Genomic DNA, 113,417 nt, shown 5'->3' with positions numbered 1-113,417 from the left:
CGCCGATTTCGGGAAGACCACGTTTCCGGTTGACGGTGTTCAGCGGTTACTCCGGCGCGGGCAGCGGCAGGTCGAGTGCCGCGAGCAGCGCCTCCGGATCCCGGGACGAGAAGATCCAGTACGGCGTGGGGTCGTCGGGATCGTCCAGATAGACCCGCACCAGGCCCTGCACCCACGGCCGGTGGACGACGAACGCCACCGGGTCCAGCTCCGGGCCGAGCGCGTCCCGCCTCGCGTCGCCGCTGAGTGCCTCGGCGGCGAGCAGGAACCGCCGTGGGATGTGGGCGTCGTCCAGGTGGAGTTCGTCGTCGGTGACCGCGACCGTGATCCGGCTGAGGGCCGCCACCGCGACCAGCGCGAGCGGAACGAAGACGACGTAGGGCAGCCATGACCGCAGCCCGCCGTACCCGAGGTGGATCTCGGCCGCCAGGAGCAGCGCCACGGCCACCGCGCCGAGCCAGCCCCACCAGGGCACGGTCCACCGTTCCTGGTACGTGCTGGTGGTCGCGACGGCCGAGCGGGAGCGCATGTGCCGAGCTTAGGCCACGCCCCGCGCAGCGCCCCGGGCGTCGTCTCGCCGGTGCGCGGCGACGCCGTCGAGTCGAGGAAACGCGCCCTGGCCGGTGCCGTGCGGCACCGGCTGGCCCGGCGCCGGTTATCGTGCCTCCGGCCACGCTGATGCCTGGAGGGAACGGACACCGGATGACCGACGCCACCATCGCGACCGCCCCGGTCGAGGTGCTCGTGCAACTGCTCGACCCCGACCTGCCGCTCCCGGCGTACGCGAAGCCGGGTGACGCCGGCGCCGACCTGGTCACGTCCGCGGACGTGACGCTCGGCCCCGGTGAGCGCGCGCTCGTCGGCACCGGCCTGGCGATCGCGCTCCCGGAGGGTTACGCGGGGTTCGTGCACCCGCGCTCAGGTCTGGCCGCGCGGTTCGGCGTTTCGATCGTCAACGCACCCGGTACCGTCGATGCGGGATACCGGGGCGAGATCAAGGTGAACCTGATCAACCTGGATCCGACCGAGACCGTGACACTCGCGCGGGGCGACCGGATCGCCCAGCTCGTGGTGCAGCGCGTCGAGCGGGCCGAATTCCGGGTGGCATCCGTGCTGCCCGAGTCGGTCCGCGGGACGGGTGGCCACGGCTCGACCGGAGGGCACCGCGACTTGGTTCCTGTACGCCCGAATTCAGAATGAGAGGGGTGTGAGGGGTGTTTCGACGTCGGCGTGGCCGGCATGCGGCGACCGGCCGGGAGGAAGACGGCCTGGAGACCACCGGCACCGAGTCGGAGGACTCGGTGGACGGCGAGGCCGGTACCGGCCCCTGGGACGCCGACGAGGCTCCTGCGGACGACGTCCAGCGGGTCGATCTCGGCGCGCTGCGCGTCCCGACCCTTTCGGACGTGGAGTTGCGGGTCGAGGCCGACCAGCAGGGCCAGGTGGCGTCGGTCGTGCTGACCGACGGGACGAGCGCTCTGGAGTTGGCGGCGTTCGCGGCACCGCGCACCGAGGGCATCTGGGACGACGTCCGCGGGGAGCTCGAGGCAGGTATCCGTGGCGACGGTGGGGTGGTCGAGCACGAGCACGGTGAGTTCGGCCCCGAGTTGCGCGCGACGGTGAAGGTGCCGGACGGCAGCAAGCAGCTGCTGCGCTTCGTGGGGGTCGACGGGCCGCGGTGGTTCCTGCGGGCGACGTTCACCGGCGCGGCGGCCGCCGACCCCGCTTCCGGGCCGCAGCTGGCCGAGTCGGTGCGGCAGACCGTCGTGGTCCGCGGCACCGATCCGATGCCGGTGCGTGACCCGCTGCCGCTCCGGTTGCCCCGGGAGGTCGTCGAGCAGGCGTCCGCTCAGCAGGCGTCGGCCGAGGAGTAGCCGGGCCGCTACCCAGTCAGTGCGGCGCCGCCGGGGGCGGTGCGGTGTCGGCGGTCGGGTCTCTGACACGGTTCAACGTTGTGGCCCAGCATTCCTGACCTACCCTGATCAGGACGGCGCGGTACCGGGTATGCCTGGAGCACGCAAACGTGTTCTACGGCATAGCCGCGCCGACTCGTCGCTGAGGTGCCCACCATGACTGACACGCTGCCGCGGACCGCCGAGGATTCCGGTCTGAAACGGCTCTTCCGCCGCCTCACCGCCTCCGACCGGGAACTCGATGCCGAGAACCTGCAGGAGGTCAGTGCCCGTTCCGGGGCGGAGAAGGTCTGTGACTGTCCGCGGGGCCGGTACGCCACGGTCACCGGCCGCCTGACGTCCGTCCGCTACACACCGCGAACCAACCAGCCGACGCTGGAGGCCGAGCTCTTCGACGGCACCGGGTCGATCACGCTGATCTTCCTGGGCCGGCGGCGGATCGCGGGCATCGAGCCAGGTCGGTCGCTCTCCGTCGAGGGACGGCTCGCCCTGCGGGATGGCCGTAAGGTGATCTTCAACCCCGCCTACTCGCTGGAGCCGACCACACCGTGACCGACCACCGCGCCCGGCCGACCGGCGACCGTACCGACTCCACGCACGCCGCCGGGGACGACCAGCGCAGGGTCGAGGACGAGCAGCTCGCCGAGGCGATCTTCGGTGACGAGCACCCGTCGAGCCGGGTCGCGGAGATCCTCGCGGAGGAGGCCGTCGAGTTCGTCGCCGACTCGCCGCCGGGTGACCCCGTCGGTTACGGCCGGCACGCGGCTCCGCCGCAGCGCCACGGCCACGCTGCAGACGCTGCCGACGCCGCCCAGGGCACCGAGGGCGCCGCCCGTCCGGCCACCGCGCCCAACGGTCCGCTGCCCGCGGTCGACGGTCACCCGCCCGCTGGCAGCGCGCGGCCCCGCGTCCGGATCACGCCACCAGTGGAGCCGACCGACCGCGGTGATCGGTCCGACGACGCCGAAGAACCGCCGATCTCCATCGCCGACCAGGTCCGCGAACAGCTCGGCGGGATCCGCGGGCTGGTCGAGAGCAGCCTGCCGGTACTCGTTTTCATCATCGTGAACATGATGATGTCGCTGAAGCCGGCGCTCTGGGCGGCGGTCGGGTCGGCGGCGCTGATCGCGGTGTTCCGGCTCGCGCGGCGCGACTCCGTACGGCACGCGCTCAACGGCCTGTTCGCGGTCGGCATCGCGGCGTTCATCGCCGCGCGCACCGGCCAGGCCGAGGACTTCTACCTGCTCAACATCGCCCGCAACAGCGGGGGTGCGTTGCTCTGCGCCGGCTCCGTGCTGGTCCGCCGCCCGGTGATCGGGTACGCCTGGCGATTCATCGCCGAGATCCCGTCGACGTGGCGGGAGCAGCGGTCGCTCGTGCGCGCGTTCTCGCTGATCACGCTGGTCTGGGCGCTGATGTTCGCGATCCGGGCCGGAGTGCAGATCTGGCTCTGGTCGCGGCACGACGCCGACGCGCTCGGCTGGGCGTCGCTGGCGATGGGCTGGCCGATGTTCGGCGTCTGCCTCGCGTTCACGATCTGGTACGGACGGCGTGCGATCCACGCGGACGCCGAGCGGTCCGCGACCGTCTGAGAAGTCAGGAGTGCGGGGAACCGTCGCCGCTGATCACCGTGTGCAGGCGGTCCTCGGTCTCCGGCGGGCAGAGGAACATCAGCTCGTCACCGGGCTCCAGCGGGTCGTCCGGCGTCGGCACCAGCACCCGAGCGCCGCGCAGGATCGCGACCAGCGCGGCGTCCGACGGCAGCGGCACCTCCCGGAGCGGACGCCCCACGTACGGTGCGTCCGGCGCGAGCGTGATCTCGACCAGGCTGGCCTGACCCTGGCGGAACGTCATCAGGCGGACCAGGTCACCGACGGTCACGGCCTCCTCGACCAGCGCCGCCATCAGCCGCGGCTTGCTGACCGAGACGTCCACGCCCCACTGGTCGGTGAACAGCCACTCGTTCTCCGCCCGGTTCACCCGCGCGACCACCCGGCCGACCGCGAACTCGGTTTTGGCCAGCAGCGAGACGACGAGGTTGACTTTGTCGTCGCCGGTCGCGGCGACGACCACGTCGCAGCCGGCCAGCCCCGCGTCGTCCAGCGACGACAGCTCGCAGGCGTCGGCGAGCACCCACTCCGCCTCCGGCACGAGGTGGCTGCGCATCTGCCGCGGGTCACGGTCGATCAACATCACCTGATGGCCGTTCTCCGCCAGCTCGTTCGCCACCGAACGTCCCACGTTGCCCGCTCCGGCGATCGCGACCCGCATCAGTGCCCTCCGCTCTTCGCGCAAGCGCTCATCACTGCATCTCCGGTCTCGGCGCGAGCGTTCACGAGCGTCCCCGCTCCACCGGGGCGGACCCGGCGATCTCGCCGACCTTGTCGACCTGTCCCTCGGCAGCGAGCAGGAAGATCCGGTCGCCCTCTTGGATGACCGTGGACTGACTGCACAGCTGACCGACCCCGAACCGGGTCAGGTACGCCACCCGTGCGCCGGTCGCCTCCTCCAGCGCCGAGATCCGCTGGGTGAGCCACCCCGGGTGCAGGGGCGGCTCGATCATCGCGACCGAGCCGGACGGGTCGCGCCACACCTCGACCGCGGTCTCCGGCATCAGCGCCCGCAGCACCTGGTCGGACGTCCACCGGACGGTGGCGACGGTCGGGATGCCCAGGCGCTCGTAGACGGCCGCACGGCGAGGGTCGTAGATCCGCGCCACGACCCGCTGCACGCCGAAGGTCTCCCTGGCCAGCCGCGCGGAGATGATGTTGGAGTTGTCGCCGCTGCTGACCGCCGCGAACGCGTCGGCCCGCTCGATGCCGGCCTCTTCGAGCGTCCGGCGCTCGAACCCGACGCCGGTGACCGTCGAGCCGCCGAACTGGGGACCGAGTCGGCGGAACGCGTCCGGGTTCTGGTCGATCACCGCAACGGTGTGCCCGCGCTTCTCCAGGCTGTGCGCGAGGGTGGAACCGACTCGCCCGCAGCCCATGATGACGATGTGCACGTCCGCAGTCCTTCCACGCCCTCAGGCTGACCTCGCCTGGACGCTACACGTCCGGACCGGGTGTTAGCCCACGGCCGTACAGATCACCGAACGGATCGCCGCCCGGACCGTTCGACCGGGCAGGACGGACGTACGCTATCGCCGTGCCGTCCCCGACGTCCGTGTTCAAGCGCCTCGTCATCGGACGGGCGCTGCGGAGCGACAAGCTCGCTGAAACCCTGCTGCCGAAGCGCATCGCGCTGCCGGTCTTCGCGTCCGACGCGCTGTCGTCGGTCGCTTACGCCCCCGCCGAGATCCTCGCGACGCTGAGCGCCGCCGGCCTGGCCGCCTACACGCTCTCGCCGTGGATCGCGCTGGCCGTCGTGGTCGTCCTGCTCACGGTCGTGGCCTCCTATCGGCAGAACGTGCACGCCTATCCGTCCGGTGGCGGTGACTACGAGGTGGTGAACACCAACCTCGGGCCGCGGTTCGGCTTGGGCGTGGCCAGCGCGCTGCTCGTCGACTACGTGCTGACGGTCGCGGTGTCGGTGGCGTCGGGGGTGGCGAACCTGGCCTCCGCGGTGCCGATGCTCGACGACCATCAGGTGTTGGTGGCGGTCCTGCTGGTGGCCCTGCTGACCTCGCTCAACCTGCGGGGCGTCCGGGAATCCGGGGTGGCGTTCGCGATCCCCACCTATGGGTTCATGATCGCGGTCTTCGGCATGGTGCTCTGGGGCGCTTACCGGATCTTCGTCTCCGGCGACGAGGTGCGGGCCGAGAGCGCCGGCTTCGAGCTGCAGGGCGAGGACACGTTCGCGGGTGTGGCGCTGGTGTTCCTGCTGGCCCGGGCGTTCTCGTCCGGCTGCGCGGCGCTGACCGGTGTGGAGGCGATCAGCAACGGTGTGCCGGCGTTCCGGCGTCCGAAGAGCAAGAACGCGGCGACGACGCTGCTGATGCTCGGGCTGATCTCGGTCGCGATGATGCTCTGCATGATCTGGCTGGCCCGGCTGACCGGCCTCCAATACGTGGAGAACCCCGCCGAGCAGCTGGAGGGCGCGCCGGAGGGCTACGTCCAGAAGACCGTCGTCGCCCAGCTCGGAGAGGCGATCTTCAGCGGGTTCTCGCCCGGCTTCTACTTCGTGACGTTCATGACCGCGCTGATCCTGGTGCTCGCGGCGAACACCGCGTTCAACGGCTTCCCGGTGCTCGGCTCGATCCTCGCGCAGGACCGGTACCTGCCGCGGCAGCTGCACACCCGCGGTGACCGGCTGGCGTTCAGCAACGGCATCCTGTTCCTCGCGGTCGCCGCCGGCATCCTGCTGGTGGTGTTCAAAGCGGACCCGAGCGCGCTGATCCACCTCTACATCGTCGGGGTGTTCGTGTCGTTCACACTCAGCCAGATCGGCATGGTGCGGCACTGGAGCCGGCTGCTGCGGGTCGAGCGCGACCCGCAGATCCGCCGACGGATGCGCCGCTCGCAGGCGATCAACGGCTTCGGCCTGGTGATGACCGGCTCCGTGCTGGTGATCGTGCTGGCCACCAAGTTCACCCAGGGCGCGTGGATCGCGATCGCCGCGATGGCATTCATCTACCTGCTGATGCTGGGCATCCGTAGCCACTACAACCGGGTGGCCGAGGAGCTGCGTCCGACCGAGGAGAAGCCGATCCTGCCGTCCCGCAACCACGCGGTCGTCCTGGTCTCGACGCTGCACCAGCCGACGCTGCGGGCGCTGGCCTACGCGAAAGCGACCCGCCCGGACTCGCTCACCGCGGTGACCGTGAACGTGGACCCCGCGTCGACGCGGGCACTGCAGGAGGACTGGGACCGCCGGGGCATCTCGCTGCCCCTCACCGTCGTCGAGTCGCCGTACCGGGAGATCACCCGGCCGATCCTCGATTTCGTGCACAGCCTGCGGCGGGAGTCCCCGCGCGACGTCGTCACGGTGTTCGTTCCGGAGTACGTGGTCGGGCACTGGTGGGAGCACCTGCTGCACAACCAGAGCGCGCTGCGGCTCAAGGGGCGCCTGCTGTTCGAGCCGGGCGTGATGGTGACGAGCGTGCCGTGGCAGCTGCGCTCCACGGTCGGACGCGATCCGGACCGTGCCGATCGGGTGGCCGGTCCCGGCGCGGTGCGCCGCGGCCTGCACCCCGACCCGCGGCCTTCGGCCAGTGCCCGCGCCGCGACCGCCGAGGAGCGGGAGCCGGAGTCGACCGGATCGGGGTCGTCGTCATGACCGAGTCGGCGGCCGCGACGTCCTGGGTGGGGACCGAGTTCGAGCTGGACATCGAGACGTTCGCGCACGGTGGGCACTGCGTGGGCCGGCACTCCGGCCGGGTGGTGTTCGTCCGGCACACGCTGCCGGGTGAGCGGGTGCTGGTCCGGGTGACCGAGGACCGGGGCGGCTCGTTCTGCCGCGCCGACGCGGTGTCGGTGCTCCGGGCCGCGCCGGAGCGGGTCGAGCCGCCGTGCCCCTACGCGCATCCCGGTGGGTGTGGCGGGTGCGACCTGCAGCACGTCGCTCCGGACGCGCAGCGCTCGTTGAAGGCGGGCGTCGTCCGCGAGCAGCTGGAGCGGTTGGGACACCTGCCTCCGGCGCGGATCGCGGAGATCTTCGACGGTGTGGAGGAGCTCCCCGGCGGTCCGCTGGGCTGGCGGACGCGGGTCCAGTTCGCGGTGGACGCGCAGGGCCGGGCGGGGCTGCACCCGCACCGGTCGCGAGCGGTGTTGCCGGTGGAGAGCTGCCCGATCGCCGACCCGCGGATCAACGCGCTCGGCGTGACCCACCTGGGGTGGCCGGGGGTCGCCGCGGTCGAGGCCGTGGCGTCCGCGGCCGGTGACGACGCGCTCGTGCTCGACCAGCCGGCGCCGCGCGGTGCCCCGCCCCGCGGACGCCGTCCGGGGCGTCCGCGCCGCCCGCACCGGGTGCCCGCGCCGGACCTCCCGGACGAGTTGCCGGAGTCGGTGGCGGTGCTGGTTGCGGCGTCGACCGTGCGGAGCGCCGAGCGGGCGCCGGCCGAACCGATCCGGGGACACCGGCGGGTCCGGGAGGTCGCGGCCGATCGCCGCTGGCTGGTGCGCGCCGACGGATTCTGGCAGGTCCACCCGGCGGCGCCGGACGCGTTGGCGGACGCGGTGGTCGAGGCGCTGGCGCCGGAGCCGGGGGAGTCGGTGCTCGACCTGTACGCCGGTGCCGGGCTGTTCGCCGGGGTACTGGGTGCGCTGGTGGGGCCGGACGGACGGGTGGTGGCGGTCGAGGCCGATCGCGGTGCCTGCGACGACGCCCGCCGGAACGTGCGGGATCTGGAGTGGGTCGAGGTGGTCACCGCCCGGGTCGACCGGGCCCTGGCCGGGGGAGTGCCGGACCGGGTGGACCTGGTCGTGCTGGACCCGCCGCGCTCGGGTGCCGGGAGTGCGGTGGTACGTGCGGTAGCGGCGCGCAGCCCGCGGGCCGTGGCCTACGTGGCCTGTGACCCGGCGGCGTTCGCGCGTGACGTCGCCACGTTCGCCGAGGAGGGTTACACGCTGACCCAGGTGCGCGCGTTCGACGCGTTCCCCATGACCCACCACGTCGAATGCGTGGGAACCTTGACGGCGGCCCGCTGAGCGCGGACTACCGGGTCGGGGAGGGCTCCCGGAGCACCAGGGCCACGGCGCCGAGCGCTTCGGCGCGGCCGCCGAGCGTCCCCTGGACGACGTCCACGGCCTCCACCGCCGACGGCACGGCCGACCGTCCGAGCGCGTGCCGGAGCGGGTCGAGCAGGACCTGACCGGTCGCCGCCAGCTCACCACCGACCACGACCCGGTCCGGGTTGATCAGGTTCACCAGGCCGCCGAGCGCCACCCCGATCGACGAACCCGCGTCGGCGACGAGTCGGCGGCACGGTGCGTCCCCGTCGGCGACCAGCCCGACGACGTCCGCCAGCGACCGGACCTCCGGGCGGCCGCGGCCGAGCACCGAGACCAGCGCCGCACCACCGGCGACCAGCTCCAGGCAGCCGCGGTTGCCGCAGCGGCAGACGTCACCGGCCGCGTCCAGACTGAGGTGACCGATCTCCCCGGCCGTCCCGGAGATTCCCCGGAACAGCCGACCGTTGATCACCAGCCCGCCACCGATGCCGGTGCCCAGCTTGAGGTAGACCAGCGCCTCGCTGCCCCGGCCGGCACCCCACGTGTGCTCGGAGAGCGCACCCAGGTTCGCGTCGTTCTCCACGTGCACCGGCAGCTGGAGACGTCGTCCCAGCTCCACCGAGGGCGCCAGCCCGGCCCAGGCCGGCAAGATGTTCGACGCGCCCAGCAGGCCGGTGCCGCTGACCACGGGCGCCGGGAGGCCGAGCCCGACGCCGATCACGTCGGACAGGAGGTGGCCGGACTCCTCGACGGCGGCCACCACCAGCGCGGCGGCCCGGTCGAGCATCACCTCGGCGGTATGCTCCTCGTCCGGCTGCAGACGCTCTCCGCGCTCAGCGATGACGGTGTGCGCCAGATCGGCCACCGCGACGTTGACGTGGCGCCGCCCGACGTCCACCCCGGCGACGACGCCCGCGCCCGGCGCGAGCTGCACGACGGCGGCCGGTCGGCCACCGGCGGGTCCGGCGGGTGCCGTACCGCCGGGTTCGACGACCAGTCCGAGGTCCGCGAGATCACTCAGAGTAGTGGACACCGTGGCGCGGGAAAGCCCTGTCGCGGAGGCCAGATCTGCTCGGGTACTGGGCCCCATTGCCCGCAGGGCATCAGCCAGACGGCGTTGATTACCGCCGAGGGCCGTGACACCTGACACCTGGTCAGTCATGCACGAATATTCGGGCGTGTCGCCAGTTCTGTCAACTGAACACAAAACTGAATCGCTGGAAGCCGCCGGGAGTGCATGCTTCGTCGCTTTCGTCGGCTTTACCGATACAGTGAAGTGTCGTGTCCATGACGAAACCAAACCGTTATGGGTGTTCCTTGACGGAACCTAGCCCGAGGGCAGAGTGTTCTGGTCATCGGCGGAGTGCGCCGGTGCAGTGTTTTTGATGCGTCCCCATCGGGAGGTTCGGTGTTCACTCTGCGTCGCGGCGTCGCTGTTGCCGCTGCCGTGCTGCTGGCGCTAAGCGCGGCAGCCTGTGAGAGCTCAGACGAAGGCTCTGAGTCCGGCAGCAGCAGCGACAGTGCCAAGATTGCCCTGCTGCTCCCGGAGTCGCAGACGACCCGGTACGAGCAGTTCGACAAGCCGTTGTTCGAGGCCAAGGTCAAGTCGCTCTGCGCGGACTGCGAGGTCATCTACAACAACGCCAACCAGCAGACCGACACGCAGCAGCAGCAGGCCGAGGCCGCGCTGAACGACGGCGCGAAGGTCCTCGTGCTCGACCCGGTCGACGGTGCGGCTGCTGCCAGCATCGTCAACACCGCGAAGGCCAAGAAGGTCCCGGTCATCTCGTACGACCGGCTCGTGACCGGTGCGGACCTCGACTACTACATCTCGTTCGACAACGAGAAGGTCGGCGCCCTGCAGGCCACCTCGCTGGTCGACCAGCTGAAGAAGTCCGGCAAGACCAGCGGCAACGTCGTGATGATCAACGGCTCGCCGACGGACAACAACGCGAAGCTCTTCAACAAGGGCGCTCACTCGGTCCTCGACAAGTCCGGCTTCAAGCTGGAGCCGACGCCCGACTTCTTCACCCCGGAGTGGAAGCCGGAGAACGCCCAGACGTTCATGGACGGCCAGATCTCCAAGCTGGGTAAGACCGGCTTCGTCGGCGTCTACGCCGCCAACGACGGCACCGCCGGTGGCGCGATCGCCGCGATGAAGGCCGCGGGCGTGACCCCGCTCCCGCCGGTCACCGGTCAGGACGCCGAGCTCGCCGCGATCCAGCGGATCGTCGCCGGTGACCAGTTCATGACCGTCTACAAGGCGATCAAGCCGGAGGCCGAGAAGGCCGCCGAGATCGCGGTCGCCCTGGCCCAGGGCAAGGAGATCACCGAGACGACCACGCCGGTCAACAACGGCAAGGAAGACGTTCCGTCGATCCTGCTGACCCCGGTTGCGGTCACCAAGGACAACATCAAGACCACTGTCGTCGCCGACAACTTCTACACCGCGGCGCAGATCTGCACGGCCGACTACGCAGCGGCCTGCAAGGCGGCCGGCCTCCAGTGACGGCCGACCTCTCCTGAAGGCGCGGGCGACGGCACACCGGACGGTGTGCCGTCGTCCCCGCACGTCAGCCCTCCACTTCCGGCAGCCAGCCATCCCATCCCACCCCCTCGCAGCGAAGAGGACCGCATGACAGCCACCACAGGGGCCGGCCGTCCAAGGACCGGCACAGATGCGCCGGTGCTCTCGATGACGGGCATCAACAAGCGGTTCGGCGCCGTCCAAGCGCTCACCGACGTCTCCTTCTCGGTTCGCCCGGGGGAGGTGGTCGCGCTGGTCGGGGACAACGGAGCGGGTAAGTCCACCCTGGTCAAGGTCATGTCGGGAGCGGGACCGTCGGACTCCGGCGAAATCCTGTTCGAAGGTCGCCCGGTCAACATCCCGTCGCCGTCGGCGTCGCAGAACCTCGGCATCGCCACGGTCTTCCAGGACCTCGCGCTCTGCGACAACCTCGACGTGGTCGGCAACCTGTTCCTCGGCAACGAAGTCACGATCGGCGGCGTCGCCCTCGACGAAGCCGAGATGGAGCGCCGCAGCTGGGAGCTGCTGAAGACGCTCGCCGCGAAGATCCCCAGCGTCCGGATCCCGGTCGCCTCCCTCTCCGGTGGCCAGCGGCAGACCGTCGCGATCTCGCGCTCGCTGCTCGGTAACCCGAAGGTCGTCATCCTCGACGAGCCGACCGCCGCGCTCGGCGTCGCCCAGACCGCGCAGGTGCTCAACCTGGTCGAGCGGCTCCGCGACCGCGGCCTCGCGGTCGTCCTGATCAGCCACAACATGGCCGACGTGCAGGCCGTCGCCGACCGCGTCGTGGTACTGCGGCTCGGCCGGAACGCCGGCGAGTTCGACGCCCGCCAGGTGAGCACGACCGAGCTGGTCGCCGCGATCACCGGCGCCAGCGACAACGTGGTGGCCGAGCGGGCCGCCCGGGAACAGCGCACCGGTGGCCGGCACGAAGGGACGAACGCGTGAGCACGACGAACACCCCCCTGGACCCGGCCGAGAAGCCGGCCGAAGGTGCCGTCGCGGCGGACCTGCTCGATCCTCGTCTGATCCAGGCCCGCGGCCCGATGGGCTACCTCAGTGCGCTGGTGCAGCGGCTGAAGAGCGGCGACATCGGCTCGCTGCCGATCATCGTCGGCCTGGTCGTCATCGTCATCGTCTTCCAGAGCTTGAACGACACGTTCCTCAACGCGTTCAACCTGGTCAACCTCTGCCTCCAGATCGCCTCGCTGACGATCATCGCGCTCGGCATCACGCTGGTGCTGCTGCTCGGCGAGATCGACCTCTCGATCGGCTCGGTCAGCGGCGTCGCGGCCGCGATCGTGGCGGTGGCCAACGCGACGAACGGGGTGAACCCGTGGCTGTCGGTGCTGATGGCGGTGATCGCCGGCACGGTGATCGGCCTCATCCACGGCATCGTGTTCACCAAGATCGGCGTGCCGTCGTTCGTCATCACGCTCGCCGGCCTGCTCGGCTGGCTGGGTGTGCAGCTGCAGATCCTCGGTGAGCAGGGCACGGTCAACATGCCGCCGGCCGGCGTGCTGATCGACATCGGCCAGCAGAAGTTCCTGCCCACGTGGCTGACCTACACGATCGGCTTCGCGCTGACCGCGCTGTACGTGGTGACCGCGCTCACCGGGTCCGCCCGTCGCCGGAAGGCCGGGCTCTCCGGCCAGCCGATCTGGGTCACCGCGGTCGTCGCGGCCTTCCTCGTCGTCGTGACCGTGGCGCTCGCCTACAAGCTCGGTCTCGACCGTGGCCTGCCGTGGATCTTCGTGTTCGCCGTGGCGCTGGTGCTGATCTTCGACTGGATCATCCGGCGGACGCGCTACGGCCGGTCCATCCTCGCGGTCGGTGGCAACATCGAGGCCGCGCGCCGGGCCGGTATCAAGGTCGACGCGATCCGGATCTCGGTGTTCATGCTCTGCTCGACGCTGGCCGCGGTCGGTGGCGTCATCGCCGCGATGCGCTTGGGCTTCGCGAACCAGCAGTCCGGCGCCGGTGACGTGCTGGTCAACTCGATCGCCGCGGCGGTCATCGGTGGTACCAGCCTCTTCGGTGGCCGCACCCGCCGGTACGCGCCGCTGCTCGGCGCGGTCGTGATCGGTGCGATCGCGAACGGCCTGGCGCTGATGTCGCTGTCGAGCTCGGTGAAGTACATCATCACCGGTGCGGTCCTCCTCGGCGCCGTGGTGATCGACGCTGCCTCCTCCCGAGGCCGCAAATCCTCCGGTCGGTAGCGGCCCGTCCCGAACAACGCTGACAGCCGCGCGCAAGGCCTTGAGACCACCCAAAGGTCGAGGCGGCCTTGCGCGCGGATGTCAGCGCCGCCCTGGACGGGCTCCAGGTTCGTCGTAACTGCAAGTGCAACAACAACTGCTGATGCGGACGCTGCGCACGCGCGCGGCGTCCGCATCGGTTTTGTAACGGCAGGCGTCTGAAAAGGGCGAAGCCGGGCGTGTGCGTGAAGTTTCTGTGTGGGTTTCCGGCCGCGGTAGCGGCGGGGCGGGGCCTGCGTCGGCCCCGATGAGCTGGGGTTTCCTCGGGGGTGCACCATGGGGTGGCGGTCTGGGCTTCGAGATGCGGTCGGGTCAGCCGTGGCTAGACTCGAAAGCCTCGCCGGCTCCCACCAGCAGGCCCCCTGACCCCGCAAGTGCGAGGAGTTGCCGCCACCGTGACCGACCAGGCCCGCGCCGAGGTTCCCCCCTTCAAGGGTGCACAGTCCGACGGTGAGTCGACCTCCCTGCTGGCCACGGTCAGCTCGCCGGAGCAGCTGCGGGCCTTGCCCGCCGAGGCGCTGCCGACCCTGGCGGCCGAGATCCGTGACTTCCTGGTGGCCAAGGTCTCGAAGACCGGCGGCCACCTCGGTCCGAACCTCGGCGCGGTCGAGCTGACGATCGCGCTGCACCGGGTGTTCGAGTCCCCGGTCGACAAGATCCTGTTCGACACCGGCCACCAGGCCTACGTGCACAAGCTGCTCACCGGCCGGCACGACTTCGACAAGCTCCGCCAGCGCGGCGGCCTCTCCGGCTACCCGAGCCGGGCGGAGAGCACGCACGACCTGGTCGAGAACTCGCACGCGTCGACTGCGCTCTCCTACGCCGACGGCCTGGCCAAGGCGTTCGCGCTGCGCGGCGAGAAGCGGCACGTCGTGGCGCTGGTGGGCGACGGCGCGCTGACCGGCGGCATGTGCTGGGAGGCGATCAACAACATCGCCGCGGGCAAGGACCGGCCGGTCGTCATCGTCGTCAACGACAACGGTCGTTCGTACGCGCCCACGATCGGCGGCCTCGCCAACCACCTGGCGACGCTGCGCCTGAACCCGGGGTACGAGCGGGTGCTCGACGTGGTGCGCGAGTCGCTGTCCCGCACTCCGCTGGTCGGCGCGCCGCTCTACGACGCGCTGCACGGCGTGAAGCGCGGCCTGAAGGACGCGATCAGCCCGCAGGGCATGTTCGAAGACCTGGGCCTGAAGTACGTCGGCCCGGTGGACGGGCACGACCTCGACGCGCTGGAGTCGGCGCTGCGCCGGGCCAAGTCGTTCGGCGGTCCGGTGATCGTGCACACGGTCACCCGCAAGGGTTACGGCTACGCGCCGGCCGAAGCCGACGAGGCCGACAACTTCCACGGCCCGGGCGCGTTCGACCCGGCGACCGGCAAGTCGATCGCCCCGCCGACGCTGAAGTGGACCAAGGTCTTCTCCGAAGAGCTCGTCGCGGTCGCCGAGGAGCGGGAGGACATCGTCGGCATCACCGCGGCGATGGCGATCCCCACCGGCATCGACAAGCTCGCCCAGCGCTACCCGGAGCGGGCGTACGACGTCGGCATCGCCGAGCAGCACGCGGTCACGTCGGCGGCGGGCCTGGCGATGGGCGGTATGCACCCCGTCGTCGCGGTGTACGCCACGTTCCTCAACCGGGCGTTCGACCAGACGCTGCTCGACGTCGCGATGCACGAGCTGCCGGTCACGTTCGTCCTCGACCGGGCCGGGATCACCGGGCCGGACGGGCCGAGCCACTACGGCATCTGGGACCTGTCGATCCTGGGCGTCGTACCCGGGATCCGGGTTGCGGCGCCGCGCGACGCCGCGACGCTCCGCGAGGAGTTCCGCGAGGCGGTCGCGGTGAGCGACGGCCCGACCGTGGTGCGGTTCCCGACCGGCGCGGTCCCGGCCGACCTCCCGGCGGTGGCCCGGGTCGGCGGCGTGGACGTGCTGGTCGACGCCGGCAAGAAGCCGGACGTCCTACTGGTGAGCGTCGGCGCGTTCGCGCACACCGCGGTCGAGGTCGCGGCGCGAGCGGCCGAGCACGGCATCCGGGTGACGGTCGTCGACCCGCGGTGGGTGCGGCCGGTGCCCGCCGAGCTGGTGACGCTGGCCGGCGACGCCCAACTGGTCGTTTCGCTGGAGGACGGGGTTCGGGCGGGCGGTATCGGCACCGCGCTCGTGCAGGCGCTCTCCGACGCCGGTGTCGCGGTGCCGGTGCGCGACCTGGGCGTGCCCGCGGCCTGGCACCCGCACGGCTCGCGCGGCGAGATCCTGGCCGACCTGGGGCTCACCGCGCAGGACATCGCGCGCCAGATCACCGAGTGGGTGTCGCTCAGCGCTGACCAACCCTCCGAGTGGGCGGCCCGCTGAGAACCACGCCGGCCCCGCCCTCGGTGATCTCCACCCGGAGCACGGAGAGCACCTCGACGACGAGATGGCTCGGTGCCGCCCATCCCGGGTCGGACGCCAGCAGCCGCCGGGCCTGTTCGCCGATGTCTCCGTCGTCCATCAAGGCGTCCGCGAGCGCGGACGCGTCGATCACGATCATCGTGCGCCGCGTTGCTCCGCCAGCGTGGCCGCGGTCTCTCCGGCGAGCGATCAGGAGCCGTCCGACCGGCCGCTGAACTGCTGCAGCAGGGTCGTGTTCACGGAGCGGCGGGCCTGCATGCGGAACAGGTCGAGTAGGAAGGCTTGGAGCGACTGTCCCTTGACGCGTGCCTGTTCGACGAGAACATCGCGGACGTCGTCCGGAACGTCACGGATCCGGAGAGCGACCATGCATGCAGAATGCATGCGCGAGGTTCAGTTCGCTGACGCCTTCCGGAGGGCCAGCGAGGCGAAGGCGGCTGGTGGGCGGTCCCAGGGCCAGCTGTCGGACCACTCCCGGCGCCCCACCTTGTGATTGCGCGCCTCCTGGAGCACCTGGAGCGCCTTCGGTGGCAAAGCGGTCCCGTGCCGGTAGGCCAGGGCCACCGCGGCCGTCAGCGCCACCGTGAGATGTGCCGCCCCGAGCAGCTCGACGAGCCGGGCGTCCACCTCGATGTTGCCGGCCGCGCTGCTGCCCAGGTGTCCGAGGCTCAGGTTCGCGCTGCAGCGGGCGAGCGCGTGCGCGTCGTCCTCCGGGACCGCGATCAGGGCCGGCACCATGCCGGGCGTCGCGGGGAACCACGCCAGCAACTCCGCGGCGCCGGCCGCCACCGCCGGATCGGGGTCGGCGAGCCAGTTCAGGTAGCGGTACCCGTGCCGGGCGCCCGCCTCGTACGCGGCCTGGGCCCAGTAGGCGGCGACCGCGTCGGTGGCGGCGAGCTGCGCCTCGTCCGGACGGGTCTCCTCGTCGTAGAGCCAGGTGAGCACCGTCCGCTCGGTCTCGGACGTCACGCCGCGCGCGCCCGCGAACGCCGCGGCGGGGGAGAACGGCAGCTCGCCGTCCTCGCGGTCGCCCACCGAGAGCGCGCGCAGCAGCCCGATGAGGATCGCGCGGTCCGGCGTGTCCCTGGCCTCCACCAGCCCGACTACGAACTGGACCACGTACCGGGTCGCCTGCCAGCGGGTTCCCTGGTGATAGACGGTGCCCAGCAGCGCCGCGCAGGCGTTCTGCCGGACGTCCGGATCGCTCGACCGTAACGCCCGGAGATGCCCTGGGACGTCGGTGGCGACACCGTAGGCGTGGTGCAGCCGGTTCCACGGCACCGCATCGAGACCGGCGAGTGGTACCGGGGTCGAAGCGGGCGGTGGTGGGGGAGTCGACAGCATGCGCACCCCGCGATCGATACCACACCGCCGGAGTGGCGCTGCGCGCACGGTCGCCACCGAAGGCCGTCCAACGTGGACGTAACCGGCATTACGCCGCGCCCAGTGCCGACTGCCGTGCAGAGGAGGCTTACCGTCGGGGTGGGGGTTCGGTGTCGGGCTCCCGGCGACGGTACGCAGTAGGAGGCACGACGTGCGGGTGCTGGTGATCGAGGACGAGCGGGCTCTGGCCGACGCGGTGACCCGTGGTCTGCGCCGGGAAGGGATGGCCGTCGACGTCGCCTACAACGGAACCGACGGCCAGGAGATGGCCACCGTCACCCGTTACGACGTCGTCGTGCTCGACCGTGACCTGCCGGGCGTCCACGGGGACGTGATCTGCACCGAGCTGGCGGCCTCCGGCTCGCTCACCAGAGTCCTCATGCTGACCGCCAGCGGCACGGTCGCCGATCGCGTCGAGGGCCTCGGTATCGGCGCGGACGACTACCTCGCGAAGCCGTTCGCGTTCGAGGAGCTGGTCGCTCGCGTCCGCGCGCTCGGCCGGCGGGCGACCCCGCCCGCGCCGCCGGTGCTGGCCGTCGGCGACGTCGAGCTGGACCCGGCCCGCCGGGTGGTCAGCCGCGCCGGGCGTCCGGTCGACCTGACCCGCAAGGAGTTCGGCGTCCTGGAGGTGCTGCTGTCCGCCCGCGGCGCGGTGATCTCCAGCGAGGAGCTGCTCGAACGGGTGTGGGACGCCAACGCTGATCCGTTCACCACGACCGTGCGGGTGACGATGATGACGCTACGCAAGAAGCTCGGTGATCCGCCGCTGATCGAGACGGTGGTCGGTGCCGGCTACCGGGTGACACCGAGATGACCGTGTACGGGGGGACGGCCCCGGTACGCCCGTCTCGCCTGCGCCCGACGCTTCGGCTGCGGCTGACGCTGCTCAACGGGATCCTGCTGGTCGGCGCCGGCCTGCTCCTGCTGGTGCTCTCCTACCTTCTGGTCCGCGACCAGCTGATGTCCACCGAGCAGCTCGCGCCGGGCTCCAGCGTCACGCTCGTCGACGCGGACGGCAGTACGCACACCGAGAGTGCGACCGCATGGCAGGAGAGCGTGGCGTCCACCACGACGACCGACCTCCTGGTGAAGGGCTTCCTCGCGCTGGTCGCGATCGGCGTGGCCGGAGTGGCGGGCGGACACCTGCTCACCGGGCGGGCGCTGCGCCCGCTGCACCAGGTGACCGCGACCGCCCGCCGCCTCTCCACCGAGACGCTCGACCACCGGCTGCACCACACCGGCCCGGACGACGAGGTGAAGGAGCTGGCCGACACGTTCGACAGCATGCTCGACCGGTTGTCCGCCGCGTTCGGCAGCCAGAAGCGGTTCGTCGCGAACGCCAGCCACGAGCTCCGCACACCGCTCGCGGTCATGCGGACGGAGATCGACGTGACGCTCGCCGACTCCGACGCCACGGTCGAGGATCTCCGCCGGATGGGCACCGTGGTCCGGGATGCGTCCAGCCGAGCGAACGAGCTGATCGAGGCCCTCCTGCTGCTCGCCCGCACCGAGGCGCAGGCCGGACGGCTGGCCAAGCAGATCCCGGTGGACCTGGCCCGCGGCGTGCCCTCCACGCTGGCGGCGGTCGCGGCCGAGACCGAGCGGCTCTCGCTCCAGGTCAGCACGGATTTTGCGCCGGCGGTCGTGGTGGGGGACCCGAGCCTGCTGGAGCGGCTGGCCGGCAACCTGGTGGAGAACGCGGTCCGCTACAACCTCACCCATGGCGTCCTGAACGTGCGGACCGGCAGCGACGGCAGGCAGGCGTGGCTGGTGGTCGCCAACGACGGACCGGACCTCGACCAGCGCGACGTCCCGGGGCTGTTCGAGCCGTTCCGGCGCGGCGGTGTGGAGCGCACCGGCACCCGTGGCGCAGGCCTGGGGCTCTCGATCGTCCGAGCGGTCGCGGGTGCGCACGGCGGAACCGTGCAGGCAGTGGCGCGCCCCGGCGGCGGGCTCGAGGTGACGGTGCTGATCCCCGCGGCGGATCCGGCGATCGCCGCGACGCTCACCGCGCCGGGCCGCGACGCCGCCCCGACCGGGCGGGTCCGTGGTGTCGCGCGTCCCCAACCCCGCTGACCCGCCGCTGAGCCGTGCGTGGGGCGGCTTCTCGGCGCGGTTTTCCCCAAACAATTCCTCTGAATGGTGGAGTGGATGGTGACCATGGCTCGTCCGCGCCGCCGAGGCAGTTATCCTGTCCGGGTGGTGCTGCGGCCCCAGCGCGGCACCCCGGAGAATCGGGCCGGTGTCCGCGACCCCCGCGAGAGCGAGAGGAACTCCCACCCGCAATGACCATCGCCGTGTCGACCGTGCTCGTCGTGACGAGCTTGGCGCTGATCCTGCTGATCCTGCTCCACCGTGGTAAGGGTGGAGGTTTGTCCAGCATGTTCGGTGGTGGCGTCTCCTCTAACCTCTCCGGTTCCTCGGTCGCGGAGAAGAACCTCGACCGGATCACGATCGCTACCGGCGTGATCTGGTTCGCCTGCATCGTGACGCTCGGGTTGCTGCTGAAGACGACCGCCGGCGCCTGATTTCTCGGGCTCGGTCGACCCCGGCAGCGACCACCCCACCCACCCCCTCTGGGAAGGAACGGAGCGCTGTAACCGTGGCTGGTGGAAATGCCATCCGAGGTACCCGCGTGGGCGCGGGGCCGATGGGAGAGGCGGAGCGGGGGGAGTCAGCGCCCCGCCGTCACATTCCCTTCTACTGCGCTAACGGACACGTGACCCGCGTGTCGTTCGCCCAGGAAGCGGCCGAGCCGGAGCACTGGGACTGTCCGCGGTGCGGGCTGCCCGCCGGTAAGGACCGGGAGAACCCGCCGGCCGCTCCGCGTAACGAGCCGTACAAGACGCACCTGGCCTACGTGCGGGAACGGCGCAGCGACGCAGACGGTGAGGCGATCCTCGAGGAAGCGCTTGCGAAAGTCAGGGCTCGCCGAGGCGAGATCTGAGTCGTAGCTGACGCGCTCCGCCCCGCGGCGCGGTGCGACCCACCCGCGCGCGGTACGAACGTCGAACAGCCCCCATCCCTCCCGGGACGGGGGCTGTTCACGTTCCGGCCGGATCAGCCTCGGCGGAGGCGGAGTTCCGGGGGCACCTTGACCGCCGCGGCCTCGTCCACCAACCACAACGTCCGGACGCCGCCCCGCGCACCGGCCGCCGGGATCTGGACGCGTCCCGCGCCGGCCAGCGCCAGCCCCACCGCCTCGGCCTTACCGGCCCCGGCGGCGAGCAGCCACACCTCGTCCGCGCTGGTGATCGTGCCGAACGTCAGCGAGATCCGGGTGGGCGGTGGCTTCGGGCAGTTCCGGACGGCGGTCACCAGTCCTTCGTCGTACGCCGCCGGTGACTCCGGGAAGATCGACGCGATGTGCCCTTCCGGCCCGACGCCGAGCAGCAGCACGTCGAACTTCGGCAGCGACGTGCCGGCCCGCGCGACCTTCGACAGTTCGTCGGCGTAGCGCTCGGCCGCGGTCTCCGGGTCGCTGCCGGTGTCGGCGGGCATCCGGTGCACGCGTGCCGGATTGACCGGGACGTGGTCGAGCAGGGCCTCGTTGGCCTGCACCTCGTTGCGCTCGGGGTCGCCGGGCGCCAGGTACCGCTCGTCGCCCCACCAGATGTCGACCGCGCCCCAGTCGATCGCGTCCCTGGCCGGGCTCGCGTTGAGCGCCTTGAGCGTCCCGATGCCGACGCCGCCGCCGGTCAGGACGATCGAGGCGCTACCCCGGGCCTGCTGCGCGTCGACGATCCGCACCATCAGCCGGGCCGCGGCCGCCGCGGCCAGCACGTCGGCGTCCCGGTGGACGACGACCGAGAGTTCGCCCACGGTCATGAGGGGGTGGCGGGGGAGGCGGCGGGCATGGGGTCCTTCCAGACGTGCGAACGGAACGGCGAGCGCTGGTTGAGCCCGGTCAGCCCGGTAGCGGCGCCGAGCGCCTCACCGTAGGGCTGGTCCGGGTCGAGCCGTTTGATCTCCTCGGCGAGCTGCTCGCCGAGCGTCCGCCTGGCCAGCGGCTGGATCCGGTCGGGTACCCCGGTCCGGCGCAGGATCGCGTGGTGGCTGTCCTGCCGGACCACCGAGATCGTCGTGCCGTCGTCGATCTCGACGGTGACCTCGGCGATGCCCCGCTTCGCGGTCTCCTGCAGATCGACGTCGAGGCCCAGTCGGCTGCGCAACCAGCCGACCAGCAGCGTGCCGGTGACGTTGCGCGGCGCGGTGACCACCTTCACCGACAACGGCCGCCCGGTCACGGTGTCGAAGGCCCCGGCCAGCAGCGTCCGCCAGGGCGTCGTCCGGGACCAACCGAGGTCGGTGTCGCCCGGCGCGTAGTCCTCGGCCCGGCCGTGCAGCGCCGCGATCGGGTCGGCGGCCTCGCGGGCGTCGGTGACCCGGCGGTCGGCGAAGACGCCGAGCGGGTCGTACGCGATCCTCTCCGGCGGCTCCCCGTGCCACCACGTCACGACCGGAACGTCCGGCGCGAGCAGCGGCAGCGTGACCGACTCGGCGTGGGCGGCGAGCCGCCCGTACATCCGCATCACGACGGCCTCACCGGGGCCCAGCCGACCACCGACCGAGATCTCCGCGTCCAGCCGCGGCATCGGTGCCTCGATCTGGCGCCGGACCACGATGAGCAGGCGGCACGGGTGGGCGGCGGCGGCCACGCTGGCGGCGTCCTCGGCCGCCGCCACGTGCTTCTCGTTGGCGACGACGACCAGGGTCAGCGCAACGCCACTCGCGACGAAACCGGCGGCCCGGCGCGACTCCGACAGCGCCTTGACCACGTCGGTGCCGGTGGTGTCCCAGAGTGTCGTCACGGCCGCCTCCAGGTGCGTCCTTCGCGGGCGAGCATCTCGTCCGCGGCCTTGGGGCCCCACTCACCGGCCCGGTACTTGTGCGGCGCCGTGCCCTCCCAGTAGTCCTCCAGCGCGTCGATCACCACCCAGCTGGCCTCGACCTCGTCCGCGTTCGGGAACAGCGTCGCGTCGCCGATCAGCACGTCCAGGATCAACCGCTCGTACGCCTCGGGGGAGGACTCGGTGAACGCCTCGCCGTACAGGAAGTCCATCGCGACGTCGCGGACCTCCATCGCCGAGCCGGGCACCTTCGAGCCGAACTTCATCGTCATGCCCTCGTCCGGCTGCACCTTGATCACCAGCTGGTTCTGGCCGAGCGCCTCGGTGTCGGTGTCGGCGAACGGCAGGTGCGGCGCGCGCTTGAACAGCACCGCGATCTCGGTGACCCGGCGCGGCAGGCGCTTGCCCGCCCGGACGTAGAACGGCACCCCGGCCCAGCGCCGCGTCTGCACGCCGAGCTTGATCGCCGCGTACGTCTCGGTGGTCGAGTCCGGCGGGATGTCCTTCTCCTGGAGGTACCCCGGCACGCGCTGACCGGCCAGCCAGCCCTGCTCGTACTGCCCGCGGATCGCGTCGTGCTCGAGGTCGTCCGGGATCTTCGTCGCGTGCAGGACCTTGAGCTTCTCGGTGCGGATCGCCTCCGACGAGAAGCTCACCGGCTCCTCCATCGCGGTGAGCGCGAGCAGCTGGAGCAGGTGGTTCTGGATCACGTCGCGGGCGGTACCGGTCTTGTCGTAGAACCCGGCCCGGGTCCCGATGCCGACGTCCTCGGCCATCGTGATCTGCACCGAGTCGACGTAGTGCGCGTTCCAGACCGGCTCGAACAGCTGGTTGGCGAACCGCAGCGCGAGCAGGTTCTGGACCGTCTCCTTGCCCAGGTAGTGGTCGATCCGGAACACGTCGTCGGCCGTGAACACGTTGTCGACCAGACGGTTGAGTTCCTTGGAGGACTCCACGTCGTGGCCGAACGGCTTCTCGACGACGACCCGCCGCCACCCGCCGGAGGTGGTGCTGTCCGCCATCTTCGTTCGCTCGAGCTGGTTGAGAACCATCGGGAACAGCGCCGGCGGGATCGACAGGTAGAACGCGGCGTTGCCGAGGATGCCGTGCTCGTCGTGCAGTTCCTTGAGCGCCCCGGCGAGGTGGTCGAACGCCTCGTCGTCGTCGAACGAGCCCGCGACGAACCGGATGTTCTCCGAGAGGCGCTCCCAGGCGTCCTCGCGCCACTGGGTGCGCGCGCCGTTCTTCGCCCACTCCCGGGCGACCTCCTCGAACTCCCCGTCGCCCCAGTCGCGTCGGGCGAAGCCGAGGACGACGAAGCCGGGCGGCAGCAGGTCGCGGTTGGCGAGGTCGTAGATCGCCGGGATGAGCTTCTTACGGGACAGGTCGCCGGTGACCCCGAAGATGACCAGCGCACAGGGCTCGGGGACCCGCGGCAGCCGTCGGTCGGCCGGGTCACGCAGCGGATTGGCCGCGCGTCCCCCCGGCGACGCGGTGAGCTGCGACGGCGGGATGGTGCCCGCCGCGGGTTTGTCGGCCGCCGGGCTGGACGCGGTGGGGCTGCCCGCCGCCGGTGTGCCGGCTGGCGCTGCAGCCGCGGGCTTTCCGCCGGCGTCCGGGTCGGACGTGTCCGGGGCGGACTTCGCCCCGGAGGATGGTTTGCCGGACGCCTTGGGAGCGCCCGTGGCCGGTTTGGTCATCGCACCGCCTCGAGAAGCTGGGCCAGGCCGGCGGCCCGGTCGGTGAGGTGAAGCCGAACGATCGGGCGGCCACTGCCGACGTGGCCGCCGAGCGTGCGGAGATCGCGGGCGGCCCGAGCCGCCCGGGGGAGGACCGGCGTGCGGAGAGGCGAGGGGGCGTTCTCGGAAGGGTCCGCCGCGGCGGCCGTCACCGTGCCGACGGCGCCCGCAGCGCCGTCNGGTGACGGTCGGCCCACCGTCGACGGTGGGCCTCCTGGAATCAGGCATCGACCGCGGAGAGCTGCTTCTTCACCGAGTCGAGCAGCTCGGTCCAGGACTGCTCGAACTTCTCGACGCCCTCGCGCTCCAGCAGGTCGACGACGTCGTCGTAGTCGATCCCGATGCCGGCCAGCGCGTCGAGCGTCGCCTGCGCCTCGGCGTAGTACGGGGTGACCGTGTCGCCGCGCACCACACCGTGGTCGTCGACGGCCTTGAGCGTGGCCTCCGGCATCGTGTTCACGGTGCCCGGAGCGACCAGCTCGACGACGTACTGGGTGTCGTCGTACGCCGGGTCCTTGACGCCGGTCGAGGCCCAGAGCGGACGCTGCGGCTTCGCGCCGGCGTCGGCGAGGGTCTGCCACCGCTCGCCCGAGAAGACCTTCTCGTAGTCGCGGTAGGCGAGCCGGGCGTTGGCGATCGCCGCCTTGCCGCGCAGCGCCTTGGCCTCGTCCGAGCCGAGCTTGTCCAGCCGCTTGTCGATCTCGCTGTCGACCCGGGAGACGAAGAACGACGCGACCGAGGACAGCCGCGACAGGTCGCGCCCGTTGGCCTTGGCCTTCTCCAGACCGGCCAGGTAGGCCTCCATGACCTCGCCGTACCGCTCGAGGCTGAAGATCAGCGTCACGTTGACGCTGACGCCCTCGGCGAGCGCCGCGGTGATCGCGGGCAGGCCGGCCTTCGTCGCGGGGATCTTGATGTAGAGGTTCGGCCGGTCGACCAGCCACCAGAGGGCCTTGGCCTCGGCGATGGTGGCCTCGGTGTCGTTCGCGAGCCGCGGGTCGACCTCCAGCGAGAGCCGGCCGTCGACGCCGTCGGTGCGGTCGTAGACCGGGCGGAGCAGGTCGCAGCCGTCCCGGATGTCGGTGGCGGTGACCATCCGGATCGCCTCGTCGACCGAGACCTTCCGGGCCTTCAGGTCGGTCAGCGTCTCCGCGTAGGTGTCGACGTCCCCGAGCGCCTTGGCGAAGATCGTCGGGTTGCTCGTCACCCCGACGACGTGCTTCTCCTTGACGAGCTGAGCGAGGTTGCCGCTGTTCAGGCGCTGGCGGGAGATGTCGTCGAGCCAGACCGCCACGCCTGCGGCGGACAGTTCGGCAAGTGCGTCGGACATGATGGGCGTCCCTTTCTGTCGAAATCGGCTCGTGAGCCGGGGATTCCGCCCGGCCCGCTCGAACTCGGTGCACCGGATCCCGGACGCACCGGCGCCCCGGGGCCCGTGTGGGCCCCGGGGCTTCGTGGTCAGTTGCCGGTCGCGCTGCCGGTGATGTTGCCGACCCTGGTGAGGCTGGCGTGCGCGGCCGCGACGATGCGGTCGGGCGTGAAGCCGAACTGCTCGTAGAGCACCGTGTAGGGGGCGCTCGCGCCGAAGTGCTCGATCGAGACGGACTCGCCGGCGTCGCCGATCAGGCTGCGCCACGGCATCGCGATGCCCGCCTCGACGCTCACCCGCGCCTTGACGCCCTTGGGGATAACCTGCTCGCGGTAGGACGCGTCCTGCTCCTCGAACCACTCGAAGCACGGCACCGAGACCAGCCGGGTCGGCGTTCCGTTCTCCTCCAGCCGCTTGCGAGCGACGTCGGCGAGCGCGACCTCCGAGCCGGTGGCCAGCAGGATCACCTCCGGGTTGCCACCGCTGGCCTCGGCCAGGATGTAGGCGCCCTTCGCCGCGTTCTCGACCGGCGCGTACTCACCGCTCTCCCGGTCGAACGTGGGGAGGTTCTGCCGGGACAGCGCCAGCGCGGTCGGCCGGTCGGTGTGCTCCAGCGCCTGCTTCCACGCGACCACGGTCTCGTTCGCGTCCGCCGGGCGGACGACGTCCAGGCCGGGGATCGCCCGCAGCGCGGTGAGGTGCTCGATCGGCTGGTGCGTGGGACCGTCCTCGCCGAGGCCGATCGAGTCGTGCGTCCAGACGTAGATCGTCGGCAGCTTCATCAGCGCCGCGAGCCGGACCGCCGGCCGCATGTAGTCGCTGAACACCAGGAACGTGCCGCCGTACGGACGGGTACCGCCGTGCAGCGCGATGCCGTTGAGGATCGAGCCCATCGCGTGCTCGCGGATGCCGAAGTGGAGCACCCGGCCGTACGGGCCACCGCTGAACATCTTGGTCTGGCGGTCGGCCGGCACGAACGACGGCTCGCCCTTCGGCGTGGTCAGGTTGGACTCGGCGAGGTCGGCCGAGCCGCCCCACAGCTCCGGCAGCGCCGGCGCGATCGCGGTCAGCACCTCGCCGGACGCCTTCCGGGTCGCGACGCCCTTCGGATCGGCCGGGAACGTCGGGAGCTTCTCGGACCAACCCTCGGGCAGCGTGCGGGTCGCCATCCGGTCGAACAGCGCCTTGCGCTCCGGGTTGGCCTCGGCCCACTTCGCGAACTCGGTGTCCCAGGCCTCGTGCGCGGCCCGGCCGCGGTCACGGACCTGGCGGGCCCGGTCCAGGGTGTCCGGATCCACCTGGAACGTCTTGTCCGGGTCGAAGCCGAGGATCTCCTTGGTGGCCTTGACCTCGGCCTCGCCCAGCGCGGCGCCGTGCGCCTTGCCGGTGCCCTGCAGCTTCGGCGCGGGCCAGCCGATGATCGTGCTCAGCTGGATGAACGACGGCCGGTTCGTCTCGGCCTTGGTCGCCTGCAGCGCGTCCCAGAGCGCCTGGATGTTCTCGGAGTACTTCTCGCCCGCGGTCCAGTCGACCGTCTGTACGTGCCAGCCGTAGGCCTCGTACCGCTTGGCGACGTCCTCGGAGAAGGCGACGTTGGTGTCGTCCTCGATCGAGATCTTGTTGTCGTCGTAAATCAGCGTCAGGTTGCCCAGCTGCTGGTGACCGGCGATCGAGGAGGCCTCACCGCTGATCCCCTCCTCCAGGTCACCGTCGGACGCGATCGCCCAGATGTGGTGGTCGAACGGGCTCTGGCCGGCCGGGGCGTCCGGGTCGAACAGCCCGCGTTCGCGACGGGCGGCCATCGCCATGCCGACTGCGTTGCCGACGCCCTGGCCGAGCGGTCCGGTCGTGGTCTCGACACCCGGGGTGTGGCCGTGCTCCGGGTGACCCGGGGTCTGGCTGCCCCACTGCCGCAGCGACTGCAGGTCTTCCAGGCTCAGCGGGTAGCCGGAGAGGAAGAGCTGGATGTAGAGCGTCAGACTGGAGTGCCCAGCCGACAGAACGAAGCGGTCGCGGCCGGTCCAGTTGGGGTCGGTCGGGTCGTGCTTGAGCACCTTGTTGAACAACAGGTAGGCCAGGGGGGCCAGGCTCATCGCGGTGCCCGGGTGGCCGTTGCCCGACTTTTCGACGGCATCGGCGGCCAGGACGCGGGCGGTGTCGACCGCACGGGCGTCCTGATCGTTCCAGTCGAGTACTGCGTCGTTCTCCGAGCTGCTCACAGGCTTGTCCCTCGTCCGTGTCCTTCTTCAGGACGGAATGCCGTTCCGGCCGGGGGAGTTCCGCGACCGGCTCCTTGGAAAACCCTACCCACCCAGTGAGTAACGACGCGTCTCCGGCTGGTGTCGCGTGAATGTCAGTCCGGTGCGGAACGCCCGTTCGCGTCCCACAACACTGTTTCGGGCTCCGCGGGTGGCGCGATTCCGGCGCGTCCCACCCACCCACAGCGTGTAGACGATTGGTGGCGGTCTACCATGACCCAGGCGCGCCGTCAGCGTCGCGTCGCAGGTTTGAAAGCGCCGTCGCATCGGGGTTTTCAAGTGCCCGACAGGTGTCCGGTGGAGCCGCCGTAACGGCCCGGCGGAGCACGGTCGGAACGATCGGAAGGTGGACGGTCTGCTGTGACCCCCCGCATCCCGTGTCCGCGGCTCGGTCGCCCCGGGCTGGTTCGGGCACTACCGAGCGCTTGCGCGAGGTCCGGCAAGCCCAGTTGCGAAGCACTTCTGGTGGCGGAGCCGGCATGACTGCTCAGCTCGAGACGCCGACCCCTCCGGCACCGTCGCGCCTCAGCCCTCTCGGCGTCGTCAAGGCCTACGTCGCGCTGACCAAGCCGCGCATCATCGAGACGCTGCTGGTCTCCACGGTTCCGACCATGCTGCTCGCCGAGCAGGGCATGCCCTCGCTCTGGCTGATCGTGGCGACCGTCCTCGGCGGCACGCTCGCCGCGGGCAGTGCGAACGCGCTCAACTGCTACATCGACCGGGACATCGACGAGAAGATGTCCCGGACGAAGCGCCGTCCGCTGGCGCAGCACACCGTGGCGCCGCGTAGCGCGCTGATCTTCGGCATCACGCTCGGTGTGATCGCGGTGGCGTTCCTCTGGTGGCAGACGAACGCGCTGGCCGCGGGTCTCGCCCTCGCGGCGATCCTGTTCTACGTGCTCGTCTACACCGCGGTGCTCAAGCGGCGCACCAGCCAGAACATCGTCTGGGGCGGCGCGGCCGGCTGCATGCCGGTGCTGATCGGCTGGGCCGCGGTCACCGGTTCGCTGAGCTGGGCTCCGCTGGTGCTGTTCGGCGTCATCTTCTTCTGGACGCCGCCGCACTACTGGCCGCTGGCGATGAAGTTCCGCGCCGACTACGCGAAGGCCGGCGTCCCGATGCTGCCCGTGGTGGCGGCGCCGAGGGTCGTCACCGGTCAGATCCTGGCGTACTCGTGGGCGATGGTGGTCTGCTCGCTGCTGCTCTGGCCGCTGGCCACCGGGTGGATCTACGGGCTCACCGCGCTGGTGCTCGGTGGGTGGTTCCTGGTCGAGGCGCACCGGCTCAACCGGCAGGTCCGGCGGGAGCTCAAGGTCAAGCCGATGCGGCTGTTCCACCTCTCGATCACGTACCTCACGTTGTTGTTCCTCGCCGTCGCCGTAGACGCCCTGATCTCGTAACGGGTGCCCGCCCGCCGCGGGTTCGACACGGCCGGTTCGACACGGGCGTGGTGCTGGTCGCAGTCGCGCGCGTGCTGGGCTACCGACCGGTAACGTGTGCGCATGGCCGAGACCGTGGAAGAGCAGACCACCCCGAAGCCCAAAGTTGGGCCGATCGTGAAGCGGCTGCGGAGCTTCGCGAAGGCGCACGACGGTGCGACCGCGGTGGTGGAGTACATCGGGCAGAAGGGCGCGCGGATCGTCCTCGTCGGGGGCGACGGGCGCTGGGGCGACCAGGTCGTCGCCGGGGGCGTCGAGGCGGCGACCACGGCGTGCGCCGAGGCCGAGATCCCGGTGAAGGACGAGTGGGAGCGCGACCTCGTGACCGGCATCAAGACGGACTCGTACGAGTGGAACTACATGGGCGGGTCAGCCGCTCGAGGCGGCGGCACCCGCTAGTACCAGGGGCTAGTGCTGGTGGGCGCCCGCGCGAACGGCACCCGCGCCGGCACTTGGCTTTCGGGAAATCGGTGCCGCGCGAAAGCCACGCTGCGCCGGGTCGGCCGGGTGGCGCGTGGTTTTTCGGAAACCCGCCGCGCCCCGTGTGGAGGCGGTGGAATCAGGCGGCGCGGGGGAGGGCGGCGAACGCCTCGTCGAGGAGGGCCTCGATGGGGCGCTGGGGGTGGGCGGCCCAGGCGTCGAGGGCGGCCTGCAGCGCCGCCAGCGCACTCCCCGCCCAGACCGCCGGGCGCAGGTCCTCCGCGGGATCCACCCCCAGTCGCCCGGCCAGCTCACCGGTGAGCCCCGCGTGGCAGTGCAGGTGCTTCTCCGCGTGCCTGGCCCGCAGCGACGGGGTCTGCTCGAACAGCCCGAACAGCGCCAGCATGCGCTCGGCGTCGTGCGCGTACCGGGCGACCGCCGGATCGCAGGCGCGGCGCAGCGACTCCCACACACCCTCGTCCGCCGGCCGCTCGGCCAGCGCGTGCACGAGTGACTCCGCCAGGTCGGTCATGAACCCGAGCACGATGTCTTCCTTGCTCGCGAAGTAGCGGAAGAAGCTCCGCCGCGAGACCCCGGTGGCCGCGACCAGGTCGTCGATCGTCACCCGGTCGAACCCGCGCGCCACGAACAGCGTCAGCGCGGTGTCCGCGAGCTGATCCCGGATCGCGGCCCTGGTCCGCTCCCGCAACGGTGCTCGGTGGTTCCTCACCCGAGCCAGAGTAGACCCGATGCCAGTTTGGCACCTAGTGCCACTCTGGCTCTTGGTGCCATACTGCGGGCACCGACGTCCGGACCCGAGGAGACCTCATGGCTCGCTGGACCACCGCCGACATCCCGGCCCAGGACGGCCGAACCGCGATCGTGACCGGTGCGAACAGCGGCCTCGGCTACCGCACGGCCGAGGCGCTGGCCCGTGCCGGAGCGTCCGTCGTGCTGGCCTGCCGGAACGCGGAGAAGGGCGCGGACGCGGTGCGGCGTCTGAAGGCTGCGGTGCCGGACGCGGCCGACCGCGTCGAGGTGCGCTCACTCGACCTGGCCGACCTCGACTCGGTCCGCGCGTTCGCCGCGGCGACGACCGGCCTGGTGGACCTGCTGGTCAACAACGCGGGCATCATGACGCTCCCGACCCGGCGCACGACCGCGCAGGGCTTCGAGATGCAGTTCGGCACCAACCACCTGGGCCACTTCGCGCTCACCGGCCTGCTGCTGCCGCGCCTGCTCGACCGGCCGGGCTCCCGCGTCGTGACCGTGAGCAGCATCATGCACAAGCGCGGGAAGGCCTCCCAGCTCGACGACCCGCAGAGCGAGCGCGCATACTCGCCTGCGGCCGCGTACAGCTTCTCCAAGCTCGCCAACGCCTGGTTCACGCTCGAGCTCGACCGTCGGCTGCGCGCGGCGGGCGCTCCGACGATCAGCGTCGGCGCCCACCCCGGCTACACCGCGACGAACCTCCAGACCACCGGCCCGCAGGCCGACGGCGTCACGATCGTCGCTCGGGTGATGGCGGCCGCGACGACGGTCCTCGGCCAGTCCGACGCGATGGGCGCATTGCCGTCGCTGCGAGCCGCGACCGACCCGGCCGTCCAGGGCGGGGAGTACTACGGCCCGAGCGGCCCGGGAGAGCTCCGGGGCCACCCGGTCCGCGCGAAGTACACGGCCACCGGCCGGGACCAGGCCGCCGCGCGTCGTCTGTGGGAAGAGTCCGAGCGGCTCACCGAGGTGACGATCCCGCTGACGGTCTGACCCGCGCCAGGCCGTCCTGCCCGCGGTCGGAGCGGATCGCGACCGGCGTCCCGGTGGGCGTAGCCAGGCGTCAGACCCGCGCGGTCCCGAACAGGCGGATACCGAGCAGCGCCAAAGCGCCGGCGACCAGGAGCGTCAGCCCGGTGCCGACCCCGGCGACCGTGCTGCTGTTCGCGTCGGTGGTGAGCGCGACGACTCCGGCGGCCACCGCCACCGCGGTGATCACCCAGCCGGCCACCTCCAGCAGCCGTTCGCCGAAGTACCGTCCGAGCGGCACGAAGTGCACCCCGACGACGAGTGCGATCCACGCGGCCACGAAGTCCGGCGCGAACCGGCCGAGTAGCGCCGCGCCGAGGAAGATCACCGCGAACTCGATCGCGACGACGAGGTTGTACCGCCGCCGGATCGCCGGGTCGGCCATCGGCGTCGAGCCTGCCGGGCTGCGCACCGCGAGCACGACACCCGCCACGAGCACGACGAGCGCCAGAACGGATCCGACGAGCAAGACCGGGGACAGCCACCCCGGTGCTTCGGCGTTCGCCCAGGCGAACCAGGTCAGACCGAAGAGGCCCTCGATCGCCGCAGCGATCCCGCGACCCCGACCACCGTGTTCCGTGCGTAAGCTCACCGCTCCATCCTGGCCCCTCGGGGTCGGGAGTGGCGCGTCGGGTCAGGCCGGCTGGGGTACCGCGGGTTGCGTCGCCGTGGAGGAGGCCACCACGGGCCGTACCCGGATCGAGAACAGCACGTGCACCGCCGCGACCCAGAGCACCGCCGCGCCGAGGACGTGCAGGGCGACGAGCAGGACCGGCAGCTGGGTGAAGTACTGCACATAGCCGATGACGCCCTGGAGCAACTCGATCACGAGCAGCACGGTGACCGCCCGCCGGACCTCGGGGTGCGCCCGCAACGCCAGCATGCCGCCGATCGTCAGCCCGATCAGCAGGAAGACGGCGTCCGCGTGCAACTGGCTGACCAGGGCCGGGTCGAACCCGGTCCGCGGCGCGTCGCCGTCCCCGGAGTGCGGTCCGCTGCCGGTCACGACGGTGCCGATGACGATCGTCGCGGCGGCGGCCAGCACGATCCCGCGCGCGACCCAGCGCAGCGGCACCGAGACCCGCCACTCCCGCGGGCCGTCGCCCTCGCCGGTGCGGTGCCAGAAAACGTAGCCGGCGTAGATCAGGCCCATCGAGACCAGGAAGTGGGCCGACACCGTCCAGGGGTTGAGGCCGGTCAGCACCGTGATGCCGCCGACCACCGCCTGGGCCACGATGCCGCCGAACTGGGCCAGCGCCAGCCAGATCAGCGACCGGCGGCGGACCCGCTGGAGCAGGACCACGATGATCGCCGCGCCGACGATCGCCGAGAGGACGATCGTCAGTAGGCGGTTGCCGAACTCGATGTACCCGTGGATCCCGTACTCGGGGGTGTTCGTGTAGCTGTCGTCGGTGCACTTGGGCCACGTCGGACATCCCAGGCCCGAGTCGGACAGCCGCACCGCGACGCCGGTCAGCACGACCACGGCGTTGCCGACGATCGTCGCGAACGCGAGCCACCGCACCAGCCGGGGCGCATCCCGGAGGGCCTCCAGCCAGCTCGGACCCCGCCGCGGGGGAGGGGCGGGCGCGGTCGCGGAGCCGGCGGCGTCGGCGGTCGCGGTACTCATGGCGGGCATTCTATGCGCCGTAGACGTTCTGCTCCGGAGGCCTCCCGGACCAGCCCGGACCCGATCGACGGGTAGCCTCCACGGCGTGTCCGAATCGTCCTTCACCGGCCGGCTGGCGGCGAGCCCTCAGCCGCAGTTCGTCCTCACGCTCTCCTGCGCCGACCGGTCCGGCATCGTCCACGCGGTCGCCGGGCAGCTCGCCGGCGCGGGCTGCAACATCCTGGAGAGCCAGCAGTTCGGGGACCCGTTCACCGGCCGGTTCTTCATGCGCGTCCACATCTCCGGCCCGCCCGGCCGCGGCGCCCCGGAGCTGCGTGAGCAGTTCGCTCCGGTGGCGACCGAGTTCGGCATGGACTGGGAGGTGCACGACCTGGCCGTCCGGCCGCGAGTGCTGATCCTGGTCAGCAAGCTCGGACACTGCCTGAACGACCTGCTGTTCCGGCGGGAGACCGGCGCGTTGAAGATCGACGTCCCGGCGATCGTGTCGAACCACCCGGACTTCGCGGCGCTGGCGCGCTGGCACGGAGTGCCGTTCCACCACCTGCCGGTGACCCCGGACACCAAGCCGGAGGCGGAGGCCAAGCTCCGCGCGCTCGTCGACGAGCACCAGATCGACCTGGTGGTCCTCGCCCGGTACATGCAGGTGCTCTCCGACGACCTCTGCCGGGACCTGACCGGACGTGCGATCAACATCCATCACTCGTTCCTGCCGAGCTTCAAGGGCGCCCGCCCGTACCACCAGGCGCACGCGCGCGGCGTCAAGCTCATCGGGGCGACCGCTCACTACGTGACCGCCGCACTCGACGAGGGGCCGATCATCGAGCAGGAGGTCGCCCGGGTCGATCACACCGACGCCCCGGAAGACATGGTCGCGGTCGGCCGGGACGTGGAGTGCCTGGCGCTCTCCCGCGCGGTCCGCTGGCACGTCGAGCACCGCATCCTCCTCAACGGCGACCGCACGGTGGTCTTCCGTTAGGGCGTGTTTCACAGGCCAGCAACCCACCGTGGGCGAGGCCCAGACGACGACCGGCGGCGTTGTCGGCCCGTCCGGATACAAGAACGGCATCCGGACGAACCTCCGCCTTGCCGGACCGCCGCCTGGACCACGCCCACGGCGGCCTGAACCTTTGGGACACGCCCTAAGAGCGCCAGCCGGCGCGGTGCACCGGGATCCAGGCGGACGCGAAGCGCGCCGCGGCGTCCAGGTCGAAGAGGCGGGTCCGCGCCGAACCGACGACGCCCTGGGTGACCGCCCCGGTGGCCTCCCACGCCGCGCCGAGCGCCGGGAAGTCGCGCTCGTCGGCCACCACGTCGACGTAGCTGGTCCACCGGGACGCGCCGTTCTCGTCGAGCACCGCGCAGGCCAGCCGCTCCCGCGGTGCGCCGGCCGACCGCGCTTCGCCGAGGTGGAACGCCGTGCAGGCGTCGTAGCCGGCGCCGAGCAGCAGCACGCGCGCCCCGGCGGCGGCGAGCGCGGCGAGCGGCGACCGGTCGCCGAAGCGGCAGTCGAGGTCGTGCCGCGCGAGCAGCGTCGTCGCCGCCGGGCCGAGCGCGGCGAACGACGTCTGCGGGTGGGCGCTGCGGACCGCGCCCGGCCAGGAGCGCAGTGTTTCGGGGAGCCAGCCCATGCCGTCGCTCGGCGTCCGTGCCGGGTCGAAGCCGGGGAGCTGCGCGCGGATCGTCTCCCACCAGTCCGGTGGTACCGCCGGTGCCTGCCACTCGGCCGGGTCGGAGTTGCTTCCGGTCTGCGTCGGTACGACCAGGGTCCCGGACGGACCGACCGCGTCCTGCAGCGCGAGGATCACCGCCTGCTCGCGCCCGGCGACCCAGCCCAGCGCGGAGAGCGCGGTGTGCACCAGCAGCACGTCACCCGATCGGACGCCCAGCGCGCGCAGGTCGGCGGCGAGCGTCCGCCGCGTCCGCGGTGCGGGCGTGCGCGCNCGCGAGGTCGCCGTCGTGGCGCGCTCGGCCGGACCGGAGTGGCGCGCGGGCGCGGGCGCGGGCATCGCGGAGACCGAGGAAACGACGGGGAGCTGCGTCACCGGCCCATCGTGCCGCTCACCCGGGTGAACCCGCGACCGCCACGCGGAGCGGTGGAAACCCCACAGCGGCACGGCGCAACAATGAGCACAGATCACAGCAATCTCGGGCGTCTCGAAATCAGGTAAGGCTACCCTGGGTGATCGTGCTCACTCGCACCTACACACGACCGCCGCTGGCCGGTCCCGCTGATATCCGCAACAATGATGTTGTGAAAAACGTCGAGCCGCTCGTGCGGACTGCCGGGGTGCTGTCACCCACGGCCGGTCCGGCGATGCCAGGGGCCGACGTCCGCACCCGTGATCGGGTCGCCCGGCTGCTCCTCGAGGAGGGGGCCGCAACCACGGCCGACCTCAGCGAGCGCCTGGGCCTGACGCCGGCCGCGGTGCGCCGCCATCTGGACGCGATGCTCGCCGAAGGGCGCGTGGTGAGCCGGGAGCGGCCGGGCCGCGGTCCGCGCGGCCGCGGGCGCCCGGCGAAGGAGTTCGTGCTCACCGACGCGGGCCGACAGTCGTTCCCGCACACCTACGACGACTTGGCCGCCGAAGTTCTGCGGTTCCTCGCCCGTCAGCACGGCGGGGACGCCGTCACGACGTTCGCCGAAGAGCGGGTCCGGGTACTCGAAGAGCGGTGCCGGGCAGCGATGGCCGACGCGGGCGACGATCCGCTGGCCAAGGCCGAGGCACTCGCCGACGCGTTGTCGGCCGAGGGCTACGCTGCCAGCGCGTCGGCACTGGCCGGCGGCGGGCAGCTGTGCCAGCACCACTGCCCGGTCGCACAGGTCGCCGCCGAGTTCCCGCAGCTCTGCGAGGCCGAGACCGCGGTGATCTCGCGGTTGCTCGGCAGCCACGTCCAACGTCTCGCGACGATCGCCCACGGCGACGGCGTGTGCACGACACACATACCTGCACCATCGCACCACCAGACCCACACCCGTCCCGGGAGGACGTCCTCATGACCGCCATCACGCCCGAGAACCGCTCGGAGGCCGGCGCGCCCGTCGCGACGGTCCCCCTCACGCAGGACGAGCAGATCGCGGCGCTGGGCAACTATCAGTTCGGCTGGGCCGACTCCGACGTCGCCGGCGCCGCCGCGCAGCGTGGGCTCTCCGAAGCGGTCGTCCGGGACATCTCGGCCAAGAAGAACGAGCCCGAGTGGATGCTCCGGCGCCGCCTTCGTGGCCTGACGCTGTTCCACAAGAAGCCGATGCCGGACTGGGGCGCCGACCTCGGTGACATCGACTTCGACAACATCAAGTACTTCGTCCGCTCCACCGAGAAGCAGGCGACCAGCTGGGAAGAGCTTCCCGAGGACATCAAGAACACCTACGACAAGCTGGGCATCCCCGAGGCGGAGAAGCAGCGGCTGGTCTCCGGTGTCGCGGCTCAGTACGAGTCCGAGGTCGTCTACCACAAGATCCGGGAAGACCTCGAGGAGCAGGGCGTGGTGTTCATGGACACCGACACCGCGCTGCGCGAGCACGAGGACATCTTCAAGGAGTACTTCGGCTCGGTGATCCCGGTCGGTGACAACAAGTTCGCCGCGCTGAACACCGCCACCTGGTCCGGTGGCTCGTTCATCTACGTGCCGAAGGGCGTGCACGTCGAGATCCCGCTGCAGGCCTACTTCCGGATCAACACCGAGAACATGGGCCAGTTCGAGCGGACGCTGATCATCGTCGACGAGGGCGCCTACGTGCACTACGTCGAGGGCTGCACCGCGCCGATCTACACCTCGGACTCGCTGCACTCCGCGGTCGTCGAGATCATCGTCAAGAAGAACGCCCGCTGCCGTTACACGACCATTCAGAACTGGTCGAACAACGTCTACAACCTGGTCACCAAGCGCGCGGTCTGCCACGAGGGCGCGACCATGGAGTGGATCGACGGCAACATCGGCTCCAAGGTGACGATGAAGTACCCGGCGGTCTTCATGACCGGCGAGCACGCCAAGGGTGAGGTGCTCTCGATCGCGTTCGCGGGCGAGGGCCAGCACCAGGACGCCGGCGCCAAGATGGTGCACGCCGCGCCGCACACCTCGTCGACCATCGTGAGCAAGTCGGTCGCCCGGGGCGGTGGCCGGACCTCCTACCGCGGCCTCGTCCAGGTCCTCGACGGCGCGGTCGGCTCGAAGTCGACGGTGAAGTGCGACGCGCTGCTCGTCGACACGATCAGCCGGTCCGACACCTACCCGTACGTCGACGTCCGCGAGGACGACGTGGCGATGGGGCACGAGGCGACGGTCTCGAAGATCAGCGACGACCAGCTCTTCTACCTGATGAGCCGGGGCCTGACCGAGGACGAGGCGATGGCGATGATCGTCCGCGGCTTCGTCGAGCCGATCGCCCGCGAGCTCCCGATGGAGTACGCGCTGGAGCTGAACCGGCTGATCGAGCTCCAAATGGAAGGCGCAGTCGGTTAGTCGGCCTGACGGCCGCCCGGGCGACCTATGGCGTCTTTTCGCAGGGTTGCTGAGAGTGCCGGGGTGACCGGTCCCAATGAACATCGAGTCGAAGAGGAACCAGTACGTGTCTAGCGATGCTCCTGTGCTCGCCGGAGCGCACAGCCATGGTGGGCCGGTCGGCGGCAAGCCGCCGGCCAGCAAGGCCGTGGCGCTGCGCTCTTACGACGTGGCCGACTTCCCCCGGCTGACCGGCCGGGAGGAGGAGTGGCGGTTCACGCCGCTCGGCCGCCTCCGTGGCCTGCACGACAGCAGCGCCGAACCGGCCGCCGACGCCCTCTCCGAGCGCGTCGGAATCACGGGCGGCGGCGAGCTGCCGGCCGGTGTCACCGTCGAGCACGTCAGCACCGACGACCCGCGGGTCGGCAGTGCGCTGGTCCCGTTCGACCGTCCGTCCGCCGAGGCCTACGGCAAGGTCGCGCAGGCAACCGTCGTCCGCGTCGCGCCGAACACCGTCGTCGACGGCATGCTGCTCGTCGACGTCACCGGCCGGGACGCTGGTGGCGCGAGCTACCGCCACACGGTGCTCGACGTCGGGGCGAACGCCGAAGTGAAGTTCCTGCTCGACCAGCACGGCAACGTGGCGCTCGCCGACAACGTCGAGATCGTCGTCGGCGACAACGCGAGCGTCACGGTCGTCACCCGGGCCGACTGGGAGCCCGACTCGGTGCAGCTCCAGCACCAGCGCGTGAAGCTCGGCCGGGACGGTCGGCTCACCCACATCGCGGTGACGCTCGGCGGTGACCTGATCCGGCAGTACACGTCGGTCGAGTTCACTGGCCGCGGCGGCGAGATCGACGCCTACGGCATCTACTTCGCCGACTCTGGGCAGCATCTCGAGCACCGCCTGTTCGTCGACCACTCGGTGCCCGACTGCCGCTCGAACGTCGTGTACCGCGGCGCACTGCAGGGTGCCGACGCCCACACCGTCTGGGTCGGCGACGTGCTGATCCAGGACGAGGCGACCGGCACCGACACGTACGAGATCAACCGGAACCTCATCCTCACCGACGGCGCCCGCGCCGACTCGGTGCCGAACCTGGAGATCGAGACCGGCGAGATCGTCGGCGCCGGCCACGCCAGCGCGACCGGTCGATTCGACGACGAGCAGCTGTTCTACCTGCAGTCCCGGGGCATCCCGGCGGACGAGGCCCGGCGCCTGGTCGTTCGCGGCTTCTTCGCCGAGATCACCCAGAAGATCGGCGAACCGGAGCTGGTCGAGTCCATCACCCAGGCCGTCGACGCGCGGCTGGCCAAGGCAGGCGCCTGATGGCGTTCGTCCGAGTGTGTGCGGTCTCCGACCTCGACGCGGACACCCCGCTCGCGGTGGTGGTGGAGGGCGAGCCGGTGGCGGTCATCCACACCGACGGCGAGTATTTCGCGATCCGCGACGTCTGCTCGCACGCCGACGTCCCGCTCTCCGAGGGCGACGTCGAGGACTGCTCGATCGAGTGCTGGCTGCACGGATCCCGGTTCGACCTGCGCTCGGGCAAACCGACCGGCCTACCGGCGACCAAGCCGGTGCCCGTCTACCCGGTGCGGGTCGACGGCGACGACGTTCTTGTATCTCTGACCACGAACCAGGAGTTCCCCCAGTGAGCACGCTCGAGATCCGCGACCTGCACGTCAGCGTCCAGACCGGCTCAGAGGAATCGAAGCCGATCCTGCGCGGGGTCGACCTCACCGTGAAGTCGGGGGAGACGCACGCGATCATGGGGCCGAACGGCTCCGGTAAGTCCACGCTGGCCTACTCGATCGCCGGCCACCCGAAGTACACGGTGACCAGCGGTTCGGTGCTGCTCGACGGCGAGGACGTCCTCGCGATGGCGGTGGACGAGCGGGCGCGCGCCGGCCTGTTCCTCGCGATGCAGTACCCGGTCGAGGTGCCCGGCGTCTCGGTCTCCAACTTCCTGCGTACCGCGGCCACCGCGATCCGGGGTGAGGCGCCGAAGCTGCGCACCTGGGTCAAGGAGGTCAAGGGCGCGATGGAGCAGCTCGGCGTCGACCAGTCGTTCGCCGAGCGCAACGTCAACGAGGGCTTCTCCGGCGGCGAGAAGAAGCGGCACGAGATCCTCCAGCTCGAGCTGCTCAAGCCGAAGATCGCGATCCTCGACGAGACCGACTCCGGCCTCGACATCGACGCGCTGAAGACCGTCTCCGAGGGCGTCAACCGGGCCCGCGCGAACGGCGACATCGGCACGCTGCTGATCACGCACTACACCCGGATCCTGCGGTACATCCGCCCGGACTTCGTGCACGTGTTCGTCGGTGGCCGGATCGTCGAAGAGGGCGGCTCGGAGCTCGCGGACGAGCTGGAGGAGTCGGGCTACGAGCGGTTCATCACAGCCGCGGGGGCGGTCTCATGAGCCTGGCGACGTACGACGTCGAGAGGATCCGCAAGGACTTCCCGATCCTCTCGCGTCGCCTGCACACCGAGGACGGCGGCGAGGGCGTCCCGGTGATCTACCTGGACTCGGCGAACACCTCGCAGAAGCCCCAGGTCGTCATCGACGCGATCAGCGAGCACTTCGCGCGGCACAACGCGAACGTCGCTCGCGCCGTGCACACGCTCGGCTCGGAGTCGACGCTGGCCTACGAGGCCGCCCGGGACGCGGTGGCCGGCTTGATCGGCGCGCCGAGCCGCAACGAGGTCATCTTCACGAAGAACTCGTCCGAGGCGCTCAACCTGGTCGCGTACTCGCTGGGCAACTCGGCGGGGCGTCCGGCCGGGTCGGAGTTCCCGCTGCTCGGCCCCGGTGACGAGGTGGTGATCTCCGAGATGGAGCACCACTCGAACATCGTCCCGTGGCAGCTGCTCTGTCAGCGCACCGGCGCGACTCTGCGGTGGTTCCGCATCACCGACGACGGCCGGCTCGACCTGTCCGAGATCGACACGCTGATCAACGAGCGGACGCGGATCGTCTCCTACGTCCACCAGTCGAACATCCTGGGGACGCAGAACCCGGTCGAGCCGATCGTGGCCAGGGCCCGGCAGGTCGGCGCGCTGGTGATGCTCGACGCGTCCCAGTCCGTGCCGCACATGCCGGTGAACGTCGCCGACCTCGGCGTCGACTTCATCGCGTTCACCTCGCACAAGATGGTCGGGCCGACCGGCATCGGCGTGCTCTGGGGCCGGGCGGACCTGCTCAACTCGATGCCGCCGTTCCTCGGCGGTGGCGAGATGATCGAGACCGTCTCGATGGACGGCTCGACGTTCGCCGAGGTGCCGCACCGGTTCGAGGCCGGGACGCCGCCGATCGCGGAGGCCGTCGGGCTCGGTGCCGCCGTCCGCTACCTGACCGAGTTGGGCCTGGAGAACATCCAGGCGCACGAGCACCGGCTGGTCGAGTACGCGCTGCCGCGCCTGCACGAGGTACCCGGGCTGACGATCGTCGGACCGGACACGACCGAGGCGCGCGGCGGGACGATCTCGTTCTCGCTCGGCGCGATTCACCCGCACGACATCGGGCAGTACCTCGACGAGCTGGGCATCGCGGTTCGGGTGGGGCACCACTGTGCCCGTCCGACCTGCGTCCGGTTCGGGGTTCCGGCGACGACCCGCGCCTCGTTCTACCTGTATACGACCGAAGCGGAAATCGACGCGCTGGTCGATGGGTTGCACCAAGTGGTGAGGTTCTTCGGGTGAACGGTGGTTGGTGCTGATGAGCGGCCTGTTCGGCGACGCGATGTACCAGGAGATCATCCTGGACCACTACAAGCACCCGCACGGACGCGGTCTGCGCGACCCGTTCGAGGCGCAGGTGCACCACGTCAACCCGACCTGCGGTGACGAGGTGACGCTGCGGGTGCACCTGGACGCCGACAACGTCGCCGACGTCTCCTACGACGGTGCCGGGTGCTCGATCAGCCAGGCGTCCGCGTCCGTTCTGCACGAGTTGCTGGTCGGGCAGTCGGTGGAGGAGGCTTTCCGCACCGTCGACACGTTCGTCGAGCTGCTGCAGTCGCGTGGGCAGATCGAGCCGGACGAGGAGGTGCTGGAGGACGCGATCGCGTTCGCCGGCGTCGCGAAGTACCCGGCGCGGGTGAAGTGCGCGTTGCTGGCGTGGATGGCTTTCAAGGACGCGACCGCCCAGGCGGTGGCCGCACCGGAGAGGACGACGGCATGAGTGAGCCGACAGCGCCCGGCGGGGCAGCGCTCGACATCGCGAAGGTCGAGGACGTCGAAGAGGCCATGCGCGACGTGGTCGACCCCGAGCTGGGGATCAACGTGGTGGACCTCGGGCTCGTCTACGGGATCCACGTGGACGACACGAACATCGCCACGCTGGACATGACGCTGACCTCGGCGGCGTGTCCGCTGACCGACGTCATCGAGGACCAGACCCGGGCGGCGCTGGTCAGCGGTGGCCTGGTGGAGGACTTCCGGGTCAACTGGGTCTGGATGCCGCCGTGGGGGCCGGACAAGATCACCGACGACGGCCGGGAGCAGCTGCGCGCGCTCGGCTTCAACGTCTGAGGCGCCGTGGGGGCCGACTGCGTCACCTTCACCGACGACGGCCGGGAGCAGCTGCGCGCGCTCGGCTTCAACGTCTGAGGCGCCGTGGGGGCCGACTGCGTCACCTTCACCGACGACGGCCGGGAGCAGCTGCGCGCGCTCGGCTTCAACGTCTGAGGCGCCGTGGGGGCCGACTGCGTCACCTTCACCGACGACGGCCGGGAGCAGCTGCGCGCGCTCGGCTTCAACGTCTGACGGTCGTTTCTCGCGAATCCCCGCTGCCCGTCCGGGTGGCGGGGATTCGCGCTCTCAGTGCCCTTCGGAGGCGGTCTCCGCGGACGCCGCGCGCAAGCGGTTGCGGGCGACGAGGAGGAGGGCGGCGGCGGGGGCCAGGGCTACGGCGCCGGCCACCAGCGCGGCCCGCAGGGACCACCACGTGCCGATCGCGCCGAGCGCCGGGCCGCCGACGACCTGACCGGTGGCGTCGAACATGTCGCGGGCGGAGAGCACGGTGGCCCGGACCGACTGGTCGGTGCGCTCGACCAGCCAAGCGTTCAGCACCGGCGCGAACGCCGTCCGGGCCGCGGCCAGCGCCAAGGCGGCACCGATCGCCAGGTACACGTTCGTGACCAGTCCGAACACGACTGTCGCCAGCAGCAGCACCGCGACGACGCCGAGCAGCACCCCCATCGTGTCCGCGTCGTCGGCGCGTGCGGCGAGGAACTGGGTGACGCCCAGCCCGAACAGCGTCGCCGCTACACCGAGCGCACTGAACCAGGTCGTGGCGTCCGGACCGGGGAGCTGGAAGTTCTCGATCAGGTGAGCGCCCCAGAGCCGGTCGACCGCCTCGCTCCACCCTCCGACGAGCGCCACGACGCCGAACACCAGCAGGAACGCGGGCCGGACCCGGATCAGCCCCCAAGCCGCCCGCACCGTCTCCACGGCCCCCGGCTCCGCACCGCCAGAATCGCCCGCGCGCACCCGTCCACGCTCGGGCATCACGACCACGAGCGCGGCCGCGGTCGTCAGCAGTACAGCGCCCCCCACCAGCAGCGGCGCGTTCAGCCGCACTCCGGCGACCAGGCCGCTCACCGCGGTGCCGCAGAGCGTTCCGACCAGGCCGGCCTGCGACCCACGCAGATACACCCGGGTGAGACCCGCGGTGCCCACCTCGCCGGCGACCCACGCCTGCAGCGCTCCGCTCACCAGCGCGTACCCCAGCGCTCCGACCACCTGCGCCGCCAGGATGCCGGCGAACGTCGGGAGCAGTGCCTCGACCACGCACCCGACGCCGAGGACCGCGACTCCGAGCACCACGCAGGCCCGGCTGCTGCCCAGGTCGGCGAGCACCCCGGTCGGCAGCTGAAACACGAAGTAGGCCGCCTCGAGCGCGGTTCCGACCAGCACGAGCTGCAGCGGGTTCAGCCCGGCGACGTCCACCCGGTAGACGACGACCGTCGTGTAGACCAGCCCGGTGACCGTGGCCATCGCGAACTGCAGCCCCAGGAAGACCCGGTACGCCGCCACTGCCACCGGACCAGGAGACACCGCGGGCGCTCGACGTCCAAGTGGTTAACTGCCGGGGTGGGCAACCGACCGGCGGCAGGGGGAGGGCGCTGGGTCGAGGTGGCGCCGGAGCGGCTCGAGCGGTGGCTCGCCGGGTTCTCCGAGCGGCACGGAACCGCGCGCACCGAAGTCAGCGGGGACGTCGTCACGATGGTCGCTGCGGACGGGGCGCTCGCGGAGTGCCATCCGCCGTTCCCTCCGCTGGTGGGTGGGGGCGACCCACTCGACGCGCTGGTCGCCCACGCGCTCGCCGAGCGGCGCGTCGGCGTGCTGCTCGTCCGGCTCGGCGGGTACGCCGCGGGCGTCTTCGAGGGCGCCCGGCTGGTGACGTCCAAGGTCGACACCCGCCAAGTGCACGGGCGGAACAAGGCCGGTGGCTGGTCGCAGCAGCGGTTCGCCCGGCGTCGAGAGGGTCAGGTGCGTCAGCTGACCGAGGCAGCTGCGGCCACCGCCGCGCGGGTCCTGCTCCCCGAGGCCGCGTCGTTGGACGCCGTGGTGCTCGGCGGGGACCGCGCGGCCGTGGACGCCACGCTCGCCGCCCCGACGCTCGCGCCGCTCCGGGAACGCGCGGTCGAGCGTTTCCTCACGGTCCCCGACCCGCGCCGGAACATCCTGGAGGCGACCCCGGCCACGTTCCGCGCGGTCCGGATCCGCCTCGATCCCTAGGCTTGCCTCGATCCCTAGGCTTGCCGGGCGCGGTGGGCCCGGAGCTTGGAACGGTTGCCGCAGCGCTCCATCGAGCACCAGCGTCGGGCGCCGGGGCGCGACAAGTCGACGAAGACCAGTGGGCAGTTGTCGCTCGCGCAGACGCGAATCCGCTCGGCGTAAGGCCCGGACAGCAGCGAGATCATCTCCCGTGCCAGCGTCGACAGCACCTGGGAGGTCCGCACCGGCGCTGCCCAGGCCGCGGCCGTGCCGTCGGCAGCCAGTTGCGGTACCAGCGGTGCCACGGCCGCGAAGCGGTTGATCGTCGTGACCGCGTCGATCGGGAGGGCCTGACGCGCCGCCTGGGCCTGCGCCGTCTCCCAGATGGCCTGGCGCAGCTTCTTGGCCGCGGTGAAGTCGCGCGGGGTTACTGGCACGACCACGTCCAGCGGCGACCGGGCCAGCCATTCGGCGAGGTCGGCGGGCTCGTGCAGGGACTCGAACACCGCGTACTGTCCCTCGCCCCCGCTGTGGGCGAAGTCCAAGCAGACGGCCCCGGCGTCGAACCAGAACGACGACCCACCTCGGGGGTCGTGCAGTCGACGACCGGTTGCGCTCGCTTGCATGTAACCACTATAACGGGTTGTGAAGAAACCGCTATTACCGGTTTCTCGCCCGAGGAGGTAGCCATGGGAGTACGACACATCAACCCCGCCGGCCTGCATCGCAGCCCGGCATTCAGCCAGGCCGTTGTCGTCGAGCAGCCGGCGAAAACGATCTACATCGGCGGGCAGAACGGCGTCGACGAGACCGGCACGATCGTCGGCCCGACGCTCCGGGAGCAGTCCGAGCGGGCGCTCAAGAACATCGCGACGATCGTGGAGAGCGAGGGCGGCACCCTGGCGAACGTCGTGCACTGGCGCATCGCCGCGGTGGACGGCCACCCGATCGAGGACGGCGTGGCGGCCTTCCAGCAGGTCTGGAACCCCGCCGACCCGCCGCCGGCCATTACCGTCCAGATCGTCGCGGCGCTGGCTCCGGGCTTCCTCGTCGAGATCGACGCCGTCGCTGTCGTCTGAACCTGAGGAGATGGTCCGCGTGAAGGTCAGCAGGGGACAGGTCGCCGCGTGGCGGATGCGACGCCAATTCCTCGACCCGCGTACCGACCGCTCGGCGCCGGAGATCGTCGGCCGGCTCTGCGGCGTCCAGGCGCAGGTGTGGAGTGCGGCGGAGACGGCGGTCGCGCTGCGGCAGTCCGACCCCGACCGGACGAGCGTCAACCGGGCATTCGCCGACCTCGCCCTGATGAAGACCTGGGCGATGCGGGGAACGCTGCACCTGCTCACGCCGACCGACGCGGGCTCCTACCTGTCGCTGCTGGAGTCCACCGGCTTCTGGCGCAAACCCTCCTGGCAGCGGGTCACGGGGCTGACACCGGAGCAGGTCGACGCGTTGACCGAGAAAGTGGCCGACGTCCTCAAGGGCGCGGTGCTGACCAGGGAGGAGATGGTCGCGGGAGTGGTGGCGGACGGTCGATTCGCCGGGATGGAGGAGCGGCTGCGCTCGGGTTGGGGCCAGGTACTCAAGCCGCTGGCCTGGCGGGGCGTGCTGTGCCACGGGCCGAACCAGGGGAACAAGGTCACGTTCACGCATCCGGCGAGCCGATTCCCGGGTTGGGAAGGGCTTCCGGAGCCCGACGACGCCGCACCCGTCGTGATCAAGGCCTACCTGGGTGCCTACGGCCCGGCGACGCCGGAGACGTTCGACCGCTGGCTGTCGCGGAACGCCACCAGCAGGCCGAGGCTGCGCCGATGGTTCGCCGACCTGGGCGACGTCCTCACCGAGGTCGACGTCGACGGACGGCAGGCGTACGTGCTCACCGAACACGCCGACGAACTCAGCGCCGCCCCGGAGAGCGCGGGCGTCCGCCTGCTCGGTGACTTCGACCAGTACGTTCTCGGCCCCGGAACCGACGACGAGACGCTGCTCCGGAAGGAGAACCGCGCCGCGGTGAGCCGGACCGCCGGGTGGATCTCCCCGATCGTCGTGGTGAACGGCCGGATCGTCGGAGTGTGGGAGGTCGTCGACCAGGAGGTCGTCGTGACCCCGTTCCCGGACAGCGATCCGCTGCCGCCCGACCAGCTCGAGCGGGAAGCGGCGCACGTCGCACGAGCCAAAGGGCTGAGCCTGTTGACCGTGCGGGTCGGCGCCTAGATCCAGCCGGAGCGGCGTGCGGTGGCGACCGCCTCGTGGCGGTTCTGCGCGCCGAGCTTCCCGGTCGCCGACGACAGGTGGTTGCGGACGGTGCCGGGGGAGAGCGAGATCCGGACCGCGATCTCCTCGATCGTCGCGCCGTCGGCGGCCAGTTCCAGTACGTCCGCCTCGCGCGGGGTGAGCGGGCTCTCGCCGGCGGCGATCGCATCGGCGGCCAGCTCGGGGTCGACGTAGCGCCCGCCGCCGGCGACGGTGCGGATCGCGGCGGCCAGCACCGAGCCGGACGACGTCTTGGGCAGGAAGCCCCGCACGCCGATCTCGAGCGCACGTTTCAGGTAGCCGGGCCGACCGTGGCTGGTCAGCACCATCGTCGCGCAGCCCGGCACGTCGGCGTGGATCCGGCCGGCCGTGGCGAGTCCGTCGGCGCCGGGCATCTGCAGGTCGAGGACCGCGACGTCGGGCAGTTCCTTGCGTGCCATCGCGATCGCCTCGGTTCCGGACGCGGCCTGCGCGACGATCAGCAAGTCGTCCTGCAGGTCGAGCAGCCCGGCGATCGCGTTGCGCACGAGGTTCTCGTCGTCGGCGAGCAGTACCCGGATCACGCTCCCACCTCCTGGACGACGGCGCTGGTCGGCAGGTCGGCGCGGAGCACGAACACATCGTCCCGCTGCTCGAAGGTCAGCTCGCCGCCGAGCGGGCGGAGTCGCTCCGCCAGCCCGACCAGCCCGGATCCGTGCCCGAGTGGCCCGCTCGCTCCGTCGTTCTCGACCCGCACCAACACCCTGCCTCCTTCTTCCCGTACCTCGATGCGGCACAGCGTGGCCGCGGAGTGCCGTACGACGTTCGTCACCCCTTCCCGTACGACCCAGGCCGCCGCCGTCCGGACGTCGTCGGAGAGTTCCGCGACCTCGGCCGTGACGCGGCTGGTCACGCCGGCCGAACGCAGCAGGGCCGCCGAGCCCTCCAGCTCGGTCCGCAGGTCGATCGCGCGGTATCCGCGGACCGCGGCGCGGACCTGACGCAGCGACTCCTGCGCGAGGTTCCGCGCCTCCTCGGCCCGCTCCGCGGCCTCCGGCCGCCCCCGCCGGGCCAGTTCGGCGGCGAGGTCACTGGTCATCGCGATCGCCGAGAGATCACGTCCGACGATGTCGTGGAGGTCGCGGGCGAATCGCAGCCGCTCCTCGGCGACCGCCAGCTCGGCCCGGGTCCGGTCCGCGTCTGCGAGCCGCCGCACGACGTTGACCAGCCAGAGCGAGACCTGCACCGCGGACGCGACCACGAACAGAATCGCGAACAGTTGGAACGTCACGGCGACGACCAAGCCGGCGTGCTCGTGCCGGACATTCGACAGAAGGGCGACCGCAGCGGCCACGGCGAGCCCGGCCGGCACGTACCAGCGCGCGCCCAGAGAACCGAGCGGAGCGATCGCGAACGCGGCGACCGTCAGAAAACCGGGCCCGCGGGCGTCCCCGATCGGCAGTGCCACCAGGGCCAGCGCCGCGACCAGCGTGGCGCCGAGCCAGAGCGCGACGTCCTGGCGGGTCAGCCGACGGCCCAGCACCAGCCGGTCGACGACGAGCGCCACCGCCACCGACTGCGCCAGCACCACGGCGACGACCATGAGCAGCGCGGACTCGGCGACAGTGCCTTCGCGCAGCGACGGGTTCGACGTGATGACGAGCGGCCCGACCAGGAGCAGCGGGATCACGGACACCCGGGTGTAGAGCGTCACCCTCCCGACGTCGTCGGTCTCCCGCCACCACCGTCGCAACCCACTGAACGAACTCACCGGCCTCACCCCGTTCGAATCATGCACGGGGCGACCAGCGGAACGACGTCCGGATCAGCAGGACGCCGATCCCGATCCAGGCGAGCAGGATCCCCACCTGGCCGGCCGCGCTCACCCAGTCGACCGGGCCGATCCAGCCGTCCCGCGCCAGTTCCAGCACCGGGGCCAGCGGGGTGAAGCCACAGATCCTCTCCACGTTCGCGGGCATCGAGTCCAGCGGGACCACCAGGCCGGCGCCGAACAGGCAGACAGCGAGTACCGGCAAGCTGGTGATCTGCACCGACTCCACGGTTCGGGAGATCACCGCGGTCAGCAGTCCGAAGACCGCGAACACGGCGGCGCCCAGCAGGACACCGGCCAGGACGACGAGCGGGTTGTCCGGGAGCGGCAGGCCCAGCGCGATCCCGCCGAGTGCGGCGAACAGCAGGATCTGTGCGAGCGCGACCACCGTGCCGGGCAGCGCCATCGACGTCAGGATCTCGGCATCGGCGGCCTCGCCGGTGCGCAGGCGCTGCAGCACGCCCTCCTCGCGGCGGGCCACCGAGCTGCTCAGGATCGTGTAGTAGACGACGAACAGCAGCACCATGCCGGTGAACGTGGTGACCGCCCCGGCGGTCGCGTCATCGTCCATCTCGCCGCTGCGGGCGGCGACCAGCAGCCCGATCAGTCCCAGCGGCACCAGCAGGGCGGTGAAGAGCAATGTCCGGTTGCGGCGGAGCAGCAGCACCTCGGCGCGCCCCAGCGAGTAGGTCCGGGCCAGTGCGGCAGTCATCGAGCAGCCTCCAGTTCGCGATCGACGGGTTCTCCGGTGCGGGCCAGCGCGAGGAACGCGGTCTCCAGCGAGGCCGGCGTGGCGCGCAGCTCGGGCAGCACCACACCGGTGTCTTCGGTCCAGCCCAGGAGGCGGACGAGCGTCCGCTGCAGGTTGCCGGTGCGGACCACGACGTGCCTGCCCTGCTCCTCGACGGCCTCGCCGTCGAGGACCCCGGCTGGCGGCCGACCGGCGGCGGCACCCCAGCGGATCTCCGCGCGGTGCGTCGCGACGACCTCGTCGAGCGTGCCCTCGGCGACGATCCGCCCGCGGTGCAGGATGGCGAGGGAGTCCGAGAGCTCCTCGGCCTCCTCCAGATGGTGGGTGGTGAGCAGCACCGCGGTGCCGTCCGCCACCAACGCGCGGATCAGCGTCCAGACCTGCCGACGGCTCTCCGCGTCGAGGCCGGTCGTCGGCTCGTCGAGCAGGAGCAGTTCGGGACGGCCGAGCAGCGCGATCGCGAGGTCCAACCGCCGTCGTTCACCGCCGGACAGGCTCTTGATCGCCACGTCCAGGCGGTCGACCAGGTCGACGGATTCGATCGCCTCGGCGGCCGGCCGCGGGCGGCGCATCGTGCCCGCCCACATCCGGACGGCCTCGGCGACGGTCAGCTCGCCCGGTAATCCGCCGGACTGGAGGACGACGCCGGTGCGGTGCCGAACGGCCTTGCGCTCCCGGATCGGATCGCGCCCCAGCACCCGGACGGTGCCCGTGGTCGGCGACGCGAGGCCGGCGATGACGTCCATCGTGGAGGTCTTGCCTGCGCCGTTCGTCCCGAGCAGGCCGAACACCTCACCGGGTCGGACCGTGAAGCTGATGCCGCGGACGGCCTCGGCCCCGGAGCGGTAGGTACGGGTCAGGTCGCGGACGTCGACGGCGTTCGTCGGGGTGGCGCTCATCGGGTTCGGGCCTTCCCCGACTGCCGCGTCTGCTTCCAGGCCGCGAGCCCTAGCCGGAGCACCGAGTACAGGCCCAGGACGACGGCGAAGACCAGCAGGAAGCTCGGGTCGCTCCCGATCACCCAGAGCACGCCGAGCAGGGCGATCGTGGACGCGGTGACCGCGAGTTCCCGGCGGACGGTGGGCGCCGACGTGAACGACAGGAGGTCGGCGACGTAGTTCGACAGCGCGTGGTTGGGCATGCCTCCAGCCTGGTGGCGGCCGGGGCCTCCGGGCCGTGCGCTGCTGCACGACGTTTCGAGCGCCGCTCACGGTGGACCCATGACGAACGTCACGGGCCCGCCGTCGGCGCGCTGCTACCTGGCGTTGAGCGTGTTGCAGCTCTTCGGGTCGCCGCTGGTGTTGCCGGTGTTGAACCACTGCTCGCGCTGGGCCGCCGAGCCGTGCGTCCAGGTCTCGGGGTTGACCTGACCACCGGCCTGCTCCTGGATCCGGTCGTCACCGACCGCACCGGCGGCCTGGATCGCGGACTTGATGTCCTCCTGCGAGACGCCCTCGATCAGGCTCTGGGCGCCGCCGGTGGCGTTCTTCGTCCAGACGCCGGCGAAGCAGTCGGCCTGCAGCTCCAGGGCGATCGAGTACTTGTTCTGGTTGCCCGGATCCTGCTGCTGCAACTGACGGATCTCCCGCTCGAACCCGGTGACGTACTGCATGTGGTGACCGAACTCGTGAGCCAGCACGTACGCCTGGGCGAACTCACCCGGCGCCCCGAACCGCTGCGCCAAGTCGTCGTAGAACCCCAGGTCGATGTAGATGCGCTGGTCACCGGGGCAGTAGAACGGTCCGACCGCGGAGGTGGCCTGACCGCAGGCGGTGTTCACGCCCTGGGTGAAGAAGCGGAGCCGGGGGTCCTCGTACTGCGCGCCGAGCGCGGGGGCGCCCTCGGTGCTCCAGTAGTCGCGCAGGTCGTCGAAGACCGCGACCTGCCGGCACTGCACTAGCTCGAATCGCTGGGTGTTGCTCACCGCGCACTCCTGCGCCAGGTTCGCCGAGCTGCTGGGCGCCGGGCTCGTCGAGTCGTCGCCGAGCGTGTTGTACCCGAGCAGGGCCAGCACCACGGTGACGATCAGCCCCAGCGCGCCGCCGCCGACGACCATGGGGCCGCCACCGAAGCCACCCCCGCCGCCGCGAGCGTCCTCAACCTTGGACAGATCAAGATTGGCGTCCTTGTCGAAGTCCATCGCTCGCACCGTCCCGTTCCGTGCCCCGCCTCGCCGGGGGCGCGCCCGTCCGATACCCGGAGGCGTGCCGTGCCAACCAATCGGGCGCCCGGGATCGCGCTCCGGAAATCGCTCTGCACGGACGGGTAGACTGGTGGGGTGCGCTCGTAGACCGACCTTCGCCCCGTTCCGTTCCGGCCCGTTCGTCCGTCTGCGAGGAATTCTCACGTGATCACCGTTACCGGGCTGGAGTTGCGCGCGGGTGCGCGCATCCTGCTCTCCGACACCACGCTGCGCGTCCAGCCCGGCGATCGGATCGGCCTGGTCGGCCGCAACGGCGCCGGCAAGACGACGACGCTCAAGGTGCTGGCCGGTGAGGGCCTGCCGTACGCCGGGGAGGTCACGCGGCGCGGTGAGGTCGGTTACCTCCCGCAGGACCCGCGCACCGGCGACCTCGACGTCACCGCCCGCGACCGGGTGCTCTCCGCCCGCGGGCTCGACGTCCTCCTGCACGACATGGACAAGGTGCAGGTGGGGATGGCCGAGGCCGTCACCGACGCCGACCGCGACAAGCTGGTCCGTCGGTACGGCCGGCTGGAGGACCAGTTCGCCGCGCTGGGCGGGTACGCGGCCGAGAGCGACGCCGCGCGGATCTGCGCGAACCTGGGCCTGGCCGACCGGATCCTCGCGCAGCCGCTCCGGACGCTCTCCGGCGGCCAGCGCCGGCGTGTCGAGCTCGCCCGGATCCTGTTCTCCGACGCCGAGACGCTGCTGCTCGACGAGCCGACGAACCACCTCGACGCCGACTCGATCACCTGGCTGCGCGACTACCTCAAGGGCCACAAGAGCGGCCTGATCGTCATCTCCCACGACGGCGACCTGCTCGAGGCCGTCGTCAACAAGGTCTGGTACCTGGACGCCAACCGCGCCGAGGTCGACCAGTACAACCTGGGGTGGAAGGCGTACCACGCGCAGCGCGAGGCCGACGAGCGTCGCCGCAAGCGCGAGCGCGCGAACGCCGAGAAGAAGGCCGGCGCGCTGATGTCCCAGGCCGACAAGATGCGGGCCAAGGCCACCAAGGCGACCGCCGCGCAGAACATGGCCAAGCGGGCCGAGAAGCTGCTGGCCGGGCTGGCCGACGAGCGGGTCTCCGACAAGGTCGCCAAGGTGCGGTTCCCGACGCCGGCGCCGTGCGGTCGGACGCCGCTCACCGCGGAGGGCCTCTCCAAGAGCTACGGCTCGCTGGAGATCTTCACCGACGTCGACCTGGCCGTCGACCGGGGCACCCGAGTCGTCGTCCTGGGGCTGAACGGTGCCGGGAAGACGACGCTGCTGCGTCTGCTGTCCGGGCTGGAGCAGCCGGACACCGGCGAGGTCGTGCCCGGCCACGGGCTCAAGCTCGGCTACTACGCGCAGGAGCACGAGACGCTCGACACCGAGCGGACCGTGCTGGAGAACATGCGGTCCGCGTCTCCGGACAGCAGCGACGGCGAGCTGCGCCGGTTGCTCGGTGCGTTCCTGTTCTCCGGAGACGACGTGAACAAGCCGGCCGGGGTGCTGTCCGGCGGTGAGAAGACCCGGCTGGCGCTGGCCGGCCTGGTCAGCTCGTCCGCCAACGTCCTGCTGCTGGACGAGCCGACGAACAACCTGGACCCGGTCAGCCGCATTCAGGTGCTGGACGCGCTGACGACGTACACCGGTGCCGTCGTCCTGGTGACGCACGACCCGGGCGCGGTCGAGGCGCTGAAGCCGGAGAAGGTGATCCTGCTGCCCGACGGGGTCGAGGACAACTGGTCCGACGACCTGATGGAGCTCGTCTCCCTGGCCTGAGGCCCGAAGCGCTGCCGAAGGGGTCCGTCCCGTGGGGGATGGACCCCTTCTGCGTGCGCAGGACCTACGGAGCCGTGGCCCCCGCGCCGGTGCCCGGTGCTTCCGCGATGGGAGCGGTGCTGGGTGCCGTAGTGGGCGCAGACGTCGGCGCGGTGGTGGGCGCGGTGGTCGTCGGCGCGGCGGTCGGCACCGTGGTCGGGGCGGTGGTCGGCGCCGTCGTCGGTACGGCCGGGGCCGTCGTCGCGCCGGTCGAGGGCTTCACCGTGGCGACCGAGCTCGGAGCCACGCTCGGCGCCAAGACACTGTCCGTAGTGGTCGAACCACCACTCTGTGACGACGTGGTCGTCCGCGACAGGCTCTCGGTCTCCGACGCGGCGGCGCTCGGCGCTGACGAGGTCTGGGTGGCGGCGGCCGCCTCCCCGTCCGGGAACAGGGTGTTCAGACTGACCGAGCCGCCGGTGAGCAAGCTGAAGGCCAGCAGTCCGGTGTAGAGCAGGCAGCACGCGGAGACGAAGCCGGCGACGACGCGTACCCGGCGTCGCCGGCGGCCGCTCGTGTCGACGAAGACGGGCGACGCGGAGCCGAGCTCGTCGGCGCCGATCGGTTCGAGACTCTGCGTGACGTCGTGGGGAGCGACAGTGTTCACGCTTCGAGACTAAAGACCCATCGGTGACGCCTTATGTCACGCTCAGTTATTTACATTTGGAGTGCTATCCGGACAGAAGGGTAGGTCATTTCGCGGTAAGTCGGGCGAATCCGAGGCGCTGTATAGAATCCGACTATCAGGTAACTCACAGTGATTCGCTGACGCGGCCTCTCCCTTGATCACGAAGAGTGACCGGCCAATCGCGACTGGTTACTTCCGCTGGTCACGACGCCCACGGGAACAGCGTGTCGACGAGTCCGTCGAGGACCCCGGCGCTCGGCGACGGAGTGGGTACGGCCGCGGACGCGGAAGGCGTGGGTGCACTCGCCGTCGGAGCGGCCGACGGGGAACGCGCCGCCTGGCTGCCGCTGCGACCCGGTTGGGGTGAGCGGGCGGCCGGGCTCGTCGCGGGACCGTCCGCCGTGGCCCGCGCCGTCGGTCTGGGGTCGACGGCCGCGTCGGTCGGGCGGGCCAGTTCGGCTTCTGTGGTGGCCACTGGTGCCGCGGTGGCCGGCGGGGACTGCTTCTCGCCGGGACGGAACTCCGGGGCGGCGGTCAGCGACTGGGTGCTGTGCCCACCGAGCAGGCTGACGACCAGGATGGTGGCGTAGGTGAGTCCGGCGAGACCGACGAGCCAGACCAGGGCGCGTAACCGGCGTCGGCGTCGGCCGGTCGTGTCGAGGAACACCGGGGCGTCGGCGTCGGCGACCTGGCGCAGCAGCTGGGTATCGGCGGTGCTGTCCGCCGACGCTTCCTGGCCCGCTTCGGTCTGCACAGGCGATCCCGAGGTGCCGCTCGGCGCGGCGTCGGACTCGGGGGCGCTACGCAGGGGCGTGGGGTCGTCGCTGGCGGCCGCGTGGGTGGTTCCCGGGGTATCGCCCTCCGGCGCCGTCGACGGGGCCCCCGGAGGGCCGGAGGAGGCCGGCGATTCTGGCCGTTCCGCGGTCGCCGAATCCGGTAATACCGCTGTCGCGTCCGTGGACTCGGGAACCTCGCCGTCCTCGGCGGCCTTGGTGATCGAGGGAGTCCAGAACGCGGGAGTGACGCCTGTGGCGTCGTCTGTACGGACGAGAGCCATGTGCACAGGCTAAAGGGAACGGGACTGGGCTAACCATCCCTGTAACGGAAATGTCCTACTTCAACAATTCTTAATTCTGGGGGCAATAGTGGTGCCCCAAGTAGTCCGTGCTCAGTTGCCGCCGCCTGGGGGCGGATTGCTGCTGGCGGTCGCGTTGCCGGTCGGCGTCGGCGTGTTGCCGCCGGGCTCGTCGTCGCTCGGCTCCGGATCGGGGGACCGCGTAGGCCGGCGAGTCGGCTCCACCGGCTCTTCCTCGGCCGGCGGCGGGGCCGCCGCCGAGCGGGACGGGCCGGTGGACCGCTGCGGCTCGCGGCTGTTCTGCGCGTCGGGACCGTCCGTGCTCGAGGCCGAGGGACGGGTCGTCGGCGGGGTCTCGTTCGTCGACGGTTGCACCGGCGTCGGGGTCTTGTCGTCCTGCTCGCCGAACGTGCCGCGCATGACGTCCGGCCCGGCCCCGGTGGTGAGGCTGACGATGACGCCGATCAGGAACAGCAGCCCGATGATGCCGACCAGGGCCAGAACGATCTTCAGACCCCGCTGCCGCTTGCCGCTGCTGTCGACGAACACCGGCCGCCCGAGGTCGTCCGGGCGGGCGAACATCTGGGTCGCCTGATCGTCGCTGCCGGCGGGCATGCCCGGGACGTCGATCCGGGGCAGATCCTCGGGGCGGCGGATCATCTGGGTTGCGGCGTCGGGGGGCGGCGGACCGCCGACGCGGGTCCCGGCGAGCCCCGGCGGCGGACCACCGGCCGCGCCCGCCGGTGGACGCGGCACGAACATCTGCGTCTGTTCGCTGTCCTGATCGCGCAGCGCACGATCCAGGGGTGAGCGGTCAGTTGCTCTCGGTAACAGCATCGTGGACTCGGAGTCCATTTCGGGCGGCGGCGGCTCACGGCGCGGCGGCGGACCGTCGGCCGGTGGGCGGGCCGCGGGGATGATGCTCGTCTCCGCGTCGGACGGCCCCTGGGCCCCCCGCCGGTTCAACGCGGGCAGGCCGAGCTCCTCGGGCCGGACCCGCCGGGTCTCCTGTCCCGGCTCGTCCCGATCGTCGTAGCCGCCCCGGCGGTCGTAACCCCGGCCGTCATAGCCGGCGCGGTCGTCGTACCCACGGCCGTCCGGTCGCCGGTCGCTGCGCCGATCCTGCTCGTAGCCGACCGGCCGGTCGTAGCCCCGGTCGTCGTAGGCGGCGCGGTCGTCGTACCCGCGGCGGTCGTCACCGCGACGGCCCCGGTCGTCGTAGTTGGCCCGCTCGTCGTAGGAGGCCCGGTCGGCGTGGGGGGCCCGGTCGGCGTGGGGGGCCCGGTCGTCGTAGTTGGCCCGGTCGTCGTAGGAGGCGCGGTCGTCGTAGGAGGCCCCGTATCCGGGGTCGCGCTCGTCGTACCGGCCGGACCGTCGCTCGTCGTACCGGTCGTCGCCGCGGCGCCCGCGGTCGTTCTCGTAGCCGCCGTAGCCGGCCCGGTCGTTGTAGTCGTCGAACGAGGCCGGGTCGCGGTAGGCGCCGCCGTCGTTCTCGTACGCCCCGCGGGGCTCCGGCGCGCGCGGTGGCTGGGGCGCCCTGGTTGGCTCCGGGTTCGGACGGTGGCCACCCTCGCGGTAGCCGTCACCTTCGCCGCCGCGGGGCCGGCGGTAGGCCGTCGCGTCAGGATCCGCGCCGCGGGGAGGGTCGTACGTCCCGCCGTTCGGGCGGGAGTCGTCATACCGGTAGCCGGAAGCCATGGCTTTCAGGGTAAGGCGTGCCGCGAGCGACTCACGATCTGGAGGTGAGAGTTCGGTCCGTTCGGCCCCTGTTACCGCCGAACGTTCGATACGTCCGCGCGGTGCGTAGGCTCGGACACGAAGGCCGGACGCAGAGGGGGCGGGGTACCGATGGGGCTCGGCTGGAGCCGGGGAGTACCCAGGTGACCTGGGCGGACAGTACTGACGAGTGGGTTGTGCCGCAGCTGCGGCGCGACCGGCAGGGGGTACTCACCGTCGTCGTCGGGCCGCTCGGTCGGTTCGGCGACACAACGGTGCGGACGCTGGAGAAACTCGCTCGGATCGGAGCGGATCTGACCGGTGACGTTCGGGTGGTCGTGCTCGAACTCGCCGGGTCGAGTTCCCAGAGTGATCCGAGCACTACGGGCAGTGTCTCGGCTCGGCTGGCGTCGCTCTCGGACGAGGAGCGGGATTCCGTACTGGCCTCCTACCAGGCCGCGGTGGGGTGGCTCCGCCGGGCGGACGTCGTCTCGGTGGCCACCGCACGGGGTCCGCTGGCCGGCGTCGCCGTCGAACTCGCGCTCTGCTGCGACCTACGGCTGGTCGCTACCGACGCGTCGTTCGCGCTGACCGGGGGGCGCAGCGAAGCGGCGCCGGTCCTCGGAACCACCGGCCGCCTGGTCGACCTGGTCGGTGCCGGGCGCGCGACCGAACTGTGCCTGACCGGTCGGCGGGTCGGTGCGGCCGAGGCCGAGCGGCTCGGGCTGGCGTCCCGGGCGGTGCCGGAGGCCGAGCTGACCGCGGTCACCGACGCGTTCGTCGCCGACCTGCTCTCCGCCGACCGCGCGGCGCTCGCCGAGACCAAGGCGCTGCTCGCCGGAGCACCGCAGCGAACCCCATGCGAACAGGCAGCCGCGGAACGCGAGTCGTTCGCCCGCCGCCTCGACGACCGCTACGCGACCACGGACTGAGCGACGTCGACCACGATCGGCGCGTGGTCGGAGGGAGTCTTGCCCTTGCGGGCGTCCCGGTCGACGTAGGCGTCGCTGACGGTGGCCGCGAGGGCGGCGTCGGCATAGAACAGGTCGATGCGCATGCCGAGGTTCTTCGGGAACGCTCCCGCGCGGTAGTCCCAGTACGTGAACGGGTGGTCGTACTTCAGCGGTCGCGGCACGACGTCGACCAGACCGGCCTCGCGCAGCGAGGCCAGCGCCTCCCGCTCGGGCGGCGTGACGTGCGTGGCGCCGACGAACGCGGCCGGGTCCCAGACGTCGTCGTCGGTGGGGGCCACGTTGAAATCGCCCGCGACGACGAACGGCGCCGGCCCCAACTCGGCGGCGACGGTGTTCCGCAGCGCCGTCAGCCACGCCAGCTTGTAGGCGTAGTGCGCGTGGCCTGGCTCGCGGCCGTTCGGCACGTAGACCGACCAGATCCGGACGCCGCCGCAGGTCGCGCCGATGGCCCGAGGTTCCGGGTCGGGGAAGCCGGGTTGGTCGACCAGCCCGCGGGTCACCGCGTCCAGGCCCACCTTGGAGAGCAGCGCGACCCCGTTCCAGCGTCCGTCGCCGTGGGCCGCGGTCTCGTAACCGAGCTCGGCCACCGCTGCGGCCGGGAACGCCTCGGCGCTGCACTTGATCTCCTGCAGGCAGACGACGTCCGGCTTCGTGGTCGCGAGCCAGTCGAGCAGCCGCGGGAGCCGCGCAGTCACCGAGTTCACGTTCCAAGTCGCCAGGCGCACGGCCCCATCCTGCCAGTGGGGGTGAAGCCCGGAGCCCCGCGGCGGAACAGCGGAGGTGATTACAGCGTTGCACCCAGCCGGAGGCCGTGCTGTATGACAGAGCCGGAGGTGGCGCCCGATGACCGAGCCGATGGCGGCCATGCAGTTGATGCGCACGATGCGCCGTGGGGGCCCCGAGACGCAGCGGAAGCTCCCGCCCGGGACGGCGAAGCGCATCCTGTCCTTCGCCGGCCCGTACCGCCGGGACATCACGGTGTTCCTGGCGACGACCGTGGTGTCGGCGGTGATCGCGGTGCTGACGCCGGTGCTGGCCGGGCGGGTCGTGGACGCGATCGGCCGGGGCGGCCCGCGGAGTGCGGTGGTCACGGTGGCGCTGGTGATCGCCGGGTTGGCCGTGGTCGACACCGTGCTCTCGATGGTCGGACGCTGGTTCTCGTCCCGGATCGGTGAGGGCATCATCCTGTCGCTGCGCAGCCAGGTCTTCGCGCACGTCCAGCGCATGCCGGTCGCGTTCTTCAGCCGGACGCAGACCGGCGCGCTGGTCAGCCGGTTGAACAACGACGTGATCGGGGCACAGCGCGCGTTCACCTCGACGCTGTCCGGAGTGGTCTCGAACGTCATCGCGCTGGTGCTCACGCTCGCGGTGATGTTGACGCTGTCCTGGCAGATCACCGCCGCCGCGCTCGTCCTGCTGCCGATCTTCGTACTGCCTGCCCGGCGGGTCGGACGGCGGCTCGCCGGGATCACCCGGGAGGCGGCCGAGCTCAACGCCTCGATGAACACGACGATGACCGAGCGGTTCAACGTCGCGGGTGCGGTGCTGGTCAAGCTGTTCGGACGGCCGGAGGAAGAGGAAGAGGCGTTCACCCGGCGCGCGGCCAGGGTCCGTGACGTCGGCATCCTCTCCGCGGTCTACTCACGGGCGTTCTTCGCCGCGCTGACGTTGGTCGCGGCGCTGGCGACCGCGCTGGTCTACGGCGTCGGCGGCTGGCTGGCGCTGGCCGGAAGCCTGTCCGCAGGAACGGTCGTCAGCCTGGCGCTGCTGCTCACCCGGCTCTACGGACCGCTGACCGCGCTCTCCAACGTCCAACTCGACGTCGCCAGCGCCCTGGTCAGCTTCGACCGGGTCTTCGAGGTGCTCGACCTGCCGCCGATGATCACCGAGAAGCCCGGCGCGGTCCCGATACCCCCGGGGGCGCGCAGCGTCGAGTTCCGGAACGTCTCGTTCAGCTACCCGGCCGCGGACGAGGTCTCGCTCGCCTCGCTGGAGGAGGTCGCGGTGCTGGACAGCAGCCCGCGGACGCGGGTGCTGCACGACGTCGACTTCACAGCGCAGCCGGGCCAGCTCGTCGCACTGGTCGGACCCTCCGGGGCCGGCAAGACGACGATCAGCCAGCTGGTACCGCGGCTGTACGACGTGGACTCCGGCGCGGTGCTGATCGGCGGCGTCGACGTCCGGGACGCGACCACCGCGTCGTTGCGGGACGCCGTCGGCGTCGTCACCCAGGAGGCGCACCTCTTCCACGACACGATCCGCGCGAACCTGCTGTTCGCCCGGCCCGGTGCGTCCGACGAGGAGCTGTGGGACGCGCTCCGCCGAGCCCGGATCGAGCCGCTGGTCCGGTCGCTGCCGGATCGGCTGGACACGGTCGTGGGGGAGCGCGGGCACCGGCTCTCCGGCGGGGAGAAGCAGCGGCTGGCGATCGCTCGGCTCCTGCTGAAGGCGCCGGGGGTGGTGATCCTCGACGAGGCGACCGCGCACCTGGATTCGGACTCCGAGCGGGCGGTGCAGCAGGCGCTGGACGAGGCGCTGGCGGATCGGACCGCGATCGTGATCGCGCACCGGCTCTCCACGGTCCGGGACGCCGACCTGATCCTCGTCGTCGAGAACGGCCACATCGTCGAGCGCGGCACCCACTCCGCACTCCTGGCGGCGCGCGGCCTCTACGCGTCCCTATACGAAACCCAGTTCGCCCCCACCGCCGCCTGACGAGCGGCGGCACGCGCCCAAGCGTCCGCCCGAGGCAGTTGGCAGATGAAGCGCCGCCAGGCGCGCCTGTATTCGTAACGGCGGCGGAGCGCGCTGAGGGCGCGGCTGTCAGCGTCGTCCTCAGCGGGCCGTGCTGATGTCCCCGGTGCGGCGGAGTTTTTGCCAGCGGAGGCGTGCGCCGGTCAGGGCCGTGGCCACCGACTGGATCAGCACGACGTACATCAGCTGCCGGTAGACGATCTGCTGCAGCGGGAACGCCCACAGTGGCCGCAGCGGCTCCTTGTCCAGCCGGAACGCGATCACGGCGATGACCAGCTGCACCGCGAGCATCCCCAGCCAGCCCAGCACGGTCAGCGCGGCGTCGTAGAACAGCAGCCCGTAGATGAGGAAGACGTCGATCAGCGGCGCGAGCAACGGCAGGACCACGCCGAACAGCGCCAAGAACGGCAGCCCGACGCGTCCGAACCGGCCGGACGGCCCGCGGTCGAAGAACGCGCCGCGGTGCTTCCACATCGCTTGCATCGTCCCGTACGTCCACCGGTACCGCTGGGTGGCGAGCTGGCTCATCGTGGCCGGCGTCTCGGTCCAGGCCCGCGCCTGATCCTGGTAGACGACGCGCCACCCGGCCCGGCTCAGCGCCATCGTCAGGTCGGTGTCCTCGGCGAGCGTGTCGTCGCTGACGCCGCCCACCTGCTCCAGCGCCTCCCGCCGGAACGCTCCGATCGCGCCCGGCACGGTCGGCATGCAGCGCATGATCTCGTACGCGCGCCGGTCCACCGCGAAGCCGGTGACGTACTCCATGTGCTGCCAGCGCCCGAGCAGGCTGCGCCGGTTCCCGACCTTGACGTTGCCGGCCACCGCACCGACTCCGGCGTCGGCGAACGGCTGGGCCAGCGCGCCGATCGAACTCGGCTCGAACAGCGTGTCCCCGTCCACCATGACGACGATCGGGTGCGTGGTGGCGGCCGCGCCGATGTTCAGCGCGCGGGCCTTCCCCCCGTTCTCCACCCGGATGATCCGGACCCCGGGCAGGCCGAGCGCCTCGACGAGGTTCGCGGTGCCGTCGGTCGACCCGTCGTCCACGACCACGACCTCCACCGGCGCCGGTGCTCCGTCCGCCGTCCGTCCCACGTACTCGCTGGCGACCAGGGATCGGACCGCGGCCTCGATGCCCGCGCTCTCGTTGTACGCGGGCACGACGACCGAGACCGGGAGCGTGACCGGCGGCGAGCCACCGCGTCGGCGCTGTCTGCGCTGCCGGGCGAGGTGCCGCCAGGTCAGCAGCAGCATCAGCAGGAGCCGGGCGATCGTGAGGACCCCGACGACGATCAGCAGGTACGCGCACCACAGCACGAATTCGTGAGCCAGCCAGATGCCGTAGAGCACGGCCTTTCCCCGCAGCAGTTCGCTGGTGGTCGCGGAGCGGTGGACGGTGGCGGTGCTGCCGTCGCCGAAGTCGATGCCCTCCGACAGCGTCGTGAACGTGTAGCCCAGCGCCTTCATCTTCGGGATGTAGACGTCGAGCGCCTCGACGGTCTGCTTCCGGTCGCCGCCCGCGTCGTGCATGAGCACGACGGCGCCCTTCCCCTCCTCGGGGGTGGCGTTCTCGACGATCTCGTCGACGCCCGGGCGCGCCCAGTCCTCGCCGTCGACGTCCGCGACCACCGTGACGTAGTTGAGCGAGCCGGCCTCGGTGATGATCGGCCAGTAGGTGTCGTCGATCGCGGCGGCAGTCGAGGAGTACGGGAAGCGCAGCAGCGACGTCGTGTCGCCGGTCGCGCCGACCACCGCCATCTGCGTCGCGGAGTACTGCAGACGACGTTGCCAGGCACCGATCGTGGACATGTCGGCGTGGGTGAACGTGTGGATGCCGACCTCGTTGCCCTCGTCGTGGACCCGCCTGGTCATCGACGGGTCCTCGGTGATGCGAGCGCCGACCAGAAAGAACGTCGCGTCGACGTCATGCTTCTTCAGCACGTCGAGGATCTTCGGGGTCCAGGTCGGATCGGGGCCGTCGTCGAACGTCAGCGCGATCGTGTTGGCCTTCATCGCGAACGACGCGGTGGTGCGGCCCTGTGTCGTGTCGATCACCGGCCCGCCGCCGGTGATCTCCGACGGGACGTTCTTCGCGCTCCCGGCCTCGTGCACGGTGCTGGACGCGCCGACGGACGCCGTGGCGATCGCGTTGAGAAAGAGCACGGCACACAGAAAGACCAGAAGGACGATGACGACCGGCACCCGGCCGCGCGTCCGCCGTTCGCCACGGCGCTGGTCGTGCGGGCTGGGCGTGCGGCGGGCGGACCGGGGCATCGCAGTCCTTGGGTCGGCCGACCGGGGTCGGCGGGCGGTCGGTGCGCGCCGCCACTCCCGGCTCGGCCGGGCTAGCCCGCGGCGGCCGAAGCGGTCGCGGACGCCGTGGCGGAGGCGCTCGGCATCGCGGTCGAAAGGTCCACCGACGAGCCGAACACTCCGCTGGCCATCGTGCCCAGGTAGAGGGCGAAGGCCAGGCAGACGACGACAGCGAGGACGCGGAGCCAGCGGGCGCGGCGGCCGGTGGTGTCCACGAAGACCGGTGCGGAGGCGCCGGTGGTGGCCCGGGTGACTGCGCTGTCGGCGGTGCGGTCAGTGACGGTGAGTGATTTCACGGGGGTCATGCCTTCAAGCGTAGAAGCGCCATGAACCTCGCTAATCGGACTCACAGCATTAACAAAACGTCCAAAGCGGTCACAAGATGGCCTCCGAAAACGGACATTACCGGATCACCTTACCGTTTTCACGGCTACCGATCGTCATTCCTGCGTCGCGCCGTTGGACGTTCGACCGGCTGATACATCCACAAGGCTTCAGTTTCGCCACGGTGGGTAATCGCGTGAGAACGGAAGGAAGGCGAAACGCCCGTGGGTGGAGTGCTGGGAGCACTCCACCCACGGGCGTTCGGGCGGGTCGGGCGGTTCAGGTCAGGCGCCGAGGGCGGTCCAGGTCGTGCGATCGACGACGCCGGTGACCTTCAGGTGGTGCGTCCGCTGGAAGATCTTCACCGCGTTCTGGGTCTTGGTCGCGAACGTGCCGGTGACCGTCGGCAGCTTGAGTCGACGCTGCAGCGCGGTGACCGCCGCACCCTTGGAGCCGTACTTCAACACGGTGTTGCGGTACTGGGTGAGCGGGTTGGTGGGCTTCGTGGTGGTCGCGGGCTTCGTGGTGGTGGGCTTGGTCGCCGGCTTCGTGGCCGGTTTCGTCGCCGGCTTCGGGGCGCCGGCCGTCGCCGCCGGCTTGAGGGCGGCGAGCAGCGCACGCCAGGTCGCGGCGTCGACCACCGCAGTGCCCGGCAGGCCGCGCGCGGTCTTGAACGCGGTGATCGCGGCACCGGTCTTCGGCCCGAACGCACCGTCCGCCGGGACGCCGAGCGCGGTCTGCAGCGCCTTCACCGCGTTGCCACCGGCGCCGTTCTGCAGCTGCGCACCGGAGAACTTGACCAGCCCCGCGTAGGCGGCGGAGGAGCCGGCCGCGGCTTTGAGCGTCGGGTACGAGGTGCACTTGGTCTTGTTCGGAGCCTGGTAAGGCGCCGCGTAGTTGAGGTCGGCGGTGCGGCACGGCCCGTAGTCGTTCGCCGCCACGGCGCCGGTCCAGAACGACGTCCGCTTCATCGCGCCGGCCCAGCTCAGGCTGAAGTGCACGTGGTCGCGGTGGCAGGTGGTGTCCCAGCTCGCCTCCGGGTGCGACGCGCAGGTGGAGTACGGCTTCCACGTCGCGTTGTAGCTGCCCCAGATCTTGCCGTCCCAGATGATGTACATGACGCCGAGCCGGCGGGCGTTGGCGTTCTCGTTGCCCGCGGCGTCCGTGGCGAAGAGCCAGTTCAGTACGGCCGTGGCCTGCGCGGCCTGAGCCGGCTTACGGATCGAGGTCATCCAGTCGACGGCCCGGCCGTCGTAGTGCTCGCTGGCCATCGTGCCGGTGCAGGACCGGGTGACGCCGTAGGACGTGCCGGGGTAGGTGGCTTTCAGGAGCGCGCCGAACGCGATAGCGCCGGGCTTGTCGACCCACTCGCAGGAGCTCTGGGGGACGTAGGGGGTCAGCGACTCGATCGCGGCGGGCAGCTTCGCCGGGGCGACCGGAGTCTTGACCGGGGCCGCCGCCGCAGCGGCCGCCACCGGAGCGGCGCCGACGCCGGCGAGCACGGATAGGGTCAGAGCGGCGCCGAAGGTACGGAGGCGGCGGGCCATCGGGAGCGTCGTCACGGCCGTCCTGTCGGCGCCGGACGGTTGCCGGCTGACCCGAATCGCTCCCGTGCACCCGTCCCGCACCGCTCCCGATCCGTGCGCGCTCCCGTCGCCGCCCGGCCCGCGGGTTTATGCGGCAAACCGGGCAGACGGCGCTGACCAGCCCTATCTCTGCCTCAAGAATTGGGTTCGGGCCTGCCGGAAAGCCACACGCTGCGCTTAAGGTCGCCGCTGAGGGCAACACGGGGGAGGTGGGGCAGTGGTGGACGGTTACGCGGCTGCGGCGCAGTACTACGACCTGCTGCACACCGAGCGGTCGGCCGCCCGGACGCAGGCACTACTCGCGGCCGTCGGAGCCGACGTCCGGCACGGCATCCTCGACCTCGGGGCCGGCACCGGCTCGGTGCTCGCGGCACTCGGGGCCCAGACCCCCGACGTGCCGATCATCGCGGTCGAACCCTCGGTGGGGATGCGGACCGCGCTCTATGCCCGCCTGGCCGCGGCTCCGGGTCTCCGGGCACGCACCACCGTGCTGCCGGAGACCGCCGAGCGGCTGGCGCTCGGCGAGTTCGCGGACCTCGCGGTGTGCCTCGACACCAGCCCGGCGTTCCCGCCGCCGTACCGCCCGGACATCTGGGAGCGGGTGCGCAACGCGCTCGTCCCCGGCGGGGTGTTCCTGCTGGACGAGCCGCACCTCACCGAGCCGATCGCGCAGGAGCCGCGCGAGTTCGGCCGGGTCGCCGTGGGCACGCACACGGTCGTCGGGTCGGTGCGCGGCGAATCCGCCGGCCAGCGGCAGTGGTGGGAGTACCGCTACACGGTGCTGGACGGGGAGGGCGAGGTGGTCTCGGTGGAGGAGACCGAGTTCTACACCTGGCCGGTTATGCCCGAGGAACTGCGTGCCGAGCTGGCCGACGCCGGCTTCGTCGTCAAAGACGACATCCCGTACGACGGCGGCCAAATAATCCAGGCTCGCCGGTAGCGGGCCGCCCACTAGCGGCGGCGGACGGCTTCTTCGACGAGGTTCAAGACGGCGCCGAGCTTGGCGGCGGGGCGGCCCATCGCCAGGTGGAGGACGAGACCGTCCAGGGCGAGCTCCAGGAACCGCTGCAGCGTCTCCAGATCGACGTCGTCGCGCAGCACGCCTGCCTCGCGCTGCCGGGTCAGCCGGTCGTGTGTGGCCTGCGAGATCGCCTCCGAGCGCGCGGCCCAGCGGGCGGCGAAGTCCTTGTCGGTGCGGAGCCGACGCGACACCTCCAGCTGCGTGCCGAGCCACCCGGCCTGCTCCGGGCTGAACTCGTCGTCGAGCAGGTTCCGCATGACCTGGACCAAGCCCTGCTCGGCCACGACCGCCGCCATCTCGGCGGCGTCGTCCTCGGCAACCGCGAGAAACAGCGACTCCTTGTCCCGGAAGTGGTGGAAAATGGCTCCACGGGACAGGCCGGTCTCCTCCTCCAACCGACGGACCGTCGCACCCTCGTAACCGTGTCGGGCGAAACACGCCCTGGCGCCGGCGAGGATTTCTTGCCGACGGGCGTCGAGGTGCAGCTGACTGACCTTGGGCATACGTCGATCGTGTCAGCCCGGAAGGCCTCTTGCAATCCGTACGTCTGGTTTAGGAATGCACGCGGGCCCCGGAGCGCTGCGCTTCCGGCGGCGCGAAGCTCGCCGAAAGCACAGCGCTCCGGGGCCCGCCCGAACGACTGCCGTCAGCCCAGCAGGCTGCGCAGCACGTACTGCATGATCCCGCCGTGCCGGTAGTAGTCGGCCTCACCCGGCGTGTCGATCCGCACCACCGCGTCGAACTCGACGCCGGTGTCCGTGCTGACCTTCACCGTCCGCGGCGTGGTGCCGTTGTTCAGCTCCGTGACGCCGGTGAACGAGAACGTCTCCTCACCGGTCAGCCCGAGCGACTCCGCCGACTCCCCGGTCGGGAACTGCAGCGGCAGCACGCCCATGCCGATCAGGTTCGACCGGTGGATCCGCTCGTACGACTCCGCGATCACGGTCTTGACGCCGAGCAGCGCGGTGCCCTTCGCCGCCCAGTCACGCGACGACCCCGAGCCGTACTCCTTGCCCGCGAGCACCACCAGCGGCGTTCCCGCGGCCGCGTAGTTCTGCGCGGCGTCGTACACGGTCGTGACGGAGCCATCCGACGAGAAGTCCCGGGTGAACCCACCCTCGGTGCCGGGCGCGATCTGGTTCCGCAGCCGGATGTTCGCGAACGTGCCGCGAATCATCACCTCGTGGTTGCCGCGCCGCGACCCGTACGAGTTGAAGTCCCGCCGCTCCACACCGTGCTCGGTGAGGTACTTGCCGGCCGGCGAGTCCGCCTTGATCGCCCCGGCGGGGGAGATGTGGTCGGTCGTCACCGAGTCGCCGAGCTTGAGCAGCACCCGGGCGCCGGAGATGTCGGTCACCGGCGTCGTGTCGCGGGAGAGCCCCTCGAAGTACGGGGGCTTCCGCACGTACGTCGACTCGGTGTCCCACTCGAACGTGTTCCCGGTCGGCGTCGGCAGGTTCTGCCAGCGCTCGTCACCGGCGAAGACGTCCGCGTAGCCACGGGAGAACATCTCGCTGTGGATCGCGGAGGCGATGACCTCCTCGACCTCCTGCGGCGAGGGCCAGATGTCGGAGAGGTAGACCGGCTTGCCGTCGGACCCGGTGCCCAGCGGCTCGGTGGTGATGTCGATGTCCATCGACCCGGCCAGCGCGTACGCCACCACGAGCGGCGGGGACGCCAGGTAGTTCGTCTTGATGTCCGGGTTGATCCGGCCCTCGAAGTTACGGTTGCCGGACAGCACCGCGGCGACGGCCAGGTCGGCCTCGTTGATCGCGGCGGAGATCTCGTCCTGCAGCGGGCCGGAGTTGCCGATGCACGTGGTGCAGCCGTAACCGACCAGGTTGAAGCCGATCTTGTCCAGGTACGGCGTGAGCCCGGCCCGGTCGTAGTAGTCGCTGACGACCTGCGACCCCGGAGCCAGCGTCGTCTTCACCCACGGCTTGCGGGTCAGGCCCCGCTCGACGGCCTTCTTCGCCAGCAGTGCCGCGCCGATCATCACCGACGGGTTCGAGGTGTTCGTGCAGGAGGTGATCGCCGCGATCACGACGGCACCGTGGTCCAGCTCGAACGTGGTGCCGTCGGCCATCGTCACCGGCACCTTGCGCGACGGGCGGCCGTTCGGGCCGGGAGCGCCGTGGTGCGGCTTGTCGGCCTCGGTGTTGCGACCGTTGGCGGGGGAGTCCGACGCCGGGAACGACTCCTCGGACGCCTCGTCCGCAGGGCCCCCGACGTACTGGTCCTCGTCGCCGACGTAGTTGCGGATGTCGCCGCGCCACTGGGCCTTCGCCTCGGCCAGCACGATCCGGTCCTGCGGGCGCTTCGGCCCGGCGATCGACGGCACGATCGTCGACAGGTCCAGCTCGAGGTACTCGGAGAACACCGGCTCGACCGACGGGTCGTGCCACATGCCCTGTTCCTTGGCGTACGCCTCGACCAGCGCGAGTTGCTGCTCGGACCGGCCGGTCAGCCGCAGGTAGGTCACGGTCTCGTCGTCGATCGGGAAGATCGCGGCGGTGGAGCCGAACTCCGGGCTCATGTTGCCGATCGTGGCCCGGTTCGCCAGCGGGACCGCGGTGACGCCGGGCCCGTAGAACTCGACGAACTTGCCGACGACACCGTGCTTGCGCAGCATCTCGGTGATCGTCAGCACGAGGTCGGTGGCGGTGGTGCCCTCGGGCAGCTCGCCGTGCAGCTTGAAGCCGACGACCCGCGGGATCAGCATGCTCACCGGCTGGCCGAGCATCGCGGCCTCGGCCTCGATGCCGCCGACGCCCCAGCCCAGGACGCCCAGCCCGTTGACCATCGTGGTGTGCGAGTCGGTGCCGACGCAGGTGTCGGGGTAGGCGGTGTTCGCGTCGCCGCGGACCATCACGACCCGTGCCAGGTGCTCGATGTTCACCTGGTGGACGATGCCGGTGCCCGGCGGGACCACCTTGAACTCGTTGAACGCGCCCTGGCCCCAGCGCAGGAACTGGTAGCGCTCGAAGTTGCGCTCGTACTCCAGCTCGACGTTGCGCGCGAAAGCATTCGCCGCACCGAACACGTCGGCGATGACCGAGTGGTCGATGACCAGCTCGGCCGGCGCGAGCGGGTTGATCTTCGCCGGGTCGCCGCCGAGCTCCGCGACCGCCTCGCGCATCGTGGCCAGGTCGACCACGCACGGGACGCCGGTGAAGTCCTGCATCACGACCCGGGCGGGCGTGAACTGGATTTCGGTGTCCGGCTCAGCCTCCGGATCCCAGTTCGCCAGCGCGCGGATGTGGTCGGCGGTGACGTTCGCGCCGTCCTCGGTCCGCAGCAGGTTCTCGAGCAGCACCTTGAGCGAATACGGCAGGCGGGCGATCTTCTCCTGGAGACCCTCGACGGCACTCAGCCGGAAGATCTGGTACTCCTCGTCGCCGACCGTGAGCGAGCCGGCCGACCCGAAACTGTCGATGCGCGGGGGGGAGCCCTCTGACACGTCGCACTCCTTCGTCGGTTCTCTCCGCCAGTCTCGCCTACTCGTCTTTCCACCTGGCAAGCGGCTGGCTTCTGCTTGTAAACCGTACGTCCGTCTTGCATCGTACTCGACGTGGGTCAACGCCTTGTGAGGGGTTTACCCATTCCGATGCAGTGATCTACGCCATCGAGCGTCCTGACGTTCAGGTCGACGTTGGGGGGCCGGCGCCCGAAGGCCGGTTGCTCCAATATGTAGATCGGTCTATTCTTTGGCCATGGGTGCGAAGGGTCGGGAAACACGAACGCGGCTCGTCAGCACGGCCCGGACGCTGATCGAGGCGCAAGGCTACTTCGGTACCGGTTTGAACCAGATCCTGGCCGAGAGCGGCGCGCCGCGCGGCTCCCTGTACTTCCACTTCCCCGGCGGCAAGGACCAATTGGTCGCGGCGGCGCTGAGTGACGCCGGCGACGAGGTCGCTGCGCTGATCCGGGAACTGGAGGCGAATGCGCCCACCGCACTGGCGTTGGCGCAGCAGCTGATCGACGTGTTCGCCGAGCGGATGCACGCGTCCGGTTACACCAAAGGCTGCCCATTGGCGACGGTGGCGCTGGAGGTCGCCGCGTCGAACGACGCCCTGCAGAGTGTCTGCGCGGAGGCGTATCTGGGGTGGCAGCAGCTCCTTGCGAGCCGGCTGATCGCGGAAGGTTCTGACCCCGCGAAGGCCGAGGACCTCGCGTCGTCAGTGCTGGCTCTGGTCGAGGGTGCACTGCTTCTCGGCCGTGCCCGACGCAGTGTTCAACCGCTGGAACAAGTGCGACGAGTGGTCGAGACGCTGCTCGGCTGAGTCTCCCTGCGGACCCTTTCCGCGTGGGCAAAATTTAGGTAGATCGGTCTACTTGGAGATCCCGTGACGCTGCATCCTGCCCAGTCCGACGCCATCCCTCAGACGATCGACTCGATGGTGTTCGGAGCCACCGGGTTCATCGGCCGCTGGCTGCTGCTGGAGTTGCTCGGCCAGGGCCGGGTCGTCGCCGCAGCCGTTCGCGGCGGAGCCGGCAGCGCAGCACGACTGCGTGACTGGCTGCGAGAGCACGGCGCCGACGACGGCGCGCTCACCACGATCGACACCGATCTGAGCCGCGAACGACTGGCGCGCGCGGCCGACGAGGAGATCCTCGGCTCCGTTCGCGACGTGTTCAACGTGGCCGGCCGGTACCAGTTCGGCATGGCGCCCGACGAGGCGCGCCGAGCCAACGTGGACGGTGCGCTGAACGTCCTGGGCTGGGGCGCCGGTCTGCCGCGGCTACGTCGGCTCGTCCACCTGTCCGGCTACCGGGTGAGCGTCCCAGAGGCGCGATATCCGTGGTCGGCGAACGAATCGCGCGAGCGCTACCGGCGTCTCGGCGCCTACGAGGCGTCCAAGGTCGAAGCCGACGCGGCGCTGCGGGTCGTGGCCGCCCGAGAGGCGGTGCCGTTGACGCTGGTCAACCCGAGCACGGTCGTGGGTCACTCCGTCACCGGCGAGGCGGAGCAGTACATCGGGCTCGCCACGACCGTGCGCGACCTCTGGAACGGTGGGCTCCCGGCGCTGGCCGGCTCCCGGCGCACCTTCGTGCCGGTGGTGACGGTCGACTATCTGGCACGGTTCATGGCCGCGGTTCCGCTGCACGACGAGGGCCCACTGACGGCGCATTGGGTTCTCGACGGCGCGACACCGGACTTCCCGGATCTCGTGGCAGAGCTCGTCACCCACCTGGGAGTGTCGGCGCCCCGGCGCATCGTGCCCGTCGGCCTGGTGCGCCGATTACCGAAGGCGCTCACCCGCGTGGAGCCGGAGACACTGTCGTTTCTCTCCGAGGACCGGTACGACACGGCATCGGCCGACCGGATCGCCGCGGCGGCTGGATTGTCCCAACCGCCCGTCGGAGACGTCCTGCGACGCTGGGCCGACCGGCTCGTCGCCGACCGGTTCGGCGCAGCACCGAGCCCGGTCCCCGGCGGCTTCCACCTCGTCGCCGGCGGCCGCACCTACCTGGCCGGAGAGCGCAGCGCACCGCGGTTCGTCCTCCTGCACGGCCTACCCCTCGACGGCGAATCGTGGCAGGGCCTCCTGTCCCATCTCGACGGCGCGGCGCTGCGCGCGGACCTTCCCGGCCTGGGCCGATCGTCACCGACCACGGCAACCGCGGCACAGTGGCTGACCGAGCTGCTGAGCCCGGTACGGACCCGTCCGACGCTCGTCGCCCACTCCGCTGCCGCTGGGGCGGCGCTGAGTTACGCCAACGCCCATCCGGACCGGGTATCCCGACTGGTTCTGGTATCGCCGTACTTCCTGCAGCGACGTCCCTCCCGATTGCTGCGGACCGTCATGGTCGGGACGACGATGCTGCGGCACGCGACCGCCGGTCAGCTCACCAATTCCCTGCTCGGAGAGCACCTCGACGTGGCACCAGCCGCGACGGCCGTTTCCGGTCAGGACGCCGCCCACCAGGCGATCGCCAGCGTGGCGGCGAATCTGCGACGACCAGGTGTGGCACGCCGGACCGCCCGGTGGCTACGGGACGCTCAGCGGGAGGCCGAGCGGTCGAGGCTGCGTCACCTACTGCGCTCCTGCCCCGTGCCCGTCCAGCTCATCGTCGGCGACCGCGATCCGCTCGTCGAGGGGAACGACGAGCACGACGTCGCGACCATTCCCGACGCGGGCCATCACCCTCACCTCAGCCACCCGGCCCAGCTCGGCGCAGCCATCAACGCGCGCGCGAACGAGTCGGCAGGACGTGCTCGCCCCACACCTTCCGGCGCACGGGACTGAGCCCACGGGCCCGGCCGGTGGCGGACGTCACGCGCCCGAACCGTCACATCGACCGGCCGGCCGGCATCTCCATGTTCGCAACGGGACGACGCGCGGTCCGCGCGGCGCACCTCCACGAGCAGGAGGTTGGAATGGACGAAACCGACACACCGCGATCTGCCGCGGCCCCGCGGAAGCGAGGCGACGAGGCGGTGGCCGCCGCGGCGCGCGCCGTCACACCGGTGCGCGCGCTGCTCAACCGGGTCTTCCCCGATCACTGGTCGTTCCTGCTGGGTCAGATCGCGGTGTACTCATTCGTCGTGCTGGTCGTCACCGGCACCTTCCTCGCGCTGTTCTTCCAGCCGTCGATGGAGGAGGTCGTGTACGACGGCTCGTACACGCGGCTACAAGGGACGACCATGTCCGCGGCGTACGCCTCGACGCTGGACCTCTCGTTCGACGTCCGCGGTGGTCTCTTCCTGCGTCAGCTGCACCACTGGGCGGCGATGCTGTTCCTGGCGTCGATCGTGCTGTACCTGCTGCGGGTCTTCTTCACCGGCGCGTTCCGCAAGCCGCGGAGGGCGCAGTGGGTGGTCAGCCTGCTGCTGTTCTGGACCGGCCTGTTCACCAGCTACACCGGCTACATGGTCCTGGACGACGGCCTCTCCGCGTCCGGCATGCGAATCCTGTCGGCGATCCTCATGTCGGTGCCCGTGGTCGGCACCTGGCTGGCGACGTCGGTCTTCGGCGGCGAGTACCCGGGCGAGGTGATCATCGGTCGCCTGTACCTCCTCCACCTGCTGCTGCCCGTACTTCTGGTCGTGCTGGCGGGCGTCCTGGCGGCACTGCGGTTCGGGCAGAAGCCCGCCCAGTGGCGGGGCCCGCACCGCACGAGCGCGAACGTTGTGGGCCAGCGCGCCTTCCCGCAGTACGTCACGAAGCAGGTCGGACTGTTCATGGTCGTCTGCGCCGTGCTCGCGTTGCTCGGTGGCCTCTTCCAGATCAACCCGATCTGGCTCTTCGGGCCGTCGCACGCCGCGGTCTCGGCGGCGTTGTCGCAGCCAGCCTGGTACGTCATGTTCCTCGACGGCGCGGTCCGGCTCATGCCGCCCTGGGAGGTCACGATCCCGATCGGGGCCGGGTACGTCGTCCCGCCGCTGTTCTGGGCGGCGGTGGTGCTGCCCACGATCCTGGTCGTGCTGCCGATGGCGTACCCGGCCATCGAGGCCCGGGTGCGGCGGGACCGGCGAGAGCATCACCTGCTCGACCGCCCCCGGGACGCCCCGAGCCGCACCGCTGCGGGTGTCATGGCCCTCACCTTCTACCTCGTGCTGACGCTCGCCGGTGCCGGCGACGCCATCGCCCTGACGTTCGACATCAGCACGAACGCGGTCACCTGGGCGGGCCGGATCGGCTTACTGCTCCTGCCCGCGGTGGCGTACTGGGTCACCGACCGCATCTGTCTGGGACTCCAGCAGCACGACCGGCAGGTGCTGGCGCACGGCGTCGAGACGGGCATCATCCGCCGCATGCCGGACGGTGCGTACACGGAGATCCACCAGCCGCTCGCGCCGCCCGACGACCAGGGGCGTACCGAACTGCCCTACGCCGGCTGGGCGGTCCCGAAGAAGGTGAACCGTCTCGGTGCGCTCCGGCCCACAGGAAGCGGCTTCTTCACGCCGATCGAGCGGCCGGCGACGAGCCGCGACCTGGAGCCGGTGCCACCCACCGCGGTCGACCCGGAGACCGCCGAGGGGAGGCGGTGAGCCGCGGGCGTCTGGCGTCGGCTCACTCGACCGCGTAGTCCGGGGCCTCGACCGTTCCGATGACCTTCACCTGCTCGGTGCCGTCGCCGCCGATCTCGTCCTCGCCGATCTCGAACGGTGTGGTGCCGTCGAGTCCGTAGACCTCGATCGCGTACGCGGTCCCGGCGTCGGCGATGGTGTGGGTGACGCAGGCACCCGGCTGAGCGGTCGCGGTCTGGGTCTTCGTCTCGGTCAGCAGCACGTAGGCCGGGTAATCCCCTTCGGCGCACACGGTGAACGAGGCCTCGGCGGTCTCGGCCGCTGCCGCGGGAGGCTGCGCGTTGGTGGCCTCGGCCCACCCCACGGAGCCGGCGATCACCAGCAGCGACAGAACCGAGAGAACCGGGAGGGGCCAGGAGGCCGTCGAAGCGGGCACGCTCCCATGCTGACCGCCACGGCCGCCAGCTGAACCGATTCTGGACAGTTCTCCAGGCCTTTCCTAGGTTTCACCGGGGCCTACGCGGTCCCCGGTCTCCGGTCGGAGCGCGTCAGGCGGGCAGGCGGACCCCGGCGGCCCGCTCCGCGGCCATCCACGCCTCGACCGCGTCCGGATCGCGCGGCAGCGCCGCCGACAGCACCTCGGCGCCGTCCTCGGTGACCAGGACGTCGTCCTCGATGCGGACGCCGATACCGCGGTACTCCGGCGGCACCATCAGGTCGTCGGGTTGGAAGTACAGGCCGGGCTCGACCGTGAGCACGTTGCCCGCCGCGAGCACACCGTCCAGATAGGTCTCCGCCCTGGCCTTCGCGCAGTCGTGCACGTCCAGCCCCAACATGTGTCCGGACGCGTGCAGCGTCCAGCGCCGGTGCAGTCCCACCTCGTCGTCGAGGGACTCGGCGGCAGAGATCGGCAGCAGGCCCCACTCGGCGAGCGCTCCGGCGATGACGCGCATGCACGCCCGGTGGATGTCCCGCCAGGCCACGCCCGGCCGGATCACGGCGATCCCGGCTTCTTGCGCGGCCAGCACCGCCTCGTAGACGCGGCGTTGGACCGGGGAGAACCGCCCGGCGACCGGAACGGTGCGGGTGATGTCGGCGGTGTAGAGGTGGCGGTTCTCGACCCCGGCGTCCAGCAGGAGCAGTTCACCGGGACGGCACACGCCGTCGTTGCGCCACCAGTGCAGCGTGCAGGCGTGCGCACCGGCGGCGGCGATCGTGCCGTAGCCGACCGTGTTGCCGTCGTGCCGCGCCCGGAGCCCGAAGACGCCGTCGACCAGGCGCTCGGACGACTCGCGGTCCGCCGGGAGCGCGCGGACGACGTCGGCGAAACCGCGGACGGTCGCGTCCACGGCGTCCCGCAGCTGCTCGACCTCCCACGCGTCCTTGACCAGACGCAGTTCGCCGAGCGCCGCGGCGAGCTGGCCGTCGCGCAGGCCGTCGTCGACGGGTTCGACCGCAGCGTCCACCCGTCCGTCGAACCCCCGCAGGACCCGGGTGCTCACCGGGTCGAGCTCGGCGAGTGCCTTCTCCAGGTCGTCCAGCGAGGCGCAGGGCAGGCCGAGCGCCGCCGTCCACTCCTCCGCCGAGCGCCGCGGACCGACCCAGAGCTCGCCGCCCCGGCTACGGAAGAACTCGTCGGACTCGCGTGAGGCCCGCACCCGGACGTAGAGCGTGGCGTCCTCCGGGCCGGCGATCAGCACCGCGTCCTGTTCGTAGCAGGTCGTGAGCCAGGCCAGGTCGGAGCCGGGGCGGAACTCGTACGAGGAGTCGTTGTTGCGCACCTTCGCGGTGCCGCTCGGGACGACGAGCGTCTCCCCGGGGAACCGTTCGGCCAGTAGGGCGCGGCGGGCCGCCGTGTAGCGCGCAGCGGGCTCCGGCGCCATCGGGCCGGACGGCGCCTCCGCCCAGCCGGTGCGCATGAACTCGGCCAGCCGCTCGGGTACCGGCAGGTCGTGGCTCGCGGTGGTGATCGACGGGTCGGTCTCGGCCAGCTCGCCGCCCTCGGGCCCCTCGAACGCAGCCGGCGTGGTCGAAGCGTCGCTGTCGTTCATCTGGCGGCCCCCGGTTGGCTGCTGGGTGTTCTGCGTGCGCATCCGACGCTACCGCGTGTGTCCGACGGTCCGCAGGGCTCACCTGCGACGATCCAGTGGGGCCTACCGCACGCGCTCGGGGTGGGCAGGCAGTGGGAAGATGGCGGCCATGTGCGGTCTGCTCACCTACGTCAGTTCCTGCGGCGACGCCTCCCACCAGCGCGACGGGGTGGCTGCCGCGTTGGAGAGCATTCACCACCGGGGCCCGGACGAAACCGGGGTCCGGGTGTCCGGCGACGACGTGGTGCTGGGCTTCAAACGGCTCGCGTTCATCGACGTCGAGAACTCGCACCAGCCGTTGGAGTACGCCGACGGCCGGTACGTCATCACGTTCAACGGCGAGATCTACAACTACCTCGACCTGCGCAAGCAGCTCGCCGAGGTCGGCGCGTCGTTCGCCACCGAGGGCGACACCGAGGCGATCGTCGCGGCCTACCACTACTGGGGTCCGGAGTTCGTCAGTCGACTCCGCGGCATGTTCGCGTTCATCATCTGGGACCGGTTCGAGCGCACCGCGTTCGCCGCCAGGGACCACTTCGGCATCAAGCCGCTGCACTACACGGTGACCCCGACCGGGATCTACGTCTCCAGCGAGAAGAAGGCGCTGCTGCCGTTCTCCGCCGCGGCCCGCTCCGGTGACGCCGGCCTCGACCCCGCGGCGCTCTCCCACTACCTGACGCTGCAGTACGTGCCCGAGCCGGGCACGCTGCACCGGGACATCAACCGGCTGGAGAGCGGCGAGTCGCTCACCTGGAAGCCCGGCCAGGAGGTCGTCCGCAACCGGTACTTCCGGCCCGACTTCCGGCCGACGCCGACGTCCTCGCCGGAGCGGTTGTTCGCCGAGATCCGGGACGTGCTGCGCGAGTCGGTCGGCCTGCACCTGCAGAGCGAGGTGCCGGTCGGCGCGTTCCTCTCCAGCGGTATCGACTCGACCGCGATCGTCGCGCTGGCCCGCGAACACAAGCCGGACATCCTGACGTTCACCGCCGGCTACGAGGTCGACGGGTACTCCGAGATCACGGTCGCGGAGCAGTCCGCCAAGTGGCTCGGGGTGAAGAACTTCCCGGCGCTGATCACCGCGAACGACATGATGGAGTCGCTGCCGCGGATCGTCTGGCACCTCGACGACCCGGTGGCCGACCCGGCGCTGGTGCCGCTGTACTTCGTCGCGAAGAAGGCGTCCGAGCAGGTGACCGCCGTGCTCTCCGGCGAGGGCGCGGACGAGTTCTTCGGCGGCTACGGCATCTACCGCGAGCCGCTCTCGCTCAAGCCGATCACGTCGCTGCCCGACCCGCTGCAGAAGGGGCTGCGGGCGGTCAGCAAGGTGATCCCGGAGGGCGTCAAGGGCAAGAGCTTCCTCGAGCGGGGCACCACGCCGCTGCAGGAGCGCTACTACGGCAACGCGCGGATCTTCACCGAGCCCGAGAAGCAGAAGCTCATGCGGCACTACGACTCGAGCGTGCAGTACACCGACGTCACCGAGCAGCACTACCGGGACGCCGCCTACCTCGACGACGTCACCCAGATGCAGTACATCGACCTCTACACCTGGCTGCGCGGCGACATCCTGGTGAAGGCCGACCGGATGACGATGGCGCACTCACTGGAAGGCCGGGTGCCGTTCCTCGACGTCGGTGTGTTCGACATCGCGCGGAAGATCCCGCAGGAACTCAAGGTCACCAGCAAGGGCATCCGGAAGTACGCGCTGCGGCAGGCGCTGGAGCAGGTCGTGCCGCCGCAGATCGTCAACCGGCCGAAGCTGGGCTTCCCGGTGCCGACCCGGGTCTGGCTCAAGGGCCTGATGTACGACTGGGCGCGCGGCATCCTGGCCGACTCGAAGGCGGGGGACCTGCTCGACCTGCAGTACGTCGACCGGTTGTTGCAGGCGCACCGGGCCGGGGAGGCGGACAACTCCCGCAAGGTGTGGACGGTGCTGGTGTTCTGCGTCTGGCACTCGATCTTCGTCGAGGGCCGGATCGACCCCCGTCCCGCACCCGCGGAGTCCCAGCTCCTCACCAAGCGCGCGATCCGCCAGCGGTAGGGCGAAAGGTCTGTCCCCGTTATCGACCTGTCACCGCACGGCGGTAGGTCGATAGCGGGGACAGGTTTGTTAGAGCTTGCCGTCGAGGAACGCGTAGGCGCGTTCGACGGCGAGCAGGGAGCCGAACGGCGCCTGCGCGGCGACCTCCTCGGCGGGGGCCCGGTCGCGCCACCCGTCCCGGCAGGCCCACTCCAGTGCGGTCAGGTCGGCGTGCTGCGCGGCCACCGCGTCCGGGCTCATCGTGCCGCCGTGGCCGGGCACCACCGCTGCAGGGCCCAGCTCCATCAGCGCGGCCACGGTGCCGGCCCACTCCAGCGGCCAGGAGTCGTCGAACGAGGGCGGCGCGCCGTCCTCCAACAGGTCGCCGGCGAGCACGACGTTCGCGTCCGGCACCACGACGACGAGGTCGTTGTCGGTGTGCCCGCGGCCCAGGTGCCGCAGGTCGACTGTGCGGCCGCCCAGGTCGAGCGTGGCGCCGCCGGGCACGGGGTGGTCCGGTCCGCGCAGCGTCACGCCGGCGACGGCCGCAGCCAGCTCCGGCATCGAGTCCGCGTACTCCGCCGCGACCGCCTCCACCCTGGCTTTGCCGCCGTCGTCGGCGCTCCAGCGCTCGTACCGGGCGACGCACTCGCTGTGGGCCCAGATCTCGGTGGCGGCGTCCGGGGCGAGCACCGCGTTGCCGTAGCAGTGGTCGAAGTGGTGGTGGGTGTTGACGATCCGCCACGGCAGCGACGTCACCCGGCGGATCGCATCCACGAGCTCACCGGCCTGGGCCGGCGTCGAGAGCGTGTCGACGACGAGGGCGCCCGCGTCGCCGAGCACGAGCACCGCGTTGACGTCCAGCACCGGCTGGCGCCAGACCAGCACGCGGTCGGCCGCCTCCACCCAGTCGATCATCGTGCTCCCTCGTTGGTGGTGCCGCGCGGATCCAGCCGGGCCAGGAAGCGGGCGCGGTCGATCGCGGCGCGCTCCACGACGGCCTCGGCGACGATCCGACCGTCCCCGGTACCGCTGTCACCGGGGTCGTCGCTCTCGACGTCGTCCCGCACGACGACGGTGAACCGCAGCGCCCGGCCGTCCACCGTGTCGAGCGTCGCGGTCGCGGTCGCGGTCGCACCCACCGGCGTCGGCAGCTGATGCGCGACCTCGACCCGGACGCCGACCGTGGTCAGCTCAGCGGGCAGCGCTTCGCGGATCGCGTCCACCGTCGCGGCTTCGGCGAGCGCGAGCAGCCGCGGGGTCGCGAGCACCGGGACGTCGCCGGACCCGACGGCCGCCGCGGTGTCGGCGTCGGTCACCGTGAGTACGGACCGACCGGTCAGGCCGAGCGGAAGGTACATGCCGCGCAGCCTATGCGGTGCCCGGAACCGGGGCGTGCGGCGGGAGGGTACGGGGTGACCGATGGGCACAGCGGTACGCTCCGGCGCGCAGTCGCCGCAACTTTCGGCTCGTGACGTCGAGCGGACACGCACGTACGGCTGGTACTCGACGGCTGGTACGCCTAGCGTTTGTGCGCATGAGGGACGGGCAGGCGGTCGCGCGTTGGATCGCGGACGCAAAACGGGTAACCGCGTTGACGGGTGCAGGTATCAGTACCGATAGCGGCATCCCCGATTTCCGCGGCCCTAATGGGGTGTGGACTCGCAACCCGGGCGCACAGCGGTTGTTCACCTTGCGGGATTACGTGTCCGACCCCGACGTCCGGCGGGAGGCCTGGGAGATCCGACGGGCGCACGCCGCGTGGACGGCTCGGCCGAACGCGGCGCACTACGCGCTGGTGGATCTCGAGGCGCACGGCCGGCTACGCGCTGTGATCACGCAGAACATCGACGGGCTCCACCAGCTCGCCGGTACGAGCGAAGATCTGGTGATCGAGGTGCACGGGTCGCTCTACGAGGTGGAGTGCCTCTCGTGCGGTTCGCGGTTCGCGATGTCGGACACGCTCGAGCGGGTGGCCGCCGGCGACGAGGACCCGGCGTGCCTGCGCTGCGGCGGCATCCTCAAGGCGGGCACGATCTCGTTCGGTCAGCCGCTGGTGCCGGAGGTGTTCGCGAAGGCGCGGGCGGCCGCGGCGGACTGTGACCTGTTCCTGGCGATCGGGACGTCGCTGTCCGTGCAGCCGGTCGCCGGTCTGGTCGAGGTGGCGAAGAAGCAGGGTGCGAAGGTCGTGATCCTCAACGCCGACCCGACGCCGTACGACGGCGTCGCGGACGCCACGTTGTCCGAGCCGATCGGGAGCCTGCTGCCGCGGCTGGTGGGTGGCGGCTCGTCCCGGACGGCCTCGGCGGGCTAGGCCGACGGCCTCGGCGAGCTAGCCGACTGGGCCACGCCCCGGCCTCGGGCCGGGGCGAGCCAGGCGGCTGTACTCTCGGCCGGGTGATCTTGGAGGACACCGCGACCCAGCCACCCCAGGAACCCGACCACGGTCCGGAGGCCCGCAGTCGCGTTCGGGAGCTACTGGCCAAGCGTCGGGTCGCGGTTCCGCTGTTCGCTGTCGCTTTCGCGATCTACTGGTACTTCGTCGGGCTGCCGACCGACCCGATGCTGGCCGCGCTCTGGCTCTGGTTCGGCACCATCGCGTTCCGGCCGGACCAGCCGTGGCGGCACCACCTCGGTTTCGCCCGGGACTGGACCCCGATCGTCCTGCTCCTGGTCGCCTACGACTACAGCCGTGGCCTGGCCGACAACGGCGTGGCGCCGCACGTCACCGAGATGATCCACGCGGACGAGTGGCTGTTCGGCGGCACGATCCCGACGCTCTGGGCGCAGGAACATCTCTACGACCCGGACTACGTCCACTGGTACGACGTCCTCGCGTCGTTCGTCTACTTCTCGCACTTCGTGGTGTGCCTCACGATCGCGGCCGTGCTCTGGGTCCGCAGCCGGCCGCTCTGGGCGGGGTTCATGCGGCGCTGGTTCACGCTCACCGCGGCCGGTCTGGTCACCTACTTCTTGTATCCGGCGGCCCCGCCGTGGTGGGCGTCCGAGCACGGCTACATCGCCGAGGAGGTCGCCCGGATGTCCGGGCGCGGCTGGGAGGCGATCGGCCTGCACGGCGGCACCAAGTTGCTGAGCATCGGGCAGTCGATGTCGAACCCGGTGGCGGCGATGCCGTCGCTGCACTCGGCGTTCGCGATGTGCGCGGTCGCGTTCTTCCTCACCCGGGTGCGGAAGCGCTGGATCCCGCTGCTGCTGGCGTACCCGGTCCTGATGTCACTGACGCTGGTCTACACCGGTGAGCACTACATCATCGACGCGATCGTCGGCTACGTGTACGTCGGTGCCGTGTTCCTCGTGGTCTGGCTGGGGGAGCGGTGGTGGGCGCGCCGCAGCGGGCGCCGGGTAGGCGAGGCCGCCGAGTCGCTGCTCCGGGCGGCCGCACCCACGTCGGCGTCGCCCGCGGAGGACGGCGCCTCGGCGGTGGTTCAGGCGCCGCGGGCGCCCTCGGCCGCCGAGGAGCCCGACGCGGTCGGGCGCTCCGCCGACTGACCGTCCGCAGCCGGCGCCGGGTCCGCCGAGTGGGCCGCCTCGGCCGTGGCGGGGGCGCGGTTGGCTCGGGCACGGTCGACGAGGTCGGCTGCGACCCGGGCGGCGTGCGCGGCCTCCTGGTGCAGCACGGTCGGTGTGGTGTGGCCACCGGCCGGGTCGAGGTGCACCGACGCTAGGCCCAGCCCGCGCTGCCACGGTCCCTGCGAGATCCGGACGCTCTGGGCGCGGGCGTGCAGCGCGACGTCGTGCCGGGCGGTCAGCCAGCCGCCCCGGGTGACCAGCGCGGTGTCGGTCACCGTGTACGCCAGCCGCCGGTACTGGAACGGTGCACGCCAGCGTGCCCGCGCCGGCGCCGGGCGCAGCTCGAGCGCGTCCGGACCGGCCGATGGAACGGTCGGGAGCACGGCGTGCAGCACCGCGAACGCCTCCGCGGCCGGAGCCACCGGCACGAGCGCGCTGCGGCCGTTCTCCTGTTCGCCGCCCTGCCCGTACCCGGCGACGTCGATCTCGATCCGCACCCAGCCGAACGGGCGCCAGAGCAGCGGCTGCCGGATCCGCACCGCTTGGATGCGGGGGATCGGGATCGTCTGGTTGCGGACGTCGAGCATGCCCCGGTGGACACGCAGCCCGTCCGCGTCGCGTCCGACGGTGAACCCCCACTCGCCGAGCAGGCGGCGGACCGGAACCTGGATCAGACCGACGATGCCGCTGACGAACGTGAAGACGGCCGCGGACGACGGGTCCTCGCTGGTGAACTCCAGGATCGGGATGACCAGCAGGAACGGCGCGGACAGCGTGTTGAAGGTGAGCAGCTGGGAGAAGATCAGCAGCCGGTGGTTCACCCGGAACAGTCCACCGACCGCGGTGGTCACCGGCGCCGGTGCGGTCTCTGTCAGGTCGCCCATCGGGACGGTCGGCTGCGACGCGGCTGCTCCGGCGTCCGCGGCCAACCGCAGCAGGTGGACGCGGAGCCGCTCGGCCTCGGCGGTGGTCAGGTAGGCGAGCGGAGCCTCGGCGTCCTTGCCGCCGCCGACGACCTCCATCCGCACCTCGGCCAGCCCGAACAGCCGGGCCAGCGCGGGCCGCACGACGTCCACCGCTTGGACGCGTTCGAGCGGGATCGTCCGCTGACGCCGGGACAGGATGCCGTCGCGGACGTGCAGTTCCCGCGCGGCCACCCGGAAGCCGGTGAACCGCCAGGCGACCCAGGCGACGGCGAACCAGCCGAGGACGATCACGGTGGCCGCGATCGCGAGCGCGCGCCAGCCCGCCGAGCCCCAGGCCTGATAGGAGACGAGCGCGCCGACGACGCCGATGCCGCGCGCACCGCGGATCAGCGGGCTGAGCGGGTGCAACCGCCGGAACTCCCCGTCCGCCGGCCCCGCGAGGCCCGGTCCCGGGAGGCCCGGTCCCGGGAGGCCCGGTCCCGGGAGGCCCGGTCCCGGGAGGCCCGGTCCCGGGAGGCCCGGTCCCGGGGCGCTCGGCTCTGCAAGGCCCGGCTCCGTGGACGCCGGCGGCGGCGTCGTGTCGGGGGACGTCACCCTGGCGGGCGGGTCCTCGGTCATAGGCCGGCTGCCCGGGCTTCGCCGAGCGCGGCCAGACGGTCCCGGAGCCGCGCGGCCTCGACCGTCGGCAGGCCCGGAATCGCGGCGTCCGACGCCGCCGCGGCGGTGTGCAGCTGGACGGTCGCGATTCCCAGCGCACGCTCCAGCGGTCCCGCCTTCACGTCGACGTACTGCATCCGGCCGTACGGCACCACCGACAGCCGACGGACCAGGATGCCGTGCCGGACGAGCAGATCGTCCGCCCGCTCGGCGTAGCCCCACGCCTGCACGCTGCGCGTCACGACCGCGAGGCCCCAGCCGAGGAACCCGAGCCCGGCCACGGCGATCCCCCACGGCAGCAGCGTCACGTCGGTCCAGGTCGCGGTCGCGGCGACCGCGGCCACAATCGGCACCAGGAAGGTCAGCATGCCTGCGCGGCGCACCCAGGCCAGGCGCGGCGAGACCTGCTGCCAGGGCGCGTCCTCCGGCCAGAGTGCGGGATTGTCGGTCGGCACCCGGTCGGACCGCCCGGTCGGTGCTGCGGACTCGCTCAGCGGGGCAGCCATGCCACCCAGCCTAGTGCGCGATCGTGAACGGGTGTCCGGTCAGTGTTCGGCGTCGATCGGCTCCACGGCCAGCAGGAAACCGCGGACGTCGAGGAAATCCGACAGGCGGTCGCGGTGCTCGCCGCAGGCGGCCCAGGTCTTGCGTCGATCGCCGGAGTGCAGGCGGGGATTGCGCCAGCGGATCAGGAACTCGGCCGGCTGCCGGCAACCCTTCGCCGAACAGATCGCGAGCCCGTCGTTCGGTGCCATCGGCTCGGACGTCACCATCGCTCCTGCCCGCAGAAACACCTGCGCCCACACAGCAAACGACGCCAGGCGACCACGGGGGAAGCCGCCTGACGTCGTGTGAATCTTACACCGGGTCGTGTAGCCGTTGTCCAGATCCGAGAATCGTTCACGATTCGTCAACACGGTGGTACGGGCGGTAGCGGCGGGCCGGTCGCTTCTCTCAGCAGATCCACGGGGTCACGCCGAGCGGTCGGTCGCTTTCGCCTGGCAGAGTGGTAGCCGACATGCCCTGCTGCGGCGGCGAGCCGGTCTTCGGTTCGTGCCGTGCGGGGTGCACGAGTACCGCGTGGTCGAGGATTGGGGCGGTGGGAGATCGGTGGCCCAGCAGCACACACCGGCAGAGGACGCGACTCAGCTCGAGCGCACGCTCTTCGAGGTCAAGCGGGTGATCGTCGGGCAGGACCGGATGGTCGAGCGGATGCTCGTGTGCCTGCTCGCCCGCGGGCACTGCCTGTTGGAGGGCGTGCCCGGCGTCGCGAAGACGCTCGCGGTGGAGACGCTCGCCCGGGTCGTCGGCGGGACGTTCAGCCGGATCCAGTTCACGCCGGACCTGGTCCCGGCCGACGTCGTCGGTACCCGGATCTACAAGCCGAGTACTGAGGCGTTCGACGTCGAGCTCGGCCCGGTGTTCGCGAACTTCTTGCTCGCCGACGAGATCAACCGGGCGCCCGCCAAGGCACAGTCCGCGCTGCTCGAGGTGATGGCCGAGAAGCAGGTGTCGATCGGCGGGCAGACCTATCGGCTGCCCGACCCGTTCCTCACGCTCGCGACCCAGAACCCGATCGAGCAGGAGGGTGTCTACCCACTGCCGGAGGCGCAGCGCGACCGGTTCCTGATGAAGGTCGTCGTCGGCTACCCCACCGACATGGAGGAGCGCGAGATCGTCTACCGGATGGGCGTCAACCCGCCGAAGGCGGAGACCGTGCTCAGCCCGGAGGACCTGCTGCGGCTGCAGACCACGGCCGACAACGTCTTCGTGCACAACGCGCTCGTCGACTACGCCGTCCGGCTGGTCCTCGCGACCCGGACGCCGGCCGAGCACGGCCTGTCCGACGTCGCCGGGTGGATCTCCTACGGCGCCTCGCCCCGGGCGTCGCTCGGGCTGGTTGCCGGGGTCCGGGCGTTGGCGCTGATGCGCGGTCGCGATTACGCCTTGCCGCAGGACGTGGTGGATCTGGCGCCGGACATCCTTCGGCACCGGCTGGTGCTCTCCTACGACGCGATCGCCGACGGCGTCCCGCCGGAGCACATCGTGCAGCGCGTGCTGGAGACGATTCCGCTGCCGACCGTCTCGCCCCGCCAGCAGGCGGACGCGCGGCCGGTGTCGTCGGTACCCGGTTCGGGTGCTCCCGCCTTTCCGCAGGCGCAGCCGGGCTGGCCGGCCCCGGCCACCGGCGCAGCCGGGGAGCGGCTGGCGTGATTCGGCTCGCCCGGCGGTCCTTCCCCGGCGCGGCCGGATCCGGCACGGCGGTTCCGGCCGCCGCGCCGGTCGGCGACGTCGCCGCGGAAACCGCCGCGGCCGAGGCGGTGCTCAAACGGCTCCAACTCACGATCACCCGCAAGCTCGACGGGCTGCTGCAGGGCGACTACCTCGGTCTGCTGCCGGGCCCCGGCAGCGAGGCGGGCGAGAGCCGGGAGTACCGAGCCGGTGACGACGTCCGCCGGATGGACTGGCCGGTCACCGCACGGACGACGGTGCCGCACGTCCGGCAGACGATGGCCGACCGGGAGCTGGAGACCTGGATGTGCATCGACCTGTCGGCGAGCCTCGACTTCGGCACCGCGCGGTGCGAGAAGCGTGACCTCGCGATCGCCGCGGCCGCGGCGATCGGCTACCTGACGGTGCGCGGTGGCAACCGGGTCGGTGCGGTGGTCACGAACGGGGAGACGTCGCGCCGGCTGGCGGCCCGCCCCGGCCGGAACAACGCGCACGGCATGCTGCGCCGGGTCTACCAGACCCCCCGCGCTCCCGCGGGTGGCACGGCGGCGAACGCCGGCTACCTCGCGGAGGCCGTCGACGCGCTCAACCGGCCACCGCGGCGCCGCGGCCAGGCGGTGGTGATCTCCGACTTCCTCACCGACGACATCGTGCGTGCCGACGGCGGCGACCTCGAGCCCGCCTGGGAACGGCCGCTGCGCAAGTTGGCGGTCCGGCACGAGGTCCTCGCGATCGAGATCGTCGATCCGCGGGAGCTGGAGCTGCCCGCCGTCGGCGTGCTGACCGTCGTCGACCCGGAGACCGGAGCCGTGCACGAGGTCTCGACCGACGCCAAGGTCCGATCCGCCTACGCCACCGCGGCCGCGACCCAGCGGACCGCGATCGCGGGCGCGCTGCGGCGGGCCGGCGCAGCGCACCTGCGGCTGTCCACCGACTCCGACTGGCTGCTCGACATCGTCCGGTTCGTGGCCGCGCAACGGCGCGGGCGAAGCAGGGGGACCACCCGATGATCCGTTTCCTCAACCCCTGGTGGCTGCTCCTGCTCCTGGCAGTGGCTCTGCTGGCCGCCGCCTATGTCTGGGTGCAACTGCACCGGCGTACCTACGCGGTCCGGTTCACGAACGTCGCGCTGCTCAAGTCGGTGGCGCCCAAGGCGCCCGGCTGGCGCCGGCACCTGGGCGCGACCGCGTTCCTGCTCTGCCTGCTCGTGCTGTCGTTCGGGATGGCCAAGCCGTCGACCGACGTCAAGCAGCCGCTGGAGCGCGCGACGATAGTGCTCGCGCTCGACGTCTCGCTCTCGATGCAGGCCACCGACGTCGATCCGGACCGGATCACCGCCGCGAAGGCGGCGGCCAAGCAGTTCGTCGACGAGCTCCCGGAGACCTACAACCTCTCGCTGGTCTCGTTCGCGAAGAGCGCGACCGTGGTGGTCTCGCCCACCAAGGATCACAGCCAGATCACGTCCGCGATCGACGGGCTGGAGCTGCAGGAGTCCACCGCGATCGGTGAGGCGATCTACGCCTCGCTGCAGGCTGTTCAGTCGGTGCCCGCCGACGGGGCGAGTGGCGCTCCGCCGGCCCGGATCGTCCTCCTGTCGGACGGTTACACCACGTACGGCCGGCCGAACGAGGAGGCCGCGAAGGCCGCGGCGACCGCGAAGGTTCCGGTGTCGACGATCGCGTTCGGCACCCAGGAAGGCGTGGTCGATCTGAACGGCACCCGGACGCCGGTGCCGGTCGACCGGGACGCGCTCCAGGCGATCGCCCAGCAGACCGACGGCCGGTTCTACTCCGCCGTGACCGCGCAGGAACTCAAGGACGTCTACCGCGATCTGGGCAGCTCGATCGGGTACCGGACGACCCCGCGGGAGATCACCCAGTGGTTCGTCGGCGCCGCGCTGATCTTCGGCTTCGCCGGGGCGGCGATGAGCCTCGCCTGGACCTCCCGCCTGCCCTGACGTCAGGGCCGTACCTGGCGGCCCCGTGACCCGCCCGTACACCGGGGCTGGAGCTGGCGAGAGCGCGGATCGTGAGACGCGAGCTACTGGTCAGTTCGGGAGGCGGTTCGCCGTCGACGCGGCCGACACCGTAGCCTCGGCGGGCCGGATGGTTGGAATCAGGGAGGTCACGGGTGTCACGCAGCGTTCTGGTCACGGGCGGGAACCGGGGGATCGGGTTGGCGATCGCCAGGGCGTTCGCGGCGCAGGGCGACAAGGTCGCGATCACCCATCGCGGCAGCGGAGCGCCCGAGGGGCTCTTCGGCGTCCAGTGCGACATCACCGACGGTGCCCAGGTCGATGCCGCCTTCGCGGCGGTCGAGGAGGCGCACGGGCCGGTCGAGGTGTTGGTCGCCAACGCCGGGATCACCGATGACACGTTGCTGTTGCGGATGTCCGAGGACCAGTTCACCCGCGTCGTCGACACCAACCTGACCGGCGCCTACCGGGTCGCGAAGCGCGCGTCCTCGAAGATGCTGCGGAAGAAGTTCGGCCGGATCGTGTTCATCTCGTCGGTCGTCGGGCTCGCCGGGTCGGCGGGGCAGGTCAACTACGCCGCGTCCAAGGCCGGCCTGGTCGGTATGGCGCGGTCGATCGCGCGTGAGCTGGGCTCGCGGAACATCACCGCGAACGTCGTCGCGCCCGGGTTCGTCGAGACCGACATGACTGCCGAGCTGCCCGAGGCCCGGCAGAAGGAGATCCTCGGCCAGATCCCGCTGCAGCGCTACGCGCAGCCGGACGAGGTGGCCGGGGTGGTCACCTGGTTGGCGTCGGACGCCGGCGCGTACGTGACCGGCGCGGTCATCCCGGTCGACGGCGGCCTCGGCATGGGGCACTGAGCTTTTTCTTCGGTCAGAGAGGGGGCCGGGTGTCCGGTCTGTTGGAAGGTAAGCGCATCCTCGTCACCGGGGTGATCACCGACGCGTCGATCGCGTTCTCGGTCGCCCGGATCGCTCAGGAACAGGGTGCGACCGTCGTTCTCACCGGATACGGCCGGATGTCCCTGGTCGAGCGGATCGCCAAGCGGCTGCCTGCGGCGGCGCCGGTCATTCCGCTGGACGTCACGAGCACGGAAGACTTGGCTGCACTGCCCGACCGGGTGCGCGAGCACGTCGACGGCCTCGACGGCGTCCTGCACTCGATCGGGTTCGCGCCGGCCAGCTGCCTGGGTTCGCCGTTCATGGACGCGCCCTGGGAGGACGTGGCGACCGCGCTGCACGCGTCGACGTTCTCGTACAAGTCGCTCGCCGAGGCGACGTTGCCGCTCATCCCGGAGTCGGGTGGGTCGATCGTCGGGCTGACGTTCGACGCGACGCAGGCGTGGCCGGCCTACAACTGGATGGGCGTGGCGAAGGCCGGTCTGGAGTCGGCGAACCGGTACCTGGCCCGCGACCTCGGGCCGCGGAAGATCCGGGTGAACCTGGTCGCGGCAGGGCCACTGCGGACGATGGCGGCGAAGAGCATCCCCGGCTTCGGTCAGTTCGAGGAGGCGTGGGGCCCGCGGGCACCGCTGGGCTGGGACCTCAACGACCAGGAGGCGACGGCGCGCGGCTGCGTCGCGCTGATGTCGGACTGGTTCCCGGCAACCACCGGAGAGATCGTGCACGTCGACGGTGGGTTCCACGCGATCGGTGCGTGAGGCGCCGGTCACCCCGGCGTCGCGTCAGCGCGCCGGGGCGGCCGGGCAGTGGCAGGATCAAGAGTCGTGACCAGTAGCTACGACGCGGTACTTCTGCTCTCGTTCGGAGGCCCGGAAGGGCCCGACGACGTGATGCCGTTCCTGGAGAACGTCGTCCGCGGCCGGGGGGTCCCGGCTGCCCGGCTGGCCGAGGTCGCGGAGCACTACCACCACTTCGGTGGGGTCTCGCCGATCAACGACCAGAACCGGGAGCTGCTGGCCGCCCTGGGCAAGGAGTTCGCCGCCCACGGCATCGACGTGCCGCTCTACTGGGGCAACCGCAACTGGCACCCGATGCTCGCCGACACGCTGCGGCAGATGCGCGCGGACGGCGTCCAGCGGGCCCTGGCGTTCGCCACGTCGGCGTACTCGTCGTACTCGTCCTGCCGGCAGTACCGCGACGACATCGTCACGGCCCGCGAAGAGGTCGGGGCCGACGCGCCGGTCGTCGAGAAGCTCCGGCACTTCTACGACCACCCGGGCTTCGTCGAGCCGCACGTCGACGCGGTGGTCGCGGCACTCGGGACGCTGCCGGCCGAGCGGCGTGCGACCACCCGCCTGGTGTTCACCGCGCACAGCGTTCCGACCTCGATGGACGCGAGTAGCGGCCCGGACGGTGGCCTCTACAGTGCTCAGCTGCGGACGGTCGCCGGGCTGGTGTCCACGGCGGCGGCGCCCGACCTGACGTGGGACCTGGTCTGGCAGTCGCGGAGCGGTCCGCCGCGGGTGCCGTGGCTGGAGCCGGACGTCAACGACCACCTGCGGGCGATCGCGGCCGAGGGCGTCACGGACGTCGTCGTGAGCCCGATCGGGTTCGTCAGCGATCACCTCGAGGTGATCTGGGACCTCGACAACGAGGCGAAGCAGACCGCGGCGGAACTCGGTCTCGGGTTCGCTCGGGCCGCGACGCCCGGTACCGATCCGCGGTTCGTCGGCATGGTGCGCGAGCTGGTCACCGAGCGGCTGTACGCTTCGTCGTCGCAGCGGCGGCTGGCTCCGTGGGAAGCGTCCGGACCGACCTGCCTGCCGGGCTGCTGCCCGGCGCCCGTTCGCCGGCCGGCCGCGGCCGGGCGGTAAGCGGCCGCGGCCGCGCGGTAAGCGAGGCCCGTTACTCCAGCGGGCTGTTGACCGCGGCTGCGCGGGCGCGGCGGGCGGCGGTGGCGAGCGGACGGAGCGCCGCGTCCCGGGCCGAGGTCTCGTACGCGTTCACCGCCGCTCCGGACGCGTCCGCGGAGGCCAGCGCGAGCACACCCGCGATCGTCGTCGCCCGTGCGGACAGGCGCCGGGCCCGCGGGCCGTACCCGATCGGTAGCGACGGTCCGGCGCCGTCCTCGCCACGCAGCGACGCGAGGCCGCGCGCCAACCCCGGGGGGAGCCGGGCGACGTCCAGTTCGCGGAGCGCGCCGATCGTCTCGGTGAGCGCCATCGTCAGGTCGTGGTCGGCCTCCGCCAGCGTCAGCGGCTCGGCCGGCACCGGCGCTACCGGCAGCGGATTCGCCAGCCAGCGCGTCCCCGCCCAGCGGTCGGCCGGATCGAGGTGGGCGGTCGACGGTGCGTCCGGCTCCGGCACCAAGCCCGAGGCGCCCAGTACGACACCCTCGCCGGCCACCAGCGCGGCCGAGCTGAACGGTCCGGGACCGGGCAGGCCGCGGGGGTCTCCGGCCGCGGGCAGCACGACCCGTACCGCGTCCGGCGACACCCGGGACGACGCGGCGAGCTCGATCAGCGCGGCGGCCAGGGACTCCTCGGTGCCGTCCGGATGGCGGACCAGGTGCTCTTCGCCGCCGGTCGCCTCGTCCAGAACTTCGTCGAACGAGACCAGCCCGGCGCGCCACGAGCGGACCCAGGCCGCGAGCGTTGCGCTGCGCTGCCCCGGCGGTGCGGGGATCTGCTGGTGAAGCACGCGACGAGCCTAGCCCGCGCTCGGCCCGGCCGGCGCAGAGCGTTGTGCCTGCCCGAGCGGGGGACGATGCCCACGATGAGCATCGGGTAAGCGTGATTTGAGTCCGGTTTAGAGATCGGGGGGATCGGCTACCAGACCCCCATGATCGGCATCCTGCTCACCATCATTGCGGCGATCCTCGTGATCTTAGGGATCTTCCGGATCGTCAAGGGCGACCTCCTCTGGGGCATCGTCCTCATCATCGTCGGCCTGCTCGTCGGCCCCGGTGGTTACAGCATCTTCGGATAGGCCGTGTCCTGCGGGACCGGTGTAACCGACCCGCTGGACACGGCGCCCCCCCGNCACGGCGCCCCCCGGCCCGCGAGGGCCGGATCCCCACAACCCCCTGATAACCCCCACTAACCCCCACAACCCCCGTCTGATGATCCCCCGAGCGGCCAGCCGCCCGGGGGATCAGGCGTGTCTACATCGGACTACCGGGTGCCGGGAAACCCCGGCGCGTCGACGGGCGCAGGCGGCGAGGCGTCGCTATTCTGCCGCCCGTGCGCAGTAAGGACTATCGCGACGACGTGCTCTCCGGTGATTGGCGCAAGCGCCGGACGATCCCCACGGTCGACGCCGAGCCGGACCTCGTGGTCGAGGAGGCCGGTTCGGGGTTCTGTGGTGCGGTGATCAGTTGCGCGAAGGACGCGGTCACGCTGGAGGACCGGTTCGGCAACCGGCGCGTTTTCCCGCTCTCGCCGGCCGGCTTCCTGATCGACGGCGAACCCGTGACGCTGGTCCGGCCCGTGCCGACCCAGAGCAGTGCGCCGCGCCTCACCGCGTCCGGCTCGGTCGCGGTGGAGAAGGTGCGCGCCCGCGTCGCCAAGGCCAGCCGGATCTACGTGGAGGGCGTGCACGACGCCGCTCTGGTCGAGCGGGTGTGGGGCGAGGATCTGCGGATCGAGGGCGTCGTGGTCGAGCCGCTGCACGGCGTCGACGACCTGCCGGCGCTGATCCGGGCCTTCGGTCCGGGCCCCGACCGCAAGCTGGGCGTGCTCGTCGACCACCTGGTCCCTGGCAGCAAGGAGAGCCGGATCGTCGCCGAGATCAGCTCTCCGCACGTGCTGGTCACCGGCCACCCGTTCGTCGACATCTGGCAGGCCGTGAAGCCGTCGGCGCTGGGCATCGCCGCCTGGCCGAGCGTCCCCAAGGGGCAGGACTGGAAGCAGGGCGTGTGCGACGCCCTCGGCGTCGCCGACCCGCAGGAGATGTGGCGCCGGATCCAGGCATCCGTGCACAGCTACGCCGATTTGGAGACCGAACTCCTCGGCGCCGTCGAACGCCTCATCGACCACGTAACGGCCGATGTCTACGGGACGGATGTCCGTTAGCCGGCGCTCGAACATCAGATCGTTATCAGGTCTCGCGCCAGGGGTGCGGAGGCGTGGAATGCTTGATGTGTGAGCGCCTGGGTGATCTGGCTGATCGTCGCTGTGGGCCTGCTCGTCGCCGAGATCTTCTCTCTCGACCTCGTGCTGGTCATGTTCGCCAGCGGTGCGCTGGCCGCTGCCGCCGCCGCGGGCCTCGGTAGCCCGCTGCTGCTGCAGGCACTGGTATTCGCGTTGGTGTCGGTCGCCTCGCTGGTCGTGATCCGGCCGCTGGCCAAGCGCAAGCTCGAGATCGCCAAGGATCCGGTGAAGCACGGCATCGACGCGATTCGCGGTGCGGACGCACTGGTCCTGGAGGCGGTCGACGAGCACCACGGCCTGGTCAAGATCGGCGGCGAGCAGTGGACCGCGCGCGCCTTCGACAGTACGCAGGTGATCGAACCTGGCCAGACGGTCCAGGTGGTCGAAGTGAAGGGCGCGACCGCGCTCGTCTGGAGGCAGCCCTGATGGACAACACCGTTGTCCTCATCGTTTTCGCGATCATCATCCTGGTGGTCCTGTTCGTGCTGGGCCGCGCAGTCCGGATCATTCCGCAGGCCCGTGCGGCGGTCGTCGAGCGGCTGGGCCGCTACAGCCGGACCCTGACGCCGGGGTTGACGGTGGTCGTGCCGATCGTCGACAAGGTGCGTCCGCTGATCGACCTCCGCGAGCAGGTGGTCTCGTTCCCGCCGCAGCCGGTCATCACCGAGGACAACCTCGTCGTCAGCATCGACACGGTGATCTACTTCCAGGTCACCGACCCGCGGGCGGCCACCTACGAGATCGCCAACTACATCCAGGCGATCGAGCAGCTGACCGTCACCACGTTGCGGAACGTCATCGGTGGTCTCAACCTCGAGGAGACGCTGACCAGCCGGGACCAGATCAACGGGCAGCTTCGCGGTGTGCTCGACGAGGCGACCGGCAAGTGGGGCATCCGGGTCAACCGGGTCGAGCTGAAGGCGATCGATCCGCCGCACTCGATCCAGGACTCGATGGAGAAGCAGATGCGGGCCGAGCGCGACCGGCGGGCCGCGATCCTCACCGCCGAGGGCGTCAAGCAATCCCACATCCTCACCGCGGAGGGCGAGAAGCAGTCGGCGATCCTGCGGGCGCAGGGCGATCGGGAAGCCCGGGTGCTGACCGCCGAGGGCCAGGCCCGCGCGATCGAGACGGTGTTCGCCGCGATCCACGCCGGCAACCCGGACGAGAAGCTGCTCTCGTACCAGTACCTGCAGATGCTGCCGCAGATCGCGCAGGGCAGCGCCAACAAGGTCTGGATCGTCCCGTCCGAACTGGGCAAGGCGCTCGAGGGCTTCAGCAATGCGTTCACGCCCGGCGGCGCACCGGCCGCGCCCAGCGCAGCGTCGGCGAACGGTCAGGCCTCGACGCCGTCGGTCGAGGCGCCGGCTCAGTCGGTCGTCGCCACCCCGCCGGCGGCCCCGGCGTCGGTCAGCGCCGAACAGAGCGCCGAAGCGGAGGCCGCGGCGGAGGCTGCGGCCCGGGCCGCAGCTGAGGCGGTGGCGGCGGCGGAGGCGAGCACGCCCGGCGGTAGCCGCCCGCTCTAGGTTCGATCGGTGCCCACCCCGCACGGACGGGGTGGGCACCGCTGTGTCAGGCCGCGCCCGTCGTCGCCGTCGCGCTGGCGGAGACGACCGCGGGCGGGGTGGGAGCCTCGCGGCGCAGGCGGCGCACGCTCGGGGTGGCCGCCGCGGCGAGTGCGGCGGTGAGCCCCAGCGCGGCGGCGCCGAGCAGGGTCGCGGTCGTCCCGACGCCGCCCGCGATCGGGCCGGCCACCATCTCGCCGACCGGGATCGCCAGGAACGACCCGAGCATGTCGTACGAGTACACCCGCGCCAGCCGCTCCGGCGGGATGTGCTGCTGCATGCTCGTCTCCCAGGCGACGCTGAACTGCTCGACGCCGATGCCGCAGAGCACACCGATCGCGATCAACAGCGGCAGGTAGGGCGCGATCCCCAACCCGATCAGGAGAAGAGGCGAGACCGCGATCCAGAGCATCGCGGCCAGCAGCGGTCGCCGGGAGCGCGATCGGAGCGCGAAGAGCCCGCCGATCACCATCCCTACGGTCTCCGCGGCGAGCACGAGCCCCCACCCGCCCCGTCCGATCGTGGTGTCCGCGACCGCCGGGCCGAGCACCTGCATCACGCCGATCGTCGCGTTGATCACCGTGAACGCGGCGACCACCACCCAGACCCACGTGCGCGCGGTGAACTCCGTCCAGCCCTCGCGCAGGTCGGTGAGCACGCCGGCGCCGGACGAGCCCGCGACCGGCGGCACCCGGAGTCCGGCGAACACGGCACCGGAGACGAGGAACGTCGCAGCGTCCACCGCGAGACCCCAGCCGGGGCCGATGACCGCCACCAGCGCGCCACCGGCCGCCGCGCCGAGAATCATCGCGGCGTTCGCGCCCAGCCGGATCACCGCGTTGGCCTGCTGCCTGATCTCGGACGGGACGGTCTGCGGGGTGAGCGCCGCGGAGGCGGGCAGGCTGATCGCGGCCAGCGCGCCGTTCAGCACGGAGAGCACGACCAGCGCCGGGACGTGCGCGGTGTGGGTCAGGACCAGCACGGCGACCACGGCCTGGGTCAGGCCGCTCAGCACGTTGCTGCCGACGAGTACCCAGTGGCGCGGCAAGCGGTCGGCGAGGACGCCGCCGAGCAGGAGGAACGCGACGTTGGCGAGCGAGCGCGCGCCGACGATCAGACCGAGCATCGTGACCGAGTCGGTCAGGTCGAGGACGGCGAACGCGAGGGCGAGTGGCGCGACCGCGTTGCCCACGGTCGTGATCGTCCGTCCGGCGAGCAGGCGCCGGAAGGCCTGGTGCCGCAGCGGGTCGAGTGCGGCTCTCACAACCCCGCCTCGGGTTGCTGCATCCGGAACAGCGCGATGGTCGCGTTCACCCGGATCGTTCCGGGGGCGCGCGGTGGTTTGGCGGCCCGGTGCAGGGCCAGCGTCGCGTCCCGGACCGTCGAGACGACCGCCTCCCAGTCGTCGGGCGTGACCCAGAGTTCGGCGTCGGTCTGATCGCCCGGTCCGCCGTCAGCGGAGAGCAGCCCGGCGCGGCGGCTGAGTTCCTCGGCCATGGCCAGCAAGAGGCCGCGCTGGGCGTCGACCGGGCGTGCGGTGGCCGCTGGGCGGGCGGCCGCGCGCTCGACGTCGTACCGGTAGCGTTTGCGCCCGCCACGTCCCGGGCCGCCCTCCGACTCGACGACGACGGCGGGGAGCGCCAGTAGTTTGCGCAGGTGGTAACTGGCGTTGGCGTGTGTGGTGCCGAGTTCCTGGGCCACCTCGGTCGCGGTCATCGGCGCACCGGTGAGGAGCGAGAGGATCTGCAACCGCAGGGGGTGGGCCACCGCGCGGAGCTCGGTGACCGGGTCGCGCGATTCGCCGCCGGGGGACTCCAAAGACATGTTGGAAACTATGGGGTGCGTGCCGTGGGTAGTCAAACGGTTATTGGAAACCCCCGGTGCGCGGGGTCGGAGCTCGGTACGGGTGCCCGGCCGCCTCAGCCTCAGCCGAGGATCGGGAAGCGCTCGGCCGTCGCACCCAGCTCGGCCCTCTCGGCGTCGCTGAGCGGTAGCCGACCGGCGCCCTTGAGCGCGTACGTGGTCTCGTCCCAACCGCCGGGGCGGTCACTCGTCCCACGCAGCCGGTCCAGCGTGGCAGCCACCAGCGCCAGCCCGTCCGGTGCCGGCTCGGGGAGCTCCGGTAGCTCGACGAGCACGTCCAGGTGATGGATCGCGACCTCGACCGCCCAGGTCACCACGAAGTCGCCGACCGGCAGGACGCGCTGCTGGAACGCGAGCTGTCCGTCGTCGGCGGCTGCGACGAACCGCCGCAGCGCGTCGACCGTCGGGCGGAGGTGGCGCAGCAGGCCGCTCGGGCGTCCGTAGGCCGACGCCAATAGGCGGGCGAACCGGATCTGGGCGATCTCGGCGTCCCGATCGGCCGTGGGCGGGTCGGCCGGCCCGCCGCGCCAGTACTGCGCGAAGTCGGTGTCGGCCGGGGTGTCCACCCGGTAGGCGAACGCGGTGATCGCCTCCTGGAGGCCCAGGTGCAGGTGCGCGAGGACGTCGCAGACCGCCCAGCCGTGGCACCGGCTCGGTGCGAGCAGCTGCTGATCGGTGATCTCGCCGAGGAGCGTGTCGAGCCGCGCGAGCGTCGCGTCGAACGCGTCCTTGGCGGGTGGCAGCGGATAAGGCACTGGATGCGTTTACCCGATCGACGCCGGAGCGAACCGGTACGCCACCCCGGTCAACTCCGTCGAGATGTCCCACAAACGTCGCTGGTCGGCCTCGTCGTACGACCGGCGACTGGAGCGGACCGCCTCCGGATAGCCGGTGAAGCCCTGGCGTCCGGGCGCGCCGTAGTACTCGCCGCCCCGGGCCGCCGGGTCGACCGCCGCCCGCACGGCGGCCAGTGCGCCGATCTCCGCGGGCTGGAGCAGCCACCCGTTGAGCAGGCGCAGCCGGGGACTCGCGATCGCCTGCTGCCAGGGGCGCATGTGCCGGGTGAAGGCGGTGTACGCGTTGCCGGGGTGCGCCGCGAGCGCGATCGTTTCCGCGCCGGCCGCGGCCAACCGGCGCTGCAGCTCGTAGGTGAAGAGCAGGTTGGCCAGCTTGGACTGGACGTAGGCCACGAACGGTGAGTGCGGCGCCGTCAGCTGCAGGTCGTCGAAGTGCATTCGGCCCCGCTTGTGGCCGAGGCTGCTCACGGTCACGACCCGGGATCCGGGCGTCTCGAGCAGTCGGTCGAGCAGCAGCCCGGTCAGCGCGAAGTGCCCCAGGTGGTTGGTGCCGAGGTGGATCTCGAAGCCGTCGGCCGTGCGCTTCGGCGGCGAGAGGCCAACGCCGGCGTTGTTGATCAGCAGGTCGAGGCGGGGGTGTCGGGCACGGAGGGTGTCGGCTGCCGACCGGACGGACGCGAGCGACGCCAGGTCGAGCGCGACCGTCGAGGTCGGTGCGGTGGTCGTCGCCCGGATCCGGTCGGCAGCGGCATCGGCCTTGGCGACGTCGCGGCAGGCGAGGACCGTGGTGGCGCCACGAGCGGCGAGCAGGCGTGCGGTCTCGAAGCCCAGGCCGACGTTGGCGCCGGTGACGACGGCGGTCAGTCCGGTCAGGTCCGGGATGTCGGTGGCGGTCCAGCGGGCGGTGCGGGGCATGGCCAGCCTCCAAGAGATGCCGGTAGAATCGGGACGGCTATCCCGCTTCGACGATACGGGACAGCCATCCCGGTTGTCTAGGAGTGGAGGACGTGTGCCTGATCCGGGCGAGCGCGGGCTGCGGGCGGATGCCCGGCGGAACCGGGCGAGGGTGCTCGAGGTGGCGATCGAGGCGTTCGCGGCCGAAGGGCTCGCGGTGCCGGTGCACGAGATCGCCCGGCGGGCGGGCGTCGGAACCGGCACGGTCAGCCGCCACTTCCCGACCAAGGAGAGCCTGTTCCAGGCGATCGTCTCGGCCCGGGTGGAGCGGCTGGTCACGCAGGCGCGGACGATCGAGGCCGAGCACGATCCCGCCGACGCGTTCTTCGCGTTCTTCGAGGTGATGGCCGCCGCCGGAGCGCTCGACCGGGGCCTCGCCGACGCGTTGATCGGTGCGGGCTTCGATATCGACGCTGCCGCGGCGGCGACCGGATACGACTTGAACGAGCATTTCCACCGACTTCTCACGGCCGCTCAGAACGCCGGTGCCGTCCGGGGCGACGTCGACTTCGCGGACGTCAAGGCGCTCCTGGCCGGGTGCCTGGCGCGGGAGCGGGACACCGCCGATCCAGCCGCCAGGGACCGGTTGATCGCGATCGTCCGGGCCGGTCTGCGGCCGACCGCACAGCCCGCTTCGCAGCCGTCCGCGGGTGACACCGAGAATCGCTGACGTGCTGGCCACCGAGATCACCGACCCGGACGACCCACGGATCGCGGACTACCGCGCGCTCACCGACGTCGCCCTGCGTACCTCCTTCGAACCACCGCACGGACTGTTCATCGCCGAGGGCGAGTTGGTCCTGCGGCGTGCGGTGCGGGCCGGGTACGCGCTCCGCTCCCTGCTGGTGGACGCCAAGCGGGTCGACCAGGTCGCCGAGATCGCCCCGCACGTGCCGCTCTACGCCGCGACGCCGCCGGTGCTGGAGGCGATCACCGGCTTCCACGTCCACCGCGGAGTACTCGGCTCCGTGCACCGTCCGGCACCGCTCGACCCGGCGGCCGTGCTCGCGGCGGCGCAGCGGGTGCTGATCCTGGAGGACGTCAACACGCACACGAACGTCGGAGCGATCTTCCGCGCCGCGGCCGGGATGGGCATGGACGCGATCCTGCTCAGCCCTTCCTGCGCCGACCCGCTCTACCGGCGCAGCGTTCGGGTGAGCATGGGCGAGGTGTTCGCGGTGCCGTACGCCCGGCTGGATCCCTGGCCGGCCGGGCTCGACCTGGTGCGGGCGGCCGGGTTCACGCTGCTCGCACTGACCCCCGACCCGAACGCGATCAGCCTGCGGAAGCTCACCGAGCAGCAGCGCCGACGTCCGGCGCTGCTGCTCGGTGCGGAGGGGCCCGGCTTGTCGGGGACGGTGCTGACCGCGGCCGACGCCCGGGTGCGGATCCCCATGCACCGCGGCGTCGACAGCCTGAACGTGGCCGCCGCGGCCGCCGTCGCCTGTTACGCACTCGCGCCGGAGTAGCGCCCGGCACGCGCCGTCCGGGTGCCGCGCTTCGTGGGTCAGATCGTGCGGTGGACGTTCTCCTTCGTGGACGGGCCGGGGTCGGCGGGCATGATCCACGGACCGTCGTCGGACGGGTCGAGGATGCCCTCCTCCAGCCACCGGTACCGGCCGTCCAGTACCCGGTCGGCCAGCTTCCGGTCGGTGTCGTCGCTGTTCGTCCAGAGCGCCTCGAACAGGGCGTCGGCGCGCACCGTCGCCTGCCGGCAGAACGCGTCCGCCAGCTCCATCGCGGTCGCCCCGCGCTGCGGCCCTTCGGCCTTCGCCGACGCCGCCCGCACGCACGCCGCGCTCATCGCGAACAGCTCGGCTCCGATGTCGACGATCCGAGCCAGGAACCGTTGCCGGTGCTCGAGCCGCCCCTGCCAGCGCGACATGCCGTAGAACGTCTGCCGGGCCAGCTTGCGGCTCGACCGCTCGACGTACCGCAGATGCCGGGCGAGCGGGCCGAACTCGGCGAACGAGTTGGGCAGTTGGCCCGGGCCGACCGCCAACGTCGGCAGCCAGCCCGCGTAGAACTTCCCGGCCTGCGCCGCCGCCTTGCCCTTCGCGCCGAGCGTGGCGTCCGGATCGATGATGTCGCCGGCCACCGAGAGGTGGGCGTCGACCGCCTCGCGGGCGATCAGCAGGTGCATGATCTCGGTCGAGCCCTCGAAGATGCGGTTGATCCGCTGGTCGCGCAGTGACTGCTCGACCGGCACCGCGCGCTCACCACGCGCCGCCAGCGACGCGGCCGTCTCGTAGGCCCGGCCACCCCGGATCTGGACGAGTTCGTCCGCGACCAGCCAGCCCATCTCCGACGCGTACAGCTTCGCCAGCGCCGCTTCGATGCGGATGTCGTTGCGCTTCTCGTCGGCCAGCTGGCTGGTCAGGTCGAGCACGGCCTCCAAGGCGAACGCGGTGGCGGCGATGAACGCGATCTTGCCGGCGACCGCGTCGTGCTTGCCGACCGGACGGCCCCACTGCTCCCGGGCGTTGCTCCACTCACGGGCGATCTTCAGCGACCACTTCGCGGTTCCGGCGCAGATCGCCGGGAGCGAGAGCCGACCCGTATTGAGGGTGGTCAGCGCGATCTTCAGACCTTCGCCCTCGCGTCCGATGCGGTTCGCTTTGGGCACGCGGACCTGGTGGAAGCGGGTGACGCCGTTCTCCAGGCCGCGCAGGCCGAGGAAGGCGTTGCGGTTCTCCACGGTGATGCCGGGGGAGTCCGCCTCGACGACGAACGCGGTGATGCCCCCGCGTCCGCCCTCGTGTTTCGGGACCCGCGCCATGACGACGAGGAGGTCGGCGACGACGCCGTTCGTGGTCCACAACTTGACGCCGTCGAGGACGTAGTCGTCACCGTCCGGCACCGCTGCGCACGCCAGCCGGGCCGGGTCGCTGCCGACGTCGGGCTCGGTGAGCAGGAACGCGCTGATGTCGGTGCGGGCGCAGCGGGGGAGGAACTGCTGCTTCTGCTCCTCGTTGCCGAACAGCGCGACCGGCTGCGGTACACCGATCGACTGGTGCGCCGAGAGCATCGCACCCAGCGCCGGGTTGACCGAGCCGACCAGCATCAACGCCTTGTTGTAGTAGACCTGGGTCAGGCCCAGGCCGCCGTACGCGGTCGAGATCTTCATGCCGAACGCGCCGAGTTCCTTCAGACCGTTGATGACGTCGTCCGGGATGCAGGCGTCGCGTTCGATCGCGGCCGCGTCGACGCCGCTGAGGAACTCGCGTAGTTGTGCGAGGTACTCCTCGCCGACCTTGCGGGCTTCGTCGGACGGGCGGGGCTCGGGGTGGATCAGGTCGAGCGGGAACCGTCCGAGGAACAGTTCCTTGGCGAAGCTCGGTTTGGTCCACTCGGTCTGGCGGGCCGCCTCGGCGACCTGACGTGATTCCCGCTCGGTCGGCGCGCTTCCGGCTTCGGCCGGCACGGGACCCGCTGCGGCGGGCGCGGCTGCTGTCGCCGACCCCTCCGGAGGACCTGCGCTCGCCGGCCTGGCACCGGCGGGCGGGGCCGCGGGGTCAGGGTGCACGCGGTCGTCAGTGGTCATGGGCATCTCCTGCCTTGACCGGCTTGGAACGCTGCCGGTCTTTGCCGACTTTGTGTTACCTGCCGGTAACCACTCTGCCCCTGCGACGTGACGCGCGCCACACCTTCGGCGATATCCGCTCCGACCCGCCGACGCGGCACGGTGCGTCATTTCCCGAAAGCCCGCCACTGGGCGGGCGGCGGTGGTGGCCCCGCGCCCGCCCAGCGGGGCGCTGGCGTGGGGCTTTCCCGAAGGCTCGCCCGGCGCGGGGCGGCGTGAGGTGGTTTTCCCGAAAGACCACCTGTCCGGGCGCTCGGTGAGGTGGTGTTCCGAAAATCCACCCGGCGAGGCGCCGCGTGGGGTGCGCTTCCCGAATATCTGCCTGGCGGGGCGGCGGGCGAGCGGCGCGGCAGCGTTGCGCGGGGCGGCGGCGTTGCGCGGCGGTGGAACGGGGCGCGGTGGGCGGGCGGTGCTCGGGGTGGGCTCGCAGCGCGGCGCACAGCGGCGGCCCCGGCTTTTGGGCCGGGGCCGCCGTCGGAGATGCGGGTCTACTCGTCGACGAGCAGGCGCTCGCGGAGCTTCGCGAGCGTCTGGGACAGCAACCGCGACACGTGCATCTGCGAGATCCCCATCCGCTCGGCGATCTGCGACTGCGTCATGTTGCCGAAGAACCGCAGGATCAGGATCTTCCGCTCCCGCGGCGGCACCTGCGCGAGCAGCGGCTGCAGCGACTCGCGGAACTCGACGTGCTCCAGCGCCGCGTCCTCGTCGCCGAGCGTCTCGGCGAGCGTCGGCATCTCACCGTCGCCGCGCACCGGGTCGTCCAGCGAGGAGCTGCGGTAGGCGTTAGCGGCCTCCAGCCCTTCGAGGACCTCTTCCCGCGAGAGATTCAGGTGCTGGGCCAGCTCCGACGCGTTCGGCGCGCGTCCGTTGCGCTGGGACAGCTCCGCGGTGGCCGCGGTGAGCGACAGGTGCAGCTCCTTGAGCCGACGCGGCACCCGCACTGCCCAGCCGTGGTCACGGAAGTGTCGCTTGATCTCCCCGACGACGGTCGGCACCGCGTACGAGAGGAAGTCGGCGCCGCGTTCGGCGTCGAACCGGTCGACCGAGTTGATCAGACCGACCGTCGCCACCTGGACCAGGTCCTCGAGCGGCTCGCCCCGGTTGTTGAACCGTCGCGCCAGGTGCCGGACGAGCGGCAGGTGCATCGTCACGAGCTCGTCGCGGATGGTCTGCCGACGCGCGGAGCCCTCCGGCAGCGAGGCCATCTCCGCGAACAGCGCCGCCGCCTCCCGGCGCGACTCCGACCGGGCGTCCGCCACCGCGGTGGCGTCGACCTCGGTCAGCGTCGTCTCCGCGGGCGCGGGTGCCGTCGTTTCCTCGACCGCAGCCGGTGGCTGTTCACTCCGCGGCGCGGTCATACCGCGGCCCCCCGTTCGGGGTACCGCGCGGATGCGCGGTCGTTCACGCGTGCGCCTCGAGTCGGTACTTGACCAGCTTGATGTGGACGATGTTGTCCCCGCTCGCCCACGCGGTCACCTCGTCGACGAGCGCGGTCAGCACGCGCCAGCCGAACGTGTTCTGGCCGGGCGTCGCGCCGTCCTTCGTGCTGGCCGACACCGTGACCCGCAGCGCGTCCTCGTCGACCTGGAACACACACCGCAGGCGGCCAGGGCCCGCGGCCTTCGCCACCAGTTCGGCGCACGCCTCGTCGACGGCCATCCGCAGGTCGGACACCTCGTCCAGGTCGTAGTCGAGCCGGACCGCCAGGTCGGCCGCGAGGGCACGGGCGACCGGCACGTGGACCGGATCCGCCGGCAAGGTCAGCTCGATGTCGCTGCCCGCGTCGTCCGGGGCCAGCGAGTTGCTTCCCGCCGCGTCAGGGGCAGGTGGGGCCGCAGCCGGCTCCGAGCTGGTCCGTTCGGGCACCGCCATCTAGCTCGCTCCTCATCACACCGTCGTCGAACCCGGTGGGGAAGCCGGGTGGCGGCCGGGGCGCGAGGGGATCGGGCCACCGGCACACGCGGGCTTACCCCGCCGATGCTGGCCCGAACCTACCGCTCCCCGGCCGCGGACGGGCGATCGGCCCGGAGCGGACGGCCCGCCGGGCGGCGACTCCGGCCCGGAACACGACTTCGTCCTGGGAAGCCGGACCCGGCCATGGCAGGGTGGACGCCGAACGCGTCGGGGTTGACGGTGCTGGCCAGCGGGTACAGGCTCCGCGCGCCGCACGGGCGGCTACGTGCGCCGCGCAGCGGCCGGCCGCGGTGGGGAGGATGGCAGTGGTGACGTCGGAAACCGGTACGAAGACGGTCAACAGTACTGACGGAGGTCGGGCCAACGGGACCCGGCCCGCGGTCGAGCGGGCCCGGGAACCGTCGATCGGACAGCTGGTCAACGATGTCGCCGCCGGCGTCTCCAGTCTCGTGCGGCACGAGATCGCGCTGGCGAAGGCGGAGTTGCGGCTGGAGGCCCAGAAGGCGGTGGTCGGCGTCGCCGGCTTGGCGATCGCCGCGGGTGCCGCGCTGATGATCGTTCCGTTGCTCTCCCTCGCCGCCGTGTACGCGCTCAGTGAGGTGATGGCAGGCTATTGGGCCGCGCTGATCGTCGCCGGTGTCTGGGCGGTGATCGCCGGGATAGCCGGCCTGTTCGGTGCAGTGCGACTGCGTCGGGTGAAGCCGATGCCGACACAGGCGATCGAAGCGGTGAAGGAGGATGTGCGGTGGGTCCGCGACCTGAAGAGTTAGAACGCGACATCGCGTTCGCCCGCGAGCAGCTGCGGCGGGACGTCGACGAGCTGGTGGCGCGGGTCAGGCCGCGAGCAGTGGCCCAGCGCCAGGTCGACCGGGTCGCGAGTGAGGCGAAGCGGGTCTCGGCGGAAGCGGTCGCCGCGGTGGCTCCGCTGCTGCGCAACGGGCGCGACCAGGCCCTCAGTCGCCCTGCCGTGCTCGGTATCGGCGCCGGCTTGACCGTGCTGACGCTCGCCACCGTGCTCTGGCGGATCCGCGCCCGCCACTGACCCCCGTGACGCTGGGCAACCCCGCTCTCGGCTCGGGGCGGGGGGCCCGGACGGCCTACCGGCGGGCCGCAGCGGTCTGCTTCCGGTTGGCCGCCTTGATCGCCTCGACGAGCTCGTTCTTCGTCATCTTCGACCGGCCCCGGATCTCCAGCCTGCGGGCGACGTCCAGCAGATGGGCCTTGGACGCGTTCGCGTCGACACCCTCGGCGGTCTTGCCGCCGCGCCGCGCCGCCGCGCCGGTCCGCGCCGACTGAGCGTCCGACGGACCCTTCTGCTCCTTCGGCTCCCAGTGGTCGCCGACCTTCTCGAAAGAGTGCTTCACAGCGCCGAACGCCGTGCGGTGAGCGCGCTCACCCTCGCCGTACGTCTCGACGGCCGAGTCGTGCGTCTTCACCCACGTCTCCTGCGCCTTCTTCGGCGAGCGCGCGAGCGTGGACGGCAGCTCCTCGCGGCCAGGCATCACAACCTCCTCGGGGCGGGTTCGCCGACCACCACGGTGTTCCCGCAGTGGTCGTGGCGAAACCGCCCCGAGGAGACGATCGGTTGGCTCAGCTCCCGGCAGGAGGCAGGTCGCCGTACGACTCGTAGAAGTCGAGGACCTGGTCCAGGCCGGTGAGGGTCAGCGGACGGCTGACGGTGCGGTTCGCGCACACCAGCCGGAACCTCGTCCCGACCGCCTCGGCCTGCTGCGACAGCTCGACCAGCACGCCCAGCCCGTTCGAGCCGAGGAACGTCACCGCGTCGAGATCCAGCACGACGTCCGAGCCCGGCACCGCGACCACGGGGGTCAGGGCGTCGCGCAGCCGGGGTGCGGTGAGCATGTCGATCTCGCCGCCGACCCGTACCACCTGCCGCCCGTCGTCCGTCGGCGGTACCTGTTCCACCGAGAGGACCGCGTCCGTCGCATCACCGAGCGCACCGGTCGCGGCACCGCTCCGTTCTGGGGCCGCCGAACCAGCGGGGTCGACCATTACGTACTCCCTCCATCGCTGCCCTGAACCCTAGCCCGGACCGCGCATCGCTGCGTGGGAGGCCGGAAGGCACTCGGGAGTAAACCGCACTGCGTCAGGCGGTCTTGCGCTGGCTTGTGCCCTTCGTGGTGGTTCGGGCCGTGGTGGACTTCGCGGCGGTCTTCTTCGCCGTCGACTTGGTCGCCGTCTTTTTCGCGGTGGACTTACGGGTGCCCGCGGATCCGGAGGAGGCGGAGGCCGCAGCCTTCTTGGGCGCCGCCTTGCGGGGCGCGCTCTTCTGCGGTGACGCCTTGGCCGGCGTCTTCTTCGCGGCCGGACGGGTCTCGCCGACCGCCTCACCACGGGCTCGCTTGGCCTCCGCGACGCTCGCCTCCAGCGCCGCCATCAGGTCCAGCACGGCGCCGCCGCTCTCGGACGGTGCCTCCGGCTGGGTCACCTCGTGGCCCTGGATCTTCGCGTCCACGACCTCGCGGAGCGCCACCGCGTAGTCGTCGCTGAACTCGTCCATGTCCAGGTCGCCGGTGAGCGTCTGGATGTACGACTCGGCCATCTGCATCTCCTGCGGACGGACCGAGATGTCTTGATCCGGGGCGAGTTCGGCCGGATCGCGGATCTCGTCCGGCCAGAGCATCGTCTGCAGCAGCAGGACATCGCCGTAGGGGCGGAGAAGCGCCAGCGCCTCTCGCTGCCGGAGCGCGACCTTCACCAGCGCCACCGTGCCCGCCCGCTCCAGCGCCTCGCGGAGCAGCACGTACGGCTTCGCGCCCGGTCCGTCGGCCTGCAGGAAGTAACCCTTCGACAGGTACAGCCCGTCGACCTGCTCGGACGGGACGAACTTCTGGACGTCGATGTTTCGCCCGGACGCGATCGGCAGCTTCTCGAAGTCCTCGTCGTCGAGCACGACGACCTGTCCGTCCGGCAGCTCGTAGCCTTTGGCGATCTCGCTGTAGGGCACCTCGACGTCCTCGGCTTCGCAGACGCGGCGGTACCGGATCCGCCCGCCGTCCGCCGCGTGCACCTGCCGGAGCTGGACGTCGTGCTGCTCGGTCGCGGAGAAAAGTTTGATCGGGATCGTGACGAGCCCGAACGACACGACGCCCTTCCAGATCGCACGCATTGCCGGTGCCCCCTGTGGGTAATCGAACTGGTCGAAGGATCGACGGGACTACTGTGCGTTTACCGCCGGGGGGAAGTCCAGCGTGGAGGTGTCGGCGTGGCGAATGCATCGGCAACAACGACCGTTGCGGTCGCCGGGCGTCAACTCGCCTTGTCGAACCTCTCCAAGATTCTCTACCCGGAGACCGGTACGACGAAAGGTGAGGTGATCGACTATTACTCGCGGATCGCGCCCGTTCTGTTGCCGCATCTGGCCGGTCGTCCGCTCTCGCTGAAGCGTTACCCCGACGGGGTAGCCGGGCAGGGCTTCTTCGCGAAGAACGTGCCGAACGGCGCTCCGGACTGGCTGCGCACCGAGCGCCTACCTGCGCCCGGCAGCACGAAGAACCGGGACGAGATCGACTACATCGTGCTGCCCACCGACGACGGTGACGCGTTGGCCACCCTGGTCTGGCTCGCGAACCTCGCCTCGATCGAGCTCCACGTCCCGCAGTGGCAGGTCGGTCCCCGTGGCGGCGTCCGCGGCACCGACCTGCTCGTCTTCGACCTCGATCCGGGCGCGCCTGCCACCGTCGTCGAGTGCTGCGCCGTCGCACTGCGGCTCCGTGAGGTGTTGGACGCCGAAGGGCTGGTCGCCGTGGCCAAGACGTCCGGATCGAAGGGCATGCAGGTCTACGCCCGGATCAAGCCGGTGGAGTGGGGCCGTACGTCGGACTACGCGAAGGCGGTCGCGCAGCAGCTGGAGCGGGAGGACCCGGAGCACGTCACGTCGGTGATGCGGAGGTCGCTGCGCCCGGGCAAGGTGTTCATCGACTGGAGCCAGAACAACACCGCGAAGACCACCGTGGCGCCCTACTCGCTGCGGGCCCGCCCGGCTCCCACGGTCTCCACTCCGCTGCACTGGGACGAGGTGGCCGCGTGCCGCCGCCCGGAGGAGCTGGTGTTCGCGTTCGACGAAGTGCTGGCGCGCGCCGCCGACGAGGGTGATCTCTTCGCCGAACTGCTGGGCGACGACCGTCCGGCGCTACCCCGGCGGTGATCGATGACCGACCGACTCCGCACCGCTCGGCCTTGCACTGCGGTCCCCGGCGAGGATAATCCGAGCCGTCGTTCGCCCGCAGTGACACCGTCGTCACGTCGCGGTCCCGGCAGGCACACGAGGCTCCCACCATCGGCCTCTTCCGTTCCGGCACGTCCGCGCCGATCCCGGCGAACGCTCGGAACGGGGTGCGGTGCGGGAGGTCCGACACGACTTTCGCGCGGGGCCATTAGGCTTGGCGGGAACCGGAGGTCGGCGTGAGGACACGCTGGGTACAGGAGGAGACCCTGACCATGACCGTTGGCGAGCTCAGTGTGCGCGGAGCGCGATCGTGACGCCGGTCGACACGGCGGCCGTCGGCTTCGCCGCCGAACCCTCGCCGTCCGAGCCGACGGGGTCCGGCCCCGCCCACGGTGACCTCGTCGTCGAGCTCCGAGTCTCCGACCCGCGCGCCTGGTGCGAGGCGCTGCCGGCCGCGGCCGGGCGCACGGTCCTGATCTCCGGACGCGCGCTCTCCGACGGTTCCGCCGACGGCGACGCGGCCGCGGTGCGCCTCGCTGGTCACGTGCGGATGGCGGCCAGGGCGATGGCCCGCGTCGACCTGGCGCCCGCCGAGGCGCTCGGCTACCTCGATGCCTTGGTGGCCGAGTGGGACGAGCCGTTCCGCGCCCGGCTCCTCTACGGCGTCTTCGACCCGGTCGACGGGGCGTTCTGCTTCGCGCAGGCCGGGCACCCGGGGCCGGTGATCTCGCCGGTCAAGGGGGCAGCGGTGGCGCCGCCCGCGCCCGACGGCGGCCCGCTCGGCGGGTTCGTGAGCGTGAGCGCGTCCTACGGCGAGCAGACCGTGGCGGTCCCGCCCGGCGGCACGGTGGTGATCGCGCTCCCGGCGGAGCTCGCCGACGACGTGCAGTTCGCCACCGGTGGCTTCGCGATCGACCCGGACGTGGCGTCCGCGACGCCCTCCGTGGACGTCGTGGCGCCCGCGCTGGCCACCGCGGTGGACGGCGTAACCGAGCCGGTGGCGGCCGCGGACGCGGCGCTGGCCGGTGCGCCAGGGGGCACGGTGCTGGCCGCCGGCTGGCCCACCGGGTTGACGGTCGGGCCGGTGCGGGTGATCGAGCTGGAGCTCGGCGAGGGTGAGGACCCGACGCGTCGGGCGCGCGCGTTCTGCTACGGCGTGCTCAGCACGTGGCAGCTGCCGCCGCTGGTGCGGGACGACATCGTGCTGGCCGTGTCCGAGCTGGTCGCGAACGCGCTGCTCTACGGCGGCGCGGCGGAGCAGCTGCGGCTGCGCCGCTCGGTGAACCGCATCGTCATCGAGGTGTTCGACCGGGAGCCGGCGATGCCCCGGCCGCGGATCGCCGACGCGGACGCCGAGAGCGGGCGCGGGCTGTTCCTGGTGCGCCGGGTGGCGGCGCGGTGGGGAGCGCGGGCGGTGCCCGGCGGAAAGGCCGTGTGGGCGGAGTTCGACCTCACGGCTCCCCGCACGGCCGACGACGAGAACGCTCCCGACCCGGTAGAGGCGGCAGCAGGTTGACGAACGGCGGACGCTCGCCGAGCGTCCGCCGCACGGCACGCAGTGCCTCAGAGCGCCGTCAGGCGCGTGCAGTTTCCCAACTCACGAAGCCGCAACTAGGGCTTTTTCGGCTTCTTCGATGGTGTCTACCAGGGGAACCACGCGGTCGACGCCGGTCAGGCGGAACACCCGCGCGACGATCCCCGGCGTGGTCACCACGACGTGCAGGGACCCGTCGCGATCACGCAGTCGCTTGTGGTCGCTCACCAGGATGCCGAGCCCGGTCGAGTCCAGAAAGGTGACCTCGCGCAGGTCGACGACGTGCCGGTGTTTGCGCTGCTCGACCAGTTCGTGGAGTGGCTCGCGCAACTGCGAGCCGGTGGTGACGTCGACCTCGCCCGCGACCGTGACCAGCGCGTAGTGCTCGCGGTCGTCGACGGTGACCCGGAGCCGGCCAAAGCTCTCCGGCTTGGACCGGGCGGCGCTCCGTGCTCCGGCAGCCCGACCCTGACGCTCACGCATGGAACCCGACCTTCCTTGTACGGCTTGGTACATCTGTGCTGTCGCACTTCCGGTCGGTCACGCGAGCAGTCTAGTCACGTAACGGACGGTCATCGCGCCTCCCTTATCTTTCTCTCAGTAGACCCACATCTCGATCCCAGGTTGGAGGTTTCACCCCAACCAGAACCGGAACAGGGTCTGTCCGAAGTCGGCGAGCCACCCCGGTACGCCCAGCAGTTCCAAGAACCAGACAACGATGCTGAAGAATGCCCGGTTCACCGGTGGGATGAAGAGCATCACGAACAGGATCAGCACCGCGTAGGGCGCGATCGGCGCGACCTTCCGCAGCACCTTGTTCGACAGGTACGGCTGGATCACTCCGAAGCCGTCCAGGCCCGGCACCGGCAGCGAGTTCAGCACCGCGGCGGTGACCTGGAGGAACGTCAGGAACGCCACCGCGGCCCAGAAATCGATGTGCGCGACGTCGTCGGCGCCCCACCCCGCGAGCGCGATCGCGAGCGCGGCGGCAAAACCGATGTTCGTCAGCGGGCCGGCCAGCGAGACCAGGCTGTTGGTCAGGCGGCTGCGCAGGTGCCGACGATCGATGAACACCGCGCCGCCCGGTAGCCCGATGCCGCCGAGCAGGACGAACAGCAGAGGTAGCAGGATGCTGTACGCGAAGTGCGTGTACTTGAGCGGATCCAGCGTGAGGTACCCGCGCTCGGCCACCGACCGGTCGCCGCCCCGGAAGGCCACGACCGCGTGCGCGAACTCGTGCAAGCAGAGCGAGACGACCCACGCGGCCGCGACGAACAGGAACGCGAACAGCCCGGCCGATCCGTAGCCGGTCCAGAGCGCCCAACCGGACACCACGGTGGTGAGCACGAGGCCGACGAAGAGCGGGCTCGGCCACCGGTTCGCCGCGGTGGTCCGCTGCTGGCGTACCGGCTCTCCGGTCGCTCCGGTCACGGTTCTCCCAATCTCGGTATGGGCCCGGCGTCCCCGCCGTGCGGCGGAACGGTGCCGATTCGTCCATCCTGCCTCGCCCGCGCACGTTCTGCCGGGCACGGGTGACCGTGCCCCCGTCCGGGGGCCATGGTCACCGGCGTCCCGGACAACGATCGGGGGCGGCCGCCGGGTGCCCGGTAGCCGCCCCCGATCCTCGTCAGACGCCGTCGGCGGGTCGGGTGGTCGGGGAACCGCCCTCCCCGGTGCTCGACACCCCGTCGGCGACCCGGGTCTTCACGATGCCCAGCGGCTTCGAGATCGACTCCAGCGACTTCCGTTCGGCGTCGACGCCGAGGAAGAACGCCACCAGACCACCGATGATCATCAGGCCGGCACCGAGCAAGTAGCCGCCGAACAGCGGCCCGCGGCTCTCACCCTCGCCGATCAGCGCGCCGAACAGCGACGGCGCGATCACACCGCCGAAGAACTGGGAGATCGCGAAGAAGAACGCGATCGCCTGGCTCCGCAGCTCCAGCGGGAAGATCTCGCTGACCGTCAGGTACCCGGACGAGGCCGCCGCCGAGGCGAAGAAGAAGATGATGCACCAGAGAATCGTCTGCGTCACCGCGGTCAGGACTTCCGCGTAGAACAGATACCCGGTGATCGCCAGCAGGGTGCCGGACAAGAGGTACGTCCCGCCGATCATCTTCCGCCGGCCGATCGTGTCGAAGAACGGGCCGAGGACCAGTGGCCCGATCAGGTTGCCGATCGCGAACGGGAAGAAGAAGTACGGGATCGTGCCGCTGTCCACGTCATAGAACGTCCCCAGCACCAGCGCGTAGGTGAAGAAGATGGCGTTGTAGAGGAACGACTGCGTGGTCATCAGCGCGAAGCCGAGGATCGTCCGGCTCCGATACTGCTTGAACATGATCTGGGCGATCTGCCGGTAGGTGACCGGCGGATGCGGCTTGACCTCGCTGGCCTCCGACTCCGGGACCGGCTCGACCTCTTTGCCGCTGGCCCGGACCTGTTCCTCGATCTGGTCGACCGTGCGTTCGGCCTCCACCTCCTGGCCGTGCGTCATCATCCAGCGAGGGCTCTCCGGGATGTGCCGGCGGAGCGGCCAGATCGCCAGACCGATCAGCGGGCCGAGGAAGAACCCGAGCCGCCAGCCGATGTTGTCGGAGAAGAAGTCCGGGTTCAGGAACACGATCTGCGCGGCGGACGCCATTGCGGCGCCACCCCAGTACGTGCCGCTGATCGCCAGGTCGACGCGGCCGCGGTAGTGCGACGGGATCAGCTCGTCGATCGCCGAGTGGATCGCCGCGTACTCACCACCGATGCCCATACCGGCGAGGAAGCGGAACAGTAGGAACTCGTAGAACGTGACGGAGAAGCCGGTGAGGCCACTGGCGACCAAGTACAGCGTCAGGGTGATCAGGAAGAGCTTCCGGCGCCCGAGCCGGTCGGCCAATCGGCCGAACCACAGCGCGCCGACGACCTCACCGAAGAGGTAGACCGACGCGGAGAGCGTCACTTGCTGAGCGGAGAGCCCGAGCGTGCCCTCCTCCGTGAGCTTGTCGGCCACCGTGGACGCGATCTGGATCTCCAGACCGTCGAGGATCCAGGTGACGCCTAGCGCGATCACCACCATCCAGTGGAAACGGGACCACGGCAGGCGGTCCATCCGAGCTGGGACCAAACTCCGGAATGTTCTTTCGGATTGCTGTGCATTGGTCGCTTCAGTCGACGCCATCGTCCACCTCCCCAGGGAACTGGGAGGTGTCCTACCCAACGGAACTTCGGGTAAATCCTGCGGAACTCAGGGTCGTTCGCGTTCGTTCCCTGCGATCCGGTCCGTTCTCGGGCGATGCGCCTGGTAATGCTCCTTCAACGGCCAGCAATAATCTTCCGCATCTTCTCGTCCGGAGGGCCGTTCTCGTCCGGCGCGGTGGCGTGAACTGTCGGTGCCGGGAGCGAGAATGAGCCATGCTTCTCGCCGACATCGCCGCGACCGGGCGGGACGTCGCCGCGGTCAGCTCACGCAAGGCCAAGGTCGAGCGGTTGGCCGCGTGTCTCCGGCAGCTGTCCGGAGACGAGGTGGTGCCCGGCGTCGCCTGGCTCTGTGGTGAACTGCGGCAGCGGCAGATCGGTGTCGGCTGGGCCGCGCTGCGCGACCTGCCCGACGCCGCGGCCGACGAACCCAGCCTGACCGTGACGGCGGTGGACGCCACGTTCGCCGAGATCGGCGCGCTGGCCGGCCCTGGCTCGCAGACGGCGCGCCGGGCGGCACTGGCGGCGCTGTTCGCCCGGGTGACCAGGGAAGAGCAGACGTTCCTGCGCGCGCTACTGGTCGGAGAGGTGCGGCAGGGCGCGCTGGCCGGCGTCATGGCCGACGCGGTCGCGACCGCCACCGGTCTGCCGCTGCCCGCACTGCGACGGGCGTTGCTGCTCCGCGGTGATCTCCGTGCGGTGGCCGAGACCGCGCTCCGCGAAGGCGCCGACGGGCTCGCCGAGTTCCGGCTCCAGGTCGGGCGTCCACTCGCGCCGATGCTGGCCCAGCCCGCCGAAGACCTGACCGACGCGCTGGCCCGGGCCGGCGCGGCCGCGGTCGAGGAGAAGCTCGACGGAGCCCGGGTCCAGGTCCACCGGGACGGCGCCGAGGTGCTCGTCGTCACCCGCAGCCTGGACGACATCACCGCCCGCGTGCCGGAGGTCGTGGAGGCGGCGCTGGCGCTCCCGGTGCGCTCCGCGGTGCTCGACGGCGAGGCGATCGCGCTCCGGCCGGACGGGCGCCCGCAACCGTTCCAGGTGACGGCGTCCCGGGTGGGCAGCCGCGCGGACGTCGCGAAGGCCCGGGCTGCCACGCCGCTGTCGGCGGTGCTCTTCGACGCCCTGCACCTCGACGGCGACGACCTCCTCGACCGGCCGGCGGCCGACCGGTTCGCCGCACTCTCCGCGGTGGCTCCCGCCGAGAGCATCGTCCGGCGGATGGCGGTGCCGGAGGGCGACGCGAGTGAGTTCCTCGCCGAGACGTTGCGCCGCGGTCACGAGGGCGTGGTCGTGAAATCGCTGGACAGCCCGTACGCCGCCGGCCGACGCGGCGGGGGCTGGTGGAAAGTCAAACCGCGGCACACCCTCGACCTGGTCGTGCTCGCGGCCGAGTGGGGGCACGGGCGGCGCCGGGGATGGCTGTCGAACCTGCACCTCGGCGCGCGGGATCCGTCGGGCCTGGTCGGGGACGCGGGCGGGTTCGTCATGCTCGGCAAGACGTTCAAGGGCATGACCGACGCGATGCTGAAGTGGCAGACCGAGTACCTGCTCGAACGCGCGGTGAGCCGGGACGCGTACACCGTCTACGTGCGACCCGAGCTGGTGGTCGAGATCGCGTTCGACGGAGTCCAGACCAGCCCGCGGTATCCGGGCGGCGTCACGCTCCGATTCGCCCGGGTCAAGGGCTACCGCACCGACAAGCGGGTCGAGGAGGCCGACACCCTCGAGGCGGTGCGCGCCCTGCACCTCACTTAGCGGCCCGGAGGGCGGCGTCCCGTTCGGCGCGGTACTCGGCCAGGCGCTCCTGGTACGACGCCCGGAGGTCGGCGAGTCGCTGCTCGGTGTGCTCCGCCGCCGCGGTGAGCTGCGCCCGCGCGGCGTCCCGCTCGGCGGCGATCGTGGCCAGCTCGGCGCGGGCCGCGGCGAGTTCGGCCCGCACCGACTCGGCGGCGGTGTCGGCGGCGTCGCGTCGACGCTCGGCCTCGTCCCGGGCAGCGGCGATCCGGTCGTGGTCGGCGGTGACTCGGGCGAGCTCTCGCTCGGTCGTCGCGCGGGCCTGTTCCGCGGCCTGACGTGCCTGGTCAGCGGTGGCGCGGGCAGCCTCGGTGGCCGACCGGGCCTGTTCGGCGAGGGCGCGGTCGGCGTCGGCGCGGGTGGCACGGCGCTCGGCGTCGCGCTCGGCGGCCGTCGCGGCGTCGGCGCGGGCGACCGCAGCGTCCACATCGGTGCGCAGCCGGTCGAGCTGATCCCGCAGCATGGCCAGCGCCTGTTCGGCGTGGCCGGTGCGCTCCTCGGCGAGCGCGGCGCGGCGCTCGGCGTCGGCCGCCGCCGTCCGGTGGGCCTCGGCGTCCCGCTCGGCCGCCTCCGCCCGCGCGTGGGCACTGCTCTCCGCGGCCTGCGCCGCCGCGGCCCGCTCGTCGGGC

At 71.3% G+C, this 113,417-nt stretch carries 110 protein-coding genes and 1 pseudogene; 57 read left to right on the top strand and 54 right to left on the bottom strand.

Translation table 11 applies throughout. The features are described 5' to 3' along the window. Positions 1–46: 46 nt before the first annotated feature. A complete protein-coding gene (locus tag ABEB28_RS02100; RefSeq protein ID WP_345726200.1) occupies positions 47–529 on the bottom strand; it encodes a DUF3093 domain-containing protein in 483 nt (160 codons plus the stop codon). Between the two features lie 173 nt (positions 530–702). Here ABEB28_RS02100 and dut point away from each other — a divergent pair, with 173 nt between their 5' ends. The 4 genes from dut to ABEB28_RS02080 all read left to right on the top strand — a co-directional run bounded on the left by dut (position 703) and on the right by ABEB28_RS02080 (position 3,505). Further along, entirely contained in the window at positions 703–1,200 is a 498-nt protein-coding gene (gene dut / locus ABEB28_RS02095) for a dUTP diphosphatase (RefSeq protein WP_345726199.1), read from the top strand. Positions 1,201–1,214: 14 nt separating this feature from the next. Then, a complete protein-coding gene (locus ABEB28_RS02090) occupies positions 1,215–1,874 on the top strand; it encodes a DUF3710 domain-containing protein (RefSeq protein ID WP_345726198.1) in 660 nt (219 codons plus the stop codon). Positions 1,875–2,069: 195 nt separating this feature from the next. Further along, on the top strand, positions 2,070–2,465 hold the full coding sequence (locus ABEB28_RS02085; RefSeq protein ID WP_345726197.1) for an OB-fold nucleic acid binding domain-containing protein: 396 nt from the start codon (positions 2,070–2,072) through the stop codon (positions 2,463–2,465). Then, positions 2,462–3,505 (top strand): DUF3159 domain-containing protein, encoded by a 1,044-nt coding sequence (locus ABEB28_RS02080; protein WP_345726196.1) that lies wholly within the window; start codon positions 2,462–2,464, stop codon positions 3,503–3,505. Before ABEB28_RS02085 ends, ABEB28_RS02080 begins: the two co-directional genes overlap by 4 nt. Before the next feature lie 4 nt (positions 3,506–3,509). On the opposite strand, the gene ABEB28_RS02075 is transcribed toward ABEB28_RS02080, so the two are convergent. After that, positions 3,510–4,184 (bottom strand): potassium channel family protein, encoded by a 675-nt coding sequence (locus ABEB28_RS02075; protein ID WP_345726195.1) that lies wholly within the window; start codon positions 4,182–4,184, stop codon positions 3,510–3,512. Positions 4,185–4,245: 61 nt separating this feature from the next. Next, complete coding sequence (locus ABEB28_RS02070) at positions 4,246–4,917, bottom strand: potassium channel family protein (RefSeq protein WP_345726194.1); 672 nt, start codon at positions 4,915–4,917, stop codon at positions 4,246–4,248. 143 nt (positions 4,918–5,060) lie between these two features. On the opposite strand from ABEB28_RS02070, the gene ABEB28_RS02065 reads away from it, so the two are divergent. Together ABEB28_RS02065 and ABEB28_RS02060 are read left to right on the top strand one after the other, a co-directional pair. Next, a complete protein-coding gene (locus tag ABEB28_RS02065; protein WP_345726192.1) occupies positions 5,061–7,130 on the top strand; it encodes an APC family permease in 2,070 nt (689 codons plus the stop codon). Further along, a complete protein-coding gene (locus tag ABEB28_RS02060) occupies positions 7,127–8,500 on the top strand; it encodes a class I SAM-dependent RNA methyltransferase (RefSeq protein ID WP_345726191.1) in 1,374 nt (457 codons plus the stop codon). The genes ABEB28_RS02065 and ABEB28_RS02060 overlap by 4 nt, the downstream gene beginning before the upstream one ends. A 7-nt stretch (positions 8,501–8,507) precedes the next feature. Here the strand turns inward: ABEB28_RS02060 and ABEB28_RS02055 are convergent, their stop codons facing one another. Next, on the bottom strand, positions 8,508–9,686 hold the full coding sequence (locus ABEB28_RS02055) for an ROK family transcriptional regulator (RefSeq protein WP_345726190.1): 1,179 nt from the start codon (positions 9,684–9,686) through the stop codon (positions 8,508–8,510). Between the two features lie 246 nt (positions 9,687–9,932). Here ABEB28_RS02055 and ABEB28_RS02050 point away from each other — a divergent pair, with 246 nt between their 5' ends. The 4 genes from ABEB28_RS02050 to dxs all read left to right on the top strand — a co-directional run bounded on the left by ABEB28_RS02050 (position 9,933) and on the right by dxs (position 15,666). Further along, the gene (locus ABEB28_RS02050; RefSeq protein WP_345726189.1) at positions 9,933–11,033 is read left to right on the top strand and encodes a sugar ABC transporter substrate-binding protein; all 1,101 of its coding nucleotides are present in this window, start codon (positions 9,933–9,935) and stop codon (positions 11,031–11,033) included. A 126-nt stretch (positions 11,034–11,159) separates the two neighbouring features. Then, positions 11,160–11,999 (top strand): ATP-binding cassette domain-containing protein, encoded by an 840-nt coding sequence (locus ABEB28_RS02045; protein WP_345726188.1) that lies wholly within the window; start codon positions 11,160–11,162, stop codon positions 11,997–11,999. Then, a complete protein-coding gene (locus tag ABEB28_RS02040; protein WP_345726187.1) occupies positions 11,996–13,270 on the top strand; it encodes a sugar ABC transporter permease in 1,275 nt (424 codons plus the stop codon). Before ABEB28_RS02045 ends, ABEB28_RS02040 begins: the two co-directional genes overlap by 4 nt. 503 nt (positions 13,271–13,773) lie before the next feature. After that, positions 13,774–15,666: a 1-deoxy-D-xylulose-5-phosphate synthase gene (gene dxs / locus ABEB28_RS02035; protein WP_345726236.1), complete on the top strand. Its 1,893-nt coding sequence runs from the start codon at positions 13,774–13,776 to the stop codon at positions 15,664–15,666. Here dxs and ABEB28_RS02030 read toward each other — a convergent pair. Genes ABEB28_RS02030 through ABEB28_RS02020 form a run of 3 tightly spaced genes read right to left on the bottom strand, consistent with a single transcriptional unit; the run spans position 15,629 to position 17,049 of the window. Beyond that, positions 15,629–15,844, bottom strand: coding sequence for a hypothetical protein (locus ABEB28_RS02030; RefSeq protein ID WP_345726186.1), 216 nt, complete (start codon positions 15,842–15,844; stop codon positions 15,629–15,631). The two genes, dxs and ABEB28_RS02030, sit on opposite strands and share 38 nt — an antisense overlap. A 50-nt stretch (positions 15,845–15,894) precedes the next feature. Next, positions 15,895–16,074, bottom strand: coding sequence for a hypothetical protein (locus ABEB28_RS02025; protein ID WP_345726185.1), 180 nt, complete (start codon positions 16,072–16,074; stop codon positions 15,895–15,897). Positions 16,075–16,098: 24 nt separating this feature from the next. Next, positions 16,099–17,049, bottom strand: a complete 951-nt coding sequence (locus ABEB28_RS02020; protein ID WP_345726184.1) for a hypothetical protein — start codon at positions 17,047–17,049, stop codon at positions 16,099–16,101. Between the two features lie 190 nt (positions 17,050–17,239). On the opposite strand from ABEB28_RS02020, the gene ABEB28_RS02015 reads away from it, so the two are divergent. The 4 genes from ABEB28_RS02015 (at position 17,240) to ABEB28_RS02000 (ending at position 20,035) form a co-directional block, all read left to right on the top strand. Then, the gene (locus ABEB28_RS02015) at positions 17,240–17,902 is read left to right on the top strand and encodes a response regulator transcription factor (RefSeq protein WP_345726183.1); all 663 of its coding nucleotides are present in this window, start codon (positions 17,240–17,242) and stop codon (positions 17,900–17,902) included. Then, complete coding sequence (locus ABEB28_RS02010; RefSeq protein WP_345726182.1) at positions 17,899–19,164, top strand: HAMP domain-containing sensor histidine kinase; 1,266 nt, start codon at positions 17,899–17,901, stop codon at positions 19,162–19,164. Before ABEB28_RS02015 ends, ABEB28_RS02010 begins: the two co-directional genes overlap by 4 nt. Before the next feature lie 209 nt (positions 19,165–19,373). Next, complete coding sequence (gene secG, locus ABEB28_RS02005; RefSeq protein ID WP_084740175.1) at positions 19,374–19,616, top strand: preprotein translocase subunit SecG; 243 nt, start codon at positions 19,374–19,376, stop codon at positions 19,614–19,616. Between the two features lie 74 nt (positions 19,617–19,690). Beyond that, positions 19,691–20,035: an RNA polymerase-binding protein RbpA gene (locus ABEB28_RS02000; protein WP_345726181.1), complete on the top strand. Its 345-nt coding sequence runs from the start codon at positions 19,691–19,693 to the stop codon at positions 20,033–20,035. A 113-nt stretch (positions 20,036–20,148) separates the two neighbouring features. Here the strand turns inward: ABEB28_RS02000 and pgl are convergent, their stop codons facing one another. The 5 genes from pgl to tkt form a co-directional block, all read right to left on the bottom strand. After that, the gene (gene pgl / locus ABEB28_RS01995; protein ID WP_345726180.1) at positions 20,149–20,910 is read right to left on the bottom strand and encodes a 6-phosphogluconolactonase; all 762 of its coding nucleotides are present in this window, start codon (positions 20,908–20,910) and stop codon (positions 20,149–20,151) included. A gap of 2 nt (positions 20,911–20,912) precedes the next feature. Next, a complete protein-coding gene (locus ABEB28_RS01990) occupies positions 20,913–21,899 on the bottom strand; it encodes a glucose-6-phosphate dehydrogenase assembly protein OpcA (RefSeq protein WP_345726179.1) in 987 nt (328 codons plus the stop codon). Continuing rightward, positions 21,896–23,638, bottom strand: coding sequence for a glucose-6-phosphate dehydrogenase (zwf, locus tag ABEB28_RS01985; RefSeq protein ID WP_345726177.1), 1,743 nt, complete (start codon positions 23,636–23,638; stop codon positions 21,896–21,898). The genes ABEB28_RS01990 and zwf overlap by 4 nt, the downstream gene beginning before the upstream one ends. Before the next feature lie 259 nt (positions 23,639–23,897). Beyond that, on the bottom strand, positions 23,898–25,007 hold the full coding sequence (gene tal / locus ABEB28_RS01980; protein ID WP_345726176.1) for a transaldolase: 1,110 nt from the start codon (positions 25,005–25,007) through the stop codon (positions 23,898–23,900). A 128-nt stretch (positions 25,008–25,135) separates the two neighbouring features. After that, positions 25,136–27,265, bottom strand: a complete 2,130-nt coding sequence (gene tkt / locus ABEB28_RS01975) for a transketolase (RefSeq protein WP_345726175.1) — start codon at positions 27,263–27,265, stop codon at positions 25,136–25,138. A 518-nt stretch (positions 27,266–27,783) separates the two neighbouring features. Between tkt and ABEB28_RS01970 the strand changes: the two genes are divergently transcribed. Continuing rightward, on the top strand, positions 27,784–28,704 hold the full coding sequence (locus ABEB28_RS01970) for a heme o synthase (RefSeq protein WP_345726174.1): 921 nt from the start codon (positions 27,784–27,786) through the stop codon (positions 28,702–28,704). 102 nt (positions 28,705–28,806) lie between these two features. After that, positions 28,807–29,142 (top strand): hypothetical protein, encoded by a 336-nt coding sequence (locus ABEB28_RS01965; RefSeq protein ID WP_345726173.1) that lies wholly within the window; start codon positions 28,807–28,809, stop codon positions 29,140–29,142. Between the two features lie 160 nt (positions 29,143–29,302). Here ABEB28_RS01965 and ABEB28_RS01960 read toward each other — a convergent pair whose 3' ends face one another. Beyond that, on the bottom strand, positions 29,303–29,893 hold the full coding sequence (locus tag ABEB28_RS01960) for a TetR family transcriptional regulator (protein ID WP_345726172.1): 591 nt from the start codon (positions 29,891–29,893) through the stop codon (positions 29,303–29,305). 98 nt (positions 29,894–29,991) lie between these two features. Between ABEB28_RS01960 and ABEB28_RS01955 the strand changes: the two genes are divergently transcribed. Continuing rightward, positions 29,992–30,927 carry an oxidoreductase gene (locus ABEB28_RS01955; RefSeq protein ID WP_345726171.1) on the top strand — a complete coding sequence of 312 codons (936 nt, stop codon included), beginning with the start codon at positions 29,992–29,994 and terminating at the stop codon, positions 30,925–30,927. A 70-nt stretch (positions 30,928–30,997) separates the two neighbouring features. On the opposite strand, the gene ABEB28_RS01950 is transcribed toward ABEB28_RS01955, so the two are convergent. Both ABEB28_RS01950 and ABEB28_RS01945 read right to left on the bottom strand, forming a co-directional pair. Continuing rightward, the gene (locus ABEB28_RS01950) at positions 30,998–31,555 is read right to left on the bottom strand and encodes a hypothetical protein (protein ID WP_345726170.1); all 558 of its coding nucleotides are present in this window, start codon (positions 31,553–31,555) and stop codon (positions 30,998–31,000) included. A 42-nt stretch (positions 31,556–31,597) separates the two neighbouring features. After that, on the bottom strand, positions 31,598–32,593 hold the full coding sequence (locus ABEB28_RS01945; RefSeq protein ID WP_345726169.1) for a COX15/CtaA family protein: 996 nt from the start codon (positions 32,591–32,593) through the stop codon (positions 31,598–31,600). A gap of 85 nt (positions 32,594–32,678) precedes the next feature. Here ABEB28_RS01945 and purU point away from each other — a divergent pair, with 85 nt between their 5' ends. After that, a complete protein-coding gene (purU, locus tag ABEB28_RS01940; RefSeq protein ID WP_345726168.1) occupies positions 32,679–33,569 on the top strand; it encodes a formyltetrahydrofolate deformylase in 891 nt (296 codons plus the stop codon). Between the two features lie 163 nt (positions 33,570–33,732). Here purU and ABEB28_RS01935 read toward each other — a convergent pair whose 3' ends face one another. After that, on the bottom strand, positions 33,733–34,599 hold the full coding sequence (locus tag ABEB28_RS01935) for an AAC(3) family N-acetyltransferase (RefSeq protein WP_345726235.1): 867 nt from the start codon (positions 34,597–34,599) through the stop codon (positions 33,733–33,735). Positions 34,600–34,844: 245 nt separating this feature from the next. Here ABEB28_RS01935 and ABEB28_RS01930 point away from each other — a divergent pair, with 245 nt between their 5' ends. The 8 genes from ABEB28_RS01930 (at position 34,845) to ABEB28_RS01895 (ending at position 41,570) form a co-directional block, all read left to right on the top strand. After that, positions 34,845–35,591 (top strand): helix-turn-helix transcriptional regulator, encoded by a 747-nt coding sequence (locus ABEB28_RS01930; RefSeq protein ID WP_376981555.1) that lies wholly within the window; start codon positions 34,845–34,847, stop codon positions 35,589–35,591. After that, positions 35,588–37,054, top strand: coding sequence for a Fe-S cluster assembly protein SufB (gene sufB, locus ABEB28_RS01925; protein WP_345726167.1), 1,467 nt, complete (start codon positions 35,588–35,590; stop codon positions 37,052–37,054). Before ABEB28_RS01930 ends, sufB begins: the two co-directional genes overlap by 4 nt. A 124-nt stretch (positions 37,055–37,178) precedes the next feature. Continuing rightward, complete coding sequence (sufD, locus tag ABEB28_RS01920; protein WP_345726233.1) at positions 37,179–38,363, top strand: Fe-S cluster assembly protein SufD; 1,185 nt, start codon at positions 37,179–37,181, stop codon at positions 38,361–38,363. Continuing rightward, complete coding sequence (locus tag ABEB28_RS01915) at positions 38,363–38,692, top strand: non-heme iron oxygenase ferredoxin subunit (protein WP_345726166.1); 330 nt, start codon at positions 38,363–38,365, stop codon at positions 38,690–38,692. Before sufD ends, ABEB28_RS01915 begins: the two co-directional genes overlap by 1 nt. Continuing rightward, positions 38,689–39,459, top strand: coding sequence for a Fe-S cluster assembly ATPase SufC (gene sufC / locus ABEB28_RS01910; protein ID WP_345726164.1), 771 nt, complete (start codon positions 38,689–38,691; stop codon positions 39,457–39,459). The genes ABEB28_RS01915 and sufC overlap by 4 nt, the downstream gene beginning before the upstream one ends. After that, positions 39,456–40,739: a cysteine desulfurase gene (locus ABEB28_RS01905; protein WP_345726163.1), complete on the top strand. Its 1,284-nt coding sequence runs from the start codon at positions 39,456–39,458 to the stop codon at positions 40,737–40,739. Before sufC ends, ABEB28_RS01905 begins: the two co-directional genes overlap by 4 nt. 16 nt (positions 40,740–40,755) lie before the next feature. After that, on the top strand, positions 40,756–41,220 hold the full coding sequence (gene sufU / locus ABEB28_RS01900) for a Fe-S cluster assembly sulfur transfer protein SufU (protein WP_376981558.1): 465 nt from the start codon (positions 40,756–40,758) through the stop codon (positions 41,218–41,220). Further along, positions 41,217–41,570: a metal-sulfur cluster assembly factor gene (locus ABEB28_RS01895; RefSeq protein ID WP_345726162.1), complete on the top strand. Its 354-nt coding sequence runs from the start codon at positions 41,217–41,219 to the stop codon at positions 41,568–41,570. Before sufU ends, ABEB28_RS01895 begins: the two co-directional genes overlap by 4 nt. A 288-nt stretch (positions 41,571–41,858) precedes the next feature. On the opposite strand, the gene ABEB28_RS01890 is transcribed toward ABEB28_RS01895, so the two are convergent. After that, a complete protein-coding gene (locus ABEB28_RS01890) occupies positions 41,859–43,082 on the bottom strand; it encodes an MFS transporter (protein ID WP_345726161.1) in 1,224 nt (407 codons plus the stop codon). 51 nt (positions 43,083–43,133) lie between these two features. Here ABEB28_RS01890 and ABEB28_RS01885 point away from each other — a divergent pair, with 51 nt between their 5' ends. Beyond that, on the top strand, positions 43,134–43,781 hold the full coding sequence (locus tag ABEB28_RS01885) for an acVLRF1 family peptidyl-tRNA hydrolase (protein ID WP_345726160.1): 648 nt from the start codon (positions 43,134–43,136) through the stop codon (positions 43,779–43,781). Positions 43,782–43,795: 14 nt separating this feature from the next. Here the strand turns inward: ABEB28_RS01885 and ABEB28_RS01880 are convergent, their stop codons facing one another. After that, positions 43,796–44,386, bottom strand: a complete 591-nt coding sequence (locus tag ABEB28_RS01880; protein WP_345726159.1) for a CGNR zinc finger domain-containing protein — start codon at positions 44,384–44,386, stop codon at positions 43,796–43,798. Positions 44,387–44,449: 63 nt separating this feature from the next. Here ABEB28_RS01880 and ABEB28_RS01875 point away from each other — a divergent pair, with 63 nt between their 5' ends. Both ABEB28_RS01875 and ABEB28_RS01870 read left to right on the top strand, forming a co-directional pair. Beyond that, entirely contained in the window at positions 44,450–44,839 is a 390-nt protein-coding gene (locus tag ABEB28_RS01875; protein ID WP_345726158.1) for a RidA family protein, read from the top strand. 10 nt (positions 44,840–44,849) lie between these two features. After that, positions 44,850–45,974 (top strand): winged helix DNA-binding domain-containing protein, encoded by a 1,125-nt coding sequence (locus ABEB28_RS01870; protein WP_425558904.1) that lies wholly within the window; start codon positions 44,850–44,852, stop codon positions 45,972–45,974. On the opposite strand, the gene ABEB28_RS01865 is transcribed toward ABEB28_RS01870, so the two are convergent. From ABEB28_RS01865 to ypfJ, 6 genes are all read right to left on the bottom strand, one after another. Then, positions 45,971–46,576 carry a response regulator gene (locus tag ABEB28_RS01865; protein ID WP_345726156.1) on the bottom strand — a complete coding sequence of 202 codons (606 nt, stop codon included), beginning with the start codon at positions 46,574–46,576 and terminating at the stop codon, positions 45,971–45,973. The two genes, ABEB28_RS01870 and ABEB28_RS01865, sit on opposite strands and share 4 nt — an antisense overlap. Continuing rightward, complete coding sequence (locus tag ABEB28_RS01860; RefSeq protein WP_345726155.1) at positions 46,573–47,763, bottom strand: sensor histidine kinase; 1,191 nt, start codon at positions 47,761–47,763, stop codon at positions 46,573–46,575. The genes ABEB28_RS01865 and ABEB28_RS01860 overlap by 4 nt, the downstream gene beginning before the upstream one ends. 19 nt (positions 47,764–47,782) lie before the next feature. Continuing rightward, entirely contained in the window at positions 47,783–48,535 is a 753-nt protein-coding gene (locus ABEB28_RS01855; RefSeq protein WP_345726154.1) for an ABC transporter permease, read from the bottom strand. After that, entirely contained in the window at positions 48,532–49,473 is a 942-nt protein-coding gene (locus ABEB28_RS01850; protein WP_345726153.1) for an ABC transporter ATP-binding protein, read from the bottom strand. The genes ABEB28_RS01855 and ABEB28_RS01850 overlap by 4 nt, the downstream gene beginning before the upstream one ends. Continuing rightward, complete coding sequence (locus ABEB28_RS01845) at positions 49,470–49,715, bottom strand: hypothetical protein (protein ID WP_345726152.1); 246 nt, start codon at positions 49,713–49,715, stop codon at positions 49,470–49,472. Before ABEB28_RS01845 ends, ABEB28_RS01850 begins: the two co-directional genes overlap by 4 nt. 114 nt (positions 49,716–49,829) lie before the next feature. Continuing rightward, a complete protein-coding gene (gene ypfJ, locus ABEB28_RS01840) occupies positions 49,830–50,714 on the bottom strand; it encodes a KPN_02809 family neutral zinc metallopeptidase (protein ID WP_345726151.1) in 885 nt (294 codons plus the stop codon). Positions 50,715–50,921: 207 nt separating this feature from the next. Between ypfJ and ABEB28_RS01835 the strand changes: the two genes are divergently transcribed. Then, positions 50,922–52,523, top strand: a complete 1,602-nt coding sequence (locus ABEB28_RS01835; RefSeq protein WP_345726150.1) for an ABC-F family ATP-binding cassette domain-containing protein — start codon at positions 50,922–50,924, stop codon at positions 52,521–52,523. A 53-nt stretch (positions 52,524–52,576) separates the two neighbouring features. After that, positions 52,577–53,014: a hypothetical protein gene (locus ABEB28_RS01830; RefSeq protein WP_345726149.1), complete on the top strand. Its 438-nt coding sequence runs from the start codon at positions 52,577–52,579 to the stop codon at positions 53,012–53,014. A 378-nt stretch (positions 53,015–53,392) separates the two neighbouring features. On the opposite strand, the gene ABEB28_RS01825 is transcribed toward ABEB28_RS01830, so the two are convergent. Both ABEB28_RS01825 and ABEB28_RS01820 read right to left on the bottom strand, forming a co-directional pair. Further along, positions 53,393–54,247, bottom strand: a complete 855-nt coding sequence (locus ABEB28_RS01825) for a hypothetical protein (RefSeq protein ID WP_345726148.1) — start codon at positions 54,245–54,247, stop codon at positions 53,393–53,395. 111 nt (positions 54,248–54,358) lie between these two features. Continuing rightward, entirely contained in the window at positions 54,359–55,963 is a 1,605-nt protein-coding gene (locus ABEB28_RS01820) for a hypothetical protein (RefSeq protein ID WP_345726147.1), read from the bottom strand. A gap of 182 nt (positions 55,964–56,145) precedes the next feature. On the opposite strand from ABEB28_RS01820, the gene ABEB28_RS01815 reads away from it, so the two are divergent. Beyond that, positions 56,146–56,913 carry an enoyl-CoA hydratase/isomerase family protein gene (locus tag ABEB28_RS01815; protein WP_345726146.1) on the top strand — a complete coding sequence of 256 codons (768 nt, stop codon included), beginning with the start codon at positions 56,146–56,148 and terminating at the stop codon, positions 56,911–56,913. Here ABEB28_RS01815 and ABEB28_RS01810 read toward each other — a convergent pair. Then, positions 56,895–57,680 carry an exodeoxyribonuclease III gene (locus tag ABEB28_RS01810; RefSeq protein WP_345726145.1) on the bottom strand — a complete coding sequence of 262 codons (786 nt, stop codon included), beginning with the start codon at positions 57,678–57,680 and terminating at the stop codon, positions 56,895–56,897. The two genes, ABEB28_RS01815 and ABEB28_RS01810, sit on opposite strands and share 19 nt — an antisense overlap. 139 nt (positions 57,681–57,819) lie before the next feature. On the opposite strand from ABEB28_RS01810, the gene ABEB28_RS01805 reads away from it, so the two are divergent. Then, positions 57,820–59,670, top strand: a complete 1,851-nt coding sequence (locus ABEB28_RS01805) for an ABC transporter ATP-binding protein (protein ID WP_376981575.1) — start codon at positions 57,820–57,822, stop codon at positions 59,668–59,670. Positions 59,671–59,790: 120 nt separating this feature from the next. Here ABEB28_RS01805 and ABEB28_RS01800 read toward each other — a convergent pair whose 3' ends face one another. The 3 genes from ABEB28_RS01800 to ABEB28_RS01790 all read right to left on the bottom strand — a co-directional run bounded on the left by ABEB28_RS01800 (position 59,791) and on the right by ABEB28_RS01790 (position 63,905). After that, positions 59,791–61,980 (bottom strand): bifunctional polysaccharide deacetylase/glycosyltransferase family 2 protein, encoded by a 2,190-nt coding sequence (locus tag ABEB28_RS01800; RefSeq protein WP_345726143.1) that lies wholly within the window; start codon positions 61,978–61,980, stop codon positions 59,791–59,793. Between the two features lie 71 nt (positions 61,981–62,051). After that, the gene (locus ABEB28_RS01795; protein ID WP_345726142.1) at positions 62,052–62,324 is read right to left on the bottom strand and encodes a hypothetical protein; all 273 of its coding nucleotides are present in this window, start codon (positions 62,322–62,324) and stop codon (positions 62,052–62,054) included. A gap of 303 nt (positions 62,325–62,627) precedes the next feature. Beyond that, entirely contained in the window at positions 62,628–63,905 is a 1,278-nt protein-coding gene (locus ABEB28_RS01790; RefSeq protein WP_345726141.1) for a peptidoglycan-binding domain-containing protein, read from the bottom strand. A 244-nt stretch (positions 63,906–64,149) separates the two neighbouring features. Between ABEB28_RS01790 and ABEB28_RS01785 the strand changes: the two genes are divergently transcribed. Continuing rightward, positions 64,150–64,869, top strand: coding sequence for a class I SAM-dependent methyltransferase (locus ABEB28_RS01785; RefSeq protein WP_345726140.1), 720 nt, complete (start codon positions 64,150–64,152; stop codon positions 64,867–64,869). A gap of 11 nt (positions 64,870–64,880) precedes the next feature. On the opposite strand, the gene ABEB28_RS01780 is transcribed toward ABEB28_RS01785, so the two are convergent. Further along, positions 64,881–65,453 carry a TetR/AcrR family transcriptional regulator gene (locus ABEB28_RS01780; protein WP_345726138.1) on the bottom strand — a complete coding sequence of 191 codons (573 nt, stop codon included), beginning with the start codon at positions 65,451–65,453 and terminating at the stop codon, positions 64,881–64,883. Positions 65,454–65,596: 143 nt separating this feature from the next. Further along, positions 65,597–68,386 carry an aconitate hydratase gene (locus ABEB28_RS01775; protein WP_376981577.1) on the bottom strand — a complete coding sequence of 930 codons (2,790 nt, stop codon included), beginning with the start codon at positions 68,384–68,386 and terminating at the stop codon, positions 65,597–65,599. A gap of 277 nt (positions 68,387–68,663) precedes the next feature. On the opposite strand from ABEB28_RS01775, the gene ABEB28_RS01770 reads away from it, so the two are divergent. From ABEB28_RS01770 to qcrB, 3 genes are all read left to right on the top strand, one after another. Continuing rightward, positions 68,664–69,233: a TetR/AcrR family transcriptional regulator gene (locus ABEB28_RS01770; protein WP_345726136.1), complete on the top strand. Its 570-nt coding sequence runs from the start codon at positions 68,664–68,666 to the stop codon at positions 69,231–69,233. A gap of 63 nt (positions 69,234–69,296) precedes the next feature. Beyond that, positions 69,297–71,201, top strand: a complete 1,905-nt coding sequence (locus tag ABEB28_RS01765; protein WP_345726135.1) for an alpha/beta fold hydrolase — start codon at positions 69,297–69,299, stop codon at positions 71,199–71,201. A gap of 131 nt (positions 71,202–71,332) precedes the next feature. Beyond that, positions 71,333–72,946 carry a cytochrome bc1 complex cytochrome b subunit gene (gene qcrB, locus ABEB28_RS01760; protein WP_345726134.1) on the top strand — a complete coding sequence of 538 codons (1,614 nt, stop codon included), beginning with the start codon at positions 71,333–71,335 and terminating at the stop codon, positions 72,944–72,946. 22 nt (positions 72,947–72,968) lie between these two features. On the opposite strand, the gene ABEB28_RS01755 is transcribed toward qcrB, so the two are convergent. Both ABEB28_RS01755 and ABEB28_RS01750 read right to left on the bottom strand, forming a co-directional pair. Continuing rightward, on the bottom strand, positions 72,969–73,361 hold the full coding sequence (locus ABEB28_RS01755) for a hypothetical protein (RefSeq protein ID WP_345726133.1): 393 nt from the start codon (positions 73,359–73,361) through the stop codon (positions 72,969–72,971). 112 nt (positions 73,362–73,473) lie between these two features. After that, the gene (locus ABEB28_RS01750; RefSeq protein WP_345726231.1) at positions 73,474–74,844 is read right to left on the bottom strand and encodes an aminopeptidase P family protein; all 1,371 of its coding nucleotides are present in this window, start codon (positions 74,842–74,844) and stop codon (positions 73,474–73,476) included. Positions 74,845–75,124: 280 nt separating this feature from the next. On the opposite strand from ABEB28_RS01750, the gene asnB reads away from it, so the two are divergent. Then, on the top strand, positions 75,125–77,056 hold the full coding sequence (asnB, locus tag ABEB28_RS01745) for an asparagine synthase (glutamine-hydrolyzing) (RefSeq protein WP_345726132.1): 1,932 nt from the start codon (positions 75,125–75,127) through the stop codon (positions 77,054–77,056). Positions 77,057–77,125: 69 nt separating this feature from the next. Here asnB and ABEB28_RS01740 read toward each other — a convergent pair whose 3' ends face one another. Together ABEB28_RS01740 and ABEB28_RS01735 are read right to left on the bottom strand one after the other, a co-directional pair. Beyond that, complete coding sequence (locus tag ABEB28_RS01740; RefSeq protein WP_345726131.1) at positions 77,126–77,953, bottom strand: MBL fold metallo-hydrolase; 828 nt, start codon at positions 77,951–77,953, stop codon at positions 77,126–77,128. Then, positions 77,950–78,396: a thioesterase family protein gene (locus ABEB28_RS01735; RefSeq protein ID WP_345726130.1), complete on the bottom strand. Its 447-nt coding sequence runs from the start codon at positions 78,394–78,396 to the stop codon at positions 77,950–77,952. The genes ABEB28_RS01740 and ABEB28_RS01735 overlap by 4 nt, the downstream gene beginning before the upstream one ends. Positions 78,397–78,572: 176 nt before the next feature. On the opposite strand from ABEB28_RS01735, the gene ABEB28_RS01730 reads away from it, so the two are divergent. Next, entirely contained in the window at positions 78,573–79,349 is a 777-nt protein-coding gene (locus ABEB28_RS01730) for an SIR2 family NAD-dependent protein deacylase (protein ID WP_345726129.1), read from the top strand. Between the two features lie 83 nt (positions 79,350–79,432). After that, the gene (locus ABEB28_RS01725) at positions 79,433–80,545 is read left to right on the top strand and encodes a phosphatase PAP2 family protein (RefSeq protein WP_376981563.1); all 1,113 of its coding nucleotides are present in this window, start codon (positions 79,433–79,435) and stop codon (positions 80,543–80,545) included. Here ABEB28_RS01725 and ABEB28_RS01720 read toward each other — a convergent pair. From ABEB28_RS01720 to ABEB28_RS01710, 3 genes are all read right to left on the bottom strand, one after another. Continuing rightward, complete coding sequence (locus ABEB28_RS01720; RefSeq protein WP_345726128.1) at positions 80,482–81,900, bottom strand: PH domain-containing protein; 1,419 nt, start codon at positions 81,898–81,900, stop codon at positions 80,482–80,484. The genes ABEB28_RS01725 and ABEB28_RS01720 overlap by 64 nt on opposite strands. Before the next feature lie 206 nt (positions 81,901–82,106). Further along, entirely contained in the window at positions 82,107–82,655 is a 549-nt protein-coding gene (locus ABEB28_RS01715; RefSeq protein ID WP_345726127.1) for a PH domain-containing protein, read from the bottom strand. A gap of 39 nt (positions 82,656–82,694) precedes the next feature. Then, positions 82,695–82,919, bottom strand: coding sequence for a hypothetical protein (locus tag ABEB28_RS01710; RefSeq protein WP_345726126.1), 225 nt, complete (start codon positions 82,917–82,919; stop codon positions 82,695–82,697). A gap of 310 nt (positions 82,920–83,229) precedes the next feature. On the opposite strand from ABEB28_RS01710, the gene ABEB28_RS01705 reads away from it, so the two are divergent. From ABEB28_RS01705 to ABEB28_RS01680, 6 genes are all read left to right on the top strand, one after another. Next, positions 83,230–84,363, top strand: coding sequence for an AAA family ATPase (locus tag ABEB28_RS01705; RefSeq protein WP_345726125.1), 1,134 nt, complete (start codon positions 83,230–83,232; stop codon positions 84,361–84,363). Beyond that, the gene (locus tag ABEB28_RS01700; protein WP_376981567.1) at positions 84,360–85,391 is read left to right on the top strand and encodes a DUF58 domain-containing protein; all 1,032 of its coding nucleotides are present in this window, start codon (positions 84,360–84,362) and stop codon (positions 85,389–85,391) included. The genes ABEB28_RS01705 and ABEB28_RS01700 overlap by 4 nt, the downstream gene beginning before the upstream one ends. Then, complete coding sequence (locus ABEB28_RS01695; RefSeq protein WP_345726124.1) at positions 85,388–86,338, top strand: VWA domain-containing protein; 951 nt, start codon at positions 85,388–85,390, stop codon at positions 86,336–86,338. Before ABEB28_RS01700 ends, ABEB28_RS01695 begins: the two co-directional genes overlap by 4 nt. A 173-nt stretch (positions 86,339–86,511) precedes the next feature. Then, positions 86,512–87,216 carry a beta-ketoacyl-ACP reductase gene (locus ABEB28_RS01690; protein WP_345726123.1) on the top strand — a complete coding sequence of 235 codons (705 nt, stop codon included), beginning with the start codon at positions 86,512–86,514 and terminating at the stop codon, positions 87,214–87,216. 29 nt (positions 87,217–87,245) lie between these two features. After that, positions 87,246–88,016, top strand: a complete 771-nt coding sequence (gene fabI / locus ABEB28_RS01685) for an enoyl-ACP reductase FabI (protein WP_345726122.1) — start codon at positions 87,246–87,248, stop codon at positions 88,014–88,016. Between the two features lie 132 nt (positions 88,017–88,148). Beyond that, the gene (locus ABEB28_RS01680; RefSeq protein WP_376981579.1) at positions 88,149–89,132 is read left to right on the top strand and encodes a ferrochelatase; all 984 of its coding nucleotides are present in this window, start codon (positions 88,149–88,151) and stop codon (positions 89,130–89,132) included. Positions 89,133–89,163: 31 nt separating this feature from the next. Here the strand turns inward: ABEB28_RS01680 and ABEB28_RS01675 are convergent, their stop codons facing one another. After that, a complete protein-coding gene (locus ABEB28_RS01675) occupies positions 89,164–89,958 on the bottom strand; it encodes a hypothetical protein (protein ID WP_345726120.1) in 795 nt (264 codons plus the stop codon). 141 nt (positions 89,959–90,099) lie between these two features. Here ABEB28_RS01675 and ABEB28_RS01670 point away from each other — a divergent pair, with 141 nt between their 5' ends. The 4 genes from ABEB28_RS01670 (at position 90,100) to ABEB28_RS01655 (ending at position 92,935) form a co-directional block, all read left to right on the top strand. Further along, a complete protein-coding gene (locus ABEB28_RS01670) occupies positions 90,100–90,246 on the top strand; it encodes a GPGG-motif small membrane protein (RefSeq protein WP_376981569.1) in 147 nt (48 codons plus the stop codon). Positions 90,247–90,500: 254 nt separating this feature from the next. After that, positions 90,501–91,331 (top strand): DUF3097 domain-containing protein, encoded by an 831-nt coding sequence (locus tag ABEB28_RS01665; RefSeq protein WP_345726119.1) that lies wholly within the window; start codon positions 90,501–90,503, stop codon positions 91,329–91,331. A 69-nt stretch (positions 91,332–91,400) separates the two neighbouring features. Then, the gene (locus ABEB28_RS01660) at positions 91,401–91,835 is read left to right on the top strand and encodes an NfeD family protein (protein ID WP_345726118.1); all 435 of its coding nucleotides are present in this window, start codon (positions 91,401–91,403) and stop codon (positions 91,833–91,835) included. After that, positions 91,835–92,935 (top strand): SPFH domain-containing protein, encoded by a 1,101-nt coding sequence (locus ABEB28_RS01655; protein WP_345726117.1) that lies wholly within the window; start codon positions 91,835–91,837, stop codon positions 92,933–92,935. Before ABEB28_RS01660 ends, ABEB28_RS01655 begins: the two co-directional genes overlap by 1 nt. Positions 92,936–92,981: 46 nt before the next feature. Here the strand turns inward: ABEB28_RS01655 and ABEB28_RS01650 are convergent, their stop codons facing one another. The 4 genes from ABEB28_RS01650 to ABEB28_RS01635 all read right to left on the bottom strand — a co-directional run bounded on the left by ABEB28_RS01650 (position 92,982) and on the right by ABEB28_RS01635 (position 96,549). Then, positions 92,982–94,238: an MFS transporter gene (locus tag ABEB28_RS01650; protein WP_345726116.1), complete on the bottom strand. Its 1,257-nt coding sequence runs from the start codon at positions 94,236–94,238 to the stop codon at positions 92,982–92,984. Beyond that, positions 94,235–94,798, bottom strand: coding sequence for a helix-turn-helix domain-containing protein (locus ABEB28_RS01645; protein WP_345726115.1), 564 nt, complete (start codon positions 94,796–94,798; stop codon positions 94,235–94,237). The genes ABEB28_RS01650 and ABEB28_RS01645 overlap by 4 nt, the downstream gene beginning before the upstream one ends. Positions 94,799–94,899: 101 nt before the next feature. Then, positions 94,900–95,592, bottom strand: coding sequence for a maleylpyruvate isomerase N-terminal domain-containing protein (locus ABEB28_RS01640; protein WP_345726114.1), 693 nt, complete (start codon positions 95,590–95,592; stop codon positions 94,900–94,902). Between the two features lie 9 nt (positions 95,593–95,601). Then, entirely contained in the window at positions 95,602–96,549 is a 948-nt protein-coding gene (locus ABEB28_RS01635) for an oxidoreductase (protein ID WP_345726113.1), read from the bottom strand. A gap of 94 nt (positions 96,550–96,643) precedes the next feature. Here ABEB28_RS01635 and ABEB28_RS01630 point away from each other — a divergent pair, with 94 nt between their 5' ends. Both ABEB28_RS01630 and ABEB28_RS01625 read left to right on the top strand, forming a co-directional pair. Continuing rightward, the gene (locus ABEB28_RS01630) at positions 96,644–97,258 is read left to right on the top strand and encodes a TetR/AcrR family transcriptional regulator (RefSeq protein WP_345726112.1); all 615 of its coding nucleotides are present in this window, start codon (positions 96,644–96,646) and stop codon (positions 97,256–97,258) included. Between the two features lies 1 nt (position 97,259). After that, entirely contained in the window at positions 97,260–98,057 is a 798-nt protein-coding gene (locus ABEB28_RS01625) for a TrmH family RNA methyltransferase (protein WP_345726111.1), read from the top strand. A 38-nt stretch (positions 98,058–98,095) separates the two neighbouring features. Here ABEB28_RS01625 and ABEB28_RS01620 read toward each other — a convergent pair whose 3' ends face one another. The 3 genes from ABEB28_RS01620 to ABEB28_RS01610 all read right to left on the bottom strand — a co-directional run bounded on the left by ABEB28_RS01620 (position 98,096) and on the right by ABEB28_RS01610 (position 102,046). Then, entirely contained in the window at positions 98,096–100,132 is a 2,037-nt protein-coding gene (locus tag ABEB28_RS01620) for an acyl-CoA dehydrogenase family protein (RefSeq protein WP_345726110.1), read from the bottom strand. Positions 100,133–100,659: 527 nt separating this feature from the next. After that, a complete protein-coding gene (locus ABEB28_RS01615) occupies positions 100,660–101,532 on the bottom strand; it encodes an RNA polymerase sigma factor SigF (protein ID WP_345726109.1) in 873 nt (290 codons plus the stop codon). Between the two features lie 43 nt (positions 101,533–101,575). After that, positions 101,576–102,046: an ATP-binding protein gene (locus ABEB28_RS01610; RefSeq protein WP_345726108.1), complete on the bottom strand. Its 471-nt coding sequence runs from the start codon at positions 102,044–102,046 to the stop codon at positions 101,576–101,578. A 350-nt stretch (positions 102,047–102,396) separates the two neighbouring features. Between ABEB28_RS01610 and ABEB28_RS01605 the strand changes: the two genes are divergently transcribed. After that, a complete protein-coding gene (locus ABEB28_RS01605; protein WP_345726107.1) occupies positions 102,397–102,858 on the top strand; it encodes a phage holin family protein in 462 nt (153 codons plus the stop codon). Then, positions 102,834–103,130 (top strand): DUF3618 domain-containing protein, encoded by a 297-nt coding sequence (locus ABEB28_RS01600; RefSeq protein ID WP_345726105.1) that lies wholly within the window; start codon positions 102,834–102,836, stop codon positions 103,128–103,130. The genes ABEB28_RS01605 and ABEB28_RS01600 overlap by 25 nt, the downstream gene beginning before the upstream one ends. A 55-nt stretch (positions 103,131–103,185) precedes the next feature. On the opposite strand, the gene ABEB28_RS01595 is transcribed toward ABEB28_RS01600, so the two are convergent. The 3 genes from ABEB28_RS01595 to ku form a co-directional block, all read right to left on the bottom strand. Next, entirely contained in the window at positions 103,186–103,590 is a 405-nt protein-coding gene (locus ABEB28_RS01595; RefSeq protein ID WP_345726104.1) for a ChaB family protein, read from the bottom strand. Positions 103,591–103,678: 88 nt separating this feature from the next. Then, positions 103,679–104,101 carry an STAS domain-containing protein gene (locus ABEB28_RS01590; RefSeq protein ID WP_345726103.1) on the bottom strand — a complete coding sequence of 141 codons (423 nt, stop codon included), beginning with the start codon at positions 104,099–104,101 and terminating at the stop codon, positions 103,679–103,681. A 94-nt stretch (positions 104,102–104,195) separates the two neighbouring features. Continuing rightward, the gene (ku, locus tag ABEB28_RS01585; protein WP_345726102.1) at positions 104,196–105,218 is read right to left on the bottom strand and encodes a non-homologous end joining protein Ku; all 1,023 of its coding nucleotides are present in this window, start codon (positions 105,216–105,218) and stop codon (positions 104,196–104,198) included. A gap of 96 nt (positions 105,219–105,314) precedes the next feature. On the opposite strand from ku, the gene ligD reads away from it, so the two are divergent. Both ligD and ABEB28_RS01575 read left to right on the top strand, forming a co-directional pair. After that, positions 105,315–106,256: a non-homologous end-joining DNA ligase gene (gene ligD / locus ABEB28_RS01580; protein ID WP_345726101.1), complete on the top strand. Its 942-nt coding sequence runs from the start codon at positions 105,315–105,317 to the stop codon at positions 106,254–106,256. Positions 106,257–106,587: 331 nt separating this feature from the next. Next, a complete protein-coding gene (locus tag ABEB28_RS01575) occupies positions 106,588–107,793 on the top strand; it encodes a SpoIIE family protein phosphatase (protein ID WP_345726100.1) in 1,206 nt (401 codons plus the stop codon). Between the two features lie 81 nt (positions 107,794–107,874). Here the strand turns inward: ABEB28_RS01575 and ABEB28_RS01570 are convergent, their stop codons facing one another. From ABEB28_RS01570 to ABEB28_RS01560, 3 genes are all read right to left on the bottom strand, one after another. Further along, the gene (locus tag ABEB28_RS01570; RefSeq protein WP_345726099.1) at positions 107,875–108,294 is read right to left on the bottom strand and encodes an STAS domain-containing protein; all 420 of its coding nucleotides are present in this window, start codon (positions 108,292–108,294) and stop codon (positions 107,875–107,877) included. A gap of 150 nt (positions 108,295–108,444) precedes the next feature. Continuing rightward, the gene (locus ABEB28_RS01565) at positions 108,445–109,242 is read right to left on the bottom strand and encodes a site-2 protease family protein (RefSeq protein ID WP_345726098.1); all 798 of its coding nucleotides are present in this window, start codon (positions 109,240–109,242) and stop codon (positions 108,445–108,447) included. 196 nt (positions 109,243–109,438) lie between these two features. Beyond that, positions 109,439–110,908, bottom strand: coding sequence for an MFS transporter (locus tag ABEB28_RS01560; protein ID WP_345726097.1), 1,470 nt, complete (start codon positions 110,906–110,908; stop codon positions 109,439–109,441). A gap of 302 nt (positions 110,909–111,210) precedes the next feature. Here ABEB28_RS01560 and ABEB28_RS01555 point away from each other — a divergent pair, with 302 nt between their 5' ends. Continuing rightward, a complete protein-coding gene (locus tag ABEB28_RS01555; protein ID WP_345726096.1) occupies positions 111,211–112,749 on the top strand; it encodes an ATP-dependent DNA ligase in 1,539 nt (512 codons plus the stop codon). On the opposite strand, the pseudogene ABEB28_RS01550 reads toward ABEB28_RS01555, so the two are convergent. Further along, positions 112,742–113,417: pseudogene (locus ABEB28_RS01550) on the bottom strand (hypothetical protein); the annotation flags it as partial. The gene ABEB28_RS01555 and the pseudogene ABEB28_RS01550 sit on opposite strands and share 8 nt — an antisense overlap.

Origin of the sequence: Cryptosporangium minutisporangium (assembly GCF_039536245.1) — a bacterium.
Classification (GTDB): domain Bacteria; phylum Actinomycetota; class Actinomycetes; order Mycobacteriales; family Cryptosporangiaceae; genus Cryptosporangium; species Cryptosporangium minutisporangium.
Note: the sequence above shows the minus strand (reverse complement) of the source record. Positions and strands in the feature narration are given on the sequence as shown.

Coding starts and splice junctions, on each gene's coding strand:
- ABEB28_RS01620 (WP_345726110.1), bottom strand. CDS start 100,132: ATGACCACTGACGACCGCGTGCACCCTGACCCCGCGGCCCCGCCCGCC.
- ABEB28_RS01740 (WP_345726131.1), bottom strand. CDS start 77,953: ATGATCGACTGGGTGGAGGCGGCCGACCGCGTGCTGGTCTGGCGCCAG.
- ABEB28_RS02025 (WP_345726185.1), bottom strand. CDS start 16,074: ATGGTCGCTCTCCGGATCCGTGACGTTCCGGACGACGTCCGCGATGTT.
- ABEB28_RS01635 (WP_345726113.1), bottom strand. CDS start 96,549: ATGCCCCGCACCGCCCGCTGGACCGCCACCGACATCCCGGACCTGACC.
- ypfJ (WP_345726151.1), bottom strand. CDS start 50,714: ATGGACTTCGACAAGGACGCCAATCTTGATCTGTCCAAGGTTGAGGAC.
- qcrB (WP_345726134.1), top strand. CDS start 71,333: ATGGACGAAACCGACACACCGCGATCTGCCGCGGCCCCGCGGAAGCGA.
- ABEB28_RS02085 (WP_345726197.1), top strand. CDS start 2,070: ATGACTGACACGCTGCCGCGGACCGCCGAGGATTCCGGTCTGAAACGG.
- ABEB28_RS01730 (WP_345726129.1), top strand. CDS start 78,573: ATGAGGGACGGGCAGGCGGTCGCGCGTTGGATCGCGGACGCAAAACGG.
- ABEB28_RS01715 (WP_345726127.1), bottom strand. CDS start 82,655: ATGGCTGCCCCGCTGAGCGAGTCCGCAGCACCGACCGGGCGGTCCGAC.
- ABEB28_RS01895 (WP_345726162.1), top strand. CDS start 41,217: ATGAGTGAGCCGACAGCGCCCGGCGGGGCAGCGCTCGACATCGCGAAG.
- ABEB28_RS01555 (WP_345726096.1), top strand. CDS start 111,211: ATGCTTCTCGCCGACATCGCCGCGACCGGGCGGGACGTCGCCGCGGTC.
- ABEB28_RS01590 (WP_345726103.1), bottom strand. CDS start 104,101: ATGGTCGACCCCGCTGGTTCGGCGGCCCCAGAACGGAGCGGTGCCGCG.
- ABEB28_RS01845 (WP_345726152.1), bottom strand. CDS start 49,715: ATGCCCAACCACGCGCTGTCGAACTACGTCGCCGACCTCCTGTCGTTC.
- ABEB28_RS01780 (WP_345726138.1), bottom strand. CDS start 65,453: ATGCCCAAGGTCAGTCAGCTGCACCTCGACGCCCGTCGGCAAGAAATC.
- ABEB28_RS01945 (WP_345726169.1), bottom strand. CDS start 32,593: ATGAGTACCGCGACCGCCGACGCCGCCGGCTCCGCGACCGCGCCCGCC.
- ABEB28_RS01905 (WP_345726163.1), top strand. CDS start 39,456: ATGAGCCTGGCGACGTACGACGTCGAGAGGATCCGCAAGGACTTCCCG.
- ABEB28_RS01795 (WP_345726142.1), bottom strand. CDS start 62,324: ATGACCCCCGTGAAATCACTCACCGTCACTGACCGCACCGCCGACAGC.
- ABEB28_RS01805 (WP_376981575.1), top strand. CDS start 57,820: ATGCAGTTGATGCGCACGATGCGCCGTGGGGGCCCCGAGACGCAGCGG.
- ABEB28_RS01735 (WP_345726130.1), bottom strand. CDS start 78,396: ATGTACCTTCCGCTCGGCCTGACCGGTCGGTCCGTACTCACGGTGACC.
- sufB (WP_345726167.1), top strand. CDS start 35,588: ATGACCGCCATCACGCCCGAGAACCGCTCGGAGGCCGGCGCGCCCGTC.
- ABEB28_RS02055 (WP_345726190.1), bottom strand. CDS start 9,686: ATGACTGACCAGGTGTCAGGTGTCACGGCCCTCGGCGGTAATCAACGC.
- ABEB28_RS02045 (WP_345726188.1), top strand. CDS start 11,160: ATGACAGCCACCACAGGGGCCGGCCGTCCAAGGACCGGCACAGATGCG.
- ABEB28_RS01655 (WP_345726117.1), top strand. CDS start 91,835: ATGGACAACACCGTTGTCCTCATCGTTTTCGCGATCATCATCCTGGTG.
- asnB (WP_345726132.1), top strand. CDS start 75,125: ATGTGCGGTCTGCTCACCTACGTCAGTTCCTGCGGCGACGCCTCCCAC.
- zwf (WP_345726177.1), bottom strand. CDS start 23,638: ATGACCAAACCGGCCACGGGCGCTCCCAAGGCGTCCGGCAAACCATCC.
- ABEB28_RS01770 (WP_345726136.1), top strand. CDS start 68,664: ATGGGTGCGAAGGGTCGGGAAACACGAACGCGGCTCGTCAGCACGGCC.
- ABEB28_RS01870 (WP_425558904.1), top strand. CDS start 44,850: ATGGTCCGCGTGAAGGTCAGCAGGGGACAGGTCGCCGCGTGGCGGATG.
- ABEB28_RS01645 (WP_345726115.1), bottom strand. CDS start 94,798: ATGTCTTTGGAGTCCCCCGGCGGCGAATCGCGCGACCCGGTCACCGAG.
- ABEB28_RS02030 (WP_345726186.1), bottom strand. CDS start 15,844: ATGATCGTGATCGACGCGTCCGCGCTCGCGGACGCCTTGATGGACGAC.
- ABEB28_RS01595 (WP_345726104.1), bottom strand. CDS start 103,590: ATGCCTGGCCGCGAGGAGCTGCCGTCCACGCTCGCGCGCTCGCCGAAG.
- ABEB28_RS02010 (WP_345726182.1), top strand. CDS start 17,899: ATGACCGTGTACGGGGGGACGGCCCCGGTACGCCCGTCTCGCCTGCGC.
- ABEB28_RS01915 (WP_345726166.1), top strand. CDS start 38,363: ATGGCGTTCGTCCGAGTGTGTGCGGTCTCCGACCTCGACGCGGACACC.
- ABEB28_RS02075 (WP_345726195.1), bottom strand. CDS start 4,184: ATGCGGGTCGCGATCGCCGGAGCGGGCAACGTGGGACGTTCGGTGGCG.
- ABEB28_RS01560 (WP_345726097.1), bottom strand. CDS start 110,908: ATGGACCGCCTGCCGTGGTCCCGTTTCCACTGGATGGTGGTGATCGCG.
- ABEB28_RS01750 (WP_345726231.1), bottom strand. CDS start 74,844: ATGCGCACCGGCTGGGCGGAGGCGCCGTCCGGCCCGATGGCGCCGGAG.
- dut (WP_345726199.1), top strand. CDS start 703: ATGACCGACGCCACCATCGCGACCGCCCCGGTCGAGGTGCTCGTGCAA.
- ABEB28_RS01875 (WP_345726158.1), top strand. CDS start 44,450: ATGGGAGTACGACACATCAACCCCGCCGGCCTGCATCGCAGCCCGGCA.
- secG (WP_084740175.1), top strand. CDS start 19,374: ATGACCATCGCCGTGTCGACCGTGCTCGTCGTGACGAGCTTGGCGCTG.
- ABEB28_RS01670 (WP_376981569.1), top strand. CDS start 90,100: ATGATCGGCATCCTGCTCACCATCATTGCGGCGATCCTCGTGATCTTA.
- ABEB28_RS01965 (WP_345726173.1), top strand. CDS start 28,807: ATGGCCGAGACCGTGGAAGAGCAGACCACCCCGAAGCCCAAAGTTGGG.
- sufU (WP_376981558.1), top strand. CDS start 40,756: ATGAGCGGCCTGTTCGGCGACGCGATGTACCAGGAGATCATCCTGGAC.
- ABEB28_RS01615 (WP_345726109.1), bottom strand. CDS start 101,532: ATGACCGCGCCGCGGAGTGAACAGCCACCGGCTGCGGTCGAGGAAACG.
- ABEB28_RS01695 (WP_345726124.1), top strand. CDS start 85,388: ATGATCCGTTTCCTCAACCCCTGGTGGCTGCTCCTGCTCCTGGCAGTG.
- tal (WP_345726176.1), bottom strand. CDS start 25,007: ATGTCCGACGCACTTGCCGAACTGTCCGCCGCAGGCGTGGCGGTCTGG.
- ABEB28_RS02060 (WP_345726191.1), top strand. CDS start 7,127: ATGACCGAGTCGGCGGCCGCGACGTCCTGGGTGGGGACCGAGTTCGAG.
- ABEB28_RS01570 (WP_345726099.1), bottom strand. CDS start 108,294: ATGCGTGAGCGTCAGGGTCGGGCTGCCGGAGCACGGAGCGCCGCCCGG.
- ABEB28_RS01850 (WP_345726153.1), bottom strand. CDS start 49,473: ATGAGCGCCACCCCGACGAACGCCGTCGACGTCCGCGACCTGACCCGT.
- ABEB28_RS01955 (WP_345726171.1), top strand. CDS start 29,992: ATGGCTCGCTGGACCACCGCCGACATCCCGGCCCAGGACGGCCGAACC.
- ABEB28_RS02020 (WP_345726184.1), bottom strand. CDS start 17,049: ATGCTGTCGACTCCCCCACCACCGCCCGCTTCGACCCCGGTACCACTC.
- ABEB28_RS01825 (WP_345726148.1), bottom strand. CDS start 54,247: ATGGCTCTCGTCCGTACAGACGACGCCACAGGCGTCACTCCCGCGTTC.
- ABEB28_RS02100 (WP_345726200.1), bottom strand. CDS start 529: ATGCGCTCCCGCTCGGCCGTCGCGACCACCAGCACGTACCAGGAACGG.
- ABEB28_RS01880 (WP_345726159.1), bottom strand. CDS start 44,386: ATGCAAGCGAGCGCAACCGGTCGTCGACTGCACGACCCCCGAGGTGGG.
- ABEB28_RS01855 (WP_345726154.1), bottom strand. CDS start 48,535: ATGACTGCCGCACTGGCCCGGACCTACTCGCTGGGGCGCGCCGAGGTG.
- ABEB28_RS01680 (WP_376981579.1), top strand. CDS start 88,149: ATGCCGTTCCTGGAGAACGTCGTCCGCGGCCGGGGGGTCCCGGCTGCC.
- ABEB28_RS01800 (WP_345726143.1), bottom strand. CDS start 61,980: ATGCCCCGGTCCGCCCGCCGCACGCCCAGCCCGCACGACCAGCGCCGT.
- ABEB28_RS01970 (WP_345726174.1), top strand. CDS start 27,784: ATGACTGCTCAGCTCGAGACGCCGACCCCTCCGGCACCGTCGCGCCTC.
- ABEB28_RS01610 (WP_345726108.1), bottom strand. CDS start 102,046: ATGGCGGTGCCCGAACGGACCAGCTCGGAGCCGGCTGCGGCCCCACCT.
- ku (WP_345726102.1), bottom strand. CDS start 105,218: ATGCGTGCGATCTGGAAGGGCGTCGTGTCGTTCGGGCTCGTCACGATC.
- ABEB28_RS01820 (WP_345726147.1), bottom strand. CDS start 55,963: ATGGCTTCCGGCTACCGGTATGACGACTCCCGCCCGAACGGCGGGACG.